The organism is Neobacillus sp. DFD-2R (genome assembly GCF_057747865.1).
Map to the genome: position 1 here is coordinate 1,265,644 of NZ_CM173228.1, position 115,343 is coordinate 1,380,986.

Sequence of the window (115,343 nt, forward strand, 5' to 3'; positions counted from 1 at the left end):
AGCTCCACGCCTAGGGGCTCTTTGGTCTAAGCCAATCTGTCAAGAAGGAAGGCGCTTCCGCTTTTCGTTTTAATACATAAATCGGTTCATAAAACGAAGACGATCAAATTTTTGAATGGATTCTGTATCTATTCTTTGACCAATCCGAGCCATCAGGCAATTTGCGGGGTGTGAACAAATTTCAGGGTCATCAGTGGCATACCATTCCAGGCTGCCGGCATTCATCATTTTCTCCATGATTTTCCGATATTCCCAGACATTTGTGCCGGTACCCTTTAAATCCCAATGCCAATAATATTCTGTCGTAATGATAATGTAATCTTCCATCGCATCATCCATCATGGAAACAATCAGAAGATTTTTCCCGACAGCGCTGCCTCTAAATTGCGGAATTACTTCAATGGCACCCAATTCTATTAAATTTTCCATTTTGCCTTCTGACCAACGTTCCAGAGGATCCGGATATAGATAGGTAACATAGCCAACAATGGTTTCCCGATGTCTGGCGATAACAATCCTGCCTTCCTCCAGTTTTGCGATACCAACAAGGGCTTGATGTTGAGCGGCAGGCTGGCGGAAAGCTGTGAGGTGTTCATGGAATTCATACCCTGCTAGTATATCCGGAGAAATAGGACCTTCGATAATTAGGCTCCCATGAGGAGTTTTTAATTCTTTTGCATTATAAGTTTTTTTATGTTTCATTCGGTCACCCTCTTGATAAAACTTTCGAGTTTCAATTCTATTATACATAAATTCTATTGATTTAAAGCGCCTTCACAAAATTTTCTGTTTTATCGGAAAATATTTTAAGTCTATTTACATTATAATTGAAATGTAAATTATTCTTTAAAAATAATTTTAAAAATTGAGAATAGTCACTATTTGTAATATAATTATCTCATGAAAAATCAAAAGGGGGAATTTGAATGAAAGTGGAAGCGTTACCGGTTGTGCAAGGGGAGTACAATCTCAACAATTATGATGAAATGTACAAGCATTTTAACTGGAATGATACAGAAAAGGAATTCACATGGCATGAGACAAATCTTGTCAATATGGCGTATGAAGCCATTGACCGACATGCAGAAACCTTCCGTAAAAATAAAATTGCCCTCTACTACAGAGATGGATCCAGAAACGAAAAGTACACCTTTAAAGAAATGAAAGACCTTTCCAACAAGGCAGGGAATGTTCTAAAAACGTATGGAGATGTAGAAAAAGGGGATCGCGTATTTATTTTTATGCCTCGATCACCGGAGCTTTATTTTACTGTTTTGGGTGCCATTAAGCTTGGAGCCATCGTAGGTCCATTATTTGAGGCTTTTATGGAAGGTGCTGTAAGGGACCGCCTGCAAGACAGCGAAGCAAAGGTACTTGTTACCACACCGGAATTATTGGATCGGATACCCGTTAGTGAGCTTCCGTCCTTAAAGCATATTTTCCTAATTGGTAATAATGTGGAAGAAAAAGGAATATACCATAATTTCTTAAAGCAATTCGAAGGAGCAAGTAAAAAATTAAGGATTGAATGGGTGGACAGGACTGATGGTCTTATCCTTCACTATACTTCAGGCTCAACCGGAAAACCAAAAGGTGTATTACATGTACATAATGCGATGATTCAGCATTATCAAACGGCAAAATGGGTTCTTGATTTAAAAGAGGATGATGTTTACTGGTGTACAGCAGACCCAGGATGGGTAACCGGGACTTCGTACGGTATCTTTGGTCCATGGTTAACAGGGGCGTCAAATGTGATTATTGGCGGACGTTTTAGCCCTGAAACCTGGTATAAAATGATTGAAGATTTTGGTGTAACCGTTTGGTATAGTGCTCCAACTGCTTTTCGTATGTTAATGGGTGCAGGTGACGAAATCGTCAAGAAGTTTGATTTAAGCAGCCTCCGCCATATTTTAAGTGTAGGCGAACCATTAAACCCTGAAGTTGTAAAATGGGGAGTTAAAGTATTTAACCATCGTATTCATGATACATGGTGGATGACCGAAACGGGTGCACAGCTTATCTGCAACTATCCATGTATGACATTAAAGCCTGGCTCAATGGGTAAACCTATTCCGGGCGTTATCGCTGCAATTGTAGATGATCATGGTAATGAACTTCCTCCATATCGGATGGGGAACCTTGCTATTAAAAAAGGTTGGCCGTCAATGATGCATACCATTTGGAATAACCTTGAGAAATATGAGTCTTATTTTATGCCTAGCGGCTGGTATTTTTCAGGAGATTCAGCCTACATGGATGAAGATGGCTATTTCTGGTTCCAAGGCCGAATTGATGATGTGATTATGACTTCGGGTGAACGGGTTGGCCCGTTTGAAGTTGAGAGCAAGCTTGTAGAGCATCCGGCTGTTGCTGAAGCAGGTGTAATCGGTAAGCCTGACCCTGTTCGTGGAGAAATTATTAAAGCCTTTATAGCACTCCGGGATGGTTATGAACCGTCAGATGAATTAAAAGAGGAAATTAGGCAGTTTGTGAAACACGGCCTTGCTGCACATGCAGCACCAAGGGAAATTGATTTCCGCGATAAGCTTCCAAAAACAAGAAGCGGTAAAATTATGCGACGTGTCTTGAAAGCCTGGGAACTCAATTTACCTGCCGGTGATCTTTCAACAATGGAAGACTAGACCAATAATAAAAAGCCCGCACCAATTATTATCTGGTGCGGGTTTTTTATAATCGACAGCGAAACTGTCCTTCAACAAGAAAACCCGCACCTATTTTTCCGGTGCAGGTTTTTCTATGAATATCTCCTTCGGAGTTGGTAAACTTCCAATAACAACTTCGTTGGAAGGTGCTGATTCATGACCGGCTATATCCACAGCTGTAACATAATAAGTACCCTCTGATGCCGTATATGAAAGGCTGGAACCGCTTTTTATACTTGCTACCCTTGTCGGGAAAACATTATGCTGATAAACACGATAACCAATCACATCATTATCGGCAGAAGTTGACCAGGTTAATATGTTTCCTGAAACAGCTAACATAACGCTATCAGGAGTTTTCCCGTTATCTACCATCTTCGCATTAGAAACGAGTATATTAGCCCAGCGATCTTTCTGTGGAATGAGCTGACTTGTATTTCTGAAATTCTTTCCGACCATTTGAGTAATAAAATCCGGATTTAAAATCATGCCCTTTTGGGCAAAGTCACCCGGTGTCGAATCCAAGGCCAAGTATTTCTTACCATTAATTTGAACGAAATTTCCTTGGATTAAGCTATCATCTTGTTTTGTCGGAACATTATTTACGTTAAAGTAATCTCTCTCAAGCAATCCTGCATTAGAGCAGGCGGCTGAAGGCAGTAAACCGGAAACAGCACAAATTGTACGATTTACAATCCCGCCCGGCATTTGAAATGATTCTTTTGGACTGATTAAATCAGGCTTTATCGCATAAGCAGTATTGATTAAATCAACCCATAAATTATTTGTTCTTTGGCTATATGACAATGATCCGGAGGATTGTAATGATTTCGGAGTATCATATCCTGTCCAAATCCCAAATGTAACATTCGGGTTTGTCGCAACGAACCAGGAATCATAATAATTTACCCCTGTTCCGGTTTTTCCTGCCCAATCCGTTTTAAATTTCAGTCTTCTGTTAATTCCCGAAGCTGTCCCCATTTTTACAACATCACGCATCATATCAAGTGTCAGGTATGCCGTTTGTGGTTTAAATACATCAACAGGTTTTACTTCATGGCGGTAAATGGTTTTGCCTTTTTTATCAACAATTTTATCAATTAAATAAGCGTCAATAAATTTTCCGCCATTAGCAAAAGTGGTGAAGGCATTCGTATTTTCTTCAATCGTTACCCCATTCTTCATGGATCCAATCGCTGTTGCCAGGTTTGTATAATCATCACTTCGAAGAGAGGAAAAGCCCATCTTTTCAAGATATTTAGCAGGCCGCTGATTGACAATCTCACTATAAAGCTTTACCGCTGGTACATTGTAGGACTTCGCTAGTGCATATCTTGCTGAAACCAAACCGCTGTACCTGAGGTCATAGTTATGTGGCCAAGGACTGCTGCTGGCCGGATTGAGGCTTAATGCCACGTCAGGTAACGGTGTCCCGGGTGAAGCTATTCCTAAATCAATTGCAGGACCATAAACAAGAAGAGGCTTCATTGTTGAACCATTTTGCCTGATTGCACTTGTAGCATGATTCAGCTGTTGTTTGTTGTAATCTCTTCCGCCAACAAAGCTGATAATAGCACCTGTCTTATTTTCAATGAGCTCTGCTCCGACTTCCACCGGCTCCATTACTGTTTTCTTTTCACCTGTTTCGGGGTCTACTTTTTCCTGAGGTTTATCAGGGCCATAAGAAGGGTAATGATCCTTTACTATCTGCATTGCATCATAGATATCTTTGTTAATGGTCGTATGGATTTTATATCCATTTTGATGCAAATCATGGTTAGCTAATAATTGGTATTTATAATGAAGATTATCATCGTTTTTTAAATCTTTCTCACTGTATCCATCTTTTTTTGCTAACACCGCGGCAAGCACATCAATCGAACGCTTTTCAATTTCCAGCGTAAGCCATGGGTATTTTTCGATTGGATTAACAGTCGGTTCTGTAAAATCTTTGGTAATATCATAAGCTGATGCTTCTGCATACTGCTTTTGGTTTATGTATCCGCCATCATACATTCTTTTTAAGACTGTTTTCATTCGGGTAAGACCCGGTTTAAGGTTGTCTTTCAATTTTCCTTCTTTTGTAAAAGGTGTATACCCAAAAGGACTTTGAGGTAAGCCGGCAATAAATGCTGCTTGAGGAAGGGTTAAATCTTTGGCATTTTTTCCGAAGATTCCTTTTGCTGCCGCTTGAACCCCGGCAATGTTTCGTCCTGAAGCATTTCTTCCAAAGGTTGAAACGTTTAAGTATGCTTCAAGTATTTCTTTTTTTGTGAAGAATTTCTCTAAGCGAAGGGCAAGTAATATTTCATTTGCTTTTCGTTGGAATGAAACTTCATTTGTTAAAATTTGATTTTTAATTAATTGCTGGGTTAAAGTACTACCGCCTGATTGGACAGAGGAGTTTGTGACTTCCTGAAAAAGAGCACGAAAAACAGCTTTAGGGACAACGCCCTTGTGCTGATAAAAGTATTCGTCCTCGGTAGCCACAATTGCTTTGACTAAGTAATCTGATACTTGATCTATCTTGACTTCCTCCCGTTCCAGATCAGACCGAAGTTTTCCAAGATAAACATTATCAGAAAAATAGAGATCAGAAGTTTCGTTATAATCATAGATATCTTTTTTCATACTACTGTATGAACGGACGGGCTCGTCCTTAACAAGTGAGGCGAAATAGCCTGCACCGACACCTGTTGCAAAAGCTCCTCCAAGTACGATTACTGTTAAAAATAAAAGAACTAAGTTCCAAACTACTTGGTAGGTAATTCGTGCTTTTTTTACTGTTTTTTTATGGGTAATCAAGTCTATTGCCGGTTTTATTTTTTCAGTCCATACCTGCAGCTTTTCTTTCATAGCATCACCTCTTATAAAATCACATACATTATAGCATATAGCCTTCTAAAAAATGACAAGCTTCTACATTTTTCTGATATATCCGATTCAGGTTTGACAGTTGTAAGATATTATGGTAAAAATAAATTTAATTTCAATAGTAAGCTGTGAAGGGAATCCAGTAGTTCTTCTATCCCTGTTCGTAGAGAGTCAGCGTTTGGTGGAAGCTGACACATATAGAAGAATGAATTACATCCTAGAGCTTTCGCCGTGAAAATAGTAGTAGCGGAGAACGGTCGAAACCGTTAACTTTTTGAGTTGGAGGAAATTTTCCTCAAGCCGGGTGGTACCGCGAAATTTTCGTCCCTGCATATGTGCAGGGGCGTTTTTGTTTTTTATTAGACTTGGATTGAGAACAAATGGAGGGATTTAGCATGGAATTATTACAGGATTTAGCGTGGAGAGGCATTATTTATCAGCAGACGGATGAAGAAGGAATAAAAAATGCGTTAGGCAAGGAAAAAATTTCACTCTATTGCGGTGTTGACCCGACAGCTGACAGTATGCACATTGGGCACCTGCTGCCGTTTTTAACGCTTCGTCGCTTTCAGGAGCATGGCCACCGTCCTATCGTTTTAGTGGGAGGGGCAACGGGTCTAATTGGTGATCCAAGCGGAAAAAGTGAAGAACGTAAACTGTTAACCTTGGAAACCGTTCAAGATAATGTTGCAGGTATTAAAAAACAGTTAGAATCAATCTTTGAGTTTGATGGTGAAAATGGTGCAATTATGGTGAATAACTATGATTGGGCCGGTTCAATGGATATCGTTACCTTCTTACGGGATATCGGTAAGCATATTGGTGTTAATTACATGCTTGCGAAGGATACAATTGCATCCCGTCTTGAGACAGGTATCTCGTTTACAGAGTTTACTTATACAATTCTTCAGGCTTTGGATTTTCTACATTTATATGAAAACCAAAATTGCAGATTACAAATCGGCGGCAGTGACCAGTGGGGTAATATTACCTCCGGTTTGGAATTAATCCGTAAAATGCAGCCGGAAGGCTCCAAAGCCTTTGGCTTAACGATTCCTCTTGTTACGAAAGCAGATGGGACAAAATTCGGGAAATCGGAAAGCGGTGCAGTCTGGCTTGATCCGGAAAAAACAACTCCTTACGAATTTTATCAGTTCTGGATTAATACAGCGGATGCTGACGTCGTGAAATACTTAAAGTACTTTACTTTCTTATCACATGAGGAAATTGAGCAGTTAGAAGCTTCTGTTCAGGAAGAGCCGCATCTGCGTAAAGCACAAAAGGCATTAGCAGAAGAAATGACCCGCCTTATTCATGGCGACGCGTCACTAGAACAAGCAATAAAGATTTCCAATGCCTTATTTAGCGGCGATGTTAAAACCCTTTCTGCTGCGGAAATTAAACAAGGCTTTAAAGATGTTCCATCCTTTGAGGCAAGTGCGACAGAAGGCAACCTTGTTGATTTATTAGTGGCAGCAGGGATTTCTCCTTCAAAGCGTCAAGCCCGTGAAGATATCAGTAATGGTGCTATTACTATTAATGGGGAAAAGGTAACCGATACCTCTTACGTTCTCCAAGAAACGGATCGGATTGAAGGTCTGTTTACGATTATCAGAAGAGGTAAAAAGAAATACTCCTTGATTAAATATTAATATTTTATGACAATAACCCTTGGAAACTTCCAAGGGTTTATTATTTCAAAGAAAAAAATAACCCCTTGGAAGTTTCCAAGGGGTTAGGAACTGAAGGATTAACGAGAGTAGAACTCAACGATAAGAGCTTCGTTAATTTCTGCAGGAAGTTCAGAACGCTCTGGTAAGCGAGTGAAAGTACCTTCAAGTTTATCAGCATCGAATGATAAGAAATCAGGAACGAAGTTGTTTACTTCTACTGCTTCTTTAACAACATCAAGGTTACGTGATTTTTCACGAAGGCTGATTGTTTGACCGGCAGTTAAACGGTATGATGGGATATCAACGCGAGATCCATCAACTAAGATGTGACCGTGGTTAACTAACTGACGAGCAGCACGACGAGTACGTGCCAAACCTAAACGGTAAACTACGTTGTCAAGACGTGATTCAAGAAGAATCATGAAGTTTTCGCCGTGTTTACCTGAGAGTTTCCCGGCTTTATCAAAAAGATTACGGAATTGGCGCTCATTTACTCCGTACATGTGACGAAGTTTTTGTTTTTCTTGTAATTGTAATCCGTATTCAGAAAGCTTTTTGCGTTGGTTTGGACCATGTTGTCCAGGAGCGTAAGGACGCTTATCTAATTCTTTACCTGTGCCGCTTAGAGAAATTCCAAGACGACGAGAGATTTTCCAGCTTGAGCCAGTATAACGAGCCATGAATGACTCCTCCTTCGTGTTTTTATTTTTTTGGTAAAATAAAAACCGTTATGAAACGACAATGAAAGCCATTTTGTTTTCATGCACCTTCGCCCTAGCAGCAGAGAGTTACAAGATGCACCATCATAATAGAAATATGTCATTATGAGGAACAAAATGAGACTATTAAAGTGTTCACATAGGCTGCAATATTTTACACAAAAAATATTATATAATTTTAATTGCATTAAAGTCAAGATTATTTTAGAAATTGATTAAAAGTATAAATAAGAAAAGTTAAAAATTATTCAAAAAAAGTTTACAAAAATTGTCCGATATTCACTATAATTAGGATATGATGTATATTTTTGGAATTAGAAAAATAGGTGATGTTGGATGGATGCACTTAAAAAAGAGTTGTTTTTACAAAATGAGGAAAATAAATATAAGCAGTTATTTTTAGTTACTGAAGCCTTCCATTCGCTATTGGATAAGGATGCCCTGCTACGGGAAATAATCGTTTCTCTCGAGCAGTTATATCCATCTTTTTCTTATTATTTGCTCCTTTCTCAGGATAATTACATCGATAATGAATTACCGATTATAGACCTTGAATATGATAGTGAAAATATAACAGCAATGCAGTCCTACGTTTCAGGAAATATACAAATGGAATTTTCACTGGAAGAAAAGCGATCGATCCTTTATGCGCCATTTAAAGGGAAACAGGGAGTTTACGGAGTTTTACAGGTTATAGCTCCAAATACACTTGAATTTCCTAAAAATGAAATAGAATTTATTACTTTATTTGCAAATGCAGCCGGTGGAGCACTGGAAAATGCCCAGCTCTATCAGCAATCAAGGCGGGTTATTTCTGATTTGCAATTAATAAATGAGACTTCCCATCGTTTAAATTCTAATTTGCGTTTAGCTGAAACGATGACGTATATGAGTGAACAAATCAAACATTCTTTTGATTCACAGGAAGTTGGTTTCTTCCTGTTCTCCCATGATCAAATAAAAGCAAATGTATTACCTGGTTCAACCCCATTCTTTTCAACGAAACAAGCTCGAATATATATTGATTTTATAAAAGATAAAATTCATCAAGAAAAAGATTCTTTGTTTATTGGAGATTTAAATCTTCCAAAAATGACTGATAGTACATACTTTCGTTCTGTAATGGCTATTCCGATGTTTGAAAGTGAAAATCTGAAAGGGTTTTCAATCGTCATGCATCAGGAACCTTATTTTTTTTCATTTGATACCTTTAAGCTCTTACAATCGTTAATACATCATTCCTCACTGGCACTCACCAATTCTATGCTTCGAGAAGAATTAGAGCAGATGATCATAACTGACCATTTAACAAAGCTGCATTCCCGTAATTATTTGGATGAAAAAATCAAATGGTCGATGAAACATGATGAGGAAGGTACATTTATCATTATAGATATTGATAATTTTAAAGACATTAATGATACTTATGGACATCAGGTAGGCGACGAGGTACTAATTCAAGTGGCAAACCTAATAAAAGGGAATATACGTGGAAATGATGTAGGAGCTCGCTGGGGTGGCGAAGAACTGGCTGTTTATCTTCCTAAAGTTACCCTTGAAACAGGAGTGGGGATCGCTGAGAGGGTAGTTGAAAGAGTGGCGCATTATTCAAATCCCCATATTACAGTGTCATGTGGTGTTTCCTATTGGAGTAAGGATCGGCTGGATTCCTATAATTATTTATTTAAACGTGCAGATGAAGCACTTTACATTGCAAAGGGGACAGGGAAAAACAAGGTAGTTTCCCAGCGGAACAGCATAAGAGCAAGTTAAGGCATTCAGCTTTAGGGAATGCCTTAACTATTTGTGATCAAAGGTCATATGCTATAGAAAGAGTTATAAAATGAAAGCGATTTCAATTAAGGAGGGCCCACAGTGAAAGAAAAGAATTGGCGTTTTGAAACTGAAGTGATACATGCCGGTTATAATTCAAATGAATTCCTTGGAAGTTTAATACCTCCCTTATATCAAACATCGACATTCACGTTTGCCAGTGCCGAACAAGGAGAAAAAAGGTTTGCCGGACAGGAAGATGGATATATTTATTCACGCTTAGGCAATCCGACTGTGAAAATACTGGAAGACCGGATGGCCGAACTTGAAAAAGGGGAACGTGCATTAGCATTTTCATCAGGAATGGCGGCTGTTTCCGCTGTTTTGGTTGCTTTAACCAAAACAGGTGATCATATACTTTGTTCACAGGGCGTGTACGGAAGTACATTTGGGCTGATGCAATTACTAAAAGAAAAATATGATATTGGGCACGATTTTTCACTTATGAATTCAATTGAAACTTTAGAAAATGAAATACTGCCAAATACCGCATGTATTTATGTTGAAACTCCGATAAATCCCACGATGAAGCTAGTCGACCTAGAGTTGATTGCACGTATTGCAAAGGAAAAAGGAATCCCGGTGGTCGTCGATAATACCTTTTGCTCTCCCTACTTACAAACTCCACTAATTTACGGTTGCGATATCGTTATTCATAGTGCTACAAAATATATTTGTGGTCATGGTGATGTGATTGCCGGTTTGGTTATCGGTAAGAACGAATTTATTCAAAAAGTTTCGCGTACGACTCAGAAAGATATCGGGGGCATTATATCGCCATTCGATGCTTGGTTATTGATCAGGGGCTTGAAAACACTGCCTGTTCGCATGGATCGGCATTGTGAAAATGCTGATAGGCTTTTTGCCTTTTTAAAAGATCATCCAAAAATTGAACACGTTTATTTTCCCGGTGATAATGAACACCCGGATTATGCTACTATGCAAAAACAAATGAAAAAACCAGGCGGTCTTATTTCATTTTCAGTTAAAGGTACAAAAGAAACGGCACAAAAATTAATAAATCAATTAGGACTGATTAAAATTGCTGTCAGCCTAGGCGATGCAGAGACGTTGATTCAGCATCCGACAACTATGACACATGCAGTTGTGCCAAAAGAAGACAGGATAAAGATGGGGATCGAAGATAATTTGCTTCGGTTATCAGTTGGCCTTGAAGCATGGGAGGATATCAGAACGGATCTTGAACAGGCATTAGAGAAAATCTAAAAAAGAGCACGGGAAAATTTTTTCCGTGCTCTTCTGATTAAATATATTCCATTAAGACGTCTACAAACTCTTCTAATTTTTCTTGGTCCATTTCATCAAAGCGATTTTTTTCAGGTGAATCAATATCTAGAACGCCGATTATTTGGCCGTTCTTTATTAGTGGAATAACGATTTCCGATTGTGAAGCCGCGTCACAGGCAATATGACCTGGGAATTGATTGACGTCATTTACACGGACAGTTTTTTTATCCTTTGCCGCTGCACCGCAAACTCCTTTTCCAACAGGAATCCGAATACATGCCGGAAGGCCTTGAAAGGGACCTAAAACAAGTTCATAATTGCCATCCATTAAATAAAATCCTACCCAGTTAATACGGTCAAGAAATTGATTTAATAATGCAGAAGTATTGCTAAGATTGGCAATTTGATTTTTCTCATCGTGAAGCAGTGCCCTAAGTTGCTTTTTGACAAGTTCATAATTTTCAAGGCGGCTTTTATTATACATTTCGACGTTAAACATTTTTTTTCACCAATCTCTCTTAAAGTTTATTCAGTATTTTATCAAAAACAGATGAAAATGGGCATATTTTGTCGACATTTTCATAAAGGATTAAATAAGGATTTCAAAGAATCATTAGGTAATGAGTTTAAATGTAGACTCTACAGGGGGAATACAAGTGAAAAAAAATTCAAAAGAAGCAATTGTAAACGCAGCAATCTCACTTTTTAATTCGAATGGATTCTCCGGAACGTCTATCAGAGATATTGCTGAGCTAGCGAATGTAAATATTGCTACTATTGCGTACTATTTTGATAATAAACTTGGTTTGTTAGAATATTGCTTTACCTGCTTTTTTGAACAATACCTCAATAAAATCGAAGAAGCATATGCATTAATTGATCAGGGAGCAAAAGGTTGTTTGAAACGTATGGTTGCTAATTTACTACATTATCAATGTGAAAATAACCATCTTGCAAGTGTAGTGTATCGCGAAATGTCGTTGGATTCTCAAGTTGTACGGGAAATCATGTCAACCTATTCTCTTAAAGAGAAATACTATTTTCAAAAAATATTTGAAAAAGGATTTGAATGGAATGAATTCCGTCCCGTCTCTATTCCCTATTTGATTATCCAACTTAAGGGCTTATTGATGATGCCATTTATGAATACACATTATTTAAGGGAAGTATTATACATTTTTCCGAACGAACCATTCTTTGAGCAAAAATATTTAAAAGAAATCAATATTTGGATAGATAAAACGTTAAGTTTTGAAATCAGAGAAAAGAAAGAGGCATTTATTAAATAGGCATGACCATTATATATTTTGAGAAATTTTTAAAGCACTAGCTGATTATTATCGGCGAGGTGCTTTTTGACATGAGAAATATTTGTAGTTCTCCATGCTGAGAATTTTTTTCCGCACCGGTTATCCCTCTATAACCTTTTATCATCCTTTATTGCTGAATATTTTCAATATTCCTATCTTTTTTTGGTATCAAATCATTCTTTTTTGATTTCTTTTTACAAAAAAATTGAAATTAATAGTCAAAACTTGTCGTATACATGGTATCATAAAAGCATTGAACTTAAACATTCGTGATCTTTAATATATAGTTTTAATAATAGCTTTCAATTGAAACTTGTGTACTGCGGAACAGGGGGCCCTCATGTGAAATATTTCATTGGATTTTTCATCCTGCTACTAGCCATATTTGTATTGGGATATTTAATAAAGAAAAAATACTTTAAAGAAATGGATCGATTAGAAGCTTGGAAAATTGATATTCTAAATCGGCCTATTTTGGATGAATTGTCCAAGGTAAAACAGCTGAATATGACCGGACAAACTGAGGAGCTTTTTGAGCATTGGCGAAATCAATGGGATGATGTCGTAACGGTAAAACTTCCGGATTTAGAAGAAATGTTATTTGACGCTGAAGAGTACATAGATCGATATCGATTTAACAAAGCAAAAGGGATCCAACGTGCAATTGGTAATAAATTGCAGGATACGGAAGATCAAATTAAAAAGATATTGGAGGAGCTGCATGAGCTCGTAGGCAGTGAAGAAAAAAACAGAGTAGAGATTGAGCAGTTGAAGGAATCATATAGGGAAACTAAAAAAATGCTGCTTGCTCGCCGACACAGCTTCGGAAAAGCAGAAAAACATTTAGAAGTCCTCCTGGATGGCGTGTCAAAAAAATTTCATGATTTTGATGAGAAAACAGAACATGGCAACTATCTTGAAGCCCGTGAAATTGTCTTAACCATTCATAACGAACTTGGAAAAATAAAAAATCATATGGATTTAATACCGCAGCTCATAATTGAATGTCAATCGATTCTCCCAAACCAGCTTTCAGAGGTTATTGATGGGCTCCGTGAAATGTCACAGCAAGGATATTACTTAGAGCATATCGAGCTTGAAACTGAAATCAGCCGATTGGAAGAGGAATTAACGGAGCATTTAAGACTGATTGAAGAAACTGAAATTGAAAAAGCAGCAGAAGGAATTAAAGAAACAAAGGATAGAATTGACATCCTTTTCGATTATTTAGAAAAAGAAGTACATGCAAAACATTTTGTCGTTCAAAATGAAAGAATAACAAAAAACCTCCTTTTAACTGTTCAAGAAGAGTATGATCATCTTACAAATGAAGTTATTCATGTGCAGCAAAGTTACCATTTAACAGAAAATGACTTTGAAACACAAAGAATTTTGGAAAAAGAATTGGCTTCTGTTTATAAACGCTATCAAATTTTAAGTGAAAAAATAAAAATAAATGAAACAGCCCAAACTTCGATTAGCGCAGAATTAACTGAAATAAAAGAACAGTTGGATGTAATTCAAGAAGAACAGCAAAATTTTGCAAACAAGCTCCAAGCTCTTCGAAAAGATGAGTTGGTAGCGAGAGAAAAAATAAGGGAATTAACAAACAAAGTAGGCGAAATGCTTCGATTGGTTTCCAAAAGTAATATTCCAGGGCTGCCGGATGATTATAAATATTTAGTTGAGGATACAAATGAAAGTATTCAAAATGTAAAACATCAGCTTGAAGAAAAGCCGCTTAACATTTCATCACTCAATCAATATTTAGAGATTGCCATCTTAACGGTAGAAAAACTTGTTTCTTCCACGATGGAATTGATAGAAAATGTAATGCTCGCCGAAAAAGCGATTCAATATGGAAATCGATATCGCAGTCAATATCCTTCTGTTGCTAAAGGATTATCGGAGGCAGAAAAGGCGTTTAGGCATTATGATTATCAGGATGCATTAGAACAGGCTGCAGCATCAATTGAGGGAGTTGATCCTGAAGCGCTGAAGAAAATTAAAACCACCGTCGCAACAAAATAAAAAAGTAGAACCGATTCAGTCACATGGCCGAATCGGTTTTTGCATTCTTGGAGTAAATATTTTACGACTCGATTCTTTTTAATTTGACAAAAACTATGATAAGATTTATTTTTGCAATGTGTTTTTGGTTATGAATGGGGGAAGACCATGATATATTTTGATAATAGTGCTACAACCAAACCATATAAAGAAGTTTTAGATGCTTTTGTAACCGTATCAAGTGAATATTATGGTAACCCATCTTCACTGCATGGTTTAGGGGGACAAGCTGAAAAGCTTTTAATTCAAGCAAGGACACAGGTCGCCGGCCTTCTAACAGCAAAACCTACTGAGATTTTTTTTACCTCCGGTGGTACTGAAAGTAATAATTTGGCAATAAAGGGTGCTGCCTTTTGGCACAAAAATAAAGGACGCCATTTAATTACAACCGGAATAGAGCATGCATCTGTTAGAGCCACAATGGAACAGCTGGGACAAAGCGGCTTTGAAATAACATATTTGCCTGTTGATCAGAGCGGAAGGGTCAGAGTAGAAGAGGTCAAAAGTGCAATAAAAGATAATACGGTTTTAATTTCGATTATGCATGTAAATAATGAAGTGGGAACGATTCAACCAATTAAAGAAATTGGAGAATTATTAAAAAACCATCCAAACATTTTATTTCATGTTGACGCCGTACAAAGTATTGGCAAAGTTCCACTTCTTTTACATGAAAGCCGAATTGACTTTTGTTCACTTTCTGCACATAAATTTCATGGATTAAAAGGTACCGGGGCCCTCTTTATTCGAGAGGGCGCAAGGATTTCCCCGTTATTTACCGGCGGAAATCAGGAATGGAAGATGCGCAGCGGCACGGAAAATGTGGCTGGCGCTGTCGCAATGGCAAAGGCGCTGAGAATGACATTTGAGAAGAATCAGCCAGGCATAGAAAGAATGAAAAAAGTTCAAGGTATTTTAAGAACAGGACTCAATTCGATTGAAGGTATTCAAATTCATACTCCAATTAAGTATGCCGCACCCCATATTTTAAACTTTTCAATTAAAGGAATGAAATCTGAAGTGTTCATTCATACCCTAGAGGAAAAAGGAATTTATGTATCGACAACTAGTGCCTGTTCCTCAAAGAAAAAATCACCAAGTAAAACTCTTTTAGCAATGGGTGTTTCTCAAGGCTTAGCTGAAAGCGCCATCCGAATAAGCTTATCATTTGAAAATACAGTAGAGGAAGCAAATACTGTCATAATAGCTATTGAGGAAGCTGTTAAACATTTACGAAAGGTAATGAGCTAGATGAAATATGATCGTATACTGATTCGTTACGGAGAAATATCAACCAAAGGACGAAACCGCAATAAATTTGTAGACAAGCTAAGAAAAAGTATTAAAACTGCACTTTCCTCCTATCCAAAAATAAAAATGGAAGTTAGCCGGGATCGAATGTACATTTTACTAAATGGTGAAAACGCGAAAGAAATTATAGAAAAATTAAAGAAAATATTTGGAATCCAATCATTTAGTCCTGCTATTAAAGTGGGAAGGGACTTATTAGAGATGAAAACGTCCGCTCTTGAATTAGTTTCCGGTCTTTACCGGGAAGGTCAAACCTTCAAAATAACTGCAAAAAGGTCAGATAAAACATTTGAATTGGATACGGATGAAATCAATCAAGCTTTTGGCGGTCATCTTTTAAAAAACATTCCGGGGATTAAAGTGGATGTGAAAAATCCTGATATTAATTTGCGAATTGAGGTTAGACAAGAAGCAGTATATTTATCCTGTGAGACGATTTTAGGTGCCGGCGGTCTTCCTGTTGGGTCAGGTGGAAAAGCAATGCTCATGCTTTCAGGCGGAATTGACAGTCCTGTTGCAGGGTATATGGCCATGAAACGGGGTCTGGAAATCGAAGCAGTCCATTTTTTCAGTCCCCCATTTACGAGTGAAAGGTCAAAAGAAAAAGTAATGGACTTGTCAAAAAAACTTTCTGAAATATATGGTTCCATGATCCTTCATATTGTCCCATTTACAAATATTCAGCAGGCGGTTCGGCAACAGGTTCCGGAAAATTATTCAATGACAACGACGAGAAGATTAATGCTTAGAATTACCGATGAAATCAGAAAAAAACAAGAGGGTTTGGCAATCATTACCGGTGAGAGTCTTGGCCAGGTAGCAAGTCAGACATTAGAAAGTATGTATACAATTAATGAAGTAACCAATACCCCCATTTTAAGACCTTTGATTACGATGGATAAAACAGATATAATAAAAATAGCTAAAGAAATAGATACCCATGATATCTCGATCAGACCGTTTGAAGATTGCTGCACAATCTTTGTTCCCGCATCTCCAAAAACAAAACCCCGAAGAGAGAAAGTGCAATATTACGAAAGCTTTTTTGATTTTGAACCATTGATTCAAGCAGCGGCACAAGGGGTCGAAACCGTTCATTTTAAACCTGAAAAAATTCAACAAAATGAGTTTAAAGAATTATTTTAGTAAATATTAAATTTTTGTGAACAATTACCAATTTTAAAGTGGAATGAAGCGTGTGTGTTCTACACATTCTATACTCACAAGGAGGTGATTATCACATGGCTAACAATAATTCTAATCAATTACTAGTTCCAGGTGTTGAACAAGCTCTTGACCAAATGAAATATGAAATTGCTTCAGAATTTGGTGTACAACTTGGTGGCGACACAACTTCACGTGCTAACGGTTCTGTTGGTGGTGAAATTACTAAGCGTTTAGTCGCAATGGCTGAATCACAATTAGGCGGCGGCGCAGGCTTCACTCGATAAAAAATAAATAATATGGCTACAGAGAGCGGGAGTAATCCTGCTCTCTTTTCTATGGGTTTAAAATATTTTTATTTGAATAATAATTTAAAATTTTAAAATAATTTTGTATAATAAATCTGAGGGAGATCCGATTATTTTTAAAGGGGGATAATTATGAAACGGGAAGATTTAATTGCTCCGGAAAAGTATAATCTTGTTTCTGAAGTAGAGCGGTTTGCAAAAGATCCGAACAGATTGGCACTTAAATGGGAAAGTGAATCCGGTGAAACAAAACAAGTTACATACGAACAATTAGTAAAAAAGGTGAACCGGGCAGGAAATGCATTTGTTCAAAGTGGATTGAAAAAAGGCGATGTTGTTCTTGTTATTGTCCCGCGGTTGATTGAGGCCTATGTTGTTTATTTAGCAGCATTAAAGACCGGTATGGTCGTTATTCCAAGTTCTGAAATGCTAAGAGAAAAGGAACTGCAATACCGTATTTCTCACGGTGATGTAAAAGCAGTTGTAAGCTACTATCCTTATGTTGGCCAATTTAAAAATATTAGCAGCAGCCGGCCGCTCGTTAAATTTTCGATTGGCGGGGAAGAGGAAGACTGGATTCTGTTAGATGACGAAATGAAAACGCTTTCGGAAGAATTCCCTATGGCTGAAACACTTAGAGATGATATGGCCTTTTTATCCTATACCTCGGGAACGACAGGAAATCCAAAAGGAGTTGTGCATACTCATGGTTGGGCATTTGCTCATTTAAGGACAGCAGCGGCAAACTGGCTTTGTATTGAAGAAGGCAATACAGTTTGGGCAACTGCGGGACCGGGATGGCAGAAGTGGATTTGGAGCCCCTTTTTATCAGTACTTGGCTCGGGTGGCACCGGCTTAGTTTACAACGGGAAATTTGAACCGAAAAAGTATTTGAGTCTCCTGCAAAAATATGATGTAAATGTCCTTTGTTGTACACCGACCGAATATCGGTTAATGGCTAAGGTAGACAATTTAGCGGAATATCAATTACCAAACCTTCATAGTGCGGTCTCAGCCGGTGAGCCTTTGAATAGAGAAGTGATTGATACATTTAAAAGAAATTTTAATGTTAATGTTCGTGATGGTTATGGACAAACGGAAAATACATTACTTGTAGGCGTTACAAAGGGGATGGAGTTAAAATCCGGTTCCATGGGTAGGCCGACACCCGGTAATCGGGTTGAAATTATCAATGAAGAAGGCGAAGTTTGTCCGGTAGGTGAAGTAGGTGATATTGCTGTTCATGTTGAAACACCCGCTTTATTCAAAAATTATTACAAAGATCCGGAGAGAACAGCGATGCAGTTCCGCGGTGAGTATTATGTTACAGGTGATAAAGCCAAAATGGACGAAGATGGTTACTTTTGGTTTGAAGGCCGAAGTGATGATATTATAATTAGCTCCGGTTATACGATTGGACCTTTTGAAGTGGAGGATGCACTTGTCAAGCATCCATTTGTTAAGGAATGTGCGGTAGTAGCAAGTCCCGATGAAATTCGCGGGTTTATCGTTAAAGCATTTGTTGTGTTACAAGAAGGAGTAGATTTAACTTCTCAGGAATTGACTAAAGATCTTCAAGAACACGTTAAAGCGCTTACAGCGCCATATAAGTACCCAAGAAAAATAGAGTACGTATCAGAGCTTCCAAAGACAACTTCGGGGAAAATTCGCAGGATTGAGCTTCGTCAAAAAGAATTTAAATCAGTAAAGCAAAATTAAATTTTGCAAAACTAAAAAAGCAGTCGGTGTAACACCTTCTGCTTTTTTTCATTAAAAATAAGTAAAAAAACCCCTATTCATGTAGTTTCAAGATATAATAAATAATATTTCGAAACTAGAAAGAATAGGGAGGGAAAATATATGAAAAAAAATGAAACAAAAATAGGTGTTATTCATGCCGGTTTTTCCTATATATTATGGGGATTATTACCGATCTACTGGAAGTTTTTGGATCGTGTCAATGCGAAAGAAATACTCGCTAATCGTGTCTTTTGGTCGTTTATTTTTATGACGGTGATACTTTTGTTAACAAAAAAATGGGGCCTTTTTCAGCAAACATTAAAAGGGTTTGCTCAAAACAAAAAACAGTTGTATGCATTAATTCTTGCCTCTTTATTGATAAGTATAAATTGGTTTGTTTACATTTGGGCAGTGAATAGCGGCCATATGATTGAGGCGAGCCTGGGGTATTATATAAATCCTCTTGTTAGTATTATTTTGGGGATGCTTGTTTTAAAAGAAAAATTAACAGCTTACCAATTTGTATCCTTTGTGTTGGCTGCTATCGGTGTGTTGATTATTTCCATATCTCATGGGCAATTTCCATGGATTGCAATCATTTTAGCATTATCGTTTGGCTTATACGGTTTAGCGAAAAAGCTGATTAACGTCGAATCGGCTGTTGGTTTAACATTAGAAACATTGGTGGTTACACCAATTGCGGCAATTTATATCGGATACTTACTTCTAAATGGTTCCAGTTCATTTTTTTCACAAGGTGGAGGAACAGACATGTTCTTAATGGGTGCAGGTGCAGCTACTGCTGTGCCCCTTCTTTATTTTGCAAAAGGAGCCCAAAAAATACCTTTATCCTTACTGGGATTCATCCAATATATCTCACCTACATTGACCTTGATTTTAGGGGTATTCGTCTATAATGAACATTTTTCAAAAATCCAATTACTTTCCTTTATGTTCATTTGGTCTGCGTTAACCATCTACTCTCTTTCAAAAACAAGGTTAGTATCTGAAGGAGAGTTTAAATGGAGGAGAGAAAAAAGAGCAAGCATGTAATTGAAAACCTTATCCCATAAATAGTGGATAAGGTTTTTCATTTGCTGTCCAGCTTCAGATCATAGTGTACTTCCTTAACGGGCAATCTTTTCTTATAAGAACGTTCTCTTAACTTTATCCCAGAAAGAATTGTCTCTTAGTTTTAACGTTTTAATTTTTTTATCACTTAATTTAATTTGAATTTTCTCAACATGGCGGATGCTTAATGCTTCATTATCCATTCCCATTGTCGGGTGATCATTGCCCTCGGAAATGACCCTAAGCCCAAGGGTCCGATCGCTACCTAAGATGAAGGAAGCCCCTAGCGTTCGATAAAGGTTGGTATTGACTGATGCCACCTCACTGACTTGCATACATGAAATTAAAGGGTCCACTATTGAACCATTGACCGATTTATTATAGGAAGTACTTCCGGTAGGTGTTGAAACAATCAGTCCGTCTCCCCGGAAAGTTTCTAGGTGAAGCTGGTCAACAAATACATCGATTACAAGTGTTTTAATAATCGATGAACGAATGCTAAATTCATTTAAACAGGTGAAGGTCCCCTGTCCATCGACAGCCACTTCAATCGTTGGATACCGGCGAACTTCTAATTGTTCATTTGAAGTTATAACCTCAACCATTTTGGACTTATCGGTGATCAGGAAGTCACAATACATACTTAAATTATTATTTGTTGAAATCCCCGCATAAAGGCAATCATCACGAAAGCCGGTTTTCCTAACAGCTTGTAGAAATGTATCATCATCACCGATGCTGGTAATAATGTTTGCTTTTCGATAGTCTTCCACAATTGTAAAGCCATACCGCTCCGCCAGTTCAAAAAGGGGTGCTGCTTTAATACACATGTCCTCATCCCGTTTGTAATAAAAAAATATATTAAGTCTTTTTTCCATATATTGTGCCCCCTCTAATATTTTAAGAAAAATTATAATAATCTGAATTGATTTTAGCATTTTTTTGAATCAATATGAAATTATGAATGAAATTAATTTTTAGTGAGTTAAAGAGGCAATAAAAGGTAAACCTATTAACTATGTTGATAGGTTTAATTTTTTCCTATAGGGCGATACTAATAAGCTGAAAGGTGTGAACGATTTGATTTGGCTGACCATCGCACTTATAATTTTTTTGTTCTTATTCATCCTTATCATTTTCACAAAATTAACGATTTCTATTAATTACTATCATCATAATGATAACGATGACCTAAAGATCGAATTTAAGGTTTGGTTTGGTTTAATTAAATACAAAATTAATATTCCCTTGATAAAAATTGATGATAATTCTCCCAGTGTTATTGTAAAAACCAAAGAGCCGAAGGAGCAGCCTTCAGAAAAAACAGGAGAAAAAAAGTTAAATCAAATCACACCCGGCGATGTAATTAATACTCTTAAAACGGCAAAAGAATTATTGCAGCATGTTTTTAATTTGCATGTGGTTATTAGGAAGTTTTTTAGCAAAGTCACAATAAAACATTTTGAATGGCATTCGATGATCGGTATTGGAGATGCAGCCCATACAGGAACACTGACTGGAGCACTGTGGGCAATCAAAGGTAGTATCGTAGGATTGCTCAGCCATTATTTAAAAATGAAAGAAATGCCCAAAATAACGGTTACTCCACAATTTCAACTTGTAGTTATACAAACACAGTTTTCATGTATTTTTCAGTTTCGAATCGGGCAAGCTATTTTGGCAGGATTAAAACTGATTAAATTCTGGAGGGGCGGACGCCCGCGTTTTAAATCAAAAACAAATTCTTCAAAAGAAAAAACTAAATCCGTTTGAATGAGGAGGAAACAGCCATGTCTGACCACCCAATCCAAGGTTTGATGACGACTGCAATGGAAAGCTTAAAAGAAATGATTGATGTAAATACAATTATTGGGGACCCTGTCGAGACCCCCGATGGAAGCGTTATTTTGACAGTTTCGAAGGTTGGATTCGGATTTGCTGCAGGTGGAAGTGAGTTTAAGCTTGATAGCTCTCAGTCACAATCACAGAATCAAAATCAAGGCCAGGGGCAAGGCCAAGGTCAAGGGCAAAATCAACCGAAGCACCCATTTGGGGGAGGTAGTGGCGGCGGAGTTTCGATTACGCCAATTGCTTTTTTAATTGTGAACTCTCATGGTGTAAAAATGTTACATTTAGATGAGAGCACTCATCTTTATGAGAAAATTTTAGAACTGGCACCTCAAGCTGTTGATAAAATTCAGCAGATGTTTTCCAAAAAAGATGAAACGAAGCAAGTAAACCATTCTACAACCGAACAGCTAAAAAACGATCTTGATTTGTAACATGACAGGTTAATCTTCCGACTATTGAGGAAGGTTAACTTTTTTCATGGCGTTAGGAGTTCAAATTTATTGCAAAAATGATTCCGGAAAGATATATTTACACTGTACATAGTTGAGACGAAAGCGTTAACTTATTTCGCTATAGCTCAAGTACGACAAAGGAGGATGAAATACAATGGCAAACGTTACATTTGGAGGAAATCCGGTAACATTACTAGGCAATGAAGTAAAGGTAGGAGACAAAGCTCCTAATTTCACGGTGCTTGCAAATGATCGATCAGAAGTTACCTTAAACGACACAAAAGGTCAGATACGTTTAATCACTTCAGTTCCTTCATTGGATACGGGTGTTTGTGATGCTGAAACTCGCCGTTTTAACGAAGAAGCTAATAAATTAGGAGATGTGAAAATCTTAACAATTAGCTGTGACCTACCTTTTGCACAAAAACGCTGGTGTGCTGCAGCAGGTATCGAAAATGTTCAAACATTATCAGATCATCGCGACCTATCATTTGGTGAAGCATACGGAGTTGCAATCCAAGAACATAGATTATTAGCCCGTGCTGTATTTGTTGTAGATTCAACTGACACAGTGACATATGTAGAATATGTAAGTGAAGCAACACATCATCCTAACTATGAAGCTGCAATTGAAGCTGCAAAAGCTGCAAAGTAATTGAATAATTAAAAGGGCCTCGTCCATGGCGGGGCCTTTTTAAGTTTGGACTTGTTTAAATTATTCTAAGTCGTTTAAAATGGATAAGGAAAATTAGGATAGGAGTAAATAAAATGAAAATTTCTCCAGTTGAACAGCTTTTTACTATTTTTAATGAAACAGCCCTTGTTTTGCAGGAAGAATTATATTGTACATATTTAGAGGCACTGGCCGAAACAGGCGAGAATATATTTCAGGGGTCCATTCTTCAGGAAGAATTATCCGAAATTACTGTAAAAAGATTGAAAAAGCAATACGAAGAGATACACTTGGAAAAATATACAAATGAGGAAATTCGTAAAGCATACCAGTTGGTTATTTTAAAAGGAATGAAAGAAAATGTTCAGCCTAACCATCAAATGACTCCTGATTCGGTTGGAATGCTGGTTGGTTATCTCGTTCAGAAATTTATGAAACAATCAGCCTATCGATTGTTAGATCCCGCTGTAGGAACTGGTAATTTATTAACAACCGTTTTAAATCAACTACATAAAAAAGTGGAGTCCATCGGTGTAGATGTTGATGACCTTTTAATAAAATTAGCTTATGTAAATGCTAATCTACAAGAACATCCAATTCAACTTTATAATCAGGACAGCCTTGAACCGCTATTTATCGATCCGGTTGATGCCGTTATCAGTGATTTGCCTGTTGGTTATTATCCCAATGATGTCAGGGCTTCGGACTATCAATTAAAGGCGAGTGATGGACATTCCTATGCCCATCATTTATTTATTGAACAAAGTGTTCGTCATACACGTCAAGGAGGATATTTGTTTTTCATTATTCCAAATGGGCTGTTTGAAAGTGATCAAGCATCACAGCTTCGCGAATATTTTAAGGAAAATGTCATTATCCAGGGACTGCTTCAATTTCCAACAAGTATGTTTAAGAATAAAAATGCAGCGAAAAGTATTTTAGTTTTACAAAAAAAAGGGGAAAATGTTCAGCCGCCTAAGCAAGCATTATTGGTTGATTTACCTAGCCTGTCTAACGCAGTGGAAGTAGATAAAATATTGAAAAAAATCGAAAAATGGTTCCAAGAGGACAAAGGGTAAACCGGTATAAAATACTGGTCAGGCTGTCGGAAAACCCTCGGCAGCCAATTATTTTATTTAATTACTTTAACGATTCACTGCGTTAGTTTGTTATAATATTATTACTATATCGGTTTCAACATGTCTGTTGATTGGCGCTCCAGGCACTTCGCTTTCCGCGGGCGTGCCGGTTTGGATTTAATGTAGAAGCTGTAGTACTTGATTCAGGCTATCTCACTAACCCTATTTGTAAGGGACTATCTGATCGTAACATTTTTGGAGTTATTGCTCATAGAAGGTTTCACCCTACTAATGGCTTATTCCCTAAATGGAAATTTACATATGATAAAGAACGAGATATATACATTTGCCCTAATAATCAAGAATTAACATACATAACAACAACCCGTGAAGGTTATAGAGAAGACAAGTCTGATTCGAAGAAATGTCAGAACTGCCCACTTCTATCCCAATGTACACGGTCAAAAAATAAGGTAAAAGTGGTAACAGGACATGTATGGGAGGAGCACAAGGAAAAGGTAAGGTTAAATCGCTTATCTAAATCGGGAAAAATGCTTTATAAATTTAGAAAGGAAAAAATTGAGCGAAGCTTCGCAGACTCAAAAGAGCTGCACGGGCTTCGCTACTGCCGGTTACGGGGATTGAAGAATGCAAGTGAACAGGCTCTTCTAACTGCAGCCTGCCAAAATATAAAAAAGATTGCAATACACTTAGCAAAGTTAGAAAAAGTGTGTTGCAATACTTTAGGTTGATTTGCCTCCCTGTTGATTGGAGCGGAGGGCACTCGACTCCTGCGGGATAGAGAGGTCACTGGAGACCCCGCAGGCGCCAAAAGCGCCGAGGAGGCTCCAGGACCTCCCCGCGGAAAGCGAGTGCCCGGAGCGGAAATCAACAGGCACATTAGCAGGGAGAATCAATAAATTTGGTATTTAGATTCTGACAAAATAAAAAATTGCAGAGAAAAATACCCTTTCTCGACAATCTGACCGGTATAAAATACCGGTTTTTCTATATTTTAAGCAGTTAAACTATCCTGGTTGAATATTTCGAAATATTAGAATTTAATTACATTTAACTGAAACCGTTGTCAATTAAAATACTCCTTGAAATGTATTATATTCAATGATTAAATGATAAATTGAGGGAAAAAAACATAGTCGATTGCGCAAAATAAAGTTGTACTAAAAAAATCCTGATCCAATCATTGTTGTTATATAAAAGGAGCGTTAGCAAAATGGCAAAAATCATTGCAATCAATGCCGGAAGTTCTTCCTTAAAATTTCAATTATTTGAAATGCCGAGTGAGGACGTTATTACAAAAGGTTTAATTGAAAGAATTGGGTTAAATGACTCAATTTTTAATATTACAGTAAACGGAGAAAAAATTCAGGAAATTATTGATATTCCTGATCACGAAGTCGCAGTTAAGTTGCTTTTAGACAAGCTGACAACTTTGGGTATTATTCAATCCTTAAGCGAAATCGATGGAATTGGCCACCGTGTTGTGCATGGAGGAGAAGCTTTCAATGATTCTGTCCTTATTACGGATGAAGTATTAAATAAAATTGAAGAATTATCCGAGTTAGCACCATTGCATAACCCTGCAAATATTACAGGGATTAAAGCATTCCAGAGTGTTCTGCCTAATGTTCCGGCGATTGCTGTATTTGATACAGCTTTCCACCAAACAATGCCTGAGAGTTCTTTTCTTTACAGTCTTCCTTATGAATATTACGAAAAATATGGTATCCGGAAGTATGGCTTCCATGGGACATCCCATAAATATGTAACCCAGCGTGCTTCTGAATTATTAGGCCGTCCGGTTGAACAGCTACGTCTAATTTCTTGTCATTTAGGAAATGGAGCAAGTATTGCTGCAATTGAAGGCGGAAAGTCGATCGATACATCAATGGGCTTTACTCCGCTTGCCGGCGTGACGATGGGAACTCGTTCAGGAAACATTGACCCGGCACTTATTCCGTATATTATGGAAAAAACAAATCAAACTGCTGAAGAAGTACTAGATGTATTAAATAAAAAGAGCGGTATGTTAGCTGTATCCGGGTTCTCAAGTGACCTAAGGGATATAGAAATCGAAGCTAAGCAGGGAAATGACCGTGCTAAGCTTGCATTGGAAGTATTCGCTAATCGAATTCATAAATATATCGGCTCTTATGCTTCCCGTATGTATGGGGTAGATGCGATTATTTTTACAGCGGGTATTGGGGAAAACAGTGATGTCATTAGAGAAAATGTATTAAAAGGCCTTGAATTTATGGGTGTTTACTGGAATCCGGCTCTTAATAAAGTAAGAGGCGAAGAAGCATTTATCAACTACCCGCACTCACCGGTAAAAGTTATGATTATCCCGACAAACGAAGAAGTTATGATCGCTCGTGATGTTGTTCGATTAACAAATGATTAATAAAAAAATCAACAAGAAGCTGACCCTTTTGGATTAGGGGTCTGCTTTTTTTTATTATAAGAAAGTATAAATTTTTGACTTTGAGAATTGTCTAGCTCCAGCGCACAGCGGCTAGTGTACTTCGCTCTTCTCCCTACGATAAGTCAACATCGAATCGCTATCGCTCTTCGTGTTCCCTTTATCTCAGTCGAAGCACTCCAGTCCATACGCCGCTAAACGGGGCGCTTGCGCTTTTCTTGATACCTGTAAATTTCCTTTTTTAATCCTCCCATTGCTTTGTGCTATAATTATGGAAGAGTAGCTGAACGGAGGGATACAGTAATGCCATTGTCAGAGCGTGAAGGCAAGGTCTTGAATGAAATCCGGGATTGGGAAAAAAAGCTATTAAGTTACGAGGCCAATGACTTTCAATTAACGTATGAAAAATATTTGGAACGATCTTTCTCGCTGTTACCCGATAAAATTCAAAAGCAGTTTTTTTCTCTTATTGATAGCTGGCTATTTCATATTCACGGTATCATCCAAGGGTCTCAACTTCAATTGGATGCAAAGGAAAGAATTCTTATTGCAGGGAGAATTTTTAAGAAGGATTTAGAAAAAATTGACGATTTAAAACAATTGGACATTGATCAATTACAATACATAGCACAGCAGCAAATAGCAAGACACAGGTTCTATTCATTTGCACAAGGTGGTTTAGCCGGCACAGGTGGTACGCTTCTTTTAGGCAGCGATATTCCTGCAATGGCGGTCATTAATTTAAGAGTGGTTCAATTAATCGCTATGACATATGGCTTTGAGGTAAATTCGCCATTTGAAATGATGACCTCTCTTAAGGTTTTTCATACAGCAACATTACCACCAAGAATTCAAAAAGAGGGCTGGGTCACCTTAATTGATGAAATGGATGGAGAAGGAGATCATTATTTTTATGAAGGCGAGGAAGAGATTACTGATATTACCTGGTTGGAACAACCGATCCAACAAATCTTAAAAGCTATGGTTATTACGTTATTCCGAAAAAAGGCCATTCTTGGTATTCCACTTGTCAGTATGGCAATTGGAGCTGGGGCAAATTATCAATTAACAAGAAAAGTGACGGATTTGGCCAATAAGTATTATCAACTTCGCTATCTTAAAGAAAAAGAGGAGCGTCTGAATGAGTAGCCAAGAACATAAAAAAGAAGCACCAAAGACGGTGAATTGTAAGGTGATTACCGTCAGTGATACGAGAAATCAGGAAACAGATAAAAGTGGCAGGTTAATGATTGATTTGCTTGAAGCTGAAGGACATAAGGTTGTCGACTATGTAATTGTTCAGGACGAAACAATTCCTATTCAATCTGAGATAAAAAAAGGATGCGATCGGGAGGATATTGATGTCATTCTTACAAATGGCGGCACAGGGATAGCGAAACGTGATGTTACGATTGAATCTGTCCAATCCCTCCTTGAAAAAGAAATTGTTGGTTTTGGAGAAATATTCAGAATGTTAAGTTACCAGGAAGATATCGGCTCTGCTGCCATTCTTTCAAGGGCAATTGCGGGTGTAGTCAAAAATAAAGCTGTATTTTCCACCCCAGGCTCATCCGGTGCAGTAAAGCTTGCGATGAATAAATTAATTTTGCCTGAGATTGGGCATGTAGTGAGAGAACTAAAAAAAGATCTTTAATCAAATGAAAAACAATGCAGACTAAAAAATAGTCTGCATTGTTCCGGTTATTGGTGTACTTTCGCTGAAATCGTCTGGTTCGCACGGTACCAAATCCATAAATCATTGATAATCGAGGCGAGTTCTGCTATTTCACTATTGAGCATACAAGAAAGCGGGAAGTCGCTTTCATTCGAAAGCTGTGCTTGTTTTTGATTAATTATTTTTTCAAGTTCTGCTATTCGGTCCGGGATTGAGCCACGAACTTGCTCCCAATAAAATAAAATCTCATGCTGTGTTTCTTTAGTATATTGTTCCCATTCCATGGTTATTTCAGGCAGATGGATTCCGAGCCGTTGATCGAAAGAAAAATGTTCTTTCATAAATAATCCTCCAAAACATGATATGATTTTTATTGTACTACACATTAATTGACCTTTCACGACAAATTTCAAGATGGATAAAATGAGGGGTTAAAGATATAGACTGTGGAAATATTATTTAAAAACACGTAGCAGCTATGCTACGTGCTTGAATTTTTGTTTATCAATCTTTCTCAGTACGGACAATAAGGACGTCACAATGAGCAGAGCGAGTAATATGTTCTGAGACACTTCCAATAAAGAACCTTTCCACTGCATTCATACCGGTTGCCCCGCAAATGATCAAATCCACATTGTGCTTTTTGGCGATATCCTTAGGGATTCGTACTTTTGGAGAACCAAATTCAATTTCATATTGTACATCCGACACTCCGGCATCTAAAGCAAGATCTTGATAATTTTCCAGTAACTCAGTTGCGAATACATCTGCCTTTTCTGCGATGGTGCGGTCGTAAGCTTCGACCATTGAAAATGTTCTTGTATCAATAACATGGACTAGTAGCAGTTTCGCATTATTCCTTTTTGCGATTTCAATCGACTTTTTAAATGCCCATTCTGCTTCTTTAGAGCCATCAATAGCGACTAAAATATTTTGATATTTAAGTCCCATGATAATCTCCCTCCTTGCCTTAATTATACAATACTATTATGTGAATAAGTGTTTCAATTTTTCGAACAATAAATAGGTAACTAACTTTGGAAGGGGGATTGGCATGATGGTAAAACGTGATCCAATTAAACAATCGTTTGAGTTTGATCAACAAGGAACAAATAAGGTAAGTGAACAAATAATGGATTCGTATAATAGCGGCTATATTGGTCAGGGAACAGGGTTTGCTGACAGTGAAGATTTTGCTGAAACAGAGGGCTAGGTTTAGATTAGTAAAAATAGAAGGCTGTCACTTTAGTGGACGGTCTTTTTTTTGGCTAATAGGAAAGTATAAACTTTCACAAGTTTATACTTTCCTATTTCGCATAAGTGCAACTACGCCTCTGTCTTCGCCCTTATGGGCTCGCCAATCGGCGAGTTTTCTTTATTTGTTTTAAGAAGTTTCATGTACGTTTGTCTAGAAAATTCCCTGAAGAAGGGTATTAACCCAAGAATCCAATCTCCAAAATGCATATTCTTTAGTGTGGAAAAAATAAAATGAGGAGGAAAACAAATGAACCCACAAATGAATATGATGCCTATTTCAAATCAGGACTCTCGTTTAATTGGATTTGGATTCGGCAGACCATTTTTTGGAGGGTTTCCATTTTTTGCATAATAAATAGAGGAGAGGAGAAAAAGATGAATACAAATATGCAAGTGATGCCTAATATTGATGTGCATTATGATGCCATTAATCCAACTGATGAAAGGATCCGTCCGGGGTTCGGAGGTTTCGGACATTTTGGACACTTTGGAGGTTTCGGTCGTCCCTTCGGTTTTGGCTTTGGCCGTCCCTTCGGTTTTGGTTTCGGTCGTCCCTTCGGTTTTGGCTTTGGCCGTCCCTTCGGTTTTGGTTTCGGCCGTCCCTTCGGATTTGGCTTTGGCGGTCCCTTTGGATTTGGTTTCGGATTTCCGTTCTTGACCGGGTTAGCTGCCGGGGCATTATTAGCACCGGGCTTTGGCTGGGGATATCCTTACTATGGATACGGATATCCTTACTATGGATACCCATATTACCCATACCCTTGGTATTATTGAAAGTGAAAAAAGAGCTTTTGCTTTTGGCAAAGCTCTTTTCTAGAATCTTAGCTTCGGACTCATTTTAACATCTTTTCATAGCATTATGGATATATTATAACTACCTTTGTTTATTTTATTTTTGATTTTTCCTAGGAGGAAAACGCATGCGGATCGGTGTACCTAAAGAGATAAAAAATAATGAAAATCGTGTGGCTATGACACCGGCAGGAGTTATCAACCTCTTGCATTTTGGCCATGACGTTTTTATTGAAAAAGGAGCAGGTGTTGGTTCCGGATTCAAAAATGAGGATTATGAAGCTGCCGGAGCAAAAATAGTTGATACGGCAGAAGAAGCCTGGTCCATGGAAATGGTTATGAAGGTTAAGGAGCCGCTTCCAAGTGAATATCAATATTTCCGTGAGGGATTAATTTTATTTACATATTTACATTTGGCGCCGGAACCTGAATTAACCAAAGCTTTAATCGATAATAAAGTAATAGGGATTGCTTATGAAACGGTCCAGCTGCCGAATAAATCTTTACCATTATTGACACCCATGAGTGAAGTTGCCGGAAGAATGGCTCCGCAAATTGGTGCCCAATTCCTTGAAAAGGTCAATGGCGGGAAAGGTATACTCCTTTCAGGTGTTCCAGGTGTACAAAGAGGAATTGTTACCATTATCGGGGGAGGGGTAGCAGGGACAAATGCTGCTAAAATGGCAATTGGATTAGGAGCAAAAGTTACCATTATAGATTTAAATCCCGATCGCCTTCGTCAGTTAGATGATATTTTCGGTTCAGATGTTACGACATTGATGTCTAATCCTTATAATATTGCAGAAGCGGTCAAAGAATCAGATTTAGTAATTGGTGCAGTGCTCATCCCTGGAGCAAAAGCACCGAAACTTGTAACCGAAGCGATGATACAATCGATGACACCAGGAAGCGTTGTGGTGGATATTGCGATCGACCAAGGTGGAATATTTCATACGACTGATCGGATTACAACACATGATAATCCAATATATTTCAAGCATGGCGTAGTCCATTATGCTGTTGCCAACATGCCTGGAGCAGTACCAAGGACATCAACGATTGCCTTAACTAATGTCACAGTTCCATTTGCTATTCAAATTGCCAATAAAGACTATCAGAAAGCATGTTTGGCTAATGAAGCCTTATTAAAAGGTATTAACACTCTAGGTGGTTTTGTAACCTATGAAGCCGTAGCAGAAGCCCACGGTCTCGAATACTCAGATACAAAAACACTGCTGGAAAAATTATAAACAAATGTGGAAGTGGAATTTATGCTCCACTTCCTTTTTTTTATCGTTTAGGAAACTATAAAATAATTTGGTGTGATAACTTGAAAAAGTTATCTGAATCCAGATCCAGCGCCCAGCGGCTAGTAAACTTCGCTCTTCTCCCTACGATAAGTCAACACGGAAAAGCTAACGCTCTCCGTGTTTCCTTTATCTTAGTCGAAGCGCTCCAGTCCTGTCGTGCGCTAACCGGGCGCTTGCGCCTTTTGTTCTGGCTCTGTTAAACTTGCTGTTGATTTCAGCTCTAATCAACATAGTGAGCTAAATCAACAATGAGCTTTAACGTAGCTTTTTTTATAAACAAAAAACCAGCTTCCCAATAGAAGCCGGTTAAAATTCTTTAATTTAAGAAGCCGCATTTGCCGTATACATATAAGAAAGTTTTAAACCACCACTCCTCAAAGTGGGTGTTCGCAGAAACTTTTTTGCATGTCCTCCAAGTCTTATAGACAGAGGCTTGTCATTCCGGTTTCGATATTAAAACTCCCTTTTACAGCTTAAAGGTTAAAACTTTATTATCATTACGTACAACGCAGCTTTTATAAGTATAATACTGCAAGTAACCTATTTATTCAATGTCAAAATTAACCAAAGTGAAAATTTATTTAACAATTTGAAGTTCTTTAGGGAATTTTGTTAATATCTTTACTCCATCTGCCGTAACGAATACATCGTCTTCAATCCTCACACCGGCTATTCCGGGAACGTAAATACCCGGTTCAATCGTGTAAACCATTCCTTCTTCAAGGATTAGGGGATTTGTTTCTGTCATTGATGGATATTCGTGAACACTAATCCCAAGTCCATGACCAAGTCGATGAGGGAAGTGTTCACCGTAACCGGCATCGGCGATAATTTTACGTGCAGTTAGGTCGACATCTGCTGCCGTAACTCCGGGCTTGCTTGCTTCTAATGCTGCCAATTGGGCTTTTAAAACAGTATCATATATTTCCATTTGCTTATCATTAATGTCCCCATAGGCAACCGTTCTTGTGATATCAGAACAATATCTGTCTACAACTACTCCTAAATCGAATAAAACCAGGTCCCCTTTTTGAACCTTAGTTAATCCCGGATTCCCATGTGGGGAAGCAGCGTTTGCACCGGTTAGGACCATTGTGGCAAATGACATTTCGGTTACGCCTTTTTTCTTTAGGGCGTATTCAATTGCTGAAAGAATTTCTAATTCAGTTTTGCCTTCTTTAATTTCACTTACACCAACTTCAATAGCATAGTCAGCGAGTGCGCATGCTTCTTCTATGATTTTTAATTCTTTTGCATCTTTAATCATCCGCAGCTTTCTTAATTTTTCTTCAGCTGAAACAAATACAGCTCTAGGGAATAATGTTGAAAGCTGTTCATAACGCTCCACATTCATATGTTCTTTTTCAATCGCAACCTTTACCACACCATTAATTCTTTTGTTAATAGCATTTATAACTAATTCCCAAGGATTATCAATGTCGCTAAATCCAATAATTTCGTGATCCCAACCGGACCGCTTGGCATCATGCACTTCCATTCCCGGGCAAACAAGAACCGGTTCTTCCTCTTGAAAAACGGCTAAAGCAAGTAAACGTTCATGTGGATTGGTATAATATCCGCTTAAATAAAATACATTTTCAGAAGAGGTAACGAAGCTTACTTCAATATTATTTTCCTTCATCCATGTTTGAAGGTTTTCAATTCGTTGATTCATTTTTTTCTCCCCCTAAAAATCAAATCCTATTTGAGAGTATCAATATAAATAAAAATTGTAAACTATCTAACATAAACTTTAATGAAATCCTTTCCTAACTATCATGTGCTAAACATTCGTAGTATGGGTATAAATGAGGGAGGAATTCCAAAACTTTTATGGAAGTATTAAATATCATTTTTGAGAGGAGCAAGGAAGATGAGAGTCTCATATCACGGACATTCTGTTGTACAAATTAGTTCAAATGGTAAAACGATTTTAATTGATCCTTTTATTTCCGGGAATGAATTTACTGACTTGGAAGTTAAGGCATTAAAACCTGATGCAATTATATTAACCCACGGTCACAATGACCATGTAGGGGACACAGTAGAGTTGGCTAGAAGAAATAATGCCCTTGTGATTGCAAACCATGAAATTTCTACATATTTAAGCTGGCAAGGAGTTCATACACACGGTATGCATATTGGCGGTGCCCATCAATTTGAATTTGGAAAGGTAAAACTGACACAAGCCTTCCATGGCTCAAGCTATATAACAGAGAATAAGAAAATCATCTACTGCGGCATGCCTGCAGGAATTCTTTTTATGAATGAGGGGAAAACCATTTACCACGCCGGTGATACTGCTTTATTTTCAGATATGAAGCTAATTGGCGAACGTCACCCGATTGATATAGCGTTCTTGCCAATCGGTGATAATTTTACGATGGGGCCTGAGGATGCGGCATATGCAGCTAAGCTCTTAAAACCAAAAACGGTTGTGCCAATCCACTATAATACCTTTCCGCCGATAAAACAGGATCCAAATAAATTTATTGAACTGCTTGAAGAAAACAATGGGAAAGTCCTGCAGCCCGGCCAAGCAATAGAAATGTAAATGTTCTTGGGTTTTTATCTACTTTTTTTTCTCACTTTTGCATAAAGATGAAACAAGCAGTTAATAAGGGGGAAAAGAATTGAAAAAGAACAGATATTTACTATGCTTATTGCTTTGTGGATTCATGCTTTATTTTGCCGTCCCAAGATTATCGGTGACAGCTGAAGGGGCGCAGGGGATCTTCTCTCTGTGCTGGCTGACATTTGCCCTAATTGTCATCGCAGGAAACTTAACAGGCTTACTCTATAGTCCTAAAAAACCAATTCAAAAACTTCATTCTCAACAATTAAGGAAAAAATCCCGTTCATTTCATTGATTATTCACTAACAATTAATGAATCGCATTGTATCAATGCTTTTTACTCTTTATAATAAAATTTAGGAATTCGAAAATAAAGGGTGAAGCTATTGGCTACAAAGCATGAACAAATTTTGCAATACATTGATGAACTCCCAATCGGTGAAAAAATATCCGTCAGGCAAATCGCCAAGGCGATGAATGTAAGTGAAGGGACCGCATATAGAGCGATTAAGGAAGCGGAAAATAAAGGATATGTCAGTACAATTGAAAGAGTCGGAACAATAAGAATAGAACGGAAGAAAAAAGAAAATATTGAAAAGCTTACTTTTGCTGAGGTTGTTAACATCGTCGATGGTCAAGTATTAGGCGGCAGAGCCGGTTTGCATAAAACATTAAATAAATTTGTCATCGGGGCCATGAAATTAGAGGCAATGATGCGTTACACTGAGGCAGGAAACCTGCTTATTGTCGGAAACCGGACGCAAGCACACGAACTTGCCTTGAAAGAAGGTGCTGCTGTTCTCATTACCGGGGGATTCGACACTGAGGATCATGTAAAGAAACTTGCAGATAAGTTGGAACTGCCGGTTATTTCTACTAGTTATGATACATTTACAGTTGCTACGATGATTAACCGGGCAATATATGATCAATTAATAAAAAAAGAAATTATTCTAGTTGAAGACATCTTAACCTCCCTATCAGATACTTTTTTTCTAAAAACGTCGGATAAGGTATCAAAATGGCATGAACTTAATGCAGAGACAACACATAGCCGCTATCCTGTAGTAGATCAAAACATGAAGATTCAAGGAATGGTTACGTCCAAGGATATTTTGGGACAGGATTCCGAAACCTCCATCGACAAGATTATGACGAAAAACCCAATGACCGTTAATGGAAAAACAAGTGTCGCCTCAACAGCACATATGATGGTCTGGGAAGGCATTGAAGTACTTCCTGTTGCGGATGAATCTAACCGATTAGAAGGTATTATCAGCAGGCAGGACGTATTAAAGGCTTTGCAAATGAACCAGCGACAGCCTCAGGTTGGGGAGACTCTTGATGATATCGTTACCAATCAGATGGTCCTAATGCGCGGGAGAGCAAAAGGCGAGGAAGTCTATTCCTGTGAGGTTACTCCTCAAATGACAAATCATCTTGGTACCATCTCTTACGGTGTATTTACAACAATCGTTTCTGATGCGGCAAACCGGGTACTTAGAAGCTATAAAAAAGGTGACCTTGTAGTTGAAAATATGACAATCTATTTTATTAAACCGGTTCAAATGGAAAGTACCTTAGAAATCTTTCCGAAAGTGCTTGAAGTGGGACGGAAGTTTGGAAAAGTAGATGTAGAAGTTTTTAATGATGGAATTCTCGTCGGTAAAGCGATGATGATGTGTCAGTTGATTGACCGAAACTGATGAAAAACGGAAAGCCGCTTCCCACAGGTGAAGCGGCTCATGTTATTATTTTTGTGCCTCATACATTTCTGCTTCCTTGATTGCAAATGGGTGGTAATGCTGATATGCTTTGAATCCTGACCATGAACTTACCCCGCCATAAATTATAAAAATTGCGGCGACGATTATCGTAACAGTGGACTGGTAGATGAAAAGCTGATTAATCCCGAACAAAAAGACAAATAACCCGAGTACAATACTTGATTTAGCCGAAAGCCATTTTTTTTCAACCGGACGGTTGCTTCGGAAGTATTTTGTTTTATAAAATAAATAGAAAGCAAATAAAATTACAATTAGTATGACAAGTACAGACATTTTTCTTCCTCCATGTTTCAAAAATCACTTATTATTGTAACTGTATTTTGAAAAAAATGCCACATTAGGTTCAAAAAACGATTTAAACAAAGGAGTAGACATGAAAGAGAAAATATTAGAAACAATTAAACAATATGAAACCATTATTGTTCATCGTCACGTTCGCCCGGATCCGGATGCATACGGTTCACAGGGAGGCCTGGTTGAAATTTTAAAGGAGTCCTTCCCTGCTAAAAAGGTTTACGCGGTTGGACTGGAAGAACCATCTTTAAATTATATGCGTCGGCTGGATACCATTGAGGACGAGGTGTATAAAGGTGCATTGGTCATTGTATGTGATACTGCTAATGCTGAAAGAATTTGCGACAAGCGGTATACATTGGGTGATATGCTTATAAAAATTGATCATCACCCAAACGAAGACCCATATGGCGACTTATTATGGGTAGATACGAGTGCTAGTTCATGCAGTGAAATGATCTATGAATTTTATTTATTCGGAAAAGATAAGGGCCTGAAAATGAGCGATGAAAGTGCAAGGCTGTTGTTTGGCGGAATTGTTGGAGATACGGGAAGATTCCTATTTCCTAGTACAACTGAAAAAACCTTTTTATATGCAGGTGAATTAATTCATTACAATTTTTCCCGCACTGAATTGTTTGACAAAATGTATGAACTTAATCCAAATATCATTAAATTAAACGGATATATTTTACAAAACTTCGAGCTTCAAGAAAACGGTGTAGGCTCCGTCATTCTGTCTAAGAAACTGTTAGATGAGTTTGATGCGAACCCGCCTGAGGCATCCCTTCTCGTTGGAACATTAGGTGATGTAAGGGGAATTAAAGCATGGGTCTTTTTCATTGAGGAAAAGGATCAAATTAGAGTACGACTCCGTTCTAAAGGTCCGGTAATAAACGGAGTAGCAAAGAAGTTTAATGGCGGAGGTCATCCTTTAGCTGCAGGGGCATCGATTTATTCTTGGGACGAAGTGGACGATGTTTTAAAGGAATTAAGTGAAGTCTGCAAAAGCTATTCCTGATTGTTTTTTTAAAATAGAAAAACGGCTCTACTACTCTACTGCATTAGGGCCGTTTTTTCATCCTCAAAGTGTATTTCTAATTCCACGGACAAGGTGGTATAGATTACCATTTCCTTCACATTAAGCTTGTACCTTTTATCATTGATTGTTACTAGTTTGTTTTCAATTATTTTTTTTATTAGTCCCTTACTCTTAAAGGCTGTTTCCATATCTTTTGCGATTAACATACTTATGTCGTCTTTAACTGAGTCCTCTGTCTCCAACACACTTAAAGAATCCAGCTTATATCTTTCTGAGTTAATGATTTTAACATTGATTTTCTGGATTGTAAGCTTTTCAATGTTCCGCTTATTCATCTCCTTATATTCATCCTGCCAAATTTTTTTTTCTGACTGTAAGTCCTTAATTTCTTGTTTTTGGATTCCAATTAATTTTGTATGCTTTTCTTCTAAGACTCCAAAAATATATATGAAAATGCACCAGCTTATTGCTCCGCCAATGGCCATACCTGAAAAGAAACGCTGCCAAGAGGGTCTTCGATAAAAAGGGGGAATTCTCATGATGAAATATGCTCCTGTGTTAGCCAATTAATTAGCAGTGCACCTGTTTGAGCGCCGCCTAAAGCTGAAAGGATCAGTAAAATTTGTTTGAAAATATCTTTCGTTTCTGCATTAAATAATCCTTTTTCAAAGCTATAAACGGCATCGAATGTTCCGCCAATGGCTGCTACAATTGCCCAAATTCTTAGTGCTGATGACAAGCGGTAGACTGCGGTCAGCGGGGGTTGTCCCGTTAAGAAGGAAGCAATACCTCCTATTAATGACCCGCCTAGCAAAACTCCTAATGCGATAAAATAGCTTTCAATAAAAGCAGGAAAAAAACCGATATCCTTCATCATTTCAACCGCCCTTACCCATATTCAAATGACCTATATACCATTTATATGGACCAAGCATGCCAATTATGTTTTAAGGCTCTAAAATATGAGAATTGTCCAGCTCCTGTGCCCAGCGACTAGTGTACTTCGCTCACCTCCTTACGATAAGTCAACATCGAATCGCCAAAAACGCGATTCGTGTTTCCATTATCTCATACGGTGCGCTCCAGTCCTGTCGTGCGCTAAACGGGCGCATCCGCTTTTCTTTATGAGAACATATTTTCTTTTTTTTATTTTTACCTCTATAATAATTAATAGAGATTAAGTTTAAAGGGGTGACAAAATGTCTTTTATTCACCTTCATGTATATAGTGCGTACAGTTTATTGACGAGTACTGCATCTGTCCCTGATTTGATAGAAAATGCCCATAAAAAAGGGTTTTCAGCTTTGGCGTTAACGGACAGGAATATAATGTACGGAACGATAGAATTTTATAAGCTATGTAAAAAAAGCAATATTAAGCCCATTATTGGATTAACAGTGGATGTTGAAAGTGAAATAACAGAAACAAAAATCTTCCCGCTGGTTTTACTTGCAGAAAATAACCAAGGGTTTAAGAATCTTTTAAAAATATCCAGTGCAGTTCAAACGAAAGCGGAAAATGGTATCCCCTTAAAATGGTTAAAGCATTATTCAGATGGGCTAATTGCCATCACACCGGGGTTAGAGGGAGAAATAGAGCAATATCTTTTAGCCGATAAAGAAAATTTAGCAAAAGACCTTATTAGAAAGCTGAACACCATCTTCGGCAGCGGGAATTTTTATCTATCCATTCAACATCACCAGCTCGAACAGGAATTATTGGTTCGAAATCAATTACAGTTAATCGGAAAAGAATTAAATATACCATTGGTAGCAACCAACCGGGTCCATTACTTAGAAAAAGAAGATATGTTTCCGCATGAATGTTTATTAGCTATCAAAAATGGCGATAAACTGCAGGACGAGCATAGGGAAAAATTAGGGAGTGACGAATTTTATTTAAAAACAGCAGGTGAAATGGTAGAGAGATTCTCCGAAATACCGGAAGTATTAGAGAATACGCTCCAAATCGCTGATAGATGTAATATAAACATTGAATTAAATAAAACCTATTTACCTTCATTCCCAACAGAAAGCGGATTACCCGCTGAGGAATATTTAGAAATGTTATGCGAGCAGGGGTTAAGTGAACGATTTTCCGCTCCTGCACAAGAATACATTGATCGTTTGTCATATGAATTAGAAGTAATCAAGCGAATGAAGTTTAGCAACTATTTTTTAATTGTTTGGGATTTTATGAGATATGCCCGGGAAAATAATATTTTAACCGGACCGGGAAGGGGATCCGCAGCCGGGTCACTCGTAGCATATGTATTATATATTACAGATGTAGACCCGTTGGAACACAATTTATTATTTGAGCGATTTTTAAATCCTGAACGGATCTCGATGCCTGATATTGATATCGATTTTCCTGATCATCGCCGTGATGAAGTGATTGAATATGTGGCAAAAAAATACGGGGAATTACATGTTGCACAAATCGTCACATTTGGGACACTTGCTGCTAAAGCAGCATTAAGAGACGTTGGCAGAGTATTTGGTTTGAATTCAAAGGAACTGGATCATTTATCGAGACTTATTCCATCACGCCAAGGAATAAACCTGCCGGAAGCTTACAAAGAATCAGAACGCCTCCGTTCATATATTAATGAGCTCCCAATGAACCGCAAGCTTTATGAAACGGCTTTAAAGCTTGAAGGCCTGCCAAGGCATACATCTACCCACGCAGCAGGTGTGGTCTTAAGTGAGAAACAGCTCATCGATTTAATCCCAATTCAACAAGGGTCCAATCATGTATATTTAACTCAATACTCAATGGAATATCTCGAAGAAATTGGCCTTTTGAAAATGGATTTCCTTGGATTAAGAAATCTATCATTAATTGAATCCATTTTATCGTCCATTTATCGTAAAACTGGCAGGAAAGTTGATATCCGTTCGATCCCATTACAAGACGGCAAAACCTTTGAATTGTTAGCAAAGGGAGAAACGACGGGAATCTTTCAGCTGGAATCGGAAGGGATGCGTAAGGTATTAACCAGGTTAATGCCGTCCCGATTTGAAGATATCGTGGCTGTTAATGCGTTGTATCGCCCCGGACCGATGGAGAATATCCCGGTTTTTATTGATCGGAAAAATGGGCGTCAGAAAGTAGAATATCCGCATCCCGATTTAAAACCAATCTTGGAAAATACCTATGGTGTAATAGTTTATCAGGAACAGATCATGCAAATTGCTTCGACCATGTCAGGCTTCTCACTCGGTGAAGCGGATTTATTAAGAAGGGCAGTAGGAAAAAAGCAAAAAGAAGTCCTCGATCGTGAAAGAGCTCATTTTGTACAAGGAGCCTTAAAAAAAGGATATGAACAATCGCTTGCCAATGACATTTATGATTTAATCGTCCGATTTGCCAATTACGGTTTTAACCGCAGCCATGCAGTTGCCTATAGTATGATTGCTTACCAATTGGCTTACTTAAAAGCTCACTTTCCGATAGATTTTATGGCCGGATTGCTAACGTCGGCAATTGGGAATGATGTGAAATTATCTCAATATGTAATGGAAACAAAACAAAGGGAAATCGCAGTTCTTCCTCCTTCTATTAACAATAGCGGGTACTCTTTTATAGCTGAGAAAAGGGGCATACGCTATAGTCTTGCTGCGATAAAAAGCGTCGGTACTGCTGCTTTAAAGGAAATTTTTCATGCACGAAAAAAGAAAAGGTTTGATAATTTATTTGATTTTTGCATAAGGGTTTCTTCTAAAGCAATTAACCGTAAAACGCTTGAGCAACTTGTCCATTCAGGAAGTTTTGATGAGTTTGGCGAAGATCGTGCCGTACTTCTTGCCAGCTTGGATGTGGCAGTTGAGCATGCACAGCTGTTAAAACCGGTAGATACAAATCAATTTGATTTATTTGTAGAAGAGATTGTGCTCAAGCCAAAATATGTTCAAGTTGATCCTATCAGGCTCGAGGATAAGCTTTCATTTGAAAAAGAGGCACTTGGTTTTTACCTTTCTGACCACCCTGTTTCTATTTATGAAAAAGAGCTTAAACAAAGTGGGGCACAACTATTATTTGCTCTAAGAGCAGAGCAAAAATGGGCTTCCTCCGGGATTTATATTTCTACAATGAAAAAAATCCGGACTAAAAAAGGAGATTCAATGGCTTTTATGACGGTCAGTGATTCCAGTGGAGATATGGAAGCTGTAGCGTTCCCAAATGTCTTTAAAAAATATTCTTACCTATTGGATCAGGGGAAATTTGCTTTGATTGAAGGAAAAGTGGAAGAACGTGAGGGGAAGCCTCAATTCATCATTCAACAAGTTTCCGAGATAGAACCATGGTTAAAAGAAAAGATTGTCAAAAAATCAGTGTTGTATTTAAAAATAGTACAGGATAAACAGGATGAGAAATCGTTACAGCAATTAAATCGTCTTTTAAAAGAAAATAGAGGGAATACGAGCGTGGTTTTGCATTATGAAGCCAGCAGGAAAACCGTACGATTAGCGACTGAGAACAATATTAATCCTAATGCTAAATTACTGAAGAAATTAAATGATTTTCTTGGTTCTAATAACGTCGTCCTAAAAGAATAATTCTTTACAACTTTCGAAGATATGTTATAGTGATAATGAGACAAGTGTGGTCTGACCACCTTTGTAGTCGGGCAATTATGTTGAAATTATTATTATATTTCTTGTAAAATTTGAGGGGTGACGATCTTGACATTACGTGAAGAAGCGCTACATATGCATCGAATTAACAAAGGGAAATTAGAATCAAAATCAAAAGTACAAGTCCGAAATGCGAAGGATTTAAGCTTAGCCTATTCACCGGGCGTGGCCGAACCATGTAAAGATATTTATGAAAAGCCTGAAACAGTATACGATTACACGATGAAAGGTAATATGGTTGCTGTAGTTTCTGATGGAACAGCAGTTCTTGGTCTAGGGAATATTGGACCGGAAGCAGCGCTGCCGGTAATGGAAGGTAAAGCAGTATTATTTAAAAGTTTTGCCGGAGTGGATGCGTTTCCAATTTGTTTAAACACAACAGATGTTGATAAAATTGTCGAAACTGTTAAGTTACTCGAGCCTACCTTTGGCGGCGTGAATCTTGAAGATATCGCAGCACCGAATTGCTTTGTCATTGAAGAAAGATTAAAAAAGGAAGCAAATATTCCAATCTTTCATGATGACCAGCACGGAACAGCTATTGTAACTGTAGCGGGTCTCGTTAATGCATTAAAACTAGTCGGCAAAAAAATGACCGAAATTAAAGTGGTAGCAAACGGCGCAGGTGCAGCTGGAATTGCTATTATCAAATTATTATATAGCTACGGTGTAAGAGATATCATTATGTGTGATACCAAAGGTGCCATTTACGAAGGACGCCCGCAAGGAATGAATGCAGTTAAGTCTGAAGTAGCGAAATTTACCAATCGTGATAATCTAACAGGAAGTCTTGCAGATGTCATTAAGGGCGCCGATGTTTTTATTGGAGTTTCTGTCGCCGGGGCATTAACAAAGGAAATGGTTGCATCAATGAATCCGGACTCAATTATTTTTGCAATGGCCAATCCGGATCCTGAAATTATGCCTGACGAAGCAAAAGCAGCAGGAGCTAAGGTTGTGGGGACAGGGCGATCTGATTTTCCTAATCAGGTTAATAATGTTCTCGCCTTTCCCGGAATCTTCCGTGGAGCACTTGATGTACGTGCAACACATATTAACGAAAAAATGAAAGTAGCTGCAGTCGAAGCAATTGCTAGTTTAATCAATGAAAATGAGCTTAATGCAGACTATGTCATCCCGGGACCTTTTGATGCAAGAGTGGCGCCTGAGGTTGCAGCCGCAGTGGCAAAAGCAGCTATGGAAACAGGTGTGGCACGTTTAAAAGTAGACCCGCAAGAAGTAAAAGAGAAAACAATGAGGCTCGCGATTATTGGTAAAAGTGAGTGATTCTGTAAGTGACAAATACCAAAGTATATATAGAGATTGTTAAGCAGTTAAGAGAAATGATCACTGCTGATGGTCTTAAGTCCGGAGATAAAATACCTTCTGAACGGGAATTGTCTGAGCGCCTGAATGTCGGGCGCTCTTCCGTTAGAGAGGCTCTTAGGGCCTTAGAATTGCTTGGCTTAATTGAGACTAGACGAGGTGAGGGGACCTTTATCAGAGATTTTAGGGGTCACCAGCTGGTACAGCTTCTCAGTACCTTTATTTTACAGGATGAAAAAGCGAAGCGTGATGTGTTAGAGACAAAAAAACTCATTGAAATGGATTGTCTAAGGTTAGCCGTTCAAAGAATGGATAAAAGAAATATTGCTAAACTGAAGGAATGGGTTGAATCGGAGCAAGCTATTGAGGATGACGAAGTTTTTTACCGAATTATTGAGATCGCAGATAATCACTTATTTTTAAGAATGTGGTTAATTTTAAAAGATTATTACTATTCATTACATTTTCGTCAAGAAGTATATAAAAGGAAAGATTATCTACTCTTGCTTAATGCATTAGCTGAAAAAGATGAGGAAAAGACACTTGCTGCATATCAGGTACTACGAAATTTGTCTTTTTCTCACGACATAAACTAACAAATTATACACGCTGTCTACTTTATAGTGGAAAAGACAAGCAAATTAGCCCAAGGAAATTGGAATTATATTTTAAAACATCAACTGGTCTTGCCACTTCATATGGGTGCCCAAGGTATGAAGTATAGGCAGAATAGAAAGACTTTTGATTAGTAGATTGAAAAAAACTTGCCGGGCAGGCCCAAAGCACAACCGACGAGGGAGGTTTAATTTTGCTTAAAGAGCTTTTTATAAAAAATAATACAAAAAAGAAAAAATACGCAACTATTCCATCTGAAACGACCAAAAGTGAAGTACCTGAAGGTATTATGACAAAATGCCCTTCATGCAAGAAAATCATGTATACAAAAGAACTAAATAAAAATTTAAAGGTATGTCTGCATTGCGGGTATCATCATTCGATGAATTCATATGAGCGGATTGTCAGCTTCCTTGATGAGGGCAGCTTTGAAGGAATCAATGAGAATATGATCTCAGAAAATCCTTTGAATTTCCCTGATTACATTGAAAAACTTGAAAAAGACCGTCAAAAAACGAAAATAAATGAGGCGGTTGTTACAGGTATTGGAACCGTAAATGGTCATAAAATTGTTTTAGCCATTATGGATTCAACCTTCCGAATGGGAAGTATGGGATCTGTTGTCGGTGAAAAAATAACCTTGGCCATCGAAAAAGCTGATGAGCTATCAGTACCTTTTATAATTTTTACTGCTTCCGGCGGTGCCAGGATGCAAGAAGGTGCTTTAAGTTTAATGCAGATGGCGAAAACAAGTGTTGCCTTAAAGAGATTCAGTGATCGCGGCGGCTTGATTATTTCTATCATGACGCACCCTACCACTGGCGGTGTATCGGCAAGCTTTGCCTCATTAGGTGATTTTAACTTTGCTGAACCGGAAGCTTTAATCGGCTTTGCCGGTCGCAGAGTTATTGAACAATCCATTAGGGAAGAATTGCCTGAAGACTTTCAAACTTCTGAGTTTCTTCTAAAACACGGTCAGCTTGATGCCATAATCTCACGCCTTGATTTGGTCGAGAAAATCACTAACATTTTAGAAATTCATCAACCTGGAGGTGAGCTCGAATGGTAGGGGAATTAGAATTTGAACGCCCGGTTGTTGAGTTAAGAAAAAAAATTGCCGAGTTGAAAGAATTTACAAAAACAGCTGATGTAGATTTAAGCTCCGAAATTGAAAAATTAGAAACACGTCTTGAAAAACTTGAGAAGGATATATACGAAAATATTAAACCATGGGATCGGGTACAAATAGCACGCCATCCAAATAGGCCGACAACACTCGATTATATATCATACATCTTTGATGATTTCTTTGAATGCCATGGTGACAGAACCTTTGCTGATGATGAAGCTATTGTGGCGGGGATTGCTAAATTTAATGGATTACCTGTTACGATTATTGGGCATCAAAGGGGTAAAGATACAAAAGAAAATATCCGCAGGAATTTTGGGATGCCTCATCCTGAAGGGTACAGAAAGGCTCTAAGATTGATGAAGCAGGCGGATAAGTTTAATCGTCCAATCATTTGCTTTATTGATACAAAAGGTGCATACCCTGGGAAAGCAGCTGAAGAACGGGGACAAAGTGAAGCCATTGCCCGAAATTTGTTTGAAATGGCAGGTTTAAGGGTTCCTGTGGTTTGTATTGTTATCGGCGAGGGAGGTAGCGGCGGGGCTCTTGCACTGGGAGTTGGGAACCGAATTTACATGCTTGAAAATTCTACTTATTCGGTTATTTCTCCGGAAGGCGCGGCTGCTATTTTGTGGAAAGACTCATCTCTTGCTAAAAAAGCTGCGGAAACAATGAAAATTACAGCTCCGGATCTGAAAGAATTGGGTGTTATCGATGATATCATTCCTGAAATCAAAGGCGGCGCCCATAAAGATACAAAATTGCAGGCGGAAGAAATTGAAAAGTTACTAAAAAAATCGTTACAAGAGCTTTTAAGATTATCAGAGGATGAATTAATTGCGGATCGTTATAATCGTTTTAGGACAATTGGAGAATTTTCATTTGTAAATGATTATATTGGTGTTAAATAACGTGCTCATTTTGGGCACGTTTCTTTTTGTCCTATTGTCACAATAAATACATAAAAAAATCTTAAAAAAGACAATGATTACGTTTACATTTCAGAATAAAACGTTTTCAGTTAATTGATTATTCTGTCTATTAAAAATGATGGTGTGATACAGTTGTTAAGCGCAATTCAACGTGTTATTTTATAAATATTATAGGGTTTAATGTAAATAATAAAAGAAGTTAACCAGAGGAATTTTTTTTGTTTATTTTTTATTTTTCTTTTCGATTTAATATAAGTTCTGGAATTAATTAATGAGGTGAAAATAATGAAAAAAATTGGTGTACTTACAAGTGGTGGGGACTCACCTGGAATGAATCCGGCTATTCGTGCGGTTGTTAGAAAAGCAATTTTTCATAACATTGAGGTTTTTGGTATTTATGGCGGATATTCAGGATTAATCACAGGTAATATTAAAAAGCTTGAACTTGGCTCTGTTGGAGATATTATCCATCGTGGAGGCACGATGCTACATACTGCCCGCTGCCTGGAGTTTAAAACACCGGAAGGACAGCAAAAAGGAATTGAGCAATTAAAAGAACATGGAATTGAAGGTCTTGTTGTCATTGGTGGAGATGGTTCTTACCGTGGAGCAAAGGCATTGACTGAGCAAGGATTCCCTTGTGTAGGGGTACCTGGAACGATTGACAATGATATCCCCGGGACAGAACTTACGATTGGCTTTGACACGGCCTTAAATACGGTTATTGATGCATTGGATAAAATCCGTGATACAGCTACTTCACATGAAAGAACATTTGTAATTGAAGTAATGGGCCGAAATGCCGGTGATATTGCTTTATGGGCCGGGCTTGCAGGCGGGGCTGAAACCATTCTTATACCTGAAGAAAACTATGATATGGCTGAAATCGCCGATCGTTTGCGTAAAGGGCAGGAGCGCGGTAAAAAACACAGTATAATTATCGTTGCAGAAGGAGTTTGCAGTGGTGTTGACTTTGCCAAGCAGTTACAGGAAACAACGAATTTCGATACTAGAGTATCTGTATTAGGTCATATTCAGCGTGGTGGTTCACCGACGGCAGCTGATAGGGTGCTCGCAAGTAGATTAGGTGCAAGAGCGGTGGAACTTCTTATTGAAGGAAAAGGCGGACGTGCTGTTGGTATTGAAAAAAATACACTTGTTGATTATGACATCATTGAAGCTTTAGCAAGGAAGCACACATTGGACCTAGACCTTTATAAACTATCTAAAGAATTATCTATTTAAAAATATAAATTTGAAAACTGCCTAGCGCAAGCAGCCATGCGACTAGTGTACTTTGCTAAACGGGAGCTTGCGCTTTTCTTATTAGGAGGAAAAAAGGATGTTGCGAAAAACGAAAATCGTTTGCACGATTGGTCCAGCTAGTGAAAGTGTGGAAAAGTTAACACAATTAATTGAATCAGGAATGAATGTGGCACGTTTGAATTTTTCTCATGGGAATTTTGAAGAACATGGACAACGGATCAAAAATATCCGTGAAGCTTCAAAAATTACCGGGAAAACCGTCGCCATTTTACTTGATACAAAAGGCCCTGAAATTCGTACCCACAACATGCAAAATGGAGCAATTGAGCTTAAGTCAGGCGAAAATGTAATTGTATCAATGACAGAAGTAGAAGGTACTACTGAAAAATTTTCGATTACATACCCTGGTTTAATTGAAGATGTCCATGTGGGCTCAAAAATTTTATTAGATGACGGATTAATCGGTCTTGAAGTAACCAAAATTGATAAATCCAATAATGAAATTCATACAAAAATATTAAATAGCGGTACCTTGAAAAATAAGAAGGGGGTTAACGTGCCGGGTGTCTCAGTTAATCTCCCTGGTATTACGGAAAAAGATACGCAAGATATTGTTTTTGGTATTGAACAGGATGTTGATTTTATTGCTGCTTCATTTGTACGAAGAGCTAAAGATGTATTAGAAATCCGTCAGCTTTTAGAAGAAAATAACGCAACACAAATCCATATCATACCTAAAATTGAAAATCAGGAAGGTGTAGACAACATCGATGAGATTCTTGAAATTTCCGATGGTCTGATGGTTGCCCGCGGTGACTTAGGGGTAGAAATACCGGCAGAAGAAGTACCTCTAGTACAAAAAATGTTAATTAAGAAATGTAATTCATTTGGAAAGCCGGTTATTACGGCAACGCAAATGCTAGATTCTATGCAGCGAAACCCAAGACCAACACGTGCCGAAGCCAGTGACGTCGCAAATGCAATATTTGACGGAACTGATGCCATTATGCTTTCCGGCGAAACAGCTGCAGGTCTTTATCCGGTAGAAGCAGTTCAGACGATGCATAATATTGCTTCCAGAGCTGAACAGGCCTTAGATCATAAAGAAATTTTATCGATCCGCAGTAAAGATACGGAACATAACTTAACCGATGCGATTGGTCAGTCCGTTGCACATACCGCATTAAATTTAGATGTAAATGCGATCATCACACCAACTGAAAGCGGCCATACTGCTAGAATGATATCTAAATATCGTCCTAAGGCACCAATTGTTGCTGTAACTGCAAATTCTTCAGTTACGCGTCGTTTATCCCTAGTTTGGGGTGTATATCCACAACCGGGCAGGGAAGCAAACACTACAGATGAAATGCTTGATTATGCAGTTGAAGAGAGTTTAAACAGCGGAATAGTGAAACATGGCAATTTAGTTATCATTACTGCCGGTGTTCCGATTGGTGAAGCAGGCACTACGAATTTGATGAAAATTCATGTAGTCGGAGATATTATCACTAAAGCACAGGGAATCGGACGAAAGTCAGCTTTCGGTAAAGTGGTTGTAGCCCATAACGCTCAGGAAGCATTAGAAAAAGTCAAGCCGGGAACAATTTTAGTGACCATCGGTACAGATCGCGATATGATCCCAGCCATTGAAAAATGTGCGGCGCTCATTACCGAAGAAGGTGGATTAACAAGCCATGGTGCTGTGGTTGGACTAAATCTAAGTATTCCTGTAATTGTTGGCGTAGATCATGCACTCGACTTGTTCAAAGATGGACAAGAGATTACCGTGGATGCCGCAAGAGGAGTCATTTATAACGGTCATGCAAGCGTACTATAATTAAAAAGAAGGGGATTTCCCTTCTTTTTTTGTAAAGAAATTTCCAATCAAAATATAATAAATACAAGCTGATTGGAAGGGGCTAAAAATTCAATGCGTTATTTATTTTTATTAATTATCATCATTCCTGCTGCTGATATTGGGTTATTACTTTTCACAGGTAAATTAATTGGTGCCTTGCCTACATTATTTCTTATCCTTTTCACAGGTGTAGTTGGAGCGTATCTAGCGAAAAAAGAAGGCATACAAACGATTCGCAAAGCACAGGAGCAGCTTCGTAATGGGCAAATTCCCGGCGAAGCTGTCTTAGATGGTATATGTATTCTAGTAGGCGCGACACTTCTTATTACACCTGGATTCATCACGGATATACTTGGATTCTTAATGCTTTTCCCGCCAACAAGAACTCTCTTTAAATTTTTTATGAAAAAGTCATTTAGAAGATGGATAAATAAAGGACGTATCAAGATTATCAAATAAAAAAAGAGGCTGACTTTTTAAGTCGCCTCTTTTATTCTGAAGTTTATTATACTTCCTTCCCCATAATAAATGCCCATAAATCATGAAAAACATGTGCACGATAAAGAGTATTAATGATTACCAGAAGTACAGGGCCAACGATTAACCCTAAAAATCCAATGATTTTAAAGCCAACAAATAAAGCAATTAACGTTGCTAATGGATCAAGTCCAATACTTGAAGAAAGTATTTTCGGCTCAATAATTTGTCTTTGAGCTATAACAATAAAATAAAGGACCCCTAAACCAATAGCCAGGCTCGAATGCCCGCCTATCATTTCATAGATAATCCATGGTACAAAAACAACCCCTGTCCCCAGGTAAGGAAGAATCTCAGCAACACCTGTTACAAGTGCAATTGTTATCGCATAATCGACACGTAAAATAAGCAATCCGATTAAAATAATAACAGCAGTAATCGAAACAAGCGTTAATTGTGTTTTTATAAAACCAAACAATGCTTTCTTAAGATCAATAAAAACAGTTTTTCCACTTACCTTTGCTTTCTCAGGTAATAATCTCGCCCCGAACACGGAAAATTTGTTCCAGTCTTTGCTTATAAAAAAGGTAGCCAATAAAGAAAAAATTAACACAGTTGCTGCATTTGGAAACCAGGATAAGATGTTTGGGATATTTTCCAAAAGATTTTTGATGAACGATCCGACAGTTGTGCCAATTTTTTTGCCGACATTTTGGATATTTTCAATAATGGTACCTTGCTGACCTGCATCAAGTTTGTTAAAGGCACTTGTTAAATGATTGTATAGAGGTAGGATTTGAGCTGTAAAAACCTTCTCAATGTAATTAATTAACGTATCAAGATGTTCAGGAACAGCACTTGCCAAATAATTGGCTCCGGAAACTATTTCAGCAATTAGAAGCGTAATTAATCCTGCAAATAATGCAACAATAATGATGAGTGCGACAATAACAGCAAGTGCACGCGGCATTCTGACCTTTTTTTCAAAAAAAGTTACAAGGGGATTAATCATAAAGGCAATGAGCAGACCAATTAAAAATGGATAAGTCACTGTTGACAAATAATAAAACGAAAAGATTGATAAAACAACAATACTAATAACAATTATGAAACGCATCGTCCGATATATGTACGTTGGATTCAATGACAGACCTCCTTTGGAAAAATTTCCATAAACTTCATTTAATATTAGTTTAACATTTTATGAGCAACACTTCATAATTTACCACTATATTCATTGCAATTAATAATCTATACGGATATTGCGGGAGAAAGTTTCAAAAAAGTAAAAATAGCAACCGGAATGTTTTCGAGCGGCGATAGGTCAGTTTTTATACTTTAAATAGAAATTATGGTACGATAATTTCAAATGGGGAATGGTGTGAATAATTATGTTCAGTGAGTCATTTTTATTTTTATTACTTTTATTGGTTATTGGATTTATCGTGAAAAACAGTTCTTTAATGATTTCTATAGCAGTGCTGATTTTGTTAAAAATATGCGGATTGGAAGCCAAGTCTTTCTCATTTTTACAAGCTAAAGGTATAAATTGGGGTGTCACTATTATAACTATTGCTGTATTAGCGCCAATTGCGAGTGGACAGATTGGCTTTAAGGATTTAACGGATGCTTTTAAATCTCCCATTGCTTGGATTGCGCTCATTTCCGGTATGTTAGTGGCCTTACTCGCAAAAGGAGGTGTAACATTACTGGCAAATGATCCGCAAATTACAACAGCACTCGTATTAGGAACAATTTTATCGGTTTCAATCTTCAAGGGCGTGGCAGTGGGACCATTAATAGGAGCCGGAATTGCATATTCGGCGATGAAAATTTTTGATTTTTTTAGATAGATTTTTTGTAAAATAATATTTTTTTGCATTTTCGGAACCCTTTTCGTTCACAAAAATCTGATAATTGTTTATAATAGGACTTGTAAGCGTATCCTTAACTACATTTATTAAATTAAAAGCAAGATTACTTGTAAAGTAGTCTATCTTTTGTTAAGGAAAGGTATTTATTTGGGTCTCTTTATCCCGAGCAAACGCTCAATCACTTTATACGGTAAAAAATGAAGTAAAAAAGTGATTAAACAACATTGGAAAAGAAATTATTAAACATTGTTTTAAATTCCATTTCTTTCAATCAGGCCGGGAACGTTTTAGTCTTCCGGCTAATCACCAATAAGGCTTATAAACACAAGGGTAATGGGGAATTTTAGAATACGAAGGAGAGATTTACTATGACAGTAACACGTGGTCTTGAAGGGGTAGTGGCAACAACTTCCTCCATTAGCTCAATTATTGATGACACACTAACATATGTTGGCTATGACATTGATGATTTAGCTAAAAATGCGAGCTTCGAAGAAGTAATCTATTTATTATGGCACCGTCAACTACCAACTGCGTCGCAACTGGAAGAACTGAAAAAACAACTTTCAGAAAATGCTGCACTTCCAAAGGAAGTAATTGAACATTTTAAAATGTATCCGATTCAAAAGGTGCATCCAATGGCAGCACTTCGTTCCGCTGTATCATTACTAGGTTTATATGATGATGAAGCCGATCTTATGGATGAGGAATCAAATTATCGAAAAGCGATTCGACTTCAAGCAAAAATGCCTGCAATTATTGCAACTTTTGCACGGGTAAGAAAAGGTTTAGATCCGATAGCGCCAAGACAGGATTTAAATTTTGCTGCCAATTTCCTTTACATGATAACCGGAAAAGTACCGGAAGCGATTGCTGTTGAAGCAATTGATAAAGCGCTTGTATTACATGCAGACCATGAATTGAATGCATCTACATTTACTGCACGTGTTTGTGTGGCAACATTATCGGATGTTTATTCGGGAGTAACTGCTGCTATCGGAGCTCTAAAAGGTCCATTACATGGCGGAGCAAATGAAGCTGTAATGAAAATGCTTACCGATATTGGCACTATCGAAAATGTAGAGCCATATATTCGTGGAAAACTTGAAAATAAAGAAAAAATCATGGGCTTTGGTCACCGCGTTTACCGTCAGGGAGATCCACGTGCCAAGCACTTAAGAGAAATGTCTAAAAAATTAACCGAACTAACCGGAGAGCCACATTGGTATGATATGTCAGTTAAAATTGAAGGCATTGTTACAGGCGAGAAGAAGCTCCCGCCTAACGTTGATTTCTATTCTGCATCCGTTTATCACAGCCTGGGCATTGACCATGATTTATTTACACCAATCTTTGCGGTTAGCAGGGTATCAGGATGGCTTGCCCATATCCTGGAACAATACGAAAACAACCGCTTAATTCGTCCGCGTGCAGAATATATAGGACCTGGAATGCAGAAATATATTCCAATCGAAAAAAGGGGTTAATCTTTGAATTTTTCTTTTATTTAAATTATTGTTGTAATAGGGTAAATTAAAGGTTAGAGGTTAAATGCTCTAACCTTTGATTAAGTCGATGGCAGGACAATGGGGAAAAACCATTCCCGCCGGTTTTTTTACATAATAGGAGGGAGAACAACTATGCAAGGCGAAAAAATCACAGTTAAAAACGGAGTATTAAATGTACCAAACAATCCAATTATCCCATTCATTGAAGGAGACGGTACTGGTCCGGATATTTGGGCGGCTTCATACAGAGTTTTAGATGCAGCAGTCGAAAAGGCTTATAAAGGTGAGCGCAAGCTAGTATGGAAAGAAGTTTTAGCAGGTGAAAAAGCTTTTAATCAAACTGGCGAATGGCTTCCTTCAGAAACCCTTGATTTGATCAATGAATATTTGATTGCCATCAAAGGCCCATTAACCACTCCGGTAGGCGGCGGTATCCGTTCATTGAACGTTGCTCTAAGACAGGAACTGGATTTATTTGTTTGCTTGCGTCCGGTAAGATGGTTTGAAGGTGTACCTTCACCTGTAAAGAGACCGCAAGATACTGATATGGTAATCTTCCGCGAAAATACTGAAGACATCTATGCGGGAATCGAATATGAAAAAGGTTCTGAAGCAGTTAAAAAAGTAATCGACTTCTTGCAAAATGAAATGGGTGTTAAGAAAATTAGATTCCCTGAAACTTCAGGGATTGGTATTAAACCTGTTTCAGAAGAAGGAACAAGCCGTCTTGTACGCGCTGCTATTAATTATGCGATTAAAGAAGGCCGTAAATCACTTACAATTGTGCATAAAGGAAACATTATGAAGTTTACTGAAGGCGCATTTAAAAACTGGGGCTATGAGATTGCAGAAAAAGAATTTGGTGATAAAGTCTTTACATGGGCTCAATATGACCGCATTAAGGATGAACAAGGAGCTGATGCAGCTAACAAGGCGCAAGCTGAAGCTGAAGCTGCCGGCAAAATTATCGTAAAAGACGCAATTGCTGATATTTTCTTACAGCAAATCCTTACTCGTCCTCGTGAATTTGATGTTGTGGCAACAATGAACCTAAATGGCGATTATATCTCCGATGCACTTGCAGCGCAAGTAGGCGGAATCGGTATCGCACCGGGAGCCAACATCAACTATGAAACAGGACATGCTATTTTTGAAGCCACACATGGTACTGCACCTAAATACGCCGGTCTGGATAAAGTAAATCCTTCTTCCGTCATTTTATCCGGTGTTTTAATGCTCGAGCATTTAGGCTGGAATGAAGCAGCTAAAATGATCGTTAAATCAATGGAAAATACCATCGCATCTAAAGTAGTAACATATGACTTTGCCCGTTTAATGGACGGAGCAACTGAAGTGAAAACCTCTGAGTTTGCTGACGAACTTATTAAAAATATGGAATAAGGATAGCGCACTTGAAAAAATAATTTTTTCTAACAAAGGGGAGAGCTATTATGTCATTAAAACGTAAAAAGATTTCTGTAATCGGCGGTGGGTTTACGGGGGCTACTACAGCGTTTTTACTGGCTCAAAAGGAACTTGGGGATGTAGTTTTAGTTGATATTCCGCAAGCGGAGAACCCTACAAAAGGGAAAGCCTTAGATATGTTAGAAGCAAGCCCTGTTCAAGGCTTTGATGCAAACATAACCGGTACTTCAAACTATGAAGATACACGAGATTCCGATATCGTGGTTATTACTGCCGGTATTGCCCGTAAACCAGGCATGAGCCGTGATGATTTAGTGCAAACCAATCAAAAAGTAATGAAGATCGTAACTCAGGAAATCGTAAAATATTCACCAAACTGTACAATCATCGTATTAACAAACCCTGTTGATGCCATGACTTACACAGTTTTCAAAGAATCAGGATTCCCTAAAAACCGCGTAATCGGTCAATCAGGAGTTCTTGATACTGCCCGTTTCCGCACCTTTGTTGCCCAAGAATTAAATCTATCTGTTAAAGATGTTACAGGATTTGTTTTGGGAGGTCACGGGGACGATATGGTTCCGCTTGTTCGTTATTCTTATGCAGGCGGTATTCCACTTGAAACATTAATTTCAAAAGAACGCCTTGATGCTATCGTTGAACGTACTAGAAAAGGCGGCGGAGAAATTGTTAACCTTTTAGGTAACGGTAGTGCATATTATGCTCCGGCTGCATCTTTAGTTGAAATGTGTGAAGCTATCCTTAAAGACCAACGCCGTGTTCTTCCAACGATTGCTTATCTTGAGGGCGAATTTGGCTATGAAGGAATTTACTTAGGAGTACCAACAATCCTTGGGGCTAATGGTATTGAAAAAGTAATCGAACTTCAACTTACTGCAGAAGAAAAAGCAGCATTAGATAAATCTGCTGAATCTGTTCGCAATGTTATGGCTGTTTTAGTGTAAATTATAGAAAAATTCGGGGTCAAGGCCCCGAATTTTTTTCAAATTATTTTTTTTGATTTTTAATTACATAATAATAGGAATTATCGTTAATATCTTCTTTCACAATATCGTGGTAATACTTTATAATAAAATGAAATCGCTTTCATGCGAGGGGGGATTCGATGCTGCTCGGTAAAAAAAGAAAGCCAGGAAGACAAATATCAGAAATGACAGTTGGAGAAAAATTAGCATTAACTGAAAAAGTTGAAGATAAAGATCTCCTACTTTATTTAGGCCTTACAGATGATGCAAACCCACTATATATTCAGCATGACTATGCATCACAAACTCCATTTCAAAAACCAATTGTTCCGAGTATTATGCTTATGGGAATGGTTACTTCTGCTATCTCTAAGTATTTGCCCGGCCCGGGAAGTCATATTTTGAGCCAGGATATTACGTTTCCTAAGCCTGTTTATCATTATGGAACAATTCAATTTTTGTTTGAGGTAATTGAAGTGAACCATGAAAAACATTATGTGGTAATCAATGCGGCAGGTACCAACGAGAAAGACGAAATCGTAATAAATGGACAATTGAAGGTTTGTCCTCCATACCGTTTAGAACGGTTTGAAGGTCGGGCATTGGATAATTTTTAATTTAGTTCAAGGAATGTGATTGCATTCCTTTTTTTTTATGCCTAATTGTGAAATGCTAAGTAATGAGTATTATTGGCCATTATATATTATAATGGTTATGGATACTTGGATATGGATGCAGGGGTTAATCTTTGATACACGGAGGATTTTATGAAGAATAAAGTACTTGTTGTAGATGATGAACAATCGATAGTAACCTTGCTTCAATATAATTTGGAACAGGCGGGTTTTGATTGTCTTATTGCTATGGATGGTGAAGAAGGAAAACGTATTGCCGAAACAGAGGCGCCTGATATTATTATATTAGATCTGATGCTGCCTAAATTGGATGGTATTGAAGTTTGCAAGCTGCTTCGCCAACAAAAGATTATGACCCCTATCATAATGTTAACAGCAAAAGATGATGAGTTTGATAAAATATTGGGCCTTGAACTTGGTGCGGATGATTACATGATCAAACCATTCAGCCCAAGAGAAGTAATTGCCAGAGTGAAAGCAATTTTAAGAAGAACACAAATCTCAGCCGAAAATTTAGATGAAAATTCAAAAAATGAAGAGCAAATTGATATTGGGAAATTAAAAATTTTTCCTGAAAAGTACGAAGCGTATTATAAGGATGATCTTTTGGAATTTACGTTAAAGGAATTCGAATTGCTCCTTTACCTTGCACAAAATAAAAATAGAGTATTAACCCGTGACCAGCTATTAAGTGCAGTTTGGAATTATGACTTTGCAGGGGATACACGTATTGTAGATGTTCATATTTCACACTTAAGAGAGAAAATTGAGGAGGACACGAAAAAGCCATTTTATATCAAAACCATTCGTGGTCTTGGATATAAGCTTGAGGAGCCAAAAGGAGAATGATAAAATTCCGGACAAGGTTTCTAATTGCACTAATTACATTCATTTGTATTGTATTAGTTGGATTAGGAATATTGATTGGTCAATTATTTAAGAACTCTTACTTACAATCCTTTAATGGCCGTTTTATGTTATCGATTAGTTTAGGTATATCCTTAATCATTATCATTTTGCTTGCCGTTAGAATCACATCAAGATATACAAAACCAATTGAATCAGCTGCGAATGTAGCAATTGAACTGGCAAATGGAAATTATCGTGCTAGAACTACTGTTGACCGAATGGATGAAACCGGTAAGTTGGGTACTGCTATTAATATGCTGGCTCAAAACCTACAAGAGATGGTAAAGGCCCAAGAAATGCAGCAGGACCGTTTAAGTGCTTTGATTGAAAACATGGGGGCAGGATTAGTTTTAATTGATAGTCGTGGATTTATTAATCTTGTAAATAAAGGTTACATTGATATTTTCCATGTAGATCCTGCCGATTATTTATTTAAACTTTATTACGAAGTTATAGATAAAGATGAAATTTGCCAGTTGGTTGCGGAAGTTTTTAGAACTGAACAAAAAGTAAGCAAACAGTTGCTTGTGCCGTTATTAATTGAGAGAAAGTACTTTGTTGTTTATGGTATTCCCATCATCGGAACTAACAATGTGTGGAAGGGTGTATTGCTTGTATTCCATGATATAACGGAATTAAAAAAACTTGAGCAAATGCGCAAGGACTTTGTTGCCAACGTTTCACATGAATTAAAAACACCTGTCACATCTATCAAAGGATTTACAGAAACTCTTTTGGATGGAGCCATGAATAATAAAGAAACTTTAGAAGCCTTTCTTTCGATTATTTTAAAAGAAAGTGACCGGCTTCAAACTCTTATACAGGATTTGCTTGATCTTTCAAAAATTGAGCAGCAAGGCTTCGAGTTAGCTATACAGGAATTTGATATACATGTGTTACTTGAAGAGGTCATTACGATGCTCAATGGAAAGGCGGAAGTAAAGGAAATTCAGATTGAACTTATTAGTAAGCAGGAAAAGGTATTAATTCAGGGTGATGTGAATCGCTTAAAGCAGGTGTTCATAAATTTGATCGCCAATGCCATTACATATACTCCATCAGGAGGGTTTGTAAAAGTCATCCTTCTCGAACAACTCGAAAAAGTAAGGGTACACGTGAAGGATTCCGGGGTTGGGATCGAAAAAGAAGAAATTCCACGTATTTTTGAACGCTTCTATCGCGTGGACCGTGCAAGAAGCCGAAACTCGGGTGGGACAGGCCTGGGCCTTGCGATCGTTAAACATTTAGTGGAAGCACATCATGGAATTATTAATGTACGAAGTGATGTTGGCGAAGGCAGTGAGTTTATCATCGAACTTCATAAATCTTTAAAATAGCCCAACGAGAGGGTTTTCGTAACCTATCATAAAATTTACAAAGGCTTTACAATTCCTGTATGCTTCATTAATATTGAAGGTTTATGATACTAAATGAAAGCCCCAATCCAAGGAGCCAAGAAAAAGGTGAAAGCAGACCCCGCTTTCACCTTTTTCGATTTTCAGAAATAAAAATTGGTCATAACCGTTATTTTCTTTTCTATTTCATCTCGTGATAAAATGGGAATGAGAAATAACGGTCTTTTTTACTAAATTACATACGATTTCTTATATTAGTAATGGAGGAAAATATGGATAAAAAGAAACTTGTGTTAATTGACGGGAACAGTATTGCATACCGTGCTTTTTTTGCGCTGCCCTTGCTAAATAATGATAAAGGAATTCATACGAATGCTGTTTATGGGTTTACCATGATGTTAATGAAAATTATTGAAGATGAAAAGCCAACCCATATGCTCGTAGCATTTGATGCCGGAAAAACGACGTTTCGCCATAAAACCTTTGGAGAATATAAAGGCGGAAGGCAAAAAACACCACCTGAATTATCGGAGCAATTTCCGTTTATTCGTGAACTTCTTGATGCTTATGGAATTTCGAGATATGAGCTTGAAAATTATGAAGCGGACGATATTATTGGTACCCTTTCTTTGACAGCCGAAAAGGATGGATATGACGTAAAAGTTATTTCCGGAGACAAGGATTTAACCCAGCTAGCTTCCGATAAAACGACAGTCGGGATTACAAGAAAAGGGATTACAGACATCGAAGAATATACACCTCACCATGTACAAGAAAAGTACGGCCTTATCCCTGAGCAAATTATCGACATGAAAGGCCTAATGGGCGATACCTCTGACAATATTCCCGGAGTTCCCGGTGTGGGGGAAAAGACAGCGATTAAGCTGTTAAAGGAGTATTCTACACTTGAAAATCTGTTAACTTCAATAAATCAAGTAAATGGCAATAAGCTGAAGGAGAAGCTTGAAGAATTTAAAGACCAAGCGTTAATGAGCAAAGAGCTTGCTACTATAGAAAGAGAAGCACCGGTAGAAATTTCTATAGAAAATATTGCTTATGAGGGTTTTACAAGAGAAAAAGTGCTGCCATTATTTAAGGAATTGGGCTTTCATTCGCTGTTGGACAAGCTTGGAGATGATAGTACTGTTCCTGAGCATCTTGAACTTGAAAAGATTGATTATCAAATACCTCAAGAAATAACAGCAGATTTATTTGCAAGCAACAATTATTTTTATGTTGAAATACTGGATGATAACTATCATTATGCAGATATTATCGGGTTTTCGATTGTAAATGAAAAAGGCCATTTTTATTTACCGACAGAAGAAGCATTGCAATCAGCCGCGTTTAAAACATGGGCGGAAGACGCCGGGCAAAAGAAAACGGTTTATGATGTAAAGCGCTCTGAGGTTGCACTTAGGAGACATGGCATTCATCTTAAGGGTGTTGAGTTTGATACATTGATTGCTTCGTATATTATCGATGCTTCCGAGAACATTGAAGGTCTCTCCTCGATAGCAAAAAGATACGATGTTCAAAAAATCCAATCGGACGAATTGTTTTATGGAAAAGGTGCAAAGCGAAAAATTCCTGGTTCCCCTATGCTTGCGGAACATTTGGTGCGTAAAAGTTTAGCAATGTCCGATATAAGAGATAAACTGGAAAATGATTTAAGGAGAAATGAGCAATACGAATTATTTGCAGAGCTGGAAATGCCTTTAGCGCTCATACTAGCAGATATGGAATCCTGTGGTGTGAAGGTAGACCGTAATCGTCTGCGTTTGATGGGTGTAGAATTAAACGAACGGCTGGTAGAAATTGAAAAAACAATTCACAGTTTGGCAGGTGAGAAGTTTAATATTAACTCACCGAAACAACTAGGGGTTATTTTATTCGAAAAATTAAACCTTCAATCCTTTAAGAAAACGAAAACCGGTTATTCAACATCAGCCGATGTACTGGAAAAGTTGGCTTCTGAGCACGAAATCATTGAGCATATTCTCCTTTATAGACAATTGGGAAAACTTCAGTCTACCTATATTGAAGGTCTATTGAAGGTAATTGATCCGAAAACGGAGAAGGTCCATACAAGATTTCAACAAACATTAACAGCAACAGGCAGGTTAAGCTCGATAGATCCCAACCTGCAAAACATACCAATTCGACTGGAGGAAGGCAGAAAGATTCGCCAGGCTTTTGTACCCTCTGAAAAGGACTGGGTTATTTTTGCTGCTGATTATTCACAAATTGAACTGCGTGTATTGGCTGATATTGCTGGTGATGAAAAGCTCATTCAGGCATTTAAAGATGACCTGGATATTCATACAAAAACGGCTATGGAAGTATTCCATGTAAACGAGGCTGAGGTAACTTCTAACATGAGGCGCCAAGCAAAGGCGGTTAACTTTGGAATTGTTTACGGAATTAGTGATTATGGACTATCACAAAGCCTGGGGATTACGCGGAAGGAAGCAGGCAAATTCATTGAGCGTTACCTTGATAGCTATCCGGGTGTCAAAGAGTATATGGATGATATAATCCAATTAGCAAAACAAAAAGGCTATGTTTCTACTTTAATGCAAAGAAGAAGATATATTCCTGAAATAACGAGCCGTAATTTTAACCTGAGAAGCTTTGCTGAAAGAACAGCCATGAACACGCCAATTCAGGGCAGCGCTGCCGATATTATTAAAAAGGCAATGATTGACATGGATGCTGCGTTAAAAGATCAAGGACTAAAATCCCGTTTGTTGCTTCAGGTACATGATGAATTGATTTTTGAAGCACCGCAGGATGAGGTCGAAATACTAAAGAAATTAGTTCCGGATGTGATGGAACATGCCTTAGAGCTAAAAGTTCCTTTAAAAGTGGACTATTCTTACGGCCCAACGTGGTTTGATGCAAAATAAAAGGGGGATCTGAATGCCGGAACTGCCTGAGGTTGAAACGGTCAGAAAAACGTTAGTTAAGCTTGTACTTCAAAAACAAATAGAGAATGTATCGGTCTATTGGCCGAAAATCATTAAAAAACCTGTAGAGGCAGAACAATTTATCGATGCCTTAAAAGGGGAAACCATTGAGGATGTGGGCAGGAGAGGGAAATTTTTAATTCTCTATACGGAAACATACGCCTTAGTGTCCCATCTGCGAATGGAAGGAAAATACGGATTATATTCAAAAGAAGACCCCTTTGATAAACATACCCATGTTATTTTTCACTTTACTGATGGAACCGAATTAAGGTACAGGGATGTACGTAAATTTGGAACGATGCATTTGTTTAGAAAAGGGGAGGAATTTCAAAAACCTCCATTGCTTGAGCTTGGTCCTGAACCATTTGAAGAGAGCTTTACTGAAAGATACTTGGTGAAAAAACTTGGAAATACTAATCGCAAGATAAAACCGGCTCTCTTAGATCAGAAAATCGTAGTTGGTCTTGGGAATATTTATGTGGATGAGGCTCTGTTTCGTGCAGGAATTCATCCGGAGAGACCTGCCAATACGCTAAATGAAAAAGAAATATCTATCCTTCATCGGGAAATTGTTAAAACCTTAAATGAAGCTGTCAAAAAAGGCGGAAGCACCATCCGTTCCTATGTGAATTCACAGGGGGAAATCGGTATGTTCCAGCTTGAATTATACGCATACGGCAGAAAAGGCGAAGAATGTAAAAGGTGTGGAACCCCGCTTGAAAAAACGACCGTTGGCGGCCGAGGGACCCATTATTGTCCTACTTGTCAAAAGCTTTAAATGATCTTTTTAAAACGTAAAATGAATTGAATAACACTAGACTGGCTCCTTCCATATACTATCGTAGTGATTGACAGGAAGGAGCCCTAAACATTATGTTTCAATTGTTCTCACTTCTTATACTAGCTTTTGCTCTCAGTCTTGATAGCTTTAGTGTAGGATTTACTTATGGATTGAGGCAAATGGTAATGCCATTAAAATCTGTGCTCATTATTGCAAGCTGCTCGGCTATTTCTATGATTCTTGCTGTGTCAATCGGACATGGTCTCGCAAAAATATTATCACCGAGCATCACAGCAAGCCTTGGGGGAATTATTCTCATTGCTTTGGGTGCAGGAGTTTTGTATCAATTTTTTCGGCCCGAGAAGGAAAAGGATAAGCTAGAACATGAAAAAACGATCGTAAATTTTGAAATCCGCTCACTTGGTATCGTTATAAATATATTAAAAAAACCAATGTCTGCCGATTTTGATAAATCCGGTACCATAACAGGCATTGAAGCTCTTATGCTTGGCTTTGCCTTGTCATTAGACTCCTTTGGTGCAGGTATTGGAGCAGCGATGCTCGGGTTTTCTCCATACTATTTAGCATTAACAGTAGCAATAATGAGTTCACTATTTGTCCTATTAGGCTTAAAGTGCGGAGCATTTTTCCACCGTTTTGAGTGGATTCAGAAGTTCACTTTTTTGCCGGGTATTTTATTAATGATGATTGGAATCTGGAAAATATTATAAATAAGAAAGGGTAAAAGCATGTCCCTAGTGATTGGTTTAACAGGCGGAATTGCCAGTGGAAAAAGTACAGTATCAAATATGTTAAAGGAAATAAAGATTACAGTAATTGATGCAGATGTTGAAGCACGCCTTGCAGTTCAAAAGGGAGAACATGCTTACGCTAAAATTATTGATGTGTTTAGTCATGATATTCTACTGCCAAATGAAGAATTAAACAGGCAAAAGTTAGGCTCGATCATTTTCCATGATGCTGAAAAAAGACAGCAACTAAATGAAATCGTTCACCCGGAAGTAAGAAAAAGGATGCAACAGAAAATTGAAAAAGCCAATCAAAACCACGAAGAAATTGTTGTTCTGGATATTCCTCTTTTATTTGAAAGCAAATTAACGTATATGGTAGACAAAACACTCCTTGTCTATGTGGATAAAAGCATTCAACTGCAGAGATTAATGGAAAGAAATAACCTAACAGCCACGGAGGCAGAGGCTAGGGTGAATTCCCAAATGCCCCTTTCAGAAAAAGTCATCTTAGCGGATGCGGTTATTGATAATAATGGATCAATTGAGGAAACTAAAGAACAACTTAATAAAGTGTTTATGCAATGGAATTTAAATAAGAATATTATATAGCAAAAAGGAGAAGAGGTTGCCTCTTCTCTTTTTTTGGGGCGAAAAAAATGAGTATTCCTATGCTTTTGAAATATCAGAATTATAAAACATTAAAAATCCGCAGTTTATTTATCGCATTTTTTGATAAATATGTTATACTAATTACTATAAAACAAGTTAAAAGTATAACATTAATGCGGAAGGGGCCGTAAAATGAAATCAAGAATAGCAATAAACGGTTTTGGGAGAATTGGGAGGATGGTTTTTAGAAAAGCGATCCTTGAAAAAAAACTTGAAGTTGTAGCGATAAATGCGGGCTATCCTGCAGAAACTTTAGCTCATTTAATAAAATATGATACAAACCATGGACCTTTTGAAGGGGAAGTTATCCCTTTTGATAATGAGTTAATTGTAAATGGCAAAAGAATTAAGTTATTAAATTATCGAAATCCAGAGGAACTTCCATGGAAGGAATTAAACATCGATGTAGTTATAGAAGCGACCGGTAAATTTAATTCCCGTGATAAGGCTGCGCTTCACTTGGATGCCGGGGCTAAAAAGGTAATCCTAACAGCACCTGGTAAAAATGAAGATGTTACAATTGTTATGGGTGTAAATGATGAAATGTTAAATATCCACCAACATGATATTATTTCAAATGCATCCTGTACAACCAACTGTTTGGCACCTGTTGCAAAAGTATTGGATGAAAGATTTGGTATCGAATGCGGTTTAATGACGACAATCCATGCCTACACCAATGATCAAAAGAATATTGATAATCCACATAAAGACTTACGTCGAGCAAGAGCTTGTGGACAAAGCATCATTCCGACAACGACAGGAGCTGCAAAGGCTTTGTCACTAGTGATGCCGCAGTTGCAAGGTAAGATGCATGGAATGGCACTTCGGGTACCAACACCAAATGTATCTCTTGTGGATTTAGTTGTAGACCTTAAACAGGATGTCACAGCGGATGATATTAATAATGCCTTTATTGATGCTTCACATGGCTCGTTAAAAGGCATTCTGGAATTTACTATGGAGCCGCTTGTTTCAGTTGACTTCAATACAAATCAACATTCAGCTATCATTGACGGGCTGTCAACGATGGTAATGGGAACAAGAAAAGTTAAAGTATTGGCCTGGTATGACAATGAATGGGGATATTCGTCACGTGTTGTGGATCTTGCGCTTTATGTGGCAGAAGAAATGGCGAAAACCAACCAAGTAAAAGTGGGTTGAAAAAATTGCTGTCGATTGACAGCTTTTTTTTGTGGCCATTTTGTCTACTTCGCATAAAATGAAGCTGTAAATACTGTTTTTTTAAATAATAAGAGAGAAATATGCCCATCGAACCCTTTTGCATTATTAGACTTTTAAAAATTTTAATTTGATAGGTTGCAAAATAAATATAAACAAAGTATACTAGTCATCGTGAACTTCTTGAAATTAGGTAGCAGATAATTACTTAAAGGGTTAGGACCTCTCTGGACTAACTTTCCCCCGTGGTAGTTACTTGGGTACCGTCAATAACAGGATTTCAAGATCGAAGCGGAAAAAGGTTAGAGGGGGAAATAAGAATATGGAAACAATGGGACGTCACGTTATCTCTGAATTATGGGGATGCGATTTTGAAAAATTGAATGATATGGATTTTATTGAACAAACTTTTGTAGAAGCAGCACTTAAATCAGGGGCGGAAATTCGCGAAGTAGCTTTTCATAAATTTGCACCACAAGGTGTGAGCGGTGTTGTTATTATTTCTGAATCACATTTAACAATTCATAGCTTCCCTGAACATGGTTATGCAAGCATTGATGTGTATACTTGCGGTGATTTGAATCCAAATGTTGCTGCTGATTATATTGCTGAAGCATTAAATGCTCAAACTCGTGAAAATATTGAAATCCCGCGTGGTATGGGTCCTGTAAATGTAAAACAGGCAAAGGTTCTTTAATTAATTATAAAAAATAACCCGTAAAGAGGTGTATGAAACCATACATCTCTTTTTATTTTCTCTCCGAATGTGTAAACTAAGAAAAAAGGGATTAATTATTGGAGGAAAGTCATGGCTAATTTTGGGAACTTATTTTTACGATTTAGTAAACAAATTGAAACATCTGATTCTTTAACGGATGAACAGCTAAAGACACACTATTATAAGGCGAACTTTAACCAGCTATTTCAAACAGTTGAAAAGCTATTTCATGATGATGTTGATTGCCGTATCACCACCGTTTCAAAAGAGCATGGGGAAATCGCTGTTGAAGTCACTAAACCTATCCCCTGTTTCCTTATCGCTACGGTTGTAACTGAAAGACCGTTGGAGACGGCTGTAGACTTCAAAATTTCAACAGAACGCTTTTCATTAGCTGGGAATTACCCAGCCTTAAAAAAGCGAATTATCTCCTATTATCAACGTCTAAACCAACTACATACATTTATTAGATCGGGTAAAAACAGATGATACTTGTACTTGTGTAAAGATTTTCTTTTTAATAAGATAATAGTAAGAATACTGCTAAGCATTGGTGCGGATTTACGGGATAGATTTGGAGTTGATTAATCATGAAATGCCCATCATGTCAAAATTACGGTACACGTGTGCTGGATTCCCGCCCTGTTGATGAGGGGCGAGCAACAAGAAGAAGACGGGAATGTGAAGAATGCGGATATCGCTTTACAACGTTTGAGAAGATTGAAGAAATCCCGCTTATTGTTGTAAAGAAAGAAGGTACCAGGGAGGAATTCAGCCGGGATAAAATCTTAAGAGGCCTTATTAAGGCATGTGAAAAGCGTCCTGTTGCCTTAAAGGAATTAGAAGATATAACCCAAGGGGTAGAAAAAGAACTCCGTAATCAAGGGGTTTCTGAGATAAAAAGCGAACTGGTTGGCGAAATGGTGATGGACAGGCTGGCGCATGTTGATGAGGTCGCTTATGTCCGCTTTGCTTCAGTTTACCGCCAATTTAAGGATATTAATGTATTCATTGAAGAATTAAAGGAATTGATAAAGAAAGAGAAATCTTAAGGAGCTAATGCGGTATTTAGCTCCTTTTTATAAGAAAGGTTTGAAAAATATGGTGCAGCATTGGCAGGAACTCGTTCCTATCGACCGTTATATTGTAGCGGCAAATGGTTTGCTGCATGATTATGATCGCAAAGTGCTGACATTTTTATATCAGCCCTTAATTGGATCCACTTGCTTTAGTTTATATATGACGCTATGGGCAGAGCTGGAGGAGAATCGCTTATGGTCCGAATCCTCAAGCCATCACCTTTTGATGAATCTATTAGAAATGAATTTAAAGGAAATATACGAAGCACGCTTAAAATTGGAAGGAATTGGACTGCTGAAAACATTTGTCAAGACAGATGAAGGAGAGCGGTCATTTATCTATGAGCTGCATCCTCCATTAACTCCTGAGCAATTCTTTTTAGATGGTATGTTAAATATTTATTTATACCGAAAGATAGGGAAAAATCATTTTGCCAGACTTAAACGATTTTTTAGCGATCAGCAAAAGCCTAAAGAAAGTGAGTTTCTTGATGTCACAAGAGCATTTCAAGATGTGTTTGAATCGGCCACTCCAGGAAGTCTTCAATATCTTCAGGACATTTCAGGGGAATTTGAAGCGGATGGCAATCAACAGTTTATTGGCCGAAGAGACCCGCAGCCAGTGCAAATTGATACCCATACCTTTGATTTTGACCTGTTGATGGCCGGTTTAAATGAATCGCTTGTGCCTAAGAAGGCCCTAACCCAAAAGATTAAAGAAGTAGTTAGTAATCTAGCCTTTCTTTATACCATTGATCCCATTCAGATGAAAAATATCATATTAGGTGCTATTAATGAGAACAGTGAAATCGATATCGAGGAATTACGAAAGGGTGCCCGGGATTGGTATCAGTATGTAAATCAAGATCAGTTACCTAACCTAATTGAACGTACTCAGCCTTCCAAACATCAAGTTCAAATAGCAGAGCCGAAAACACAGGAAGAAAAATTAGTACGTTACTTAGAAACCACCTCGCCGCTTCAATTTTTTAAGGATCTCTCAGGCGGTGGCGAGCCTTCTCGTTCTGATATACAAATCGTAGAAGATGTGATGTTCAAACAAAAGCTTTTGCCGGGTGTTATCAATGTGTTGATTCACTTTGTAATGTTAAGAACAGATATGAAATTTACAAAAGGCTATGTTGAAAAACTAGCAGGTCACTGGGCTAGAAAGCAGGTTAAAACGGTAAAAGAGGCAATGGAATTGGCAAAGAAAGAGCATAACACCTATGTTGGTTGGGGCGATGGAAAAAAATCAGGGAAATCAGCGAAGCAAAAGTCTATTCGGACAGAGGTCCTTCCTGATTGGTTTGACGACAATTCCAAAGAAGCTGTTAAAGATACATCAAATGGGGCAAATTCTGAGCTTGAAGCAAAGAAGCGTGCCATTGAAGAAAAATTAAAGGCATTCCGAAAATAGGAGGTGATGAAATATGGAAAGGATTAACCAAACACTGAAACGATTAGCCTCAAATGAGAACTTTCAGAAACGTTATGAAAAAATGCGTCATGACACACTTCAACATCCCGATATTAAAGCTTTCTTAACAACGCATCAGAATGTGATTTCCCAAGAGATTATTGATAAAAGCTTGATTAAATTGTACGAGTATACCAATCAAAGTAAGGAATGTAACCACTGTCCAAGTCTTGAGGGGTGTATCAATATTATGAAAGGTTACCACCCGGAATTAGTATTAACGCGGAATACAATCGATGTGGTCTATGAACGATGCCCAAGAAAAATTATGGACGATGAAAAAAGGAAAAATCAACAGCTTATTCGAAGTCTATATGTACCTAAAGATATCTTGGAAGCTACCTTTGAGGCCATTGAAGGAGATTCCGGCAGGCTCGATGCAGTCGACAAGGCAGCCACTTTTTTAATGAATTACGAGACAAACAAAAAGCAAAAAGGCTTATATCTCTATGGGAAATTTGGGGTAGGAAAGTCTTATTTGTTAGGCGCTATCGCAAATGAGCTGGCAAAGAAGCATATTTCATCTATGATTGTCTATGTCCCGGAGCTATTGAGAGAGATGAAAAGTGCCATCGCCGATTCAACCTTAAATGGAAAAATAGAAGCCCTAAAAAAAGAGCCAATCCTCATGTTTGATGATATAGGCGCTGAAGCTGTATCCAGTTGGACTAGAGACGAAGTGTTAGGCCCGATTCTGCAATTTCGGATGCTTGAAAACCTTCCAACCTTTTTCACTTCGAATTTTGACTTTCAAGAGCTGGAGCATCATTTAACCTATAGCCAGCGTGGTGAAGAAGAGAAAATGAAAGCAAGGAGAATCATGGAAAGAATTCGGAGTTTAAGTGAACCGGTGTTAGTAGATGGTCCGAACCGGAGAACTTAAGATTTACAGATCAAGAAAAAGGATTGCCGAACAAATGTCGGCAGTCCTTTTTCTTTTTTACTAACTTCTATTTTGGTCAAGTTCCCCATATATATTAAAACAAGATATGGTCTAAGGGGGGATTTGGTTGGCAGAGATCATCTTCCAAAGCAAGATGGATGCAATCAGGTTTTATAATCACTTGCTGAAGTGTTTATCATATAGTCAGGAAAATAATGATATTCTTCTTTATGAAGATCGACTTATAGTGGAAATTATTGATAGCAGCCTGTCTTATGCTGTATTGAAAAAGACAAAAGAGGCATTTTACGAGTTTATTGTTAAAATAAAGCAAGATGATTGGCTAAGAGGCATTTTAAAGGAACATTATTACTATGAGGATCCGGAAGAGCAGCAGCAAATAATGGAGATTATTTATACCATCCTTGAAGGGCAAAGAGAGGATTTAGCAGCCTTCTTGAAGGAAACCAGCGAAGAGCCGAATATCAGAGCTGCTATTGAGCAAATTTTTCAAAATAATGTTTCGTTTTCTTTTGATTCATTTCACAAATTTCGTTTGCGCTCTTATATTCAGAAGTTGAGAGGTTATGTGGAAATTTCAATTGATGAGTATAAAATGGAGCAGGAATATCAAATGTTTGTTCAAACACTAAGGGAGTTTTTAGCAAACCGTAAACCTAAAATGGGCATTCTTCATTTATTGTTTGATGAAGAGGTTACATTTTATACGGAAGATTTTGAGGAAATCAAACGTGGAGAATTAGTCAAAATGGTTGACCGGAAATTACTGGTGAATCATCCGGTTTATGTTGATTCTGTTTCAATTGCACCGCTATTATCACTTGCGCCGACGACAATTTTTCTTTATGCGAAAAATCCTGATGAACCGCTCATTAGAACAATAAAAAATATCTTTGAGGAAAGAGTCACAATTAAAACATTTGAAGCTCTTCGTGCTACGATGAAGTGGAGCATTAAAGATGATACCAATTCGGAGAATCATGGATAAAACTAAATAATATTGCAATAATGAAAATTATTAGGTTTATGTCCCTTGATTTTTTAAAATCAAATCATTATAATAACCTACATAGTAAAATATATGCAGCAAAAGTAATGATAAGGATAACAGTATTTTTTTACGAATCTCAGAGAGGGAGAGCTTGGCTGAAAATCTCCTATTACGGAATCAATACTTACCACCTTTAAACTTCAGCAGTGAACCCTTATGATGACCATGAGGCAAGTAATCGCTGACGGCAACAACCGTTATCTGACCTAAAGTCATTTTTAATGAGCCTTTAACGTTTATTAGAATTGAAAAATTGGGTGGAACCACGTGTTAATCAAAACTCGTCCCTTTTCCAGGGACGGGTTTTTTTATTTTTTGGCTGTGTTAATGGCCATTGTTGATTTTGTAACTATGTTGATTGGAGCGCAAATCAACAGGCAAGTTTAACACAACCTATTTTTTAAAATTATAATTTAACTTAGAAAATTGTCTAGCTCCAGCGCCTAGGGGCTCGGGGTTATAAGCCAATCCGGCATGAAGGTTAAAAAGCAACCTTCATGCCGGCTCGTCTTATACCTGTCGCCCCTGGGCAAGGCGCTTCCGCTTTTCTAAAAAGGAGGAATTACCATGTCAGACGTTGTTAAGATTTCGTTTCCGGATGGGGCAGTAAAGGAGTTCCCGTGTGGAACAACAACGGAAGATATTGCTGCATCCATTAGCCCCGGTCTTAAGAAAAAAGCGATTGCCGGTAAATGGAAGGGTCAAATGTTTGATCTTCGCCGTCCAATCCTTGAAGACGGTTCAATAGAAATTGTTACAGCTGATTCGAGTGATTCGTTGGAGGTTTTGCGCCATAGTACAGCTCATTTAATGGCTCAGGCGATTAAAAGACTGTATCCAAATGTAAATCTTGGTGTGGGTCCGGTTATTGAAGGCGGATTTTATTATGATATCGATCTTGACGAATCGTTAACTCCTGAAGACCTTCCGAAGATTGAAAAAGAAATGGCGAAAATCGTAAATGAAAACATTGAAGTTGTTCGCAAAGAGGTTAGCCGTTCTGAGGCAGTGCAACTGTTTAAAGAAGCAGGTGACCCTTATAAACTCGAACTAATTGAAGCGATTCCTGATGAGGAAACAGTAACCATCTATGAACAAGGTGAATTTTTTGACCTTTGCCGTGGTATCCATGTTCCCTCAACCGGAAAGATTAAAGAATTTAAACTTTTGAGCATCGCGGGTGCATATTGGCGCGGCGACAGCAATAATAAAATGCTGCAGCGTATTTATGGCACTGCCTTCTTTAAGAAAGAGGATTTGACAGAGCATCTCCGCTTGTTAGAAGAGGCGAAAGAGCGTGACCATCGCAAGCTGGGTAAAGAGTTAAACCTATTTACAAATTCACAAAAGGTGGGTCAAGGACTTCCGATCTGGATGCCTAAAGGGGCGACAATCCGCCGTATCGTCGAACGTTATATAGTCGATAAAGAGGTACGCATGGGCTATGACCATGTTTACACTCCTGTGATGGGAAGTGTCGATCTTTATAAAACTTCCGGACACTGGGATCATTACCAGGATGATATGTTCCCTGTCATGGAAATGGATAATGAACAACTCGTACTTCGTCCAATGAACTGTCCTCACCATATGATGGTTTATAAAAACGGTATTCACAGCTACCGTGAGCTTCCGATTCGGATAGCAGAGCTAGGCTTGATGCACCGGTATGAAATGTCGGGTGCTCTATCAGGATTGCAACGAGTTCGCGGTATGACATTAAATGATGCCCATATCTTTGTCCGCCCTGATCAAATTAAAGAAGAATTCCAACGCGTTGTTCGGCTGGTGTTGGATGTTTATAAAGACTTTGATATTAAAGATTATTCTTTCCGATTATCTTACCGTGACCCTCAGGATAAAGCGAAATATTTCGACGATGATGCGATGTGGGAAAAAGCACAAAGCATGCTAAAAGAGGCGATGGATGATCTTGGGTTAGACTATTTTGAAGCAGAAGGGGAAGCGGCGTTCTACGGTCCTAAACTCGATGTTCAAGTTAGAACTGCTTTAGGTAAGGATGAAACACTCTCAACTGTTCAATTAGATTTCTTGCTTCCTGAACGATTCGATTTAACTTATGTTGGTGAAGACGGTAAACAGCACCGCCCGGTTGTTATTCACCGTGGTGTCGTCTCCACAATGGAACGTTTCGTTGCATTCTTAATTGAGGAATACAAAGGGGCATTTCCAACATGGCTTGCACCGGTTCAGGTACAGGTGATTCCTGTTTCACCGGGAGTTCATTACGAATATGCGAAGCAAGTGCAGGAAAAGCTTCAAAATGAAGGTTTCCGAGTAGAGTTAGATGGTCGTGATGAAAAAATCGGCTATAAAATCCGTGAAGCACAGATGCAAAAAATTCCATATATGCTTGTTGTCGGTGATAAAGAAGTGGAAGAATCGGCCGTAAACGTCCGCAAATATGGAGAGCAAAACTCAGAAACAAAGCCATTTGCAGAGTTTCTTGCATCGTTAAAAGCAGAAGTTGCAAGAGGATAAATTTAAAAGGAGAGAGGGATCCCCTCTCTTCTTTTATGAAAAAATAAAAATAAACCTATTGAATAATTCTATTGATTTATGCTACAATACATTTCGTTGTCATATAAATAGTTGTTTGACATTGCGTCTTTGTTTATGATATAGTAACTAAGGTGTAAAAAATAGAATACGATTTTGGGAAAAGAAGAAGCACCCGCTTCTCACCTGATTGACGCGAATAAGCAGTTGGCAGGTATTACGTGAACAATTGATTCATTAACTATGTTTCGTAAAGTGTGGGTGTTTTCATCCGCACTTTTTTTGTTTGTGTATTTAAACAAAGCACTGCTTAATACTTGTCGGTTCACAAGGTGTCAAGCGTCAGGTTTGAAAAAGAAGCCTATTTTAAAACAGCACCATCTTGACCCTTTCGTTGTATTCACATTAACCCTGGAGGTGGCTAATTATTAGCAAAGACATGTTGTTAAATGAGGGCATTCGCGCTCGCGAAATTCGCCTAATTGATCAAAATGGCGAGCAGTTGGGGATTAAAACCAAAACTGAAGCCTTGGAGATTGCCGGACGAGTGAATCTTGATTTGGTACTTGTAGCACCAAATGCAAAGCCTCCGGTAGGCCGGATTATGGACTATGGCAAATTTAAATTTGAGCAGCAAAAGAAAGATAAAGAAGCACGTAAGAATCAAAAGATTATCACTACTAAAGAAGTTCGTCTCAGCCCAACGATTGATGAGCATGACTTTAATACAAAGCTTCGTAATGCTATTAAGTTTTTGGAAAAAGGCGACAAGGTAAAAGCTTCAATCCGTTTCAAGGGCCGGGCGATTACCCATAAAGAAATCGGTCAGCGTGTTTTAGATCGTTTTTCTGAAGCGTGCAAGGAAGTGGCTACTATTGAGTCTCATCCGAAAATGGACGGTCGTAGCATGTTTCTTGTTTTAGCACCTAAAATCGACAAGTAATAAGGAGGACTACCCCAATGCCAAAAATGAAAACTCACCGCGGCGCTGCAAAGCGTTTCAAAAAAACCGGATCTGGTCAGCTTAAGCGTGACCACGCTTATACAAGCCACTTATTTGCTAACAAATCTACAAAAGCTAAGCGTAAACTTCGCAAATCAGCTCTTGTTTCAAAAGGCGATTTCAAACGCATTCGTCAATTATTAACATACGTTAAGTAAACTAGAAGTGATCGATTTATATAGGAGGGAATTACATGCCACGTGTAAAAGGCGGTACAGTTACGCGCAAGCGTCGTAAAAAAGTTCTTAAATTAGCAAAAGGTTATTTCGGTTCAAAACATACATTATATAAAGTTGCTAACCAACAGGTTATGAAATCTTTAATGTATGCATTCCGCGACCGTCGCCAGAAAAAGCGCGACTTCCGCAAACTTTGGATTACTCGTATCAATGCAGCAGCTCGTATTAACGGTCTTTCTTACAGCCGTTTAATGCATGGCTTAAAGCTTGCCGGTATCGAAGTAAACCGCAAAATGCTTGCTGAATTAGCAGTAAGTGATGCAAACGCATTTGCTGAATTAGCAAACGTTGCAAAACAACAATATAACAAGTAATTTTTTTAAAAGCCATTCTCTAATCGGGAATGGCTTTTTCTATAAGGGGATTGGAGAATGGATATAAAGACATTGGTATTCGTGGCATTTTTGATTATGAACATAATTGGACTTTTTATCATGAAGATTGATAAAAATAGGGCGATAAAGCACCGGTACCGGATTCGTGAGAAAACGCTATGGCTTGTAGCATTCTTTGGCGGCGCAGTGGGAACAACAATGGGAATGCAGATATTCCGCCATAAAACAAGGCATTTGTCGTTTAAAATTGGTTTTCCATTGCTGGCAATAGGTGAAATTATTCTAATTGTATACTTAAGCCGCTAATAGCTGCTAATTTTTTTGTAATAAATCTTTAACCGGGCTTTTCCATACAATTTCCGCTTTTGGGTATTGCTCAATGATTTTTTTCTCCATAAAATAAAAGTCTTCTTTGACTAACCCTTTTAATGAGGATGTGTTTTGCGGCCAAATGGAAACTAAGACTACGTCAAAGGAATCATCAATGGTCCCCGGATATTTCTCACCGGCAAATACGGCACCCTTATAGGTCAGTAAAAAGTTCTTTCTGACATCTCTATTGTCATGAAATAAAAAACGTTTTTGCCTTTGAGCAGCCTCGAACTTTCTATTAGTAGTAAAAAATAGTTTTATGACAAAATAAAAAAAGAAAATAATTAAGAACAATAAGACAAAGCGCAACAACCAAACCATTGGTTAAGCCTCCTAGTCATTTTTCCTTTCATACGATTTGTGGCTTAAAAAGTTTCAACCGTTTTTCGTTTTGATATAATTTTTTTAAAAGGAGTGAGAAGAAATATGCAGCTTGAAAAATTGTTTAAAATGCAAAAAGCATTAGATGCTCATATTGAAGAAAAGCATCTGTTACAAGAAGATGATTTATTCAACCGGAAGGTTCTGGCATTACTTGTGGAAATCGGTGAATTAGCAAATGAAACCCGTTGTTTTAAGTTTTGGAGTGTAAAACCATCATCGGCAAAAGAAGTGGTTTTAGAGGAGTTTGTCGATGGCATTCATTTTATTTTGTCGGTCGGGATTGAATGTGGATTCGATGAGAAATCAGTTATATTGGAAGAAAAGCAGCCGTTTGCAAATGTAAACGAGCAATTTCTCCTGGTTTATGAAATGATTTGCAGTTTTCGCAGGAGCAAAGATTTAAATAATTTTATTAGATTGTTTGAGGCTTATTTGCAGTTGGCCTCGCTGCTTGGATTGGCAAATGAAGAAATTGAACAAGCATATTTTAAGAAAAACGAAGTAAATTATTTAAGACAGCAAAATAATTATTAGCTGAAAAATTTGTAGATAATTTGTTTAAATCTGTATAATGAATGCGTACATACATAAAGGGGGCGAAACAATGGCAAATTTAGATGAAACTTTAGCAATGCTTAAAGACTTAACTGATGCCAAGGGGATTCCCGGCAACGAGCGTGAAGTTCGCGAAGTCATGAAGAAATACATAGCGCCATACGCGGATGATGTTACAACTGACGGTCTTGGCAGTCTAATCGCTAAAAAGGTTGGGAAGGAAGACGGACCCAAAATTATGGTTGCCGGCCATTTAGATGAAGTAGGATTCATGGTTACGCAAATCGATGATAAAGGCTTCCTCCGTTTTCAACCTGTTGGCGGCTGGTGGTCACAGGTTATGCTTGCGCAGCGGGTAACCATCGTCACGAAAAAGGGTGATGTAATCGGGGTTATCGGGTCAAAGCCTCCGCATATCTTATCGCCGGAAGCCCGTAAAAAACCGGTAGAAATAAAAGATATGTTTATTGACATTGGGGCAACAAGCCGTGAGGATGCAATGGAATGGGGTGTCCGTCCCGGAGATATGGTTGTACCTTATTTCGAATTTACGGTGATGAACAATGAAAAAATGCTTTTGGCAAAAGCCTGGGACAATCGAATTGGCTGTGCAATTGCCATTGATGTATTGAAACAATTAAAGGGTGTTGATCATCCTAACGTTGTTTACGGTGTTGGTACAATCCAGGAAGAAGTTGGACTTCGCGGTGCCCGTACATCAGCTTCGAAAATTGAGCCTGATATCGGTTTTGGTGTAGACGTTGGTATTGCGGGAGATACACCCGGAATATCTGAAAAAGAAGCAATGAGCAAAATGGGCAATGGTCCGCAAATTATTTTATACGATGCATCTCTTGTTTCCCATAAAGGCTTACGCGATTTTGTAACAGATCTTGCAGATGAGCTAAACATCCCATATCAATTTGATGCCATTCCCGGTGGCGGCACAGACGCCGGTTCCATTCATATGACACATAACGGGGTTCCGGCATTAGCCATAACAATTGCAACCCGTTATATTCATTCACATGCTGCCATGCTTCATCGAGATGACTATGAAAATGCAGTGAAGTTAATTGTTGAGGTTATTAAGCGCTTAGATCGCGAAACGGTAGATAAAATTATCTTTGAATAAGGTTTTAATCCTCGGTTTAGTTTCCGGGGATTTTTTTTTCGTGGATGTTAATTCGCAAATAAGCTAGTCATTTTCGCAAATAGATTATTTACTCTCAACAATTCATTTAATTAAAATTCCATAATAAGAGCCGCCGATCGCTTGATCGACAGCTCCAATAAAAACCTATTGCTTTAACCCGCTCTCGAGGGCTTCAAGCATTTCTCTTTTCTCATCTTCCGATGAATTTTTCCAAATGATTTCAAATAACACGCCAAGACCGGGGAGCATTTTTTCTTCGCCGTTTTGGATGGCATCAACAATTGTATCTTCCAATTCTGCTTGTGAGTTTCCGGATACATTGTGAATAATGGCATTTCGTAAATTTAAATTCATGAATGCACACTCCTTTATTAACCTGTAATTCTTTAATATCTTTCCTGTATTTGGTTTTATTATGTATCTAAATTAGGCTATAATGAAAAAATCAAAATAAAAGGAGCTTTAGGTTTGAAGCATATTCAATCTATTAATAACCCACAGGTTAAACAATGGAAAAAGCTATTAACGAAAAAAGAGCGGGATAAGACGGGAATGTTCATTGTTGAAGGCTTTCACTTAGTTGAAGAGGCGCTCAAACAAAGTGAACAAGTTATAGAAATTATCGTTTCCGACCAAGTAGGTCTGCCGCCGCGCTGGGATTCAGGTGCCACAGCTGTAACAGTTGTTACTGAGGAGATTTCCAATTCACTTTCGGATACAGAAACACCGCAGGGAATTTATGCGGTTTGCCGCCAGATAAGGATGGAAACAGTTGACAATGCGAATACATTTCTTCTCATTGATGCTGTCCAGGATCCGGGTAATCTCGGTACGATGATTCGAACAGCCGATGCAGCCGGGATCGATGCTGTTGTCGTCGGCCGCGGCTGTGTTGATGTATTCAATTCAAAGGTACTTCGATCGGCGCAGGGAAGTCATTTTCACCTGCCGGTGATTCGCGGTGATATCAATGAATGGACCCGGAAGCTAAAGGAAAAAGATATACCGGTATACGGAACAGCCCTTGAAAATGCTTCCGTTTATACCGAGATATCTCCAACAGGTCAATTTGCGCTAATTGTAGGGAATGAAGGTAACGGCGTTAGCAAAGATATTCTTGTCAACACAACAGCGAATCTTTATATTCCGATCTTCGGGAAAAGCGAATCGTTAAATGTGGCGGTTGCAGCCGGCATCCTTCTTTATTTTTTAAAAAAATAGACGCAAACCAGTTTGAAACATGAGAGAAATTATTATATAATAGTCAACAATATTGATAAAATGAAAAACGTTGACGGAGAAAAGTATTTTGTCTAACACCATTTAGGGAGAAAGTGCCGCGACTGCAAGCACTTTTATGGGAATGGCAGAAGAAGTTCACCTCCCGAGTTGGCATCGGGACCATTTCATAAAGAAATGTAAAGATGCATCGGCCTATGCCGTTATCCGAATGAAGCGAACACATGTGTTTTACATAAGGTGTTTACAAGGGTGGTACCGCGAATATAAACCTCGTCCCTTTCCAGGGATGGGGTTTTTTTATGTGGAAAAAAGTTCATTCGAAAAAAGACCGGCCAAACCTAGGTCTTATTTTACAAAATTAAGGAGGAACTCCAATGCAAGAACGATTAAAGGAATTGCAGGAAGAGGCTATTCAAAAAATTGAACAGTCTGCGAGCTTAAAGGAATTAAATGATATTCGTGTTGCTTATTTAGGCAAAAAAGGCCCGATTACAGAAGTGCTGCGCGGCATGGGAAAGCTTTCAGCTGAAGAGCGCCCGGTCATGGGTGCACTCGCAAATGAAGTCCGAGAAGCAATTGCAGTGAAAATGGAAGCAAAACAAAAGGATTTAGAAGAAGCGGCCGTGTTTGAAAAATTAGCTTCTGAAACTATTGACGTTACCCTTCCGGGACGACCTGTGAAAGTAGGGAATCACCATCCATTAACACGAATCATCGAAGAAATTGAAGATTTATTTATTGGAATGGGCTATCAGGTGGCTGAAGGACCCGAGGTCGAGCAAGATTACTATAATTTCGAAGCTCTCAATTTACCGAAAGGGCACCCTGCACGTGATATGCAGGATTCCTTCTATATCACAGAAGAAATCTTACTTCGCACGCATACCTCGCCGGTTCAAGCGCGGACGATGGAAAAGCATCAAGGCAAGGGACCGATTAAAATTATCTGCCCTGGTAAAGTGTACCGCCGTGATAATGATGATGCGACACACTCCCACCAGTTTATGCAAATCGAAGGTCTTGTGGTCGGCGAGAATATTCGTATGAGTGACCTTAAAGGAACGCTGGAGGTTTTTGCAAAGAAAATGTTCGGTGAAGACCGTGAAATCAGACTGCGCCCAAGCTTCTTCCCATTTACAGAGCCGTCTGTGGAAATGGATATTTCTTGTAAAATTTGCGGCGGAAAAGGCTGTAACGTTTGTAAGAAAACTGGCTGGATTGAAATTCTCGGTGCCGGAATGGTTCATCCCAATGTCCTTGAAATGGCTGGCTATGATTCGAAAAAATATACAGGATTTGCATTTGGGATGGGACCGGAGCGAATTGCGATGTTGAAATACGGTGTTGACGATATTCGGCATTTCTATACCAATGATGTCCGCTTCTTAAAACAATTTAGTAAACACGAATAATAATAAAAGCTCTAGCGCCCGTGGGCGCTAGAGCTGGACAAATAGGAGGGTACGACATGTTCGTTTCATATAAATGGCTTCGGGATTATGTGGATTTATCCGGAGTAACGGCAACAGAATTAGCTGAAAAAATTACTAAAAGCGGGATCGAAGTAGAAGGAGTAGAAGTTCTTAACGACGGAATCAAAGGTGTTGTGATTGGCTACATCCTCGAACGGGAGCAGCATCCTAATGCCGATAAATTAAGCAAATGTCTTGTTGATGTTGGGGAGGAAGCACCGGTTCAAATCATTTGCGGTGCTGCCAATGTGGCAAAGGGTCAGAAGGTTGCAGTAGCAAAGGTTGGGGCAGTTCTACCGGGCAATTTTAAAATTAAGCGTGCAAAGCTACGCGGCGAAGAATCAAATGGAATGATCTGTTCGTTAACAGAGCTTGGTATGGAAGGGAAAATAGTTCCGAAAGAATATTCAGAGGGAATCTTTGTTTTTCCTGCTGATGCAGAGGTGGGAACAGATGCATTAGCATCATTAAACCGAGACGATGAAGTGCTGGAGCTTGGATTAACTCCGAACCGATCTGACTGCTTAAGCATGCTGGGTGTTGCTTATGAAGTAGCGGCGATTCTTGGGCGGGAAGTGAAACTTCCGGAAATAAACCTCCATTCTACAAATGAAAAGGCAACTGACTACATTAAGGTTACCGTAGACGCTCATGAGGACAACCCTTTATACGTGGCAAAAGTGATTAAAAATGTAAAAATTGGCCCGGCACCATTATGGATGCAAACCCGATTAATGTCGGCAGGTATCCGTCCGCATAATAATGTTGTCGATATTACAAACTACATTCTATTAGAATATGGTCAGCCGCTTCATGCATTTGATTATGACCGTTTAGGTTCAAAAGAAATCGTCGTTCGCCGAGCGAAAGATGAAGAGCGATTTGTTACGCTTGATGACGTTGAGCGTACATTAACATCCGACCATTTAGTGATTACAAATGGAACAGAACCTGTTGCTCTTGCAGGTGTCATGGGAGGGGCTAATTCTGAAGTAACTACAGACACTACTACAGTGCTTTTGGAATCTGCATATTTCAACGGAGCGGCAGTAAGGAAAGCTTCTAAAGACCATGGTTTAAGAAGTGAAGCAAGTGCCCGCTTTGAAAAAGGCGTTGATCCGAATCGGGTTCGTGCAGCAGGTGAGCGTGCAGCATATCTTATGGCTAAATATGCGAACGGTGAAGTGTTAGAAGGTGCAGGAGAAGTTGATACCCTTACTGTGGAACCGGCAGTTGTTTCAATTACTTTGGAAAAAATCAATCGTGTTCTTGGAACAAATTTAAACAGCCATGATGTAAAAAACATTTTTGACCGCTTACAATTTGCTGTAACCATTGAACAAGATTTGATCACTGTTACTGCACCAACACGTCGCGGTGACATTAAAATTGAAGAAGACTTAATTGAAGAAGTGGCCCGGCTTTATGGCTATGACAATATTCCGAAAACCCTGCCAATTGGATCTACCACCCCCGGAAAGCTTTCTGACTACCAGAAAAAGCGCAGAGTTGTTCGCCAATATCTTGAAGGTGCGGGTTTGTACCAAGCGGTTACCTATTCATTAACAAGTGAAGAAAAGGCAGCCCAATTCGCACTGGTAAGCAGGGATACAATCCGCCTTGCGATGCCAATGAGTGAAGATCGCAGTGTGCTCCGCTTAAGCATCATGCCACAACTGTTGGAGGTTTTAAAATACAACAGTGCCCGCCAAAACGATAGCTTGGGAGTATATGAAACAGGCGCGGTATTTTTAGCTAATGGCGTGGATGTTCTTCCTGTTGAAGAAGAACATTTAGCTGCAGCGATAACTGGTCTATGGCACGCTCATTCGTGGCAAGGAGAGAAAAAGGCTGTTGATTTCTTCGTCTTAAAAGGAATTTTGGAAGGATTGTTTGCTAAACTTGGTCTTAGTGAACAAATCTCTTATGTTCAGTCGAAGGTAGAGGGTATGCATCCCGGCCGTACTGCAGAGATTCATTTAAACGGTAAGAAAATCGGGTTTGTTGGTCAGGTTCATCCTAGCCTGCAAAAAGACCTTGATTTAAAAGACACGTATGTGTTTGAGCTTTCCTTAAAAACATTACTTGAAGAACAAGCTGCACCATTGCAATATGAATCCATTCCGCGTTTTCCATCCATTACAAGAGATATTGCCCTTGTAGTGAACAAAGAAACGGTTTCGGGAACGTTGAAGGATATCATTTTAGCAGCGGGCGGACAGCTTCTTAAAGAGGTACATGTCTTTGATTTATACGAGGGAGAACGAATGGAAGAAGGGAAAAAATCCATTGCCTTCTCATTAAAATATGCCGATCCGGAACGGACCTTGACAGATGAAGAAGTCACCAAGGTACACAATCAGGTTCTAGAAGCCTTGCAAGAAAAGGCAGGAGCGGTTTTACGAGGTTAAAACACTGCGGGGCTGAATTCAGCCCCGTTTTTTATTTACAAGTGTTATTGCTTTATCGGTATTGGCGAAATGAAGCTTCACAAATGATGGCAATATTTCTCGGCCTTTTTTTATTATCAACTTTGCTGCTGCCTGATCGACTTGTGCACCGGCTCCTTTTGGAATCGTAAAACCTGCCGCAGCACTTAATTTATCAATATACTGAACAAATGCATATCTGGCCAGGATAGATGCCGCAGCAACTGCAATATGGATTCCTTCTGCTTTCGTACTAAAATAGACATTTTCTTTCGCAATCGCTTTCTGATTTTTTACATGTTGGAAATACGTACTTCCTTGGACGAATTGATCGATTAAAATAGCTTCCGGTTTTTTCGGTGCGATTTTATCTAACACATTTAAAATTGCTTGATTATGAAGAATGGCTTTCATTTTTCCCTGCGACATTCCCGATTGCTGCAGCTGATTATACTTTTCATTTTTTAATGTTAACAGACTATACGGAACAATATCCTTGATTACTTTCGCAATGGCAATGATTTTTTCATCGTTTAAATCCTTTGAATCTCTTACTCCCAGTTCCTTAAGTAAAGGAATATCTTCTTTTTTTACGTAGGCCGCAACAACTGTAATGGGGCCAAAAAAATCTCCTGTCCCTACTTCATCTGAACCAATCGCCGACATTTGTCCTATACCATCAGGAAGGCTACCCTTGGCTATATTGGTTTTAGCAGATGCTGTTTTTTTTACGGAAGGTGTAGCGGCACTCCCCCATTTCCCGGCTTCTTTTTCACTGTCATTCCCCTGAAATAATACTTTACCTGATTTATAGGCTGTTATCATGCAGGAAGGCGTTTTGGCTGCAAACACGCTTCCTTGGGGATTTTTATCGATTAAAAAGGAACCGTAATGATTTTTCATTGCCATAATTTCATCCAAAGTACGATTTAATACCACATTACCCAAATTAAAAGCACCACTTTTCTACAAAATATTTAAATTTTAAACTAAGCTTAAAACTGTTTGACTTTTCCCCCATATGCGTTCGTGTTATGATATAGTGTAGGATTCTTGAATGGAGGCATTTACGTTGTCAAATACAAACAAAAATAGAACGACTGTCGATATATTCGGACAGCAATACGTCATTTTAGGTACCGAAAGCACAGACCATATTCGGCAGGTGGCTTCATTGGTACATAATAAAATGCGTGAAATCAGCTCCAAGAATCCATCTCTTAATATAGATAAACTAGCTGTATTAACAGCAGTCAATGCTGTCAATGATTATCTTAAAGTGAAAGAACAATTGGAGCGTCTGCAAAAGGAACTTCCAAAAGAAAAGGATTGAAATAGGATGTTGGATATCGCGATTATTATTTTATTAATTATGGGATTTTTTGTCGGCCTTAGAAGAGGCTTCATTCTACAGCTTGTTCATTTAACAGGTTTTATTATTGCATATGCGATCGCAAATTTATACTATTTGAAGCTGGCTCCTAAATTAACTTTATGGATTCCTTATCCAAACTTTGGAAACAGCACAACCTTAAAACTGTTAACTGATAGCAATAACATGGAAGCTGCTTTTTACCGAGCCATTGCTTTTGTTATAATCTTTTTTGCCGTTAAGATATTGCTGCAAATAATCGGTTCCATGCTTGATTTTATTGCCCATTTGCCTATTCTCAGGCAGCTAAATGTCTGGGCGGGAGGAATTCTGGGTTTTTGTGAGGTTTATTTAATTATCTTTATTTTATTATATATTGCTGCCCTAATTCCAATGGGAGTTTTCCAGAATCATCTGGACCAATCATTTCTGGCAAAAGCAATTGTAAATCACACGCCTATCCTTTCCCAACAAATAAAGAGTTTATGGATTGAATATACAGCTGCTTTAACTTCTCTGTAGTAGAGAAGTTTTTTATTCGTGCGCCTATAATAAAGAAAAAATGAAAATGCTAATCTTAAGGGGCAGGTGTCTGGGATGGTAGTAAATAAAAAAGATTTAATAAGGTTATTAGAAACAATCGCGGTCTATTTAGAGCTTAAAGGTGAAAACCCTTTTAAAGTATCTGCGTTTCGTAAAGCAGCAACTGCATTGGAAGCCGATGATCGAAGTTTATCAGCCATTGAAGATTTTACGGCTATCTCCGGTATTGGTAAAGGTACCGCAGCCGTTATTGATGAATACATAAAAGAAGGTTCTTCTTCGGTATTAAAAGAGCTAAAAGAAGAAGTTCCCCCGGGTTTAATTCTGCTCCTGCAATTGCCTGGACTAGGCGGAAAGAAAATTGCCAAACTGTATAAAGAGTTAGGAATTGAGGATGTATCCGGCTTAGAAGAAGCCTGTAAATCAGGACTTGTTCAAGCATTGCCCGGTTTTGGGAAGAAAACAGAAGAGAAAATTTTAAGTGCCATTCATAATATCGGCACAAGGCCGGAACGGCTGCCGCTTGCCTATATGCTTCCGATAGCGGAGCAAATAGAGTCGATTCTTGCAACGTTTACTGATGTTCAACAATTTTCTAGGGCTGGAAGCTTGCGGAGAATGAAGGAAACAGTTAAAGATCTCGATTTTATTATTGCTACCAATCAACCTGTGGCAGTAAAAAAGCAGCTGCTGGAATTGCCAAAAATTAAAGAAGTCATTGGTGCAGGCGATACAAAGGTTTCATTAACATTCGGTTTAGATTATGACATATCCGCTGACTTTCGACTTGTTAAACCGGAGGAATTTACGACAACTCTACACCACTTTACTGGATCAAAAGAACACAATGTCCGGATGAGACAACTGGCCAAAGAACGTGGCGAGAAAATTAGCGAATATGGTGTCGAAATACTGGAGACAGGTGAAATTTTCACGTTCACTTCAGAGGAAGAATTTTTCAAGCATTTTGACCTGCCATTCATTCCACCTGAAATTAGGGAGGACGGAAAAGAGGTCGAAGAGTTTTCCGCAGCCATGGAATTGATCGAGCTAAAAGATATTAAAGGTGACCTTCATATGCATTCGACCTGGAGCGACGGAGCCCATTCGATTGAAGAAATGGCAGAAGCCTGCCGTGCCAGAGGGTATCAATATATGGCGATTACGGACCACTCGCAGTATTTAAAAGTGGCGAATGGACTTACCCGTGAAAGGTTATTAATGCAGCGGGAAGAAATCAAGAAATTAAATCAAAAATACGATGATTTTCTTATCCTTTCAGGTGTTGAAATGGATATTCTTCCTGATGGAACATTGGATTATGAGGATGACTTGCTTGCCGAAATGGATTTCGTTATCGCCTCCATCCATTCTGCTTTTTCCCAGCCTCGGGAAAAAATTATGGCACGGCTCAAAACGGCTCTCGAAAATGCCCATGTAGATTTGATCGCCCATCCGACCGGCAGAAAAATCGGCCGACGTGAAGGGTATGACGTGGACGTTGATTTACTTATAGAATTGGCTAAAGAAACGAATACAGCTTTAGAACTAAATGCTAATCCAAACCGTCTTGACCTGGCAGCGGAATATTTGAAAAAAGCGCAGGATGCAGGTGTGAAAATTATCATCAATACAGACGCCCACAAAGTGGATACGTTAACCCATATGGAAATCGGCGTTTCCGCGGCCAAAAAGGGATGGATTAAAAAGTCAACGGTATTAAATGCAATGGACAAAAATGATTTACTTGAATTTATTCACAATCGACAGTAATTAGGAGGGTTCTCTCCATGCAGGCAAGAGCCTTAAAGGTATTAGAATTTACGAAAGTGAAGGAGCAGCTGTTAGAGCATGCTGCATCCTCGCTAGGAATTGAAAAAATTAAACAATTAATCCCTTCAACAAATTTTGATGAAGTAGTAAAGCTGCAAGCAGAAACAGATGAAGCGGTAACCGTTTTACGAATAAAAGGGAATGTCCCGCTTTCAGGAATATATGATATCCGTCCGCATATTAAACGATCGGTCATAGGCGGTGTGCTAAGTCCGCATGAATTGGTTCAAATTGCAAGTACCGTTCACGCAAGCAGGCAAATGAAACGATTCATTGAAGATTTAGCGGATGAGAGAACGGACATTCCAATTTTATTACAACAAGTAGAGCAAGTGATTCCGCTTACCAATCTGGAGCAGTCAATTAAATATGCAATTGATGAAAGCGGCGAGCTTCTTGATGGTGCCAGTGATCTGTTGCGATCATTAAGACATCAGCTCAGGTCCAATGAAGCAAGAGTTCGGGAAAAGTTAGAGAGTATGATTCGCTCATCAAGTGCGCAAAAAATGTTATCAGACGCGATCGTTACGATTCGAAATGACCGCTTTGTGATTCCGGTAAAACATGAATACCGCAGCCATTACGGCGGCATCATTCATGACCAAAGTGCTTCAGGTCAAACCTTATTTATTGAGCCGCAAGCAATTGTCCAATTAAATAATCAATTGCAAGAGATTCGTGTAAAGGAACAACTTGAAATTGAGCGAATCTTGACTGAGTTGTCGGCAAAAGTGGCTGAACATGATTCGGAATTGCAAACGATTGTCACCTGCTTAGCCAATTTAGATTTTATTTTTGCAAAAGCGAGATTCAGCCGTCGGATAAAAGCATCTATGCCGATAATGAATAATGAAGGCCGGATTGCTCTTTATAAAGCAAGACACCCATTAATTCCAATCGAAGAGGTCGTTGCAAACGATATTTTACTCGGGAAGGACTTTACGACAATCGTGATTACCGGTCCAAATACAGGCGGTAAAACCGTAACATTAAAAACAGTTGGCCTATGTTCTTTAATGGCACAGGCAGGTTTACAAGTACCTGCACTGGACGGCTCGGAACTGGCCGTTTTTGACGCTGTGTATGCCGATATTGGTGATGAGCAATCAATTGAACAGAGTCTTAGTACCTTCTCCTCCCATATGGTAAATATTGTTGATATTTTAAATGAAGTAGATTTTAAAAGCCTTGTTTTGTTTGATGAGCTTGGTGCCGGTACTGACCCGCAGGAAGGTGCAGCGTTAGCCATTTCGATTTTGGATGAAGTGCACAACAGGGGGGCAAGGGTCATTGCTACAACGCATTATCCTGAATTAAAAGCTTATGGCTATAACCGTGAAGGGGTTCTAAACGCCAGTGTCGAATTCGATGTCGAGACATTAAGCCCAACCTATAAGCTGTTACTGGGAGTACCCGGTCGAAGTAATGCTTTTGAAATCTCGAAACGATTAGGGTTAAATGAAAGGGTTATTCAAGCCGCCCGTTCGCATGTGAGTGAGGATACGAACCAAATCGATCAAATGATCGCTTCCTTGGAACAAAGTAAACGGCAGGCAGAAATCGAACAAATGGAGGCCCGTGATTACTTAAAGCAGGCTGAAAAGCTTCATCAGGACTTACAAAAGCAAATGATTGACTTTTATGAGAACAAGGATTCAATGCTTGAAAAGGCTGCGGAAAAGGCAGCAGAAATTGTTGAAGAGGCGAAAGCTGAAGCGGAAAAAGTCATTCGGGAACTCCGGAAAATGAGAACGGAAAAGCATGCGGAAATAAAGGAGCATGAATTGATAAATGCAAAAAGGCGTCTTCAAGAAGCGGCGCCGGAAATAAAGAAGTCAGAGAAGTTAATCAATAAGAAAAATAAGAAGCATACCTTTATGCCGGGTGATGAAGTAAAAGTACTTACCTTTGATCAAAAAGGAATTCTACTTGAAAAAGTATCCTCCAATGAATGGCAGGTACAGATTGGAATTTTGAAAATGAAGGTTAAAGAAAAAGACATGGAATATATCAGCACTCCGAAACAAGTAGAAACAAAGCCAATGGCGATTGTAAAAGGCAGAGATTCATTCGTTAAATTGGAGCTGGATTTACGCGGGGAAAGATATGAAGATGCCCTTTTAAAAGTGGAAAAATATATTGATGATGCCCTGCTATCAAGTTATCCCCGTGTATCGATTATCCATGGAAAAGGCACAGGTGCTTTAAGGCAAGGGGTTCAAGAATATTTAAGGAATCACCGTTCTGTTAAAAAAATTCGCTTTGGAGAAGCCGGAGAGGGTGGATCAGGCGTTACCGTAGTTGAGTTTAAATAATGCTCGGGGAGAATAGGGAATGGACCAGTTTTGGGAGAATGAGTATATTCAAATTGCTGCCTATTATAGTGTAGTAATATTATGTATGATTGTCTTTTTAGCAGTTTTTGAAGTGGTAACGAAATATAAAAATTGGGAAGAAATCAAAAAAGGAAACTTGGCGGTAGCAATGGCAACGGGAGGAAAAATATTTGGGATTGCGAATATTTTCCGACATTCCATACAGCTGCATAATACATTACTCACGATGATTAGCTGGGGAATTTTTGGATTCGTCCTTTTACTAGCCGGGTATTTTATCTTTGAATTTTTAACTCCAAAATTTAAAATTGATGAGGAAATACAAAATGATAATCGGGCAGTAGGACTAATTTCTATGGTCATTTCCATCGGATTATCGTATGTGATTGGAGCAGGAATTTCTTAAGGGGAGAATAAGAAGTGGAAAAGTTAGCTAAAGTACTTCTCGGATTATGCGGCTTGTTTTTGCTAATTGGTTTGGTTTATATGTTGTTTTTTTCTTAATCAAAAACCATCGCTGTTCTGCAGCGATGGTCAGGCTGTCGAAAAACCCTCGACAGCCTCTTATTTTATTCAATTACTTTAACAATTCACCGCATTAACTTGTTATAATATTATTAGTATATTGGTTTCAACATGTCTGTTGATTGGCGCTCCAGGCACTTCGCTTTCCGCGGGCGTGAGGGGAATCCTCCTCGTCGCTTCGCTCCTGCGGGGTCTCCCCTGCCCCGTACTCCCGCAGGAGTCTTCGTGCCTTCCGCGCCAATCAACAGAGTGTTTTCAATAAAGACCTTCAGTTCAACTAATAAATAAAAAAATAAGTCGATTTGGATTTAATGTAGAATCTGTAGCACTTGATTCAGGCTATCTCACTAACCCTATTTGTAAGGGACTATCTGATCGTAACATTTTTGGAGTTATTGCTCATATAAGGTTTCACCCTACTAATGGCTTATTCCCTAAATGGAAATTTACATATGATAAAAGAGAATACAAGTCTGATTCGAAGAAATGTCAGAACTGCCCACTTCTATCCTAATGTACACGGTCAAAAAATTAGGTAAAAGTGGTAACACGACATGTATGGGAGGAGCACAAGGAAAAGGTAAGGTTAAATCGCTTATCTAAATCGGCAAAAATGCTTTATAAATTTAGAAAGGAAAAAATTGAGCGAAGCTTCGCAGACTCAAAAGAGCTGCACGGGCTTCGCTACTGCCGGTTACGGGGATTGAAGAATGCAAGTGAACAGGCTCTTCTAACTGCAGCCTGCCAAAATATAAAAAAGATTGCAATACACTTAGCAAGGTTAGAAAAAGTGTGTTGCAATACTTTAGGTTGATTTGCCTCCCTGTTGATTGGAGCGGAGGGCACTCGACTCTTGCGGGATAGAGAGGTCACTGGAGACCCCGCAGGCGCCAAAAGCGCCGAGGAGGCTCCAGGACCTCCCCGCGGAAAGCGAGTGCCCGGAGCGGAAATCAACAGGCACATTAGCAGGGAGAATCAATAAATTTGGTATTTAGATTCTGACAAAATAAAAAATTGCAGAGAAAAATACCCTTTCTCGACAATCTGACCATCGCTGTTCTGCAGCGATGGTTTTTTAATAACACAGCATTGAATTGGCGCATTGTTTAAAAAATAAGCCTATATTATAATAAAGGAGAAAAATTAGAATTTTTTAAAATTTCAAAAAGGGGGGTTAAAATGTCTGAATTAAAACCATGGCTTCATAATTACCCTGATGAAATCCCGGCCACACTTGAATACTCACGAGACCCGGTTCAGCAATACTTAGTAAATGCAGCAGAAAAGTTTCCGGACAAAATCGCCATTCATTTTTTGGGAAAAGAAATTACCTATAAAAAACTTTATAAGGAGGCGCTTATTTTTGCCGGTTACCTTCAGAAAATAGGTATTTCCAAAGGGGACCCGGTGGCAATCATGCTGCCAAACACACCTCAGGCAGTGGTCAGCTTTTATGCAGTTTTAATGGCTGGGGGCATTGTTGTTCAAACAAATCCACTGTATACGGAGCGGGAACTGGAATACCAAATGAAGGATTCCGGGGCAAAAGCGATTGTCACCCTTGAAATCCTTTATCCCCGCGTATCTAAAGTGATGCCGCAAACAGATTTACAGCATATTATTGTAAGCGGAATCAAGGATTATTTACCGTTTCCCAAAAATCTGGTTTATCCTTTTATTCAGAAAAAGCAATATGGACTTGTCGTCAGGTTAAAGCATGAAGGAAGCACACATTTACTCTCAGAAATAATAAAAAGGAAGCCGGTGAAATTAACTGCACATGAATTTGATTTTGAGGAAGATCTGGCACTTTTGCAATATACAGGTGGTACGACCGGCTTTCCGAAAGGTGTTATGCTAACACACAAGAATCTTGTTTCGAATGCGGCCATGTGTCGCGCTTGGCTATATAAATGTAGACCCGGAGAAGAATCGGTGCTGGGAATTCTGCCATTTTTTCATGTCTATGGGATGACGACGGTACTGATATTATCCGTTATGCAAGCACAAAAAATGATTTTATTACCGAAATTTGATGTTGAAACAACCTTAAAAACGATTCAAAAGCAACGCCCTTCCCTTTTTCCAGGTGCACCCACGATCTATATTGGATTATTGAACCACCCGGATTTAAAAAAATACGATCTTTCTTCGATTAAAGCCTGTATTAGTGGTTCTGCTCCGCTCCCTGTTGAAGTTCAGCAAAAGTTTGAAGAAATAACCGGCGGTAAATTAGTGGAAGGCTATGGCTTAACGGAGTCCTCTCCTGTTACGCACTCTAATTTCTTATGGGACCGTCCAAGGGTAAAAGGCAGTATTGGTGTTCCCTATCCTGATACCAATGCAGCAATTTTCTCATTAGACACCGGTGAACATATGCCAACAGGCGAAATCGGTGAAATTGCCATAAAAGGACCTCAGGTTATGAAAGGCTATTGGAATCGCCCTGAAGACACAGTTCAAACCTTACGGGACGGCTGGCTGTTAACAGGCGACCTTGGGTTTATGGATGAGCAAGGATATTTTTATATAGTGGATCGTAAAAAAGATATGATTATCGCAGGAGGATATAATATTTATCCAAGAGAAATAGAAGAAGTTTTGTATGAACATCCGGATGTTCAAGAAGTAATTGCTGCCGGTGTTCCCGATCCATATCGAGGGGAAACGGTAAAAGCCTATGTTGTGTTAAAAAAAGGATCAACCGTTACCGAAGAGGAATTGAACGAATTTGCAAGAAAATATCTTGCAGCCTATAAAGCCCCGAGAATCTATGAATTTAGAAATGAATTACCTAAAACAGCGGTAGGGAAAATTTTACGAAGAACGCTCGTTGATGAAGAATTGAAAAAAATAGAAGAAGACCGCTCTAAACATGCCTAACATTATGTGGCCGTATATTCGGCTCTTTATTTTTGAAGAGTTAAGCTTGTCTATAAAGGCGATAGGAATTAATATTAAAAGTGCGCACAGAATTTCTTGACAGGAACACATTTAAAAATTATTATTAAAACATGAATGATTATTCATTCATTTTTAGTGTTTATAATGAATGAAGCTATCTTCAAAGGGGGGGACATTAAGTGAAAAAAAATAAGCCGAAATACATGCAAATCATTGATGCAGCGGTCATAGCAATCGCTGAAAATGGTTACCACCAAGCCCAAGTAGCGAAAATTGCTAAACAGGCAGGTGTAGCGGATGGTACCATCTATCTTTATTTTAAAAACAAAGAAGACATTCTAATTTCCCTCTTTGAAGAAAAAATGGGGAATTTTGTTGAAAAAATTAATGAGAAATTAGCAGGAAAAGAGACCGCGGCAGAGAAGTTATTAATGTTGATTGAAACTCATTTTAAACTGCTTTCTGCGGACCATCACCTTGCTATCGTGACCCAGCTTGAAATACGTCAATCAAATAAAGAGCTCCGTTTAAAGATAAATGACATTCTAAAAGGGTATTTATCAGTTATTGATCGTATCCTGATTGAAGGTAAAGAGACTGGAGAGTTTTCAAGCGATCTCGATGTTCGCCTCGCCCGGCAAATGATTTTTGGCACGATTGATGAAACCGTGACATCCTGGGTGATGAATGAGGAAAGGTATGATTTGAATGCACTTGCCTCTTCGGTTCATCGATTATTGATTAATGGCTGTAGAAGCAGGGATAGGTAGCATTTTATGACAGGAGGAGTTAATTTGGAATTTTTAAATTGGTCCCATCAGGACAAAATTGCCACGATTACGATTGCGCGGCCGCCGGCGAATGCCCTTTCAACAGGTTTAATTAGGGAATTGTCAGCAGTGCTTGATGAAATTGAATCCAATCGGGAGCTAAAAGTGATCGTTATTCATGGGGAAGGCCGCTTTTTCTCAGCCGGGGCAGATATTAAAGAATTTACTACGATTTCATCATCAGATGGCTTTTCTAGCCTTGGAAAGTTTGGGCAGGATTTGTTTGATCGCATGGAAAAATTTTCGATCCCAATTATCGCTGCTATTCATGGGGCTGCTTTAGGCGGCGGTCTTGAGCTGGCAATGGCCTGTCACATCCGCCTTGTGAGTGAAACCGCTAAACTTGGCCTGCCTGAATTACAGCTTGGATTAATTCCCGGCTTTGCTGGCACACAGCGATTGCCAAAATATGTTGGTGTTGCAAGAGCAGCGGTAATGCTGTTTACTGCCGAGCCAATTACAGGGGTAGAAGCAGTTCAATTCGGATTAGCCAACCATGCCTATCCGGAAAATGAAGTATTAAATCAGGCCTATAAGCTTGCAGGGAAAATTGCCAAGAAAAGCCATGGTTCTTTACGTGCTGCTATAATATTATTAAACTATGCAAAGACTGAAGAGTTCTATGCAGGTACAGCCAAAGAGGCTGAACTATTTGGTGAAGTATTCATGTCAAAAGATGGTAAAGAAGGCATTCAAGCCTTTATTGAAAAACGTGAGCCTCATTTTAAAGGTGAATAAATTAACCGTGGCGGGTTACTGCTTTTGGTAAATTTATATAAAAATTTTTCCGAAAAAATTTTCTTAATCTTTCAAACTGAGCGAATGCTCGAAATTTTAGGAGGGAAACCATGAACATTTATGTGTTAATGAAGAGAACCTTTGATACTGAAGAAAAAATCTCCATTTCCGGTGGGAAAATCAATGAGGATGGAGCAGAGTTTATTATCAATCCTTATGATGAGTATGCTGTTGAAGAAGCAATCCAAGTTCGAGATGCCAATGGCGGGGAAGTAACTGTAGTTTCCGTTGGAAACGAGGAAACTGAAAAGCAATTGCGCACTGCGCTTGCAATGGGAGCCGATAAAGCAGTCCTTATTAATATAGAAGATGAAGTTGAAAATGGTGATCAATTTACAACAGCAAAAATACTTGCTGAATTTTTAAAGGATAAGGACGTTGATTTGATTTTAGGCGGTAACGTTGCAATTGATGGCGGTTCAGGACAAGTTGGTCCGCGTGTGGCAGAGCTGCTTAATATTCCTTACGTTACAACAATCACAAAGCTTGAAATTGATGGCAGCAAGGTTACTGTTACCCGCGACGTTGAAGGGGATTCTGAAGTAATTGAAACAAGTCTTCCCTTATTAGTGACCGCTCAACAAGGACTAAATGAGCCACGCTACCCTTCTCTTCCGGGGATTATGAAAGCGAAGAAAAAGCCCCTCGATGAACTGGAATTGGATGATCTCGATCTTGAAGAAGATGATGTAGAAGCAAAAACGAAAACAATTGAAATTTATTTGCCGCCTAAAAAAGAAGCCGGGAAAGTTTTAGCAGGCGATCTAACTGATCAAGTAAAGGAACTAGTTCAACTTCTTCATACTGAAGCAAAAGTAATTTAATCGGTTTTTTACAAAAATGTTTGCAGGAGGTAAATGGAATGTCTAGAAAAGTATTGGTATTAGGAGAAGTCCGTGACGGATCGTTACGTAACGTTTCTTTCGAAGCGATTGCTGCAGGAAAAACAGTGGCAGAGGGCGGAGAAGTAGTAGGAGTTTTGGTTGGCCAAACTGTAAGCGCTTTAGCGGCGGAATTAATCCAATATGGTGCAGATCGTGTCGTTGTGGTAGAAGATGAAAAATTAAACCAATATACATCAGATGGCTTTTCTCAAGCACTGCTGGCAGTTATTGATCAGGAAAAGCCGGAAGGACTGGTTTTAGGGCATACAGCACTTGGTAAAGACTTATCGCCACGAATTGCAGGAAAACTTTCATCAGGTCTTATTTCCGATGCAACAGCTGTTGAAGAAGCAGGAGGAAATATCGTTTTTACAAGACCAATCTATTCCGGAAAAGCATTCGAAAAGAAGATTGTTACGGACGGTTTAATTTTTGCAACAGTTCGACCTAACAATATTGCTCCGCTGCAAAAAGATGAAAGCAAAACAGGTGAAGTGACATCCCTAACAGTTGAAATCAAAGATCTTCGTACGATAATTAAAGAGGTTGTTCGCAAAGCGAGTGAAGGCGTAGATCTTAGTGAAGCAAAAGTGGTAATCTCGGGTGGACGCGGTGTGAAAAGTGCAGAAGGATTTGAACCATTAAAAGAATTAGCACAAGTTTTGGGAGGTGCCGTTGGAGCTTCCCGTGGTGCATGTGATGCTGATTATTGTGATTACTCCTTGCAAATCGGCCAAACCGGTAAGGTTGTAACTCCTGATCTGTACATTGCCTGTGGAATTTCCGGTGCGATTCAGCATTTAGCGGGAATGTCCAACTCTAAAGTCATTGTTGCTATCAATAAAGATCCTGAAGCAAATATCTTTAAAGTTGCTGACTATGGAATCGTTGGTGATCTTTTTGAAGTAGTACCTTTGTTAACTGAGGAGTTTAAAAAATTAAAAGTTCACTCATAATAAGAAAAGCGGAGGCGAGCGGGTTTGTTCTGCTCGCTTTTTTGCTTGGAATTTGGGAGAAATTTCATGTCGATCAAATAATTAGCATGATTTTTCAAACGATGTTATACTTTCGGTAGTATTTCAGTAATAAATTAAGGAGGTCATAATAAATGGCTATTTCACACGTAACAGATCAAAATTTCTCTGCTGAAACAGGTTCAGGCCTTGTACTTGCAGATTTCTGGGCACCATGGTGCGGACCTTGTAAAATGATAGCTCCAGTTCTTGATGAACTTGACTCGGAAATGGGAGAAAAAGTTAAAATTGTTAAATTAGATGTGGATGAGAATCAAGAAACCGCTGCAAAATACGGTGTTATGAGTATCCCTACATTATTAGTTTTCAAAAATGGCGAAGTCGTTGATAAAGTAGTCGGCTTCCAGCCAAAAGAAGCATTAGCAGGTGTTTTAGAAAAACACGTGTAATCTATTAAGGAAATTAAAACCTTAGCCGAAATACTACCGGTTAAGGTTTTTTATTTTCCAGTATAGAGTACTTTCCTTTCCAACCGGTTTGTTTTAAAATTTTTAAAGATAAACATAAAAAACTTGGACGGAGTGGGTTGGCCGGAATGAATGAAACAATCAAGCAAAAGCTAACACTGTTACCTGATCAACCTGGCTGCTATTTAATGAAAGACCGTCAGGGGACGATTATTTATGTGGGGAAAGCAAAGGTATTAAAAAATCGTGTGCGTTCTTATTTCACCGGTTCACACGATGGTAAAACCTTACGGCTTGTAAATGAGATCGAAGACTTTGAATATATTGTCACCTCTTCGAATATTGAAGCGCTCATACTTGAATTAAATTTAATTAAGAAATTCGATCCAAAATATAATATCATGCTTAAGGATGACAAAAGCTATCCGTTTATAAAGCTTACCGCAGAAAGACATCCAAAGCTGATCATCACAAGAAAAGTGAAAAAAGATAAAGGCAAATATTTTGGTCCTTACCCGAACGTTGGGGCTGCCAACGAGACAAAAAAGCTGTTGGACCGAATTTATCCGTTACGCAAATGTGCAACCCTTCCGGATAGGGTGTGTTTGTATTACCATTTAGGGCAATGCCTCGCTCCATGTGTAAATGAAGTACATGAAGACCAATATAAACAAATGACCGATGAAATTAGCCGGTTTTTAAATGGCGGTTATAAAGAAATAAAAAAAGAGCTTACTGAAAAAATGAACAGTGCGGCAGAAGAGTTAGATTTTGAGAGAGCCAAGGATTTTCGCGATAAAATCATCCATATTGAAACAATTATGGAGAAGCAAAAAATAACAATGACGGATTTTACCGATCGAGATGTCTTTGGGTATGCGGTTGATAAAGGGTGGATGTGTGTCCAGGTCTTTTTTGTCCGTCAAGGAAAACTCATTGAAAGAGATGTTTCAACTTTTCCAATTTATAATGAGCCTGAGGAAGAAATTTTAACCTTCTTGGGACAGTTTTATACGAAACCGAATCATTTTAAACCAAAAGAGATCCTTATTCAGGATGAAATTGATTTGAATTTGGCGGAACAGCTTCTTGAGATAAAGGTGCTAAAGCCGCAGCGCGGACAGAAAAAGGACCTCGTTAAAATGGCTATCAAAAATGCGAAGATTGCTTTGAATGAGAAATTTTCGCTGATTGAAAAAGATGAAGAAAGAACAACGAAGGCGATTGAAACGTTAGGAAACCTGCTTGGTATTTATACCCCGCATCGGATCGAGGCATTTGATAATTCCAATATTCAGGGTACGGACCCTGTTTCGGCTATGGTTGTTTTTATTGACGGTAAGGCAAATAAACGGGAATACCGGAAGTATAAAATTAAATCAGTACAGGGGCCCGATGATTATGAATCAATGAGGGAAGTGACGAGAAGAAGGTACTCTCGCGCTTTGAAGGAAAACCTTCCGCTTCCGGATTTAATTATTATTGACGGCGGCAAAGGGCATGTTGAGGCTGTAAGAGATGTTTTGGAGAATGAACTGGGTTTGGACATACCATTATCAGGACTTGTAAAAGATGAAAAACACCGAACATCACAATTGCTTTACGGTAATCCATTGGAAATTGTTCCGCTGGCAAGAAACAGCCAGGAATTTTATTTGCTGCAAAGAATTCAGGATGAAGTCCACCGATTTGCGATTACGTTTCATCGTCAAATTCGCGGGAAAAGTGCTTTTCAATCCCTTCTGGATGATATTCCTGGAATTGGCGAAAAACGAAAAAAATTATTATTAAAACATTTTGGCTCAGTGAAAAAAATGAAGGAAGCAGGTATCGAGGAGTTTACGGCAATTGGAATCCCTGCCAATGTAGCAGAAGAATTAATCAACAAACTTCGTACAGAGTGATTGTCAGAAAAAAATGGCTATGCTATAATGAATGAAAATTTAATTTACTATCACTTTTAAGTGTTAAAGTGAAGGTAGAGGTGCGAGCTTCAAGAGTAAAGGTTCTGAGAAGGATGAGCTTCAATGAAGAACTTTGAAAGGGAATGTTCGCCGAAGTGGAGAGAGTCTCATTTCTTTCTTTGCTGGTCCTGTATTGAATAAATGCCGGATTGTCAGGACGTATGTCTTGGAGAGCTATCTTACATTGTCTGCACAAATTTTTTTTGTGTTATTCAAGCAATGAGATGCCTTCTCATTGCTTTTTTTGTTTTTTAGAGAAAACTAAAGTTTAGCATCAATTGAAAGAAGGGGAAACAATGGGATTAATAGTTCAAAAATTCGGTGGAACTTCCGTTGGAAGTGTTGAAAGAATTTTAAATGTAGCTGAATGTGTAAGGCAAGAAACGGAAAAAGGCAACAATGTTGTTGTCGTCGTTTCAGCGATGGGAAAATCAACAGACCAACTCGTCAATCTGGCAAAAGAAATTTCCCCTCAGCCTAATAAAAGGGAAATGGATATGCTTTTAACGACCGGGGAACAGGTGACAATTGCCTTGTTGTCAATGGCTTTAAATCAAAAAGGATTGGGTGCCGTTTCTTTTACAGGCTGGCAGGCAGGAATCATCACAGAACCAATTCACGGAAATGCCCGAATTACGAAAATAAATACTGAGGCAATTGAGAGTGAGTTATCGGCCGGGAAGGTTGTAATTGTTGCCGGCTTCCAGGGAATCACTGAAAATGGTGAAATTACCACTCTTGGCCGTGGCGGCTCCGACACAACTGCAGTAGCTTTAGCGGCGGCATTAAAAGCAGATAAGTGCGATATCTATACCGATGTGACCGGGGTTTTCACAACAGACCCAAGGTATATCAAAAATGCACGTAAACTATTATCTGTCTCCTATGATGAAATGCTTGAGCTTGCCAATTTGGGTGCAGGGGTGTTACATCCGAGGGCAGTTGAGTTTGCTAAAAATTATAATGTTCGGCTTGAGGTTCGCTCAAGCATGGAGAAAATTGAAGGAACAGTCATTGAGGGGGAAGCAACAATGGAACAAAATTTAGTTGTCCGTGGAGTCGCATTTGAAGAAGAAATTACTAAAGTTACCGTATTAGGCTTAACAAATTCATTAACCAGCCTATCAACAATTTTTACAACATTAGCTCATAATCATATCAACGTAGACATTATCATTCAAAGTACAACAGAAGCAGAAACAGCAAATCTTTCCTTCTCTATTAAAACGGAAGATTTAATGGAAACCTTACGTGTACTTGAAGATAATAAAGAATCATTGAACTATGACCAACTTGATGCCGAAAACAAACTAGCTAAAGTATCTATTGTCGGCTCAGGAATGATCTCCAATCCGGGGGTAGCGGCAAGAATGTTTGAAGTCCTTGCAGCAAACGATATCCAAGTAAAAATGGTCAGCACTTCAGAAATCAAAGTATCAGCCGTCGTCGAAGAAAAAAACATGCTTAAAGCAGTCGAAGCCCTGCATGAAGCGTTCGGACTTTCACAAGGTGCCTGACACCGTTGGTGGACATTTTCGGGAAATGTCCACCTTGGGTGGATAAACAAAAAAAGAAAAGCTTTCATAGGGAGAGTCAATTTTCCTATGAAAGCTTTTATCCTTTTAGATTTGATCTTTTTTATCCCATTTGACGGTGAATTGGACTTTATTGGATTTTTTGACAGGATGTTCAAAGGTTTCGGCAATGACCTCTTTTTGGAGTTCAATTTGTTGGGCTAAAAACCCGGCTTCCAGTTGAAAAAAATGCTCGGCTTTCGATTTTACCCGCGATACTATGAGAGGGCTCATTAGCTCAAATTCCATTTCATCCTTATTTTCACTTTTAATCTCTAATTGGCCCCAAGAGGCTGAGGAGAAAAATTCAATAATTTCATCATAAGTATGCAAAGGATATTTTCTCGCCAGTCGTTTGCCGGCCCAGTACAGGATTTCCGGGGTATCTTTGCCCAGAATCTCAGGCAAAACGGTTTCCCTGATTAATTCATAACCAAAAATTGAAACAGTTCTTGATTCATCTGAATTGATATCACGTTCTATTACAGTACTATCTTTCAAAAGTCTCCCCTCTTTCTATCATTCTATTATATACAATTTGTTTTTTATTTCATTACAGTTTTTTCGACAAATCAAAAAGAAATGAATGAAACTTTGTTATGTTACAATATTTTATTATGTTTATCATTATACTTATGTTGCCCATTAAAAGAAGAAATTTTTCTTTATAGATTCTGGTAAAAAATTGTATCATTATTGGACTTTCTTTCAATTATAAAACGCCTTGTGCCTAGTGATTTTACCAATCTTTTATAATATCAATATATTTAAAATAGTTTATTTTAATAAATACTTTTCTGTATACGTTTTCTTGACGCTATATGTCGATGGGAGTAAAATGGACATGTCACATAATTGTCACAGTGATGCTAGGTTTATCATAACTTTTGAAAACGGAAGATAAAAGGAAAAAACTTAACATCATGCTTACAAATTAAAGGGGGGTATATAATGGCGGGTAATCGAGAGTTTATTTATCGAAGATGGCATTCATTGCTGGGAGTTATTCCAATTGGTTTTTTTCTGATTGTGCACCTTACAGTCAACCATTATGCAACAGGGGGAGTAGAATCCTTTAACAAGGCAGCAAATTTCATGGAGAGTCTACCGTATCTGAACGTCCTAGAAATTGTATTAATTTTCTTACCATTATTATTTCATGCAATCTATGGACTGTATATTGCTTTTACTGCTAAAAACAATGCAAGCAGATATGGTTTTTTTAGAAACTGGATGTTCCTGCTGCAGCGTGTAACAGGTGTAATAACACTTATCTTTTTGGCATGGCATGTTTGGGAAACACGTATTGCTATGGCATTTGGAACAGCACTTAACTTCCAAATGATGCAAAATATTTTGTCTTCACCTTTCATGTTTGGTTTCTATTTGGTTGGAATTCTTTCAGCCATTTTCCACTTTTCAAACGGGTTATGGTCTTTCATGGTAAGCTGGGGAATTACAGTAACACCACGTTCTCAAGTAATTTCTACATACGTGACAATTGTAATTTTCGTGCTACTGTCCATAATTGGAATCCAAGCACTTGTAGCTTTTGTTTAATAACTGATGAATTTGTCAAACGAAAAAATTTTGGATTTTTGGATTAAGGGAGTGAGTCACGATGAGTAAAGGTAAGGTGATCATTGTCGGCGGCGGTTTAGCCGGCTTAATGGCAACCATCAAGGTTGCAGAACATGGAACACCGGTCGAATTGTTTTCTCTAGTACCGGTTAAACGTTCTCACTCTGTTTGTGCCCAAGGCGGTATTAATGGAGCTGTAAATACAAAAGGTGAAGGGGATTCCCCATGGATTCACTTTGACGATACGATTTATGGCGGCGACTTCCTAGCGAATCAGCCTCCTGTTAAAGCAATGTGCGATGCTGCACCGTTTATTATTAATTTATTTGACCGGATGGGTGTTATGTTTAACCGTACACCTGAAGGGTTATTAGACTTCCGCCGTTTCGGCGGCACCCAGCATCACCGTACTGCTTTTGCAGGTGCAACAACCGGTCAACAATTATTATATGCATTAGATGAGCAAGTTCGCCGTCATGAAGTAGATGGTTTGGTTACAAAGTATGAAGGCTGGGAATTCTTAGGAGCAGTAGTGGATGATGAAGGCGTATGCCGTGGAATTGTTGCTCAGGACTTGAAAACGATGGAAATAAGATCATTTACCGCGGATGCTGTTATCATGGCTACCGGCGGACCCGGTATTATTTTTGGAAAGTCCACGAATTCCGTTATTAATACGGGTTCTGCAGCATCTATCGTATATCAGCAGGGTGCTTATTATGCTAACGGCGAAATGATTCAAATCCATCCTACTGCCATACCGGGTGATGATAAACTTCGCTTAATGAGTGAATCTGCACGTGGTGAAGGCGGACGTGTGTGGACATATAAAGACGGTAAACCATGGTACTTCCTGGAAGAGAAATATCCCGCTTACGGGAACCTTGTACCACGTGATATTGCCACACGTGAAATTTTTGATGTTTGTGTCAATCAAAAATTGGGAGTTAATGGCGAAAACATGGTTTTCCTTGATTTATCCCACAAGGATCCGCACGAATTGGATGTAAAACTTGGCGGAATTATTGAGATTTATGAAAAATTCGTGGGTGATGACCCTCGAAAAGTTCCAATGAAAATATTCCCTGCTGTTCACTATTCAATGGGCGGACTATGGGTTGATTATGACCAGATGACTAATATTCCGGGTCTTTTTGCTGCCGGAGAATGTGATTATTCTCAGCACGGTGCGAACCGACTTGGTGCAAATTCATTGCTTTCAGCGGTATTCGGAGGAATGGTTGCGGGGCCAAATGCGATAAAATATATCGACGGACTTGAAAAGAGTACAGAAGCGGTACCATCTTCTGTTTTCGATCGTCATGTGAAAGAACAGGAAGAAAAATGGAACTCCATTTTGTCCTTAAATGGAACTGAAAATGCTTATGTTCTTCATAAAGAGCTTGGCGAATGGATGACAGATAATGTTACAGTTGTCCGCTACAATGACAGGCTATTAAAGACTGATGAAAAGATTCAAGAACTCTTGGAGCGTTACCAAAACATTAACATTAATGATACATCTAAATGGAGCAACCAAGGGGCTGCTTTTACAAGGCAATTACAAAACATGCTTCAATTGGCACGTGTTATTACGATTGGTGCATACAATCGTAATGAGAGCCGTGGTGCTCATTATAAACCTGATTTCCCTGAACGTAATGATGAGGAATTCTTAAAAACCACAATGGCAAAATTTGTCGATTCTAAAACTGCTCCAGCTTTCCATTATGAGGATGTAGATATATCCTTACTAAAGCCACGGAAGCGAGATTACACTACAAAGCATTAGAAGAAAGGGGAGTAGGAAAAAATGGCTGAAAATAAAACAGTTAAATTTATTATTCAACGTCAGGATAACGAAAATTCTGCCCCTTATGAGGAGGAATTTGAAGTTCCATATCGCCCGGGAATGAACGTTATTTCGGCTTTAATGGAAGTTCGTAGAAACCCTGTCAATGTAAAAGGACAAGCTTCAACTCCAATCACATGGGATATGAACTGTCTGGAAGAAGTTTGCGGTGCTTGCTCTATGGTTATCAATGGCAAACCGCGACAATCTTGTTCGGCACTTGTAGATCAACTTGAACAGCCGATCCGATTAGCACCAATGAGTACATTCCCGGTTGTCCGTGACCTTCAAGTGGACCGCAGCAGAATGTTTGATGCCTTAAAGAAAGTGAAAGCGTGGATTCCAATCGATGGAACGTATGACTTAGGACCTGGACCGCGTATGCCTGAGACAAAACGTCAATGGGCGTATGAGCTTTCTAAATGTATGACATGCGGTGTTTGCCTTGAGGCTTGCCCTAATGTTAATAGCAAATCAAACTTTATTGGTGCCCAGCCGCTTTCCCAAGTTCGTCTTTTCAATGCACATCCAACCGGGGCAATGAATAAGGCTGAACGTTTAGCAGCAATTATGGGTGACGGTGGTCTCGCCAATTGCGGGAACTCACAAAACTGTGTCCAATCCTGTCCAAAAGGTATTCCATTGACTACCTCAATTGCCGCGTTAAACCGTGATACGACCATCCAAGCATTTAGAAACTTCTTCGGAAGTGACCATAGTTAGTAAATTAAAAAACCTTCTTTTCGATAGTGGAAAAGAAGGTTTTTATCTTTATGAGGGGGAATTTATGTTACAGTGTATTTGTGAATTTAATATGGAAATACAGTGTTATTAGTATCGGTCTCAAAGTAAAGCAGGACGTCTTCTTAATGATCGATAGAAAAGGATGGTATGAAAAGGTGAAATCAAGGTTGCCTCTTATAATCATTTTTGTTGGCTTAATCATATTAGGTATTGGAATCTGGCAAATCGCTGATACGGATATTCAAACCTCGGCTTCTCTTAAAAAAGCGAAGGAAGTAATAGCTCGAAAGCCGGTGAATTACTCGCAAAATAAAGATGTTAAAAAAACCGAAAAAAAAAGTAAACCTCCAAGTTTTGGTGATTCTGTAGGTCTTTTGACCATTCCAAAGATTAATGCGGAATTAGCTATTGTAGAAGGTACAAATTCAGACGATCTTAAAAAAGGTGTAGGCCATTATAAAGGCTCTTTTTTTCCCAATGACCACGGGCAGATTGTGTTATCCGGACACAGAGATACTGTTTTTCGCCATTTAGGGGAGTTGAAAATCGGTGATACATTAGAAGTGAGCATGCCTTACGGGTCATTCATATATATAATTACCCGTACAAAAATTGTTGATTCTAATGATACTAGTATCATTACCTTACAACACAAACAAGAAGAATTAATTTTATCCACTTGTTATCCATTTTATTATGTAGGAAACGCTCCAAAAAGGTATATAATATACGCTAAGCCTAAATAAAATTCGACTGCTTAAAAGTTCCTGTACATTGTTAGGGACTTTTTATTTTTTGTCAGCAATAATGGAATTAGCAATTTAGGACCATAAATAAAATTAATTTTTAAAAAGGAACATTTTTTTAACAAATTCACTCTCCCGGAAGCAAATATAGTCACTTCATATGTATCGTTCACATATGATATGGTGACTAAATATATACCCACCCCACGGTTCATAACTGGCGAAGGCAAGGAGGGTCACAATACTTGAAGGAGAATGATTATACTCACAAGCCGTTACTCACCAAACGTGAAAGAGAAGTATTCGAACTGTTAGTACAAGACAAAACAACGAAGGAAATCGCTGGTGAATTATTTATAAGCGAAAAAACAGTTCGAAACCATATTTCAAATGCTATGCAAAAGCTTGGTGTAAAGGGGCGTTCACAAGCAGTTGTAGAGCTCCTTCGTATGGGAGAGCTAGAACTTTAATCACGACCGGCATCCTTATGGGAGGCCGGTTCATAATTTGTAAGGGAAGATTCCGCTTGAAATTTTGACGAAAAAAGTAGAAAATAAGAGAAAAGCTTTAAGACAATCAGCTGGAATAAATATATTTTTATGCAAGAAATGGTCTTGAGGGGAAGGCCTATTATAGGGGTGTTTAATAGATGGAACTCGAAAATATACAAAGAGTTAATGGGGATGTTGTCGCTAATATTGAAAAAGATTTACGCTACATATCCGGGATTATTAAGCAAAAGGGTAGAGAAATGTTAAGTAATTATAAAATTACTCCACCGCAGTTTGTTGCATTGCAGTGGCTTTTTGAAGATGGCGATATGACCATCGGTGAGCTTTCTAATAAAATGTATCTGGCATGCAGCACTACTACCGACCTGGTTGATCGGATGGAGAAAAATATGCTCGTCATCCGAGTAAAGGATCCGAGTGATCGCCGTGTAGTGAGAATTCACTTGCTCGAAGAAGGCGAGAGAATCATAGATGAAGTAATTAAAAAGCGTCAAAGGTATTTGGAGGAAGTGTTAAAGAATTTCTCAAGTGAAGAAATTCAATTTTTCCAAAACAATTTAATGAAACTGCATCAAGAAATGCGTTAGAATGAGGCGAGAAGTTTGAAACAACCGATAGGTGTTATTGATTCCGGTGTAGGTGGATTAACTGTAGCAAAAGAGGTTTTAAGGCAGCTCCCAAATGAAAAAATTATCTATTTGGGGGATACGGCACGGTGCCCATACGGCCCAAGATCTCTTAAGGAAGTAAAAAGGTTCACTTGGGAAATGACATCTTTTTTATTAGAAAAAAAGATAAAGATGCTTGTGATTGCGTGCAACACGGCAACCGCTGCCGTCCTCGAAGAAATTCGCAGGGAGCTAAAAATACCTGTGCTCGGGGTTATCAATCCGGGTGCACGTGCGGCAATCAAGCGGACAAAGAACTACCGCGTTGGGATTATCGGCACGGAAGGAACCGTCAAAAGCGGTGCTTATGAAAAGGCATTAAAATCGTTAAATAGCAGGCTTTTTGTAAAAAGCCATGCTTGTCCAAAATTTGTCCCTCTTGTTGAGAGTGGAGAATACGATGGACCAATCGCAGAAACAATTGTTGACGAAGCGTTACAGCCGTTACTTCAACAAAATTTAGATACGCTTATATTAGGATGCACCCATTATCCTTTGCTTGAACCATTGATTAAAACTGTGATGGGGAATCAGGTCCACGTCATTAGTTCAGGTGATGAGACAGCAAGAGAGATCAGTGCTATCCTTCAATATAACTGCTTGCTTGACTCGGTTGAGGACGAGCCGATTCATGAATTTTATACAACCGGTTCAACAGCGATTTTTTCAAAAATTGCCTCCCAGTGGCTTGGGATACCCATTAATAATGTGAAAAAAATAAAACTGTAAGCAGGGGCTCCTAAGGGCTTCTGCTTTTTTGTTAAATTTCATGTTTTTAAAAAGAATCTTTTCATTTTCTTGAAGAAAACGGTCTATTTTTCCCTTAGGCTCGTATACATGATAGTACAAACTGTCTTAGGGGGGAATTAATATGTCTAAAAATAAAGCTATAACCCTGGTTACGGCTATGTTTGCCTCTTCAGTACTATTATCAGGGTGCGGACTTTTTGGCAATGAAGTACAAAAGAAAATAGATCCGCCAAAAAGTGTCGCAATCAGCGATAAAAATGTTAGCAAGGATACGGCTTCAAAAAAGGAAAAGACCCAAGGGCTGGTAAAAACGGAATTATATCTTATTGATAAAAATGGCTATGTGGTACCGCAAACATTAGCGCTGCCAAAAACAGCTTCTCCTGCCAAACAGGCGTTGGAATACCTGGTTACCAATGGTCCTGTTTCTGAGATGCTGCCAAATGGATTTAGGTCCGTATTACCAGCAGATACCTCCCTTTCTGTAGCCATTAAGGACGGGGTAGCAACCGTAGATTTTTCGAAAGAATTTAAGAATTACCAGGCAGCAGACGAATTGAAAATTCTTCAATCGGTGACTTGGACATTGACTCAATTTAATTCCATCAAGCAAGTAAAGCTCCAAATGGCAGGTCATGAATTAACGCAAATGCCTGTAAAAGGAACCCCGATTAGTGAAAACCTATCAAGAGCGAGCGGTATTAATATTGATACGGCTGATGTAACTGATATTACAAATACAAAGCCTGTTACAGTTTATTATATTGGCGGCGTTGAAGGTTCGTACTACTATGTACCGGTTACACGCAGGGTTAGCAATAATGAGAAGGACAATATTGTTGCCGTAGTAAATGAATTAATTCAGGGACCTAGTGAAAAATCCAACCTTGTGTCTGAGTTTATGTCAGATGTAAAACTGCTTGGGACACCGAAGGTAGAAAACGGTAAGGTTACCCTGGACTTTAATGAAAATATTTACGGCAGCTTTAAGAAAAATATGATTTCACAGCATTTATTAGACACGCTAGTATTATCATTAACAGAACAAAAAGGAATTGACCAAGTAGCTGTTACCGTAAAAGGAAAAGCAGGATTAGTCAAAGAAGACGGTAAAAAATTAACTGCGCCTGTAACTCGTCCGGAAAAAGTAAATACGGGTAGTTTTTAAAAAAATATTTTTGTTATACTATATAGTGACCATGAAAGAGGTTGGCTTTAATGCCGCCTCTTCTTTATTTAGTTTGTTTCTTGCAAGCGGATATGCCGGTTAGAGAAGTGGGGGAATACCTCACAATGAAGGAGGAAGTTTTTGTGCGTGTAGATGGAAGAGAATCATTGCAATTAAGACCCATACATATTGAAACAAATTATTTGAAGCATCCCGAAGGTTCTGTCCTCATTTCTGTGGGTGATACGAAGGTGATTTGCACTGCCAGTATAGAAGATCGAGTGCCGCCTTTTATGAGAGGAGAAGGTAAAGGATGGATTACTGCCGAATATTCGATGCTTCCCCGAGCAACGGAATCCCGAAACATAAGAGAGTCTTCCAAAGGGAAGGTATCAGGAAGGACAATGGAAATTCAACGGTTAATTGGCCGTGCCTTACGGGCGATTGTCGATTTAGGAGCTATTGGGGAAAGAACGGTATGGATTGATTGTGATGTCATTCAAGCCGATGGAGGAACCCGTACAGCATCGATTACGGGTGCGTTTGTAGCGATGGCTCTTGCCTTAAATGCGTTAGCTGAGAAAAAGGCGATTAAATTTCCAATTACCGATTACTTAGCAGCTACGAGCGTAGGAGTTTTAAAAAATAACCAGACTGTACTAGATTTAAACTATGCTGAAGATTCAAAAGCACAAGTGGATATGAATGTTGTCATGACCGGTAATGGAGAATTCGTTGAGCTCCAAGGCACGGGCGAGGAATCTACCTTTTCTTATGCACAGCTTCAAGAGTTATTGCATGCAGCCCAAGAAGGGTTAATGGAGCTTTTTGAACAACAAAAAATAGCCCTTGGAAATGAGATTACAAAAAAAATAGAAGAGAGAAGAAAGAAATAGAGGAGATCCGAAATGAAAGAAGTTATTATTGCGACAAAAAACCCTGGAAAAGCGAAGGAATTTGAGCATATTTTTGCATCAAGGGGAATTGCGGTTCGAACGCTGCTGGATTTTCCGGAAATCGCAGATGTCGAAGAAACAGGCACTACTTTTGAAGAGAATGCCATTCTGAAAGCAGAGGCTGTTTCACGTCTATTAAATAAAATGGTAATCGGTGATGATTCAGGACTAATGGTCGATGCGCTTGAAGGACGACCGGGAATTTATTCTGCCCGATATGCAGGAGAGCAAAAAGATGATCAAGCAAATACGGATAAAGTTCTTAGCGAATTAACAGACATTCCAACAGAGGAGCGAGCCGCCCGATTTTATTGTGCCTTAGCGATTGCTATGCCAAAGCAAAAAACAATTACCGTTTCAGGAACCTGTGAAGGCCAAATACTTGCAGAACGAAGAGGTACAAATGGCTTTGGCTATGACCCGGTTTTTTATTTGCCGGAAAAAGGACTGTCTATGGCGGAACTGCCATCCTCAGAAAAAAACAAAATCAGTCATCGCGCAAATGCGTTGAAAAAACTAGACACTGTTCTTGATTCTATACTAGAAAGAACTAACCAATCATGAGCAAAATTTTAATCGTAAGCGATAGCCATGGATTGACAAAAGAGCTCGAGATTTTACGGGAGAGGCATGTTCAGGAAGTCGATTTAATGATTCATTGCGGTGATTCACAACTAATGCCTGATGAACAACCTATTTCAGGTTATTTAACGGTAATGGGAAATTGTGATTTTGGCGGCTATCCATTGGAAACAGTCACAGAGATTGGCGACCGCAAAATATTTATTACCCATGGGCATAAATATTCTGTTAAAACGTCATTGATGAACTTAAAATATAAGGCTCAGGAATTTAACGCCAATATTGTTTGTTTTGGTCACTCTCATGTCATAGGTGCAGAAGTAATAGACGGGATTCTCTTTTTAAATCCGGGAAGTATCCGGCTGCCACGGGAGCGGTTTGAAAAAACATATATGATTCTGGATTTAATTGATGATAGGATAAAACTTTCTGTGTTTGAGTTAAATGGGCGGGAACTCGCGGATTTAGCTCGGGAATTTGTATTACCAAAAAGATAGAGGATCTCCCCTCTATCTTTCTTAAAAAATTAATGAAAACATGTTGACTTTTAAATATCAGGATTATATAATAAATCTTGTCTTCGATAACTTAATATGTCCCAGTAGCTCAGCCGGATAGAGCATACGCCTTCTAAGCGTACGGTCGGGAGTTCGAATCTCTCCTGGGACGCTAACTAAAAAGTGCAAATAAGCACTTTTTTTGTTTTAACCTCTTATTTCGTATGATTTAAGAGTTTTTTTGTCTTTTCTATTTTTCCGTGCTACACTATTTTTCAATACAAACGTAAGGACGGTTTTTTATGAAAAAACGGGGAAAAACACAAAGAAAAGATAATGTCATCTTCTTTCCCGGACTCGAAAAAAGATTAGCAGACAAAGGCTTAGAAAGCCTGCAAAAGAAAAATTTTGCTGAAGCTATTACCTTTTTGGAAGAGGCAAGAGGGCTTGATGCGGATAATGGTGACGTTTTAATCGGGCTTGTGCTCGCCTATTTTGAAGCAGCTTCTTTTCATAAAGCAAAAGAGTTGGCTAATGAGATGCTGTTGAAGGGGATCGGTGACTATTTTCAGTTGGTCGACCTTTATTTAACCATTCTCATTCAGCTTCATGAATACCCTGAAATTGTGTCAACAATCGAAGCGCTTTTAGAAGAAAAAGAAATTCCGCCGGAAAAACTGGATCACTTTTTAACCATCCTTCAGTTCAGCCGCCGTATGGCGGAGAATATTCAGCCTGAGTTAAATGATGATTTACCCGAGGAAAAGGAGCTGAATAAGTTAAATCTTTTTTCCTTACATAATTTGAATCAACAAATGTTGGTAATAGCAAATCTGGCAGAAAAAAATGTTCGTCCGTATATTCCTGAAATCCAAGCCTATTTAATCGCAGAAGATGGCCATCCTTTTCTAAAAACGATGCTGCTGACTCTTTTAAAAGAACAAGAATATGACAAAGAATTAACGGTAAACAAATTTAATATTCCACTGAAAATTATTCCAACTGAACTCCCGGAAATTAATTTACAGCCAAAAATGAAAGAGATAGTAGAATTATTAAGAGATAGATTGGAAAATAGTAATCCTGTTCTTTTTGAAAATATTATAGGATTGGTTGAACGGATTTTTTTTATCAGCTATCCATTCGACCTTCAACAGGAAAACACCGATGCATGGGCCGCAGCTTTTCATTTACTGGCGCATGATTACCTTGGAATAGAGCCTGAAATTAACAATATCTCTAGCGAATATCAGGTTTCAAGTGAAAAAATTAAGCTTGCAATGGCCAAAATAAGGGGAATAGAAGAAATTTCATATCCTAATATATAGGTATTGCTGTTGAAAGAAGATAAACCTATGTTATAATGTAGGGGTTGCACCCGTGTAAAAATAAAAATTTTACAGCAAAAGAGGATATTGACTTGATAGACAAGCATATTCCTACTAATTCGTTAAGAATGAAATGAGAATAGATTGTTGGAGGGAAATTAGTATGACTGCAAAGTGGGAAAAGTTAGAAGGAAACCGCGGTGTTCTTACAGTTGAAGTAAGTGCAGAGGAAGTAAGCAAAGGCTTAGAAGCGGCATTCCAAAAAGTAGTTAAACAAGTTAGCGTTCCGGGATTCCGTAAAGGAAAAATGCCTCGTGGAATGTTTGAAAAGCGTTTCGGTGTTGAATCTCTTTATCAAGATGCATTAGATATTATTCTACCGGAAGCATACGGAAATGCTATTGACGAAGCAGGTATTGAGCCGGTTGACCGTCCTGACATCGACATTGAGCAAATGGAAAAAGGCAAAGAACTTATTTTCAAAGCTACGGTTACAGTTAAACCGGAAGTGAAATTAGGCGAGTACAAAGGCTTAGAAGTAGAAGAGTTAGATACTAACGTAACAGATGAAGATATCCAAGCTGAATTAACAACTCTTCAAAACCGCCAAGCAGAACTAGTGGTAAAAGAAGAAGGCACTGCTGAAAACGGTGATACAGTTGTTATCGACTTTGAAGGATTCGTTGATGGCGAAGCATTTGAAGGCGGTAAAGCTGAAAACCATTCATTAGAGTTAGGCTCCGGATCTTTCATTCCCGGTTTTGAAGAGCAACTGGTAGGATTAGCTGCCGGTGAATCAAAAGATGTCGAAGTAACGTTCCCGGAAGAATACCATGCTGCCGAGCTAGCTGGTAAACCGGCAACTTTCAAAGTTACTGTTCATGAAATTAAAGGCAAAGAGCTTCCTGCATTAGATGACGAGTTTGCAAAAGATGTAGATGACGAAGTTGAAACTTTAGATGCATTAAAAGAAAAAATCAGAACTCGTTTAACAGATAGCAAAAAGCACGAAGCTGAACATCATGTTCGTGACTCAGTAGTAGAAAAAGCTGCTGCAAATGCAGAAGTTGAAATTCCTGAAGTTATGATTGAAAACGAAGTAAACCGCATGTTGCAAGAATTCGAGCAACGCTTACAAATGCAAGGTATGAATCTTGAGCTTTACTTCCAATTCTCAGGTCAAGACGAAAAAGCATTGCGTGCACAAATGAAAGAAGAAGCAGGGAATCGTGTACGTGTGAACTTAACGCTTGAAGCGATTGCTAAGGCTGAAAATCTTGAAGTGACTGACGAAGATGTAAATGCTGAACTTGAGAACATGGCTGGAATGTACAACATGACTGTTGACAGCATTAAGAAAGCACTTGGCGGTCTTGAAGGCATTAAAGCAGACCTTAGTCTTAAAAAAGCAGTTGACTTTCTTGTTGAAAACAAGAAATAATGATAAATAAATCCGGGCACGATTTTAATCGTGCCTTGTTTTATACAAGTTTTGAATTACATATTATAATAAGTAAAGGGAAACCTTTTTAACAATGGACAGGCAGGAAATTGACAATTACATAGCGAATTCATTAATTCCCGGTAAGTTTAAGATTTATTTTTAAAAATAATGGTAATGCTTATTGAGTACATAAGTTTTTATTTAAAGAGCGTTTCCAAACAAAAAAATTAGACATAATAGAGTAAAGCTTTTTATTTCCAGTCCATTGGCTTTATGTGTTACAATGCAGTACATATACAAAAAATGTTTCAAGAAGACTCGGATTTGTTTAGATTCTAGAGCATAATTATGGTTTTTAACAAGGTCCAAGGGGTGAAAAGATTGTTTAAATTTAATGATGAAAAAGGACAATTAAAGTGTTCCTTCTGTGGTAAGACACAGGATCAAGTCCGTAAATTAGTTGCCGGTCCTGGAGTTTATATATGTGACGAATGTATCGAGCTTTGCACAGAAATCGTTGAGGAAGAACTTGGAACAGAAGAAGAAGTAGAATTTAAAGACGTTCCAAAACCAAAAGAAATCTGTGAAATTCTTGATGAATACGTCATTGGTCAAGATCAGGCAAAAAAGTCGCTGTCAGTTGCAGTTTATAATCACTACAAGCGTATCAATTCCAATAGTAAAATTGACGACGTTGAGCTCTCTAAGAGTAATATTTGTATGATCGGACCGACTGGAAGCGGTAAAACATTGTTAGCGCAAACGTTGGCTCGTATTTTAAATGTACCGTTTGCTATAGCCGATGCAACTTCTCTTACCGAAGCTGGCTATGTTGGGGAAGACGTTGAGAACATTTTATTAAAATTGATTCAGGCTGCGGATTATGATGTTGAAAAAGCAGAAAAAGGCATAATTTATATTGATGAAATTGATAAAATTGCCCGTAAATCTGAAAATCCTTCCATTACCAGAGATGTTTCCGGTGAAGGTGTTCAGCAGGCATTATTGAAAATTCTTGAAGGTACCGTTGCAAGTGTTCCTCCTCAAGGCGGAAGAAAGCATCCGCATCAAGAATTTATTCAAATTGATACAACCAATATCTTATTTATCTGTGGCGGAGCCTTTGATGGAATCGAGCCGATTATTAAACGTCGCTTAGGTCAAAAAGTGATCGGTTTCGGATCAGATTTGAAGTCACAGGAAATTGGGCAAAAAGAGCTTCTTTCTAAAGTATTGCCTGAAGACTTGCTCCGTTTTGGATTAATTCCGGAATTTATCGGCCGTCTTCCGGTTATTGCAAGCCTTGAACAGCTTGATGAAGATGCATTGATTGAAATTTTAACGAAGCCAAAAAATGCTTTAGTTAAACAATATCAAAAAATGCTTGAAATCGATGATGTGAATTTGGAATTTGAAGAGGGCGCACTAAAAGAAATTGCCAAGAAAGCAATTGAACGTAAGACAGGGGCCCGTGGCCTGCGTTCCATCATTGAAGGAATCATGCTTGATGTCATGTTTGACCTTCCTTCACGTGATGATATCACTAAGTGTATTATTACAAAGGAAACAGTTGTGGATAACAGCATACCGAAACTTGTTTTAGAAGATGGTACAGTTGTTGATGAAGAAAGAAAAACATCTGCATAACAAAAAGGACCCGGCTTGTAGCCGGGTCCTTTTTGTAAGGATAAGAAAGTATAAATTTTGACTTTGAGAATTGTCTAGCTTCAGCGCCCAGCGGCTAGTGAACTTCGCTCTTCTCCCTACGATAAGTCAACATCGGATCGCTCCGCTCTCCGTGTTTCCTTTATCTCAGTCGAAGTGCTCCAGTCCTGTCGTGCGCTAAACGGGCGCTTGCGCTTTTATTATTTTTCTGGTTTATTCCAACCCTCAGAAGGAAATACTTATTAATATCTATTAAAGTATTGAGTTTCATGAGGAGGGCATTTATATGAGTTGGACGGGGATTGCCTTATTTATACAGCTTTTTTTCGGAATCATCATTGGGCTGTATTTTTGGAATTTGCTGAGGAATCAGCGGACACAAAAAGTCTCCATCGATCGGGAATCCCGAAAAGAAATGGAACAGCTTCGAAAAATGAGATCCATTTCATTAACAGAACCATTGGCTGAGAAAGTACGACCTACTAGCTTTCAAGATATTGTCGGCCAAGAGGATGGAATAAAATCTTTAAAAGCAGCATTATGTGGACCCAACCCACAACATGTAATCATTTACGGTCCGCCGGGAGTAGGTAAAACGGCAGCTGCCCGATTAGTTCTCGAGGAAGCAAAAAAGAATCAAAAGTCTCCATTTAAACCTGCATCCGTTTTTATTGAATTGGATGCGACAACAGCCAGATTTGATGAACGGGGAATTGCCGATCCGTTAATCGGTTCTGTTCACGATCCAATTTATCAAGGGGCAGGTGCAATGGGACAAGCGGGAATCCCACAGCCAAAGCAGGGGGCGGTAACAAATGCCCATGGCGGCGTGCTGTTTATTGATGAAATAGGGGAATTGCATCCAATCCAAATGAATAAGCTTTTAAAAGTTTTGGAGGATCGGAAGGTATATTTAGAAAGTGCTTATTATCATGAGGAAAATACACAAATTCCAACACATATCCATGACATTTTTAAAAACGGACTTCCAGCTGATTTTCGCCTAATAGGGGCGACAACAAGGACACCAAATGAAATTCCCCCAGCCATTCGTTCACGCTGTATGGAGGTTTTCTTTAGGGATTTAAATCAAGAAGAGGTCCTAACCGTTGCCAAAAAAGCAGCTGACAAAGTAGGTCTTAAGATAAATGAATCAGGCGTAGAAACACTTTCCAATTATGCAAGAAATGGGCGGGAAGCAGTCAATATGGTTCAAATTGCTGCCGGACTCGCCATAACAGAAGATCGTGATTTTATTAAGGATGAAGAAATTGAATGGGTCATTCATTCCAGCCAAATGACACCAAGGATGGAAAGAAAGATTAACGATATTTCACACGTGGGTCTTGTGAATGGACTGGCTGTCTATGGACCAAATTCCGGTGCACTTCTTGAAATAGAAGTAACCGTCATCCCGGCTAAAGAAAAAGGATCAATCAATATTACGGGAATTGTTGATGAAGAAAGTATTGGCGGACAAGGAAAATCGATTCGCAGAAAGAGTATGGCTCGTGGCTCGATTGAAAATGTTATTACAGTTTTAAGATCGATGGGTGTTCCGGCAGATGATTTTGATATTCATGTCAACTTCCCTGGAGGGGTACCGATTGATGGACCGTCAGCCGGTATCGCGATGGCTACAGGAATCTATTCAGCTATTTATAAAATCCCGATTGACAATAAAGTAGCCATGACGGGTGAAATCAGCATTCATGGGAATGTAAAACCAATCGGCGGCGTATATCCAAAGGTGAAAGCAGCGAAAAAAGCCGGTGCAAAAACAGTTATCATTCCGGAAGAAAATATGCAGTCAATCTTAAACGAAATCGACGGAATTAATATCGTTCCGGTTACTCATTTACATGAAGTTTTCGAAATTGCTCTCGTAAATGGTTTAATAAAAAATGATGCAATTCCAGCTTCGATCGAACTTTCAAAAAAAGAAACGATTTAGATAAAACTTCGGTTTGTGAACAGCTTACAAACCGAAGTTTTTTCTTGCGAATTCTAATCTGAATTTAGGAAGATTTCCTTATGTTTGGGAAAAATAAATCATATGAAAGAAGTGGATTCTTTATAATTAGACACTTTTTTGCAAATGAGATAGAATTGTACAAAGACTATTCCTAGCAGGAAAATTGAATTTTGCATGTGGAGGTGCAGTATTTTGGCGAAAAATAACGAATTGATCGTCCCCCTCCTGCCGCTTCGAGGGTTACTTGTATATCCGACGATGGTCCTTCATTTAGATGTTGGCCGTGAAAGATCTGTACAGGCCCTGGAAAAAGCGATGGTAGATGACCATTTAATATTTTTAACAACACAAAAGGATGTTTCAATAGATGAACCTTCCGAGGAAGACCTTTATAAGCTTGGAACCTTAACAAAGGTTAAAC

At 38.6% G+C, this 115,343-nt stretch carries 106 protein-coding genes, 1 tRNA gene, 1 other RNA gene, 2 pseudogenes, 1 riboswitch and 4 other annotated features (1 of these 115 running past the window's edge); of the genes and pseudogenes, 93 read left to right on the forward strand and 17 right to left on the reverse strand.

Annotated features, from left to right (window positions below; translation table 11 throughout):
- Positions 1–69 precede the first annotated feature (69 nt).
- Complete coding sequence (locus AC3ANV_RS06100; protein ID WP_488312753.1) at positions 70–702, reverse strand: GNAT family N-acetyltransferase; 633 nt, start codon at positions 700–702, stop codon at positions 70–72.
- A gap of 224 nt (positions 703–926) precedes the next feature.
- On the opposite strand from AC3ANV_RS06100, the gene acsA reads away from it, so the two are divergent.
- Positions 927–2,645 carry an acetate--CoA ligase gene (acsA, locus tag AC3ANV_RS06105; RefSeq protein WP_488312754.1) on the forward strand — a complete coding sequence of 573 codons (1,719 nt, stop codon included), beginning with the start codon at positions 927–929 and terminating at the stop codon, positions 2,643–2,645.
- A gap of 90 nt (positions 2,646–2,735) precedes the next feature.
- Here acsA and AC3ANV_RS06110 read toward each other — a convergent pair whose 3' ends face one another.
- Positions 2,736–5,522 (reverse strand): transglycosylase domain-containing protein, encoded by a 2,787-nt coding sequence (locus AC3ANV_RS06110; RefSeq protein WP_488312755.1) that lies wholly within the window; start codon positions 5,520–5,522, stop codon positions 2,736–2,738.
- 137 nt (positions 5,523–5,659) lie between these two features.
- Positions 5,660–5,872 (forward strand) — a binding site (T-box leader).
- A 63-nt stretch (positions 5,873–5,935) separates the two neighbouring features.
- On the opposite strand from AC3ANV_RS06110, the gene tyrS reads away from it, so the two are divergent.
- Positions 5,936–7,192 carry a tyrosine--tRNA ligase gene (tyrS, locus tag AC3ANV_RS06115; protein WP_488312756.1) on the forward strand — a complete coding sequence of 419 codons (1,257 nt, stop codon included), beginning with the start codon at positions 5,936–5,938 and terminating at the stop codon, positions 7,190–7,192.
- A 98-nt stretch (positions 7,193–7,290) separates the two neighbouring features.
- Here tyrS and rpsD read toward each other — a convergent pair whose 3' ends face one another.
- Positions 7,291–7,893, reverse strand: coding sequence for a 30S ribosomal protein S4 (rpsD, locus tag AC3ANV_RS06120; protein WP_488312757.1), 603 nt, complete (start codon positions 7,891–7,893; stop codon positions 7,291–7,293).
- A gap of 375 nt (positions 7,894–8,268) precedes the next feature.
- Between rpsD and AC3ANV_RS06125 the strand changes: the two genes are divergently transcribed.
- Together AC3ANV_RS06125 and megL are read left to right on the forward strand one after the other, a co-directional pair.
- Positions 8,269–9,705: a sensor domain-containing diguanylate cyclase gene (locus AC3ANV_RS06125; RefSeq protein WP_488312758.1), complete on the forward strand. Its 1,437-nt coding sequence runs from the start codon at positions 8,269–8,271 to the stop codon at positions 9,703–9,705.
- 102 nt (positions 9,706–9,807) lie between these two features.
- Positions 9,808–10,992 (forward strand): methionine gamma-lyase, encoded by a 1,185-nt coding sequence (gene megL, locus AC3ANV_RS06130; protein ID WP_488312759.1) that lies wholly within the window; start codon positions 9,808–9,810, stop codon positions 10,990–10,992.
- 37 nt (positions 10,993–11,029) lie between these two features.
- Here the strand turns inward: megL and AC3ANV_RS06135 are convergent, their stop codons facing one another.
- Positions 11,030–11,512, reverse strand: coding sequence for a GAF domain-containing protein (locus tag AC3ANV_RS06135; RefSeq protein WP_488312760.1), 483 nt, complete (start codon positions 11,510–11,512; stop codon positions 11,030–11,032).
- A 157-nt stretch (positions 11,513–11,669) separates the two neighbouring features.
- Here AC3ANV_RS06135 and refZ point away from each other — a divergent pair, with 157 nt between their 5' ends.
- The 7 genes from refZ (at position 11,670) to rarD (ending at position 19,969) form a co-directional block, all read left to right on the forward strand.
- Positions 11,670–12,302: a forespore capture DNA-binding protein RefZ gene (gene refZ, locus AC3ANV_RS06140; RefSeq protein WP_488312761.1), complete on the forward strand. Its 633-nt coding sequence runs from the start codon at positions 11,670–11,672 to the stop codon at positions 12,300–12,302.
- Between the two features lie 363 nt (positions 12,303–12,665).
- On the forward strand, positions 12,666–14,354 hold the full coding sequence (gene ezrA / locus AC3ANV_RS06145; protein ID WP_488312762.1) for a septation ring formation regulator EzrA: 1,689 nt from the start codon (positions 12,666–12,668) through the stop codon (positions 14,352–14,354).
- Positions 14,355–14,501: 147 nt separating this feature from the next.
- Positions 14,502–15,644, forward strand: a complete 1,143-nt coding sequence (locus AC3ANV_RS06150) for a cysteine desulfurase family protein (protein ID WP_488312763.1) — start codon at positions 14,502–14,504, stop codon at positions 15,642–15,644.
- Positions 15,645–16,850 (forward strand): tRNA uracil 4-sulfurtransferase ThiI, encoded by a 1,206-nt coding sequence (gene thiI / locus AC3ANV_RS06155; RefSeq protein ID WP_488312764.1) that lies wholly within the window; start codon positions 15,645–15,647, stop codon positions 16,848–16,850. It begins immediately after the preceding gene.
- 95 nt (positions 16,851–16,945) lie between these two features.
- Positions 16,946–17,155: an alpha/beta-type small acid-soluble spore protein gene (locus tag AC3ANV_RS06160; RefSeq protein ID WP_488312765.1), complete on the forward strand. Its 210-nt coding sequence runs from the start codon at positions 16,946–16,948 to the stop codon at positions 17,153–17,155.
- A 153-nt stretch (positions 17,156–17,308) separates the two neighbouring features.
- Positions 17,309–18,895: an acyl-CoA synthetase MbcS gene (gene mbcS / locus AC3ANV_RS06165; RefSeq protein WP_488312766.1), complete on the forward strand. Its 1,587-nt coding sequence runs from the start codon at positions 17,309–17,311 to the stop codon at positions 18,893–18,895.
- A 141-nt stretch (positions 18,896–19,036) separates the two neighbouring features.
- Positions 19,037–19,969: an EamA family transporter RarD gene (gene rarD, locus AC3ANV_RS06170; RefSeq protein WP_488312767.1), complete on the forward strand. Its 933-nt coding sequence runs from the start codon at positions 19,037–19,039 to the stop codon at positions 19,967–19,969.
- Between the two features lie 92 nt (positions 19,970–20,061).
- Here the strand turns inward: rarD and AC3ANV_RS06175 are convergent, their stop codons facing one another.
- Complete coding sequence (locus AC3ANV_RS06175) at positions 20,062–20,865, reverse strand: NAD kinase (RefSeq protein WP_488312768.1); 804 nt, start codon at positions 20,863–20,865, stop codon at positions 20,062–20,064.
- A 193-nt stretch (positions 20,866–21,058) separates the two neighbouring features.
- Here AC3ANV_RS06175 and AC3ANV_RS06180 point away from each other — a divergent pair, with 193 nt between their 5' ends.
- The 8 genes and pseudogenes from AC3ANV_RS06180 to AC3ANV_RS06215 all read left to right on the forward strand — a co-directional run bounded on the left by AC3ANV_RS06180 (position 21,059) and on the right by AC3ANV_RS06215 (position 28,139).
- Positions 21,059–21,760, forward strand: coding sequence for a DUF2953 domain-containing protein (locus tag AC3ANV_RS06180; RefSeq protein WP_488312769.1), 702 nt, complete (start codon positions 21,059–21,061; stop codon positions 21,758–21,760).
- A 17-nt stretch (positions 21,761–21,777) separates the two neighbouring features.
- The gene (ytfJ, locus tag AC3ANV_RS06185; RefSeq protein ID WP_488312770.1) at positions 21,778–22,269 is read left to right on the forward strand and encodes a GerW family sporulation protein; all 492 of its coding nucleotides are present in this window, start codon (positions 21,778–21,780) and stop codon (positions 22,267–22,269) included.
- A 175-nt stretch (positions 22,270–22,444) separates the two neighbouring features.
- Complete coding sequence (gene tpx / locus AC3ANV_RS06190) at positions 22,445–22,945, forward strand: thiol peroxidase (RefSeq protein WP_488312771.1); 501 nt, start codon at positions 22,445–22,447, stop codon at positions 22,943–22,945.
- Between the two features lie 113 nt (positions 22,946–23,058).
- Positions 23,059–24,042 carry a class I SAM-dependent methyltransferase gene (locus tag AC3ANV_RS06195; RefSeq protein WP_488312772.1) on the forward strand — a complete coding sequence of 328 codons (984 nt, stop codon included), beginning with the start codon at positions 23,059–23,061 and terminating at the stop codon, positions 24,040–24,042.
- 167 nt (positions 24,043–24,209) lie between these two features.
- A pseudogene (locus AC3ANV_RS06200) lies at positions 24,210–24,794 on the forward strand (transposase); the annotation flags it as partial.
- Positions 24,795–25,276: 482 nt separating this feature from the next.
- Positions 25,277–26,467 carry an acetate kinase gene (locus AC3ANV_RS06205; protein WP_488312773.1) on the forward strand — a complete coding sequence of 397 codons (1,191 nt, stop codon included), beginning with the start codon at positions 25,277–25,279 and terminating at the stop codon, positions 26,465–26,467.
- A 321-nt stretch (positions 26,468–26,788) separates the two neighbouring features.
- Positions 26,789–27,634 (forward strand): EcsC family protein, encoded by an 846-nt coding sequence (locus AC3ANV_RS06210; RefSeq protein WP_488312774.1) that lies wholly within the window; start codon positions 26,789–26,791, stop codon positions 27,632–27,634.
- Entirely contained in the window at positions 27,627–28,139 is a 513-nt protein-coding gene (locus AC3ANV_RS06215; protein ID WP_488312775.1) for a MogA/MoaB family molybdenum cofactor biosynthesis protein, read from the forward strand. The genes AC3ANV_RS06210 and AC3ANV_RS06215 overlap by 8 nt, the downstream gene beginning before the upstream one ends.
- A gap of 47 nt (positions 28,140–28,186) precedes the next feature.
- On the opposite strand, the gene AC3ANV_RS06220 is transcribed toward AC3ANV_RS06215, so the two are convergent.
- Positions 28,187–28,501, reverse strand: a complete 315-nt coding sequence (locus AC3ANV_RS06220) for a hypothetical protein (protein ID WP_488312776.1) — start codon at positions 28,499–28,501, stop codon at positions 28,187–28,189.
- Positions 28,502–28,664: 163 nt separating this feature from the next.
- Complete coding sequence (locus AC3ANV_RS06225) at positions 28,665–29,111, reverse strand: universal stress protein (RefSeq protein ID WP_488312777.1); 447 nt, start codon at positions 29,109–29,111, stop codon at positions 28,665–28,667.
- A gap of 103 nt (positions 29,112–29,214) precedes the next feature.
- Here AC3ANV_RS06225 and AC3ANV_RS06230 point away from each other — a divergent pair, with 103 nt between their 5' ends.
- The 3 genes from AC3ANV_RS06230 to ald all read left to right on the forward strand — a co-directional run bounded on the left by AC3ANV_RS06230 (position 29,215) and on the right by ald (position 31,459).
- Positions 29,215–29,373 (forward strand): hypothetical protein, encoded by a 159-nt coding sequence (locus AC3ANV_RS06230; protein WP_488312778.1) that lies wholly within the window; start codon positions 29,215–29,217, stop codon positions 29,371–29,373.
- Positions 29,374–29,813: 440 nt separating this feature from the next.
- The gene (locus tag AC3ANV_RS06235; protein ID WP_488314148.1) at positions 29,814–30,191 is read left to right on the forward strand and encodes a hypothetical protein; all 378 of its coding nucleotides are present in this window, start codon (positions 29,814–29,816) and stop codon (positions 30,189–30,191) included.
- 146 nt (positions 30,192–30,337) lie between these two features.
- A complete protein-coding gene (gene ald / locus AC3ANV_RS06240) occupies positions 30,338–31,459 on the forward strand; it encodes an alanine dehydrogenase (RefSeq protein WP_488312779.1) in 1,122 nt (373 codons plus the stop codon).
- Between the two features lie 382 nt (positions 31,460–31,841).
- Here ald and ssrS read toward each other — a convergent pair.
- Positions 31,842–32,037: non-coding RNA, 6S RNA (gene ssrS, locus AC3ANV_RS06245), on the reverse strand.
- 59 nt (positions 32,038–32,096) lie between these two features.
- Positions 32,097–33,194 carry a M24 family metallopeptidase gene (locus AC3ANV_RS06250; protein WP_488312780.1) on the reverse strand — a complete coding sequence of 366 codons (1,098 nt, stop codon included), beginning with the start codon at positions 33,192–33,194 and terminating at the stop codon, positions 32,097–32,099.
- A gap of 198 nt (positions 33,195–33,392) precedes the next feature.
- Here AC3ANV_RS06250 and AC3ANV_RS06255 point away from each other — a divergent pair, with 198 nt between their 5' ends.
- The 3 genes from AC3ANV_RS06255 (at position 33,393) to AC3ANV_RS06265 (ending at position 35,800) form a co-directional block, all read left to right on the forward strand.
- On the forward strand, positions 33,393–34,073 hold the full coding sequence (locus tag AC3ANV_RS06255; protein ID WP_488312781.1) for a metal-dependent hydrolase: 681 nt from the start codon (positions 33,393–33,395) through the stop codon (positions 34,071–34,073).
- Positions 34,074–34,152: 79 nt separating this feature from the next.
- Positions 34,153–34,389 carry a hypothetical protein gene (locus AC3ANV_RS06260; protein WP_488312782.1) on the forward strand — a complete coding sequence of 79 codons (237 nt, stop codon included), beginning with the start codon at positions 34,153–34,155 and terminating at the stop codon, positions 34,387–34,389.
- Positions 34,390–34,480: 91 nt separating this feature from the next.
- Entirely contained in the window at positions 34,481–35,800 is a 1,320-nt protein-coding gene (locus tag AC3ANV_RS06265) for a DRTGG domain-containing protein (RefSeq protein ID WP_488312783.1), read from the forward strand.
- A 45-nt stretch (positions 35,801–35,845) separates the two neighbouring features.
- Here the strand turns inward: AC3ANV_RS06265 and AC3ANV_RS06270 are convergent, their stop codons facing one another.
- Entirely contained in the window at positions 35,846–36,154 is a 309-nt protein-coding gene (locus AC3ANV_RS06270) for a YtpI family protein (RefSeq protein WP_488312784.1), read from the reverse strand.
- Positions 36,155–36,254: 100 nt separating this feature from the next.
- Here AC3ANV_RS06270 and AC3ANV_RS06275 point away from each other — a divergent pair, with 100 nt between their 5' ends.
- Entirely contained in the window at positions 36,255–37,196 is a 942-nt protein-coding gene (locus AC3ANV_RS06275; protein ID WP_488312785.1) for a DHH family phosphoesterase, read from the forward strand.
- Between the two features lie 35 nt (positions 37,197–37,231).
- On the opposite strand, the gene ytrI is transcribed toward AC3ANV_RS06275, so the two are convergent.
- Positions 37,232–37,756 (reverse strand): sporulation membrane protein YtrI, encoded by a 525-nt coding sequence (gene ytrI / locus AC3ANV_RS06280; RefSeq protein WP_488312786.1) that lies wholly within the window; start codon positions 37,754–37,756, stop codon positions 37,232–37,234.
- Positions 37,753–38,094, reverse strand: a complete 342-nt coding sequence (ytrH, locus tag AC3ANV_RS06285) for a sporulation membrane protein YtrH (RefSeq protein WP_488312787.1) — start codon at positions 38,092–38,094, stop codon at positions 37,753–37,755. Before ytrH ends, ytrI begins: the two co-directional genes overlap by 4 nt.
- 322 nt (positions 38,095–38,416) lie before the next feature.
- Between ytrH and dnaE the strand changes: the two genes are divergently transcribed.
- From dnaE to AC3ANV_RS06325, 8 genes are all read left to right on the forward strand, one after another.
- The gene (dnaE, locus tag AC3ANV_RS06290) at positions 38,417–41,779 is read left to right on the forward strand and encodes a DNA polymerase III subunit alpha (RefSeq protein ID WP_488312788.1); all 3,363 of its coding nucleotides are present in this window, start codon (positions 38,417–38,419) and stop codon (positions 41,777–41,779) included.
- A 126-nt stretch (positions 41,780–41,905) separates the two neighbouring features.
- Positions 41,906–43,144 (forward strand): NADP-dependent malic enzyme, encoded by a 1,239-nt coding sequence (gene ystJ / locus AC3ANV_RS06295; RefSeq protein WP_488312789.1) that lies wholly within the window; start codon positions 41,906–41,908, stop codon positions 43,142–43,144.
- A gap of 56 nt (positions 43,145–43,200) precedes the next feature.
- Positions 43,201–43,779: a FadR/GntR family transcriptional regulator gene (locus AC3ANV_RS06300; RefSeq protein WP_488314149.1), complete on the forward strand. Its 579-nt coding sequence runs from the start codon at positions 43,201–43,203 to the stop codon at positions 43,777–43,779.
- A 212-nt stretch (positions 43,780–43,991) separates the two neighbouring features.
- The gene (gene accD / locus AC3ANV_RS06305) at positions 43,992–44,867 is read left to right on the forward strand and encodes an acetyl-CoA carboxylase, carboxyltransferase subunit beta (RefSeq protein ID WP_488312790.1); all 876 of its coding nucleotides are present in this window, start codon (positions 43,992–43,994) and stop codon (positions 44,865–44,867) included.
- Complete coding sequence (accA, locus tag AC3ANV_RS06310) at positions 44,861–45,838, forward strand: acetyl-CoA carboxylase carboxyl transferase subunit alpha (protein ID WP_488312791.1); 978 nt, start codon at positions 44,861–44,863, stop codon at positions 45,836–45,838. Before accD ends, accA begins: the two co-directional genes overlap by 7 nt.
- A gap of 306 nt (positions 45,839–46,144) precedes the next feature.
- Positions 46,145–47,104: a 6-phosphofructokinase gene (gene pfkA, locus AC3ANV_RS06315; protein ID WP_488312792.1), complete on the forward strand. Its 960-nt coding sequence runs from the start codon at positions 46,145–46,147 to the stop codon at positions 47,102–47,104.
- Positions 47,105–47,204: 100 nt separating this feature from the next.
- Positions 47,205–48,965 (forward strand): pyruvate kinase, encoded by a 1,761-nt coding sequence (gene pyk / locus AC3ANV_RS06320; RefSeq protein ID WP_488314150.1) that lies wholly within the window; start codon positions 47,205–47,207, stop codon positions 48,963–48,965.
- A 93-nt stretch (positions 48,966–49,058) separates the two neighbouring features.
- Positions 49,059–49,445: an FxsA family protein gene (locus AC3ANV_RS06325; RefSeq protein ID WP_488312793.1), complete on the forward strand. Its 387-nt coding sequence runs from the start codon at positions 49,059–49,061 to the stop codon at positions 49,443–49,445.
- Between the two features lie 46 nt (positions 49,446–49,491).
- Here the strand turns inward: AC3ANV_RS06325 and ytvI are convergent, their stop codons facing one another.
- Complete coding sequence (gene ytvI / locus AC3ANV_RS06330; RefSeq protein WP_488312794.1) at positions 49,492–50,607, reverse strand: sporulation integral membrane protein YtvI; 1,116 nt, start codon at positions 50,605–50,607, stop codon at positions 49,492–49,494.
- Between the two features lie 247 nt (positions 50,608–50,854).
- On the opposite strand from ytvI, the gene AC3ANV_RS06335 reads away from it, so the two are divergent.
- From AC3ANV_RS06335 to AC3ANV_RS06445, 23 genes are all read left to right on the forward strand, one after another.
- A complete protein-coding gene (locus tag AC3ANV_RS06335) occupies positions 50,855–51,316 on the forward strand; it encodes a DUF441 domain-containing protein (RefSeq protein ID WP_488312795.1) in 462 nt (153 codons plus the stop codon).
- 389 nt (positions 51,317–51,705) lie between these two features.
- Positions 51,706–52,824 (forward strand): citrate synthase, encoded by a 1,119-nt coding sequence (citZ, locus tag AC3ANV_RS06340; protein WP_488312796.1) that lies wholly within the window; start codon positions 51,706–51,708, stop codon positions 52,822–52,824.
- 153 nt (positions 52,825–52,977) lie between these two features.
- Positions 52,978–54,246, forward strand: a complete 1,269-nt coding sequence (icd, locus tag AC3ANV_RS06345; protein ID WP_488312797.1) for an NADP-dependent isocitrate dehydrogenase — start codon at positions 52,978–52,980, stop codon at positions 54,244–54,246.
- A 50-nt stretch (positions 54,247–54,296) separates the two neighbouring features.
- Positions 54,297–55,235, forward strand: a complete 939-nt coding sequence (gene mdh / locus AC3ANV_RS06350) for a malate dehydrogenase (protein ID WP_488312798.1) — start codon at positions 54,297–54,299, stop codon at positions 55,233–55,235.
- 161 nt (positions 55,236–55,396) lie between these two features.
- A complete protein-coding gene (locus AC3ANV_RS06355; RefSeq protein WP_488312799.1) occupies positions 55,397–55,873 on the forward strand; it encodes a MaoC/PaaZ C-terminal domain-containing protein in 477 nt (158 codons plus the stop codon).
- A 150-nt stretch (positions 55,874–56,023) separates the two neighbouring features.
- Positions 56,024–56,740, forward strand: coding sequence for a response regulator transcription factor (locus AC3ANV_RS06360; RefSeq protein ID WP_488312800.1), 717 nt, complete (start codon positions 56,024–56,026; stop codon positions 56,738–56,740).
- Positions 56,737–58,137, forward strand: coding sequence for a two-component system histidine kinase PnpS (gene pnpS / locus AC3ANV_RS06365; RefSeq protein WP_488312801.1), 1,401 nt, complete (start codon positions 56,737–56,739; stop codon positions 58,135–58,137). The genes AC3ANV_RS06360 and pnpS overlap by 4 nt, the downstream gene beginning before the upstream one ends.
- Positions 58,138–58,427: 290 nt before the next feature.
- Positions 58,428–61,064, forward strand: a complete 2,637-nt coding sequence (gene polA, locus AC3ANV_RS06370; RefSeq protein WP_488312802.1) for a DNA polymerase I — start codon at positions 58,428–58,430, stop codon at positions 61,062–61,064.
- Positions 61,065–61,077: 13 nt separating this feature from the next.
- Complete coding sequence (gene mutM / locus AC3ANV_RS06375) at positions 61,078–61,905, forward strand: DNA-formamidopyrimidine glycosylase (protein ID WP_488312803.1); 828 nt, start codon at positions 61,078–61,080, stop codon at positions 61,903–61,905.
- A gap of 95 nt (positions 61,906–62,000) precedes the next feature.
- Positions 62,001–62,639, forward strand: coding sequence for a sporulation membrane protein YtaF (ytaF, locus tag AC3ANV_RS06380; RefSeq protein ID WP_488312804.1), 639 nt, complete (start codon positions 62,001–62,003; stop codon positions 62,637–62,639).
- Positions 62,640–62,657: 18 nt separating this feature from the next.
- Complete coding sequence (gene coaE, locus AC3ANV_RS06385) at positions 62,658–63,269, forward strand: dephospho-CoA kinase (RefSeq protein WP_488312805.1); 612 nt, start codon at positions 62,658–62,660, stop codon at positions 63,267–63,269.
- Positions 63,270–63,461: 192 nt separating this feature from the next.
- A complete protein-coding gene (locus tag AC3ANV_RS06390; protein ID WP_488312806.1) occupies positions 63,462–64,493 on the forward strand; it encodes a glyceraldehyde-3-phosphate dehydrogenase in 1,032 nt (343 codons plus the stop codon).
- Positions 64,494–64,833: 340 nt separating this feature from the next.
- A complete protein-coding gene (speD, locus tag AC3ANV_RS06395) occupies positions 64,834–65,208 on the forward strand; it encodes an adenosylmethionine decarboxylase (RefSeq protein ID WP_307403687.1) in 375 nt (124 codons plus the stop codon).
- Between the two features lie 111 nt (positions 65,209–65,319).
- Positions 65,320–65,718 (forward strand): hypothetical protein, encoded by a 399-nt coding sequence (locus AC3ANV_RS06400; protein ID WP_488312807.1) that lies wholly within the window; start codon positions 65,320–65,322, stop codon positions 65,716–65,718.
- A 101-nt stretch (positions 65,719–65,819) separates the two neighbouring features.
- Positions 65,820–66,281 carry a transcriptional regulator NrdR gene (gene nrdR / locus AC3ANV_RS06405; RefSeq protein WP_307403691.1) on the forward strand — a complete coding sequence of 154 codons (462 nt, stop codon included), beginning with the start codon at positions 65,820–65,822 and terminating at the stop codon, positions 66,279–66,281.
- Between the two features lie 49 nt (positions 66,282–66,330).
- On the forward strand, positions 66,331–67,728 hold the full coding sequence (locus AC3ANV_RS06410) for a replication initiation and membrane attachment family protein (RefSeq protein WP_488314151.1): 1,398 nt from the start codon (positions 66,331–66,333) through the stop codon (positions 67,726–67,728).
- A gap of 13 nt (positions 67,729–67,741) precedes the next feature.
- Positions 67,742–68,671: a primosomal protein DnaI gene (gene dnaI / locus AC3ANV_RS06415; RefSeq protein WP_488312808.1), complete on the forward strand. Its 930-nt coding sequence runs from the start codon at positions 67,742–67,744 to the stop codon at positions 68,669–68,671.
- A 127-nt stretch (positions 68,672–68,798) separates the two neighbouring features.
- Entirely contained in the window at positions 68,799–69,680 is an 882-nt protein-coding gene (gene ytxC, locus AC3ANV_RS06420; RefSeq protein ID WP_488312809.1) for a putative sporulation protein YtxC, read from the forward strand.
- A gap of 98 nt (positions 69,681–69,778) precedes the next feature.
- Positions 69,779–70,035, forward strand: a binding site (T-box leader).
- A 275-nt stretch (positions 70,036–70,310) separates the two neighbouring features.
- Positions 70,311–72,245 carry a threonine--tRNA ligase gene (gene thrS, locus AC3ANV_RS06425; RefSeq protein ID WP_488312810.1) on the forward strand — a complete coding sequence of 645 codons (1,935 nt, stop codon included), beginning with the start codon at positions 70,311–70,313 and terminating at the stop codon, positions 72,243–72,245.
- A 175-nt stretch (positions 72,246–72,420) separates the two neighbouring features.
- Positions 72,421–72,552: a sequence feature (ribosomal protein L20 leader region), on the forward strand.
- 150 nt (positions 72,553–72,702) lie between these two features.
- On the forward strand, positions 72,703–73,206 hold the full coding sequence (infC, locus tag AC3ANV_RS06430; RefSeq protein WP_066258068.1) for a translation initiation factor IF-3: 504 nt from the start codon (positions 72,703–72,705) through the stop codon (positions 73,204–73,206).
- Positions 73,207–73,223: 17 nt separating this feature from the next.
- A complete protein-coding gene (gene rpmI / locus AC3ANV_RS06435; protein ID WP_488312811.1) occupies positions 73,224–73,424 on the forward strand; it encodes a 50S ribosomal protein L35 in 201 nt (66 codons plus the stop codon).
- 35 nt (positions 73,425–73,459) lie between these two features.
- On the forward strand, positions 73,460–73,819 hold the full coding sequence (gene rplT / locus AC3ANV_RS06440) for a 50S ribosomal protein L20 (protein WP_488312812.1): 360 nt from the start codon (positions 73,460–73,462) through the stop codon (positions 73,817–73,819).
- Positions 73,820–73,876: 57 nt separating this feature from the next.
- Positions 73,877–74,146 (forward strand): DUF1294 domain-containing protein, encoded by a 270-nt coding sequence (locus AC3ANV_RS06445; protein WP_488312813.1) that lies wholly within the window; start codon positions 73,877–73,879, stop codon positions 74,144–74,146.
- 6 nt (positions 74,147–74,152) lie between these two features.
- Here AC3ANV_RS06445 and AC3ANV_RS06450 read toward each other — a convergent pair whose 3' ends face one another.
- Positions 74,153–74,533 (reverse strand): sigma-w pathway protein ysdB, encoded by a 381-nt coding sequence (locus AC3ANV_RS06450; protein ID WP_488312814.1) that lies wholly within the window; start codon positions 74,531–74,533, stop codon positions 74,153–74,155.
- 105 nt (positions 74,534–74,638) lie between these two features.
- Here AC3ANV_RS06450 and AC3ANV_RS06455 point away from each other — a divergent pair, with 105 nt between their 5' ends.
- Together AC3ANV_RS06455 and AC3ANV_RS06460 are read left to right on the forward strand one after the other, a co-directional pair.
- The gene (locus tag AC3ANV_RS06455) at positions 74,639–75,130 is read left to right on the forward strand and encodes a dUTP diphosphatase (protein ID WP_488312815.1); all 492 of its coding nucleotides are present in this window, start codon (positions 74,639–74,641) and stop codon (positions 75,128–75,130) included.
- A gap of 70 nt (positions 75,131–75,200) precedes the next feature.
- Positions 75,201–76,286 carry a M42 family metallopeptidase gene (locus AC3ANV_RS06460; protein WP_488312816.1) on the forward strand — a complete coding sequence of 362 codons (1,086 nt, stop codon included), beginning with the start codon at positions 75,201–75,203 and terminating at the stop codon, positions 76,284–76,286.
- Between the two features lie 165 nt (positions 76,287–76,451).
- On the opposite strand, the gene sspI is transcribed toward AC3ANV_RS06460, so the two are convergent.
- Positions 76,452–76,661, reverse strand: a complete 210-nt coding sequence (gene sspI, locus AC3ANV_RS06465; protein WP_488312817.1) for a small acid-soluble spore protein SspI — start codon at positions 76,659–76,661, stop codon at positions 76,452–76,454.
- A 114-nt stretch (positions 76,662–76,775) separates the two neighbouring features.
- On the opposite strand from sspI, the gene AC3ANV_RS06470 reads away from it, so the two are divergent.
- The 3 genes from AC3ANV_RS06470 (at position 76,776) to pheT (ending at position 81,432) form a co-directional block, all read left to right on the forward strand.
- The gene (locus AC3ANV_RS06470; RefSeq protein WP_488312818.1) at positions 76,776–77,528 is read left to right on the forward strand and encodes a TrmH family RNA methyltransferase; all 753 of its coding nucleotides are present in this window, start codon (positions 76,776–76,778) and stop codon (positions 77,526–77,528) included.
- A 61-nt stretch (positions 77,529–77,589) separates the two neighbouring features.
- Positions 77,590–77,830, forward strand: a binding site (T-box leader).
- A gap of 93 nt (positions 77,831–77,923) precedes the next feature.
- Positions 77,924–78,961, forward strand: a complete 1,038-nt coding sequence (gene pheS, locus AC3ANV_RS06475) for a phenylalanine--tRNA ligase subunit alpha (RefSeq protein WP_488312819.1) — start codon at positions 77,924–77,926, stop codon at positions 78,959–78,961.
- A 56-nt stretch (positions 78,962–79,017) separates the two neighbouring features.
- Positions 79,018–81,432 (forward strand): phenylalanine--tRNA ligase subunit beta, encoded by a 2,415-nt coding sequence (gene pheT / locus AC3ANV_RS06480; protein ID WP_488312820.1) that lies wholly within the window; start codon positions 79,018–79,020, stop codon positions 81,430–81,432.
- A gap of 18 nt (positions 81,433–81,450) precedes the next feature.
- Here the strand turns inward: pheT and rnhC are convergent, their stop codons facing one another.
- Positions 81,451–82,398 carry a ribonuclease HIII gene (gene rnhC / locus AC3ANV_RS06485; RefSeq protein WP_488312821.1) on the reverse strand — a complete coding sequence of 316 codons (948 nt, stop codon included), beginning with the start codon at positions 82,396–82,398 and terminating at the stop codon, positions 81,451–81,453.
- A 124-nt stretch (positions 82,399–82,522) separates the two neighbouring features.
- Here rnhC and zapA point away from each other — a divergent pair, with 124 nt between their 5' ends.
- From zapA to AC3ANV_RS06555, 14 genes and pseudogenes are all read left to right on the forward strand, one after another.
- Positions 82,523–82,783, forward strand: coding sequence for a cell division protein ZapA (gene zapA, locus AC3ANV_RS06490; protein WP_488312822.1), 261 nt, complete (start codon positions 82,523–82,525; stop codon positions 82,781–82,783).
- A 6-nt stretch (positions 82,784–82,789) separates the two neighbouring features.
- Positions 82,790–83,344 (forward strand): CvpA family protein, encoded by a 555-nt coding sequence (locus tag AC3ANV_RS06495; RefSeq protein WP_488312823.1) that lies wholly within the window; start codon positions 82,790–82,792, stop codon positions 83,342–83,344.
- 75 nt (positions 83,345–83,419) lie between these two features.
- Positions 83,420–85,138 (forward strand): DNA polymerase/3'-5' exonuclease PolX, encoded by a 1,719-nt coding sequence (gene polX, locus AC3ANV_RS06500; protein WP_488312824.1) that lies wholly within the window; start codon positions 83,420–83,422, stop codon positions 85,136–85,138.
- Positions 85,139–85,155: 17 nt separating this feature from the next.
- Positions 85,156–87,513, forward strand: a complete 2,358-nt coding sequence (locus tag AC3ANV_RS06505) for an endonuclease MutS2 (RefSeq protein ID WP_488312825.1) — start codon at positions 85,156–85,158, stop codon at positions 87,511–87,513.
- A 19-nt stretch (positions 87,514–87,532) separates the two neighbouring features.
- Positions 87,533–87,940: a DUF350 domain-containing protein gene (locus AC3ANV_RS06510; protein ID WP_488312826.1), complete on the forward strand. Its 408-nt coding sequence runs from the start codon at positions 87,533–87,535 to the stop codon at positions 87,938–87,940.
- 411 nt (positions 87,941–88,351) lie between these two features.
- Positions 88,352–88,873, forward strand: a pseudogene (locus AC3ANV_RS06515) (transposase); the annotation flags it as partial.
- Between the two features lie 365 nt (positions 88,874–89,238).
- On the forward strand, positions 89,239–90,942 hold the full coding sequence (locus AC3ANV_RS06520) for an AMP-binding protein (RefSeq protein ID WP_488312827.1): 1,704 nt from the start codon (positions 89,239–89,241) through the stop codon (positions 90,940–90,942).
- A 200-nt stretch (positions 90,943–91,142) separates the two neighbouring features.
- On the forward strand, positions 91,143–91,733 hold the full coding sequence (gene fadR, locus AC3ANV_RS06525; protein ID WP_488312828.1) for a fatty acid metabolism transcriptional regulator FadR: 591 nt from the start codon (positions 91,143–91,145) through the stop codon (positions 91,731–91,733).
- 24 nt (positions 91,734–91,757) lie between these two features.
- Positions 91,758–92,531, forward strand: coding sequence for an enoyl-CoA hydratase (locus tag AC3ANV_RS06530; RefSeq protein ID WP_488312829.1), 774 nt, complete (start codon positions 91,758–91,760; stop codon positions 92,529–92,531).
- A 110-nt stretch (positions 92,532–92,641) separates the two neighbouring features.
- Positions 92,642–93,415 (forward strand): electron transfer flavoprotein subunit beta/FixA family protein, encoded by a 774-nt coding sequence (locus tag AC3ANV_RS06535; RefSeq protein WP_488312830.1) that lies wholly within the window; start codon positions 92,642–92,644, stop codon positions 93,413–93,415.
- 38 nt (positions 93,416–93,453) lie between these two features.
- Positions 93,454–94,431 carry an electron transfer flavoprotein subunit alpha/FixB family protein gene (locus tag AC3ANV_RS06540; RefSeq protein WP_488312831.1) on the forward strand — a complete coding sequence of 326 codons (978 nt, stop codon included), beginning with the start codon at positions 93,454–93,456 and terminating at the stop codon, positions 94,429–94,431.
- A gap of 152 nt (positions 94,432–94,583) precedes the next feature.
- Positions 94,584–94,898 (forward strand): thioredoxin, encoded by a 315-nt coding sequence (trxA, locus tag AC3ANV_RS06545; RefSeq protein WP_488312832.1) that lies wholly within the window; start codon positions 94,584–94,586, stop codon positions 94,896–94,898.
- A gap of 146 nt (positions 94,899–95,044) precedes the next feature.
- On the forward strand, positions 95,045–96,820 hold the full coding sequence (uvrC, locus tag AC3ANV_RS06550) for an excinuclease ABC subunit UvrC (RefSeq protein WP_488312833.1): 1,776 nt from the start codon (positions 95,045–95,047) through the stop codon (positions 96,818–96,820).
- 67 nt (positions 96,821–96,887) lie between these two features.
- A riboswitch (Lysine riboswitch) is annotated at positions 96,888–97,065 on the forward strand.
- Between the two features lie 111 nt (positions 97,066–97,176).
- Complete coding sequence (locus AC3ANV_RS06555) at positions 97,177–98,397, forward strand: aspartate kinase (protein WP_488312834.1); 1,221 nt, start codon at positions 97,177–97,179, stop codon at positions 98,395–98,397.
- A 105-nt stretch (positions 98,398–98,502) separates the two neighbouring features.
- Here the strand turns inward: AC3ANV_RS06555 and AC3ANV_RS06560 are convergent, their stop codons facing one another.
- On the reverse strand, positions 98,503–98,955 hold the full coding sequence (locus tag AC3ANV_RS06560; RefSeq protein WP_488312835.1) for a YslB family protein: 453 nt from the start codon (positions 98,953–98,955) through the stop codon (positions 98,503–98,505).
- A 450-nt stretch (positions 98,956–99,405) separates the two neighbouring features.
- Here AC3ANV_RS06560 and AC3ANV_RS06565 point away from each other — a divergent pair, with 450 nt between their 5' ends.
- The 17 genes from AC3ANV_RS06565 to lon all read left to right on the forward strand — a co-directional run.
- Positions 99,406–100,014 carry a succinate dehydrogenase cytochrome b558 subunit gene (locus AC3ANV_RS06565; RefSeq protein ID WP_488312836.1) on the forward strand — a complete coding sequence of 203 codons (609 nt, stop codon included), beginning with the start codon at positions 99,406–99,408 and terminating at the stop codon, positions 100,012–100,014.
- Between the two features lie 61 nt (positions 100,015–100,075).
- Complete coding sequence (gene sdhA, locus AC3ANV_RS06570) at positions 100,076–101,827, forward strand: succinate dehydrogenase flavoprotein subunit (protein ID WP_488312837.1); 1,752 nt, start codon at positions 100,076–100,078, stop codon at positions 101,825–101,827.
- A gap of 21 nt (positions 101,828–101,848) precedes the next feature.
- Entirely contained in the window at positions 101,849–102,610 is a 762-nt protein-coding gene (gene sdhB / locus AC3ANV_RS06575; RefSeq protein WP_488312838.1) for a succinate dehydrogenase iron-sulfur subunit, read from the forward strand.
- Positions 102,611–102,756: 146 nt separating this feature from the next.
- Entirely contained in the window at positions 102,757–103,377 is a 621-nt protein-coding gene (locus AC3ANV_RS06580; RefSeq protein ID WP_488312839.1) for a class D sortase, read from the forward strand.
- Positions 103,378–103,622: 245 nt separating this feature from the next.
- Positions 103,623–103,847 (forward strand): spore germination transcription factor GerE, encoded by a 225-nt coding sequence (gene gerE / locus AC3ANV_RS06585; RefSeq protein ID WP_026572264.1) that lies wholly within the window; start codon positions 103,623–103,625, stop codon positions 103,845–103,847.
- Positions 103,848–104,026: 179 nt separating this feature from the next.
- Positions 104,027–104,476, forward strand: a complete 450-nt coding sequence (locus tag AC3ANV_RS06590; RefSeq protein WP_488312840.1) for a MarR family winged helix-turn-helix transcriptional regulator — start codon at positions 104,027–104,029, stop codon at positions 104,474–104,476.
- A gap of 15 nt (positions 104,477–104,491) precedes the next feature.
- Positions 104,492–105,286 carry a glutamate racemase gene (gene racE / locus AC3ANV_RS06595; protein WP_488312841.1) on the forward strand — a complete coding sequence of 265 codons (795 nt, stop codon included), beginning with the start codon at positions 104,492–104,494 and terminating at the stop codon, positions 105,284–105,286.
- 142 nt (positions 105,287–105,428) lie between these two features.
- The gene (locus tag AC3ANV_RS06600; protein WP_488312842.1) at positions 105,429–106,475 is read left to right on the forward strand and encodes a GerMN domain-containing protein; all 1,047 of its coding nucleotides are present in this window, start codon (positions 105,429–105,431) and stop codon (positions 106,473–106,475) included.
- Positions 106,476–106,618: 143 nt separating this feature from the next.
- Positions 106,619–107,371 carry a ribonuclease PH gene (gene rph / locus AC3ANV_RS06605; protein WP_488312843.1) on the forward strand — a complete coding sequence of 251 codons (753 nt, stop codon included), beginning with the start codon at positions 106,619–106,621 and terminating at the stop codon, positions 107,369–107,371.
- Between the two features lie 12 nt (positions 107,372–107,383).
- Positions 107,384–107,995, forward strand: coding sequence for an XTP/dITP diphosphatase (locus tag AC3ANV_RS06610; protein ID WP_488312844.1), 612 nt, complete (start codon positions 107,384–107,386; stop codon positions 107,993–107,995).
- Positions 107,992–108,510 (forward strand): metallophosphoesterase family protein, encoded by a 519-nt coding sequence (locus tag AC3ANV_RS06615; RefSeq protein WP_488312845.1) that lies wholly within the window; start codon positions 107,992–107,994, stop codon positions 108,508–108,510. Before AC3ANV_RS06610 ends, AC3ANV_RS06615 begins: the two co-directional genes overlap by 4 nt.
- 98 nt (positions 108,511–108,608) lie before the next feature.
- Positions 108,609–108,682, forward strand: a tRNA-Arg gene (locus tag AC3ANV_RS06620).
- Between the two features lie 130 nt (positions 108,683–108,812).
- Positions 108,813–109,838 carry a tetratricopeptide repeat protein gene (locus AC3ANV_RS06625; RefSeq protein WP_488312846.1) on the forward strand — a complete coding sequence of 342 codons (1,026 nt, stop codon included), beginning with the start codon at positions 108,813–108,815 and terminating at the stop codon, positions 109,836–109,838.
- Between the two features lie 163 nt (positions 109,839–110,001).
- Positions 110,002–111,279, forward strand: a complete 1,278-nt coding sequence (gene tig / locus AC3ANV_RS06630) for a trigger factor (protein ID WP_488312847.1) — start codon at positions 110,002–110,004, stop codon at positions 111,277–111,279.
- Positions 111,280–111,663: 384 nt separating this feature from the next.
- Positions 111,664–112,929 carry an ATP-dependent protease ATP-binding subunit ClpX gene (gene clpX, locus AC3ANV_RS06635; protein ID WP_488312848.1) on the forward strand — a complete coding sequence of 422 codons (1,266 nt, stop codon included), beginning with the start codon at positions 111,664–111,666 and terminating at the stop codon, positions 112,927–112,929.
- Positions 112,930–113,233: 304 nt separating this feature from the next.
- A complete protein-coding gene (gene lonB / locus AC3ANV_RS06640; protein WP_488312849.1) occupies positions 113,234–114,901 on the forward strand; it encodes an ATP-dependent protease LonB in 1,668 nt (555 codons plus the stop codon).
- A gap of 195 nt (positions 114,902–115,096) precedes the next feature.
- Positions 115,097–115,343, forward strand: the 5' end (the start) of a protein-coding gene (gene lon / locus AC3ANV_RS06645) for an endopeptidase La (protein ID WP_488312850.1). Its footprint extends 2,099 nt past the window's final position; the window shows 247 of its 2,346 coding nt (coding positions 1–247); the start codon lies at positions 115,097–115,099; the stop codon falls past the right edge of the window.

Coding starts and splice junctions, on each gene's coding strand:
- AC3ANV_RS06540 (WP_488312831.1), top strand. CDS start 93,454: ATGTCTAGAAAAGTATTGGTATTAGGAGAAGTCCGTGACGGATCGTTA.
- AC3ANV_RS06535 (WP_488312830.1), top strand. CDS start 92,642: ATGAACATTTATGTGTTAATGAAGAGAACCTTTGATACTGAAGAAAAA.
- AC3ANV_RS06125 (WP_488312758.1), top strand. CDS start 8,269: ATGGATGCACTTAAAAAAGAGTTGTTTTTACAAAATGAGGAAAATAAA.
- accA (WP_488312791.1), top strand. CDS start 44,861: ATGGTAGGGGAATTAGAATTTGAACGCCCGGTTGTTGAGTTAAGAAAA.
- infC (WP_066258068.1), top strand. CDS start 72,703: ATGTTGTTAAATGAGGGCATTCGCGCTCGCGAAATTCGCCTAATTGAT.
- rarD (WP_488312767.1), top strand. CDS start 19,037: ATGAAAAAAAATGAAACAAAAATAGGTGTTATTCATGCCGGTTTTTCC.
- AC3ANV_RS06100 (WP_488312753.1), bottom strand. CDS start 702: ATGAAACATAAAAAAACTTATAATGCAAAAGAATTAAAAACTCCTCAT.
- AC3ANV_RS06135 (WP_488312760.1), bottom strand. CDS start 11,512: ATGTTTAACGTCGAAATGTATAATAAAAGCCGCCTTGAAAATTATGAA.
- speD (WP_307403687.1), top strand. CDS start 64,834: ATGGAAACAATGGGACGTCACGTTATCTCTGAATTATGGGGATGCGAT.
- polA (WP_488312802.1), top strand. CDS start 58,428: ATGGATAAAAAGAAACTTGTGTTAATTGACGGGAACAGTATTGCATAC.
- mbcS (WP_488312766.1), top strand. CDS start 17,309: ATGAAACGGGAAGATTTAATTGCTCCGGAAAAGTATAATCTTGTTTCT.
- AC3ANV_RS06235 (WP_488314148.1), top strand. CDS start 29,814: ATGCCTAATATTGATGTGCATTATGATGCCATTAATCCAACTGATGAA.
- sdhA (WP_488312837.1), top strand. CDS start 100,076: ATGAGTAAAGGTAAGGTGATCATTGTCGGCGGCGGTTTAGCCGGCTTA.
- sdhB (WP_488312838.1), top strand. CDS start 101,849: ATGGCTGAAAATAAAACAGTTAAATTTATTATTCAACGTCAGGATAAC.
- AC3ANV_RS06325 (WP_488312793.1), top strand. CDS start 49,059: ATGCGTTATTTATTTTTATTAATTATCATCATTCCTGCTGCTGATATT.
- ytrI (WP_488312786.1), bottom strand. CDS start 37,756: ATGAGAATTCCCCCTTTTTATCGAAGACCCTCTTGGCAGCGTTTCTTT.
- AC3ANV_RS06360 (WP_488312800.1), top strand. CDS start 56,024: ATGAAGAATAAAGTACTTGTTGTAGATGATGAACAATCGATAGTAACC.
- mdh (WP_488312798.1), top strand. CDS start 54,297: ATGTCATTAAAACGTAAAAAGATTTCTGTAATCGGCGGTGGGTTTACG.
- AC3ANV_RS06110 (WP_488312755.1), bottom strand. CDS start 5,522: ATGAAAGAAAAGCTGCAGGTATGGACTGAAAAAATAAAACCGGCAATA.
- ytaF (WP_488312804.1), top strand. CDS start 62,001: ATGTTTCAATTGTTCTCACTTCTTATACTAGCTTTTGCTCTCAGTCTT.
- citZ (WP_488312796.1), top strand. CDS start 51,706: ATGACAGTAACACGTGGTCTTGAAGGGGTAGTGGCAACAACTTCCTCC.
- AC3ANV_RS06150 (WP_488312763.1), top strand. CDS start 14,502: ATGATATATTTTGATAATAGTGCTACAACCAAACCATATAAAGAAGTT.
- pfkA (WP_488312792.1), top strand. CDS start 46,145: ATGAAAAAAATTGGTGTACTTACAAGTGGTGGGGACTCACCTGGAATG.
- ytfJ (WP_488312770.1), top strand. CDS start 21,778: ATGTCTGACCACCCAATCCAAGGTTTGATGACGACTGCAATGGAAAGC.
- tyrS (WP_488312756.1), top strand. CDS start 5,936: ATGGAATTATTACAGGATTTAGCGTGGAGAGGCATTATTTATCAGCAG.
- tpx (WP_488312771.1), top strand. CDS start 22,445: ATGGCAAACGTTACATTTGGAGGAAATCCGGTAACATTACTAGGCAAT.
- AC3ANV_RS06565 (WP_488312836.1), top strand. CDS start 99,406: ATGGCGGGTAATCGAGAGTTTATTTATCGAAGATGGCATTCATTGCTG.
- AC3ANV_RS06445 (WP_488312813.1), top strand. CDS start 73,877: ATGGATATAAAGACATTGGTATTCGTGGCATTTTTGATTATGAACATA.
- AC3ANV_RS06160 (WP_488312765.1), top strand. CDS start 16,946: ATGGCTAACAATAATTCTAATCAATTACTAGTTCCAGGTGTTGAACAA.
- AC3ANV_RS06505 (WP_488312825.1), top strand. CDS start 85,156: ATGCAGGCAAGAGCCTTAAAGGTATTAGAATTTACGAAAGTGAAGGAG.
- trxA (WP_488312832.1), top strand. CDS start 94,584: ATGGCTATTTCACACGTAACAGATCAAAATTTCTCTGCTGAAACAGGT.
- AC3ANV_RS06410 (WP_488314151.1), top strand. CDS start 66,331: ATGGTGCAGCATTGGCAGGAACTCGTTCCTATCGACCGTTATATTGTA.
- polX (WP_488312824.1), top strand. CDS start 83,420: ATGGTAGTAAATAAAAAAGATTTAATAAGGTTATTAGAAACAATCGCG.
- AC3ANV_RS06275 (WP_488312785.1), top strand. CDS start 36,255: ATGAAAGAGAAAATATTAGAAACAATTAAACAATATGAAACCATTATT.
- thrS (WP_488312810.1), top strand. CDS start 70,311: ATGTCAGACGTTGTTAAGATTTCGTTTCCGGATGGGGCAGTAAAGGAG.
- rpmI (WP_488312811.1), top strand. CDS start 73,224: ATGCCAAAAATGAAAACTCACCGCGGCGCTGCAAAGCGTTTCAAAAAA.
- sspI (WP_488312817.1), bottom strand. CDS start 76,661: ATGAATTTAAATTTACGAAATGCCATTATTCACAATGTATCCGGAAAC.
- AC3ANV_RS06225 (WP_488312777.1), bottom strand. CDS start 29,111: ATGGGACTTAAATATCAAAATATTTTAGTCGCTATTGATGGCTCTAAA.
- thiI (WP_488312764.1), top strand. CDS start 15,645: ATGAAATATGATCGTATACTGATTCGTTACGGAGAAATATCAACCAAA.
- ytrH (WP_488312787.1), bottom strand. CDS start 38,094: ATGATGAAGGATATCGGTTTTTTTCCTGCTTTTATTGAAAGCTATTTT.
- AC3ANV_RS06270 (WP_488312784.1), bottom strand. CDS start 36,154: ATGTCTGTACTTGTCATACTAATTGTAATTTTATTTGCTTTCTATTTA.
- dnaE (WP_488312788.1), top strand. CDS start 38,417: ATGTCTTTTATTCACCTTCATGTATATAGTGCGTACAGTTTATTGACG.
- icd (WP_488312797.1), top strand. CDS start 52,978: ATGCAAGGCGAAAAAATCACAGTTAAAAACGGAGTATTAAATGTACCA.
- acsA (WP_488312754.1), top strand. CDS start 927: ATGAAAGTGGAAGCGTTACCGGTTGTGCAAGGGGAGTACAATCTCAAC.
- tig (WP_488312847.1), top strand. CDS start 110,002: ATGACTGCAAAGTGGGAAAAGTTAGAAGGAAACCGCGGTGTTCTTACA.
- ald (WP_488312779.1), top strand. CDS start 30,338: ATGCGGATCGGTGTACCTAAAGAGATAAAAAATAATGAAAATCGTGTG.
- AC3ANV_RS06520 (WP_488312827.1), top strand. CDS start 89,239: ATGTCTGAATTAAAACCATGGCTTCATAATTACCCTGATGAAATCCCG.
- coaE (WP_488312805.1), top strand. CDS start 62,658: ATGTCCCTAGTGATTGGTTTAACAGGCGGAATTGCCAGTGGAAAAAGT.
- AC3ANV_RS06215 (WP_488312775.1), top strand. CDS start 27,627: ATGAGTAGCCAAGAACATAAAAAAGAAGCACCAAAGACGGTGAATTGT.
- AC3ANV_RS06355 (WP_488312799.1), top strand. CDS start 55,397: ATGCTGCTCGGTAAAAAAAGAAAGCCAGGAAGACAAATATCAGAAATG.
- AC3ANV_RS06220 (WP_488312776.1), bottom strand. CDS start 28,501: ATGAAAGAACATTTTTCTTTCGATCAACGGCTCGGAATCCATCTGCCT.
- dnaI (WP_488312808.1), top strand. CDS start 67,742: ATGGAAAGGATTAACCAAACACTGAAACGATTAGCCTCAAATGAGAAC.
- AC3ANV_RS06205 (WP_488312773.1), top strand. CDS start 25,277: ATGGCAAAAATCATTGCAATCAATGCCGGAAGTTCTTCCTTAAAATTT.
- AC3ANV_RS06230 (WP_488312778.1), top strand. CDS start 29,215: ATGATGGTAAAACGTGATCCAATTAAACAATCGTTTGAGTTTGATCAA.
- lonB (WP_488312849.1), top strand. CDS start 113,234: ATGAGTTGGACGGGGATTGCCTTATTTATACAGCTTTTTTTCGGAATC.
- AC3ANV_RS06610 (WP_488312844.1), top strand. CDS start 107,384: ATGAAAGAAGTTATTATTGCGACAAAAAACCCTGGAAAAGCGAAGGAA.
- AC3ANV_RS06555 (WP_488312834.1), top strand. CDS start 97,177: ATGGGATTAATAGTTCAAAAATTCGGTGGAACTTCCGTTGGAAGTGTT.
- AC3ANV_RS06250 (WP_488312780.1), bottom strand. CDS start 33,194: ATGAATCAACGAATTGAAAACCTTCAAACATGGATGAAGGAAAATAAT.
- AC3ANV_RS06300 (WP_488314149.1), top strand. CDS start 43,201: ATGATCACTGCTGATGGTCTTAAGTCCGGAGATAAAATACCTTCTGAA.
- rpsD (WP_488312757.1), bottom strand. CDS start 7,893: ATGGCTCGTTATACTGGCTCAAGCTGGAAAATCTCTCGTCGTCTTGGA.
- AC3ANV_RS06510 (WP_488312826.1), top strand. CDS start 87,533: ATGGACCAGTTTTGGGAGAATGAGTATATTCAAATTGCTGCCTATTAT.
- AC3ANV_RS06590 (WP_488312840.1), top strand. CDS start 104,027: ATGGAACTCGAAAATATACAAAGAGTTAATGGGGATGTTGTCGCTAAT.
- AC3ANV_RS06195 (WP_488312772.1), top strand. CDS start 23,059: ATGAAAATTTCTCCAGTTGAACAGCTTTTTACTATTTTTAATGAAACA.
- pheT (WP_488312820.1), top strand. CDS start 79,018: ATGTTCGTTTCATATAAATGGCTTCGGGATTATGTGGATTTATCCGGA.
- AC3ANV_RS06400 (WP_488312807.1), top strand. CDS start 65,320: ATGGCTAATTTTGGGAACTTATTTTTACGATTTAGTAAACAAATTGAA.
- AC3ANV_RS06335 (WP_488312795.1), top strand. CDS start 50,855: ATGTTCAGTGAGTCATTTTTATTTTTATTACTTTTATTGGTTATTGGA.
- mutM (WP_488312803.1), top strand. CDS start 61,078: ATGCCGGAACTGCCTGAGGTTGAAACGGTCAGAAAAACGTTAGTTAAG.
- AC3ANV_RS06450 (WP_488312814.1), bottom strand. CDS start 74,533: ATGGTTTGGTTGTTGCGCTTTGTCTTATTGTTCTTAATTATTTTCTTT.
- AC3ANV_RS06600 (WP_488312842.1), top strand. CDS start 105,429: ATGTCTAAAAATAAAGCTATAACCCTGGTTACGGCTATGTTTGCCTCT.
- AC3ANV_RS06455 (WP_488312815.1), top strand. CDS start 74,639: ATGCAGCTTGAAAAATTGTTTAAAATGCAAAAAGCATTAGATGCTCAT.
- AC3ANV_RS06580 (WP_488312839.1), top strand. CDS start 102,757: ATGATCGATAGAAAAGGATGGTATGAAAAGGTGAAATCAAGGTTGCCT.
- AC3ANV_RS06390 (WP_488312806.1), top strand. CDS start 63,462: ATGAAATCAAGAATAGCAATAAACGGTTTTGGGAGAATTGGGAGGATG.
- AC3ANV_RS06175 (WP_488312768.1), bottom strand. CDS start 20,865: ATGGAAAAAAGACTTAATATATTTTTTTATTACAAACGGGATGAGGAC.
- AC3ANV_RS06625 (WP_488312846.1), top strand. CDS start 108,813: ATGAAAAAACGGGGAAAAACACAAAGAAAAGATAATGTCATCTTCTTT.
- AC3ANV_RS06210 (WP_488312774.1), top strand. CDS start 26,789: ATGCCATTGTCAGAGCGTGAAGGCAAGGTCTTGAATGAAATCCGGGAT.
- AC3ANV_RS06615 (WP_488312845.1), top strand. CDS start 107,992: ATGAGCAAAATTTTAATCGTAAGCGATAGCCATGGATTGACAAAAGAG.
- rplT (WP_488312812.1), top strand. CDS start 73,460: ATGCCACGTGTAAAAGGCGGTACAGTTACGCGCAAGCGTCGTAAAAAA.
- AC3ANV_RS06495 (WP_488312823.1), top strand. CDS start 82,790: ATGTTGGATATCGCGATTATTATTTTATTAATTATGGGATTTTTTGTC.
- AC3ANV_RS06460 (WP_488312816.1), top strand. CDS start 75,201: ATGGCAAATTTAGATGAAACTTTAGCAATGCTTAAAGACTTAACTGAT.
- pnpS (WP_488312801.1), top strand. CDS start 56,737: ATGATAAAATTCCGGACAAGGTTTCTAATTGCACTAATTACATTCATT.
- uvrC (WP_488312833.1), top strand. CDS start 95,045: ATGAATGAAACAATCAAGCAAAAGCTAACACTGTTACCTGATCAACCT.
- nrdR (WP_307403691.1), top strand. CDS start 65,820: ATGAAATGCCCATCATGTCAAAATTACGGTACACGTGTGCTGGATTCC.
- pheS (WP_488312819.1), top strand. CDS start 77,924: ATGCAAGAACGATTAAAGGAATTGCAGGAAGAGGCTATTCAAAAAATT.
- AC3ANV_RS06255 (WP_488312781.1), top strand. CDS start 33,393: ATGAGAGTCTCATATCACGGACATTCTGTTGTACAAATTAGTTCAAAT.